The sequence below is a fragment of the Rhizobium sp. BK049 genome, assembly GCF_014193135.1.
Lineage (GTDB): Bacteria > Pseudomonadota > Alphaproteobacteria > Rhizobiales > Rhizobiaceae > Rhizobium.
In genome coordinates, this window is sequence record NZ_JACHYV010000019.1 from 1 (window position 1) to 113,206 (window position 113,206).

At 61.2% G+C, this 113,206-nt stretch carries 113 protein-coding genes and 5 pseudogenes (1 of these 118 cut by a window edge); 65 read left to right on the forward strand and 53 right to left on the reverse strand.

The genetic code is table 11. The features are described 5' to 3' along the window. A partial coding sequence (locus FHT70_RS19415) for a nucleoside-diphosphate sugar epimerase/dehydratase (protein ID WP_183704111.1) occupies positions 1-1,290 on the forward strand: 1,290 nt, incomplete at its 5' end. Here the strand turns inward: FHT70_RS19415 and FHT70_RS19420 are convergent. The 3 genes from FHT70_RS19420 to FHT70_RS19430 all read right to left on the reverse strand — a co-directional run bounded on the left by FHT70_RS19420 (position 1,266) and on the right by FHT70_RS19430 (position 3,568). Next, positions 1,266-2,540: an O-antigen ligase family protein gene (locus tag FHT70_RS19420; RefSeq protein ID WP_097599760.1), complete on the reverse strand. Its 1,275-nt coding sequence runs from the start codon at positions 2,538-2,540 to the stop codon at positions 1,266-1,268. The genes FHT70_RS19415 and FHT70_RS19420 overlap by 25 nt on opposite strands. 358 nt (positions 2,541-2,898) lie before the next feature. Continuing rightward, positions 2,899-3,147: a hypothetical protein gene (locus FHT70_RS19425; protein WP_183704113.1), complete on the reverse strand. Its 249-nt coding sequence runs from the start codon at positions 3,145-3,147 to the stop codon at positions 2,899-2,901. A gap of 34 nt (positions 3,148-3,181) precedes the next feature. Next, the gene (locus tag FHT70_RS19430) at positions 3,182-3,568 is read right to left on the reverse strand and encodes a DUF2934 domain-containing protein (RefSeq protein ID WP_097599758.1); all 387 of its coding nucleotides are present in this window, start codon (positions 3,566-3,568) and stop codon (positions 3,182-3,184) included. Positions 3,569-3,754: 186 nt separating this feature from the next. On the opposite strand from FHT70_RS19430, the gene FHT70_RS19435 reads away from it, so the two are divergent. Together FHT70_RS19435 and uxuA are read left to right on the forward strand one after the other, a co-directional pair. Further along, positions 3,755-4,477, forward strand: coding sequence for a GntR family transcriptional regulator (locus tag FHT70_RS19435; RefSeq protein WP_183704115.1), 723 nt, complete (start codon positions 3,755-3,757; stop codon positions 4,475-4,477). Positions 4,478-4,522: 45 nt separating this feature from the next. Continuing rightward, positions 4,523-5,710 (forward strand): mannonate dehydratase, encoded by a 1,188-nt coding sequence (uxuA, locus tag FHT70_RS19440; RefSeq protein WP_183704117.1) that lies wholly within the window; start codon positions 4,523-4,525, stop codon positions 5,708-5,710. A 56-nt stretch (positions 5,711-5,766) separates the two neighbouring features. On the opposite strand, the gene FHT70_RS19445 is transcribed toward uxuA, so the two are convergent. Then, a complete protein-coding gene (locus FHT70_RS19445) occupies positions 5,767-6,414 on the reverse strand; it encodes a TetR/AcrR family transcriptional regulator (protein WP_097599755.1) in 648 nt (215 codons plus the stop codon). A gap of 136 nt (positions 6,415-6,550) precedes the next feature. On the opposite strand from FHT70_RS19445, the gene FHT70_RS19450 reads away from it, so the two are divergent. Both FHT70_RS19450 and FHT70_RS19455 read left to right on the forward strand, forming a co-directional pair. After that, positions 6,551-7,735 (forward strand): HlyD family secretion protein, encoded by a 1,185-nt coding sequence (locus FHT70_RS19450; RefSeq protein ID WP_183704120.1) that lies wholly within the window; start codon positions 6,551-6,553, stop codon positions 7,733-7,735. Positions 7,736-7,759: 24 nt separating this feature from the next. Beyond that, positions 7,760-9,343 (forward strand): DHA2 family efflux MFS transporter permease subunit, encoded by a 1,584-nt coding sequence (locus tag FHT70_RS19455; protein ID WP_183704122.1) that lies wholly within the window; start codon positions 7,760-7,762, stop codon positions 9,341-9,343. Between the two features lie 82 nt (positions 9,344-9,425). On the opposite strand, the gene FHT70_RS19460 is transcribed toward FHT70_RS19455, so the two are convergent. Together FHT70_RS19460 and FHT70_RS19465 are read right to left on the reverse strand one after the other, a co-directional pair. Continuing rightward, positions 9,426-10,295: an aldose 1-epimerase family protein gene (locus tag FHT70_RS19460; protein ID WP_183704124.1), complete on the reverse strand. Its 870-nt coding sequence runs from the start codon at positions 10,293-10,295 to the stop codon at positions 9,426-9,428. A 105-nt stretch (positions 10,296-10,400) separates the two neighbouring features. Then, positions 10,401-10,730, reverse strand: coding sequence for a DUF6665 family protein (locus FHT70_RS19465; RefSeq protein ID WP_183704126.1), 330 nt, complete (start codon positions 10,728-10,730; stop codon positions 10,401-10,403). 141 nt (positions 10,731-10,871) lie between these two features. Here FHT70_RS19465 and FHT70_RS19470 point away from each other — a divergent pair, with 141 nt between their 5' ends. The 5 genes and pseudogenes from FHT70_RS19470 to FHT70_RS19490 all read left to right on the forward strand — a co-directional run bounded on the left by FHT70_RS19470 (position 10,872) and on the right by FHT70_RS19490 (position 14,821). Further along, a complete protein-coding gene (locus FHT70_RS19470) occupies positions 10,872-12,494 on the forward strand; it encodes an ABC-F family ATP-binding cassette domain-containing protein (RefSeq protein ID WP_183704128.1) in 1,623 nt (540 codons plus the stop codon). A gap of 82 nt (positions 12,495-12,576) precedes the next feature. Beyond that, positions 12,577-13,165, forward strand: a pseudogene (locus FHT70_RS19475) (hypothetical protein). A 98-nt stretch (positions 13,166-13,263) separates the two neighbouring features. After that, the gene (locus tag FHT70_RS19480; RefSeq protein ID WP_003571841.1) at positions 13,264-13,428 is read left to right on the forward strand and encodes a DUF1328 domain-containing protein; all 165 of its coding nucleotides are present in this window, start codon (positions 13,264-13,266) and stop codon (positions 13,426-13,428) included. Positions 13,429-13,754: 326 nt separating this feature from the next. Further along, positions 13,755-14,276: a DUF992 domain-containing protein gene (locus tag FHT70_RS19485; protein ID WP_183704130.1), complete on the forward strand. Its 522-nt coding sequence runs from the start codon at positions 13,755-13,757 to the stop codon at positions 14,274-14,276. A 77-nt stretch (positions 14,277-14,353) separates the two neighbouring features. Beyond that, entirely contained in the window at positions 14,354-14,821 is a 468-nt protein-coding gene (locus tag FHT70_RS19490) for a GNAT family N-acetyltransferase (RefSeq protein WP_183704132.1), read from the forward strand. A gap of 60 nt (positions 14,822-14,881) precedes the next feature. Here the strand turns inward: FHT70_RS19490 and FHT70_RS19495 are convergent, their stop codons facing one another. Then, positions 14,882-15,811, reverse strand: a complete 930-nt coding sequence (locus FHT70_RS19495; protein WP_183704135.1) for a LysR substrate-binding domain-containing protein — start codon at positions 15,809-15,811, stop codon at positions 14,882-14,884. Between the two features lie 73 nt (positions 15,812-15,884). Here FHT70_RS19495 and FHT70_RS19500 point away from each other — a divergent pair, with 73 nt between their 5' ends. The 10 genes from FHT70_RS19500 (at position 15,885) to glpK (ending at position 27,001) form a co-directional block, all read left to right on the forward strand. Then, positions 15,885-16,802, forward strand: coding sequence for a DMT family transporter (locus tag FHT70_RS19500; RefSeq protein ID WP_183704138.1), 918 nt, complete (start codon positions 15,885-15,887; stop codon positions 16,800-16,802). 107 nt (positions 16,803-16,909) lie between these two features. Then, positions 16,910-17,683 carry a DeoR/GlpR family DNA-binding transcription regulator gene (locus tag FHT70_RS19505; protein WP_085781425.1) on the forward strand — a complete coding sequence of 258 codons (774 nt, stop codon included), beginning with the start codon at positions 16,910-16,912 and terminating at the stop codon, positions 17,681-17,683. Between the two features lie 121 nt (positions 17,684-17,804). Further along, positions 17,805-19,319, forward strand: a complete 1,515-nt coding sequence (gene glpD, locus FHT70_RS19510) for a glycerol-3-phosphate dehydrogenase (RefSeq protein ID WP_183704141.1) — start codon at positions 17,805-17,807, stop codon at positions 19,317-19,319. A gap of 41 nt (positions 19,320-19,360) precedes the next feature. After that, the gene (locus FHT70_RS19515) at positions 19,361-20,458 is read left to right on the forward strand and encodes an ABC transporter ATP-binding protein (RefSeq protein ID WP_183704144.1); all 1,098 of its coding nucleotides are present in this window, start codon (positions 19,361-19,363) and stop codon (positions 20,456-20,458) included. A gap of 9 nt (positions 20,459-20,467) precedes the next feature. Next, positions 20,468-21,538: an ABC transporter ATP-binding protein gene (locus FHT70_RS19520; protein ID WP_097599745.1), complete on the forward strand. Its 1,071-nt coding sequence runs from the start codon at positions 20,468-20,470 to the stop codon at positions 21,536-21,538. 3 nt (positions 21,539-21,541) lie between these two features. Continuing rightward, the gene (locus FHT70_RS19525; RefSeq protein WP_085781429.1) at positions 21,542-22,408 is read left to right on the forward strand and encodes a sugar ABC transporter permease; all 867 of its coding nucleotides are present in this window, start codon (positions 21,542-21,544) and stop codon (positions 22,406-22,408) included. A gap of 14 nt (positions 22,409-22,422) precedes the next feature. Continuing rightward, positions 22,423-23,250 carry a carbohydrate ABC transporter permease gene (locus FHT70_RS19530; protein WP_085781430.1) on the forward strand — a complete coding sequence of 276 codons (828 nt, stop codon included), beginning with the start codon at positions 22,423-22,425 and terminating at the stop codon, positions 23,248-23,250. A gap of 13 nt (positions 23,251-23,263) precedes the next feature. Beyond that, positions 23,264-23,545 carry a DUF2160 family membrane protein gene (locus tag FHT70_RS19535; protein WP_097599743.1) on the forward strand — a complete coding sequence of 94 codons (282 nt, stop codon included), beginning with the start codon at positions 23,264-23,266 and terminating at the stop codon, positions 23,543-23,545. A gap of 77 nt (positions 23,546-23,622) precedes the next feature. Then, a complete protein-coding gene (locus FHT70_RS19540; RefSeq protein ID WP_183704147.1) occupies positions 23,623-25,347 on the forward strand; it encodes an ABC transporter substrate-binding protein in 1,725 nt (574 codons plus the stop codon). Positions 25,348-25,498: 151 nt separating this feature from the next. Continuing rightward, a complete protein-coding gene (gene glpK, locus FHT70_RS19545; RefSeq protein WP_183704150.1) occupies positions 25,499-27,001 on the forward strand; it encodes a glycerol kinase GlpK in 1,503 nt (500 codons plus the stop codon). 23 nt (positions 27,002-27,024) lie between these two features. On the opposite strand, the gene FHT70_RS19550 is transcribed toward glpK, so the two are convergent. From FHT70_RS19550 to FHT70_RS19565, 4 genes are all read right to left on the reverse strand, one after another. Further along, positions 27,025-28,026, reverse strand: coding sequence for an ABC transporter permease (locus FHT70_RS19550; protein ID WP_183704152.1), 1,002 nt, complete (start codon positions 28,024-28,026; stop codon positions 27,025-27,027). Between the two features lie 2 nt (positions 28,027-28,028). Then, entirely contained in the window at positions 28,029-29,048 is a 1,020-nt protein-coding gene (locus FHT70_RS19555) for an ABC transporter permease (protein WP_183704154.1), read from the reverse strand. After that, complete coding sequence (locus FHT70_RS19560) at positions 29,038-30,588, reverse strand: sugar ABC transporter ATP-binding protein (protein ID WP_183704157.1); 1,551 nt, start codon at positions 30,586-30,588, stop codon at positions 29,038-29,040. The genes FHT70_RS19555 and FHT70_RS19560 overlap by 11 nt, the downstream gene beginning before the upstream one ends. A 68-nt stretch (positions 30,589-30,656) precedes the next feature. Further along, positions 30,657-31,667, reverse strand: a complete 1,011-nt coding sequence (locus FHT70_RS19565; protein WP_183704159.1) for a sugar ABC transporter substrate-binding protein — start codon at positions 31,665-31,667, stop codon at positions 30,657-30,659. Positions 31,668-32,085: 418 nt separating this feature from the next. Here FHT70_RS19565 and FHT70_RS19570 point away from each other — a divergent pair. From FHT70_RS19570 to FHT70_RS19590, 5 genes and pseudogenes are all read left to right on the forward strand, one after another. Next, a pseudogene (locus FHT70_RS19570) lies at positions 32,086-32,947 on the forward strand (AraC family transcriptional regulator). A 107-nt stretch (positions 32,948-33,054) separates the two neighbouring features. Then, entirely contained in the window at positions 33,055-33,492 is a 438-nt protein-coding gene (locus tag FHT70_RS19575) for a VOC family protein (RefSeq protein ID WP_085781438.1), read from the forward strand. A 56-nt stretch (positions 33,493-33,548) separates the two neighbouring features. Further along, complete coding sequence (locus tag FHT70_RS19580) at positions 33,549-34,595, forward strand: ABC transporter substrate-binding protein (RefSeq protein WP_085781439.1); 1,047 nt, start codon at positions 33,549-33,551, stop codon at positions 34,593-34,595. A gap of 8 nt (positions 34,596-34,603) precedes the next feature. After that, positions 34,604-35,392 (forward strand): ABC transporter ATP-binding protein, encoded by a 789-nt coding sequence (locus tag FHT70_RS19585; RefSeq protein WP_085781440.1) that lies wholly within the window; start codon positions 34,604-34,606, stop codon positions 35,390-35,392. Beyond that, entirely contained in the window at positions 35,389-36,159 is a 771-nt protein-coding gene (locus tag FHT70_RS19590) for an ABC transporter permease (RefSeq protein ID WP_183704162.1), read from the forward strand. The genes FHT70_RS19585 and FHT70_RS19590 overlap by 4 nt, the downstream gene beginning before the upstream one ends. Positions 36,160-36,486: 327 nt before the next feature. On the opposite strand, the gene pdxA is transcribed toward FHT70_RS19590, so the two are convergent. From pdxA to FHT70_RS19610, 4 genes are all read right to left on the reverse strand, one after another. After that, positions 36,487-37,473: a 4-hydroxythreonine-4-phosphate dehydrogenase PdxA gene (gene pdxA / locus FHT70_RS19595; protein WP_097599732.1), complete on the reverse strand. Its 987-nt coding sequence runs from the start codon at positions 37,471-37,473 to the stop codon at positions 36,487-36,489. Positions 37,474-37,498: 25 nt separating this feature from the next. Beyond that, positions 37,499-38,632 carry an iron-containing alcohol dehydrogenase gene (locus FHT70_RS19600; RefSeq protein ID WP_183704165.1) on the reverse strand — a complete coding sequence of 378 codons (1,134 nt, stop codon included), beginning with the start codon at positions 38,630-38,632 and terminating at the stop codon, positions 37,499-37,501. Positions 38,633-38,978: 346 nt separating this feature from the next. Further along, entirely contained in the window at positions 38,979-40,166 is a 1,188-nt protein-coding gene (locus tag FHT70_RS19605) for an exo-alpha-sialidase (protein WP_183704168.1), read from the reverse strand. A gap of 11 nt (positions 40,167-40,177) precedes the next feature. Next, positions 40,178-41,083: a dihydrodipicolinate synthase family protein gene (locus FHT70_RS19610; RefSeq protein WP_183704171.1), complete on the reverse strand. Its 906-nt coding sequence runs from the start codon at positions 41,081-41,083 to the stop codon at positions 40,178-40,180. Between the two features lie 308 nt (positions 41,084-41,391). Between FHT70_RS19610 and FHT70_RS19615 the strand changes: the two genes are divergently transcribed. The 7 genes from FHT70_RS19615 (at position 41,392) to FHT70_RS19645 (ending at position 48,927) form a co-directional block, all read left to right on the forward strand. Continuing rightward, the gene (locus FHT70_RS19615; protein ID WP_183704174.1) at positions 41,392-43,029 is read left to right on the forward strand and encodes an ABC transporter substrate-binding protein; all 1,638 of its coding nucleotides are present in this window, start codon (positions 41,392-41,394) and stop codon (positions 43,027-43,029) included. Between the two features lie 132 nt (positions 43,030-43,161). Continuing rightward, complete coding sequence (locus FHT70_RS19620; RefSeq protein WP_183704177.1) at positions 43,162-44,118, forward strand: ABC transporter permease; 957 nt, start codon at positions 43,162-43,164, stop codon at positions 44,116-44,118. Between the two features lie 2 nt (positions 44,119-44,120). After that, positions 44,121-45,080, forward strand: coding sequence for an ABC transporter permease (locus tag FHT70_RS19625; RefSeq protein ID WP_183704180.1), 960 nt, complete (start codon positions 44,121-44,123; stop codon positions 45,078-45,080). Further along, positions 45,077-46,084 carry an ABC transporter ATP-binding protein gene (locus FHT70_RS19630; RefSeq protein WP_183704183.1) on the forward strand — a complete coding sequence of 336 codons (1,008 nt, stop codon included), beginning with the start codon at positions 45,077-45,079 and terminating at the stop codon, positions 46,082-46,084. Before FHT70_RS19625 ends, FHT70_RS19630 begins: the two co-directional genes overlap by 4 nt. After that, a complete protein-coding gene (locus FHT70_RS19635; RefSeq protein WP_183704187.1) occupies positions 46,084-47,076 on the forward strand; it encodes an oligopeptide/dipeptide ABC transporter ATP-binding protein in 993 nt (330 codons plus the stop codon). The genes FHT70_RS19630 and FHT70_RS19635 overlap by 1 nt, the downstream gene beginning before the upstream one ends. Then, positions 47,073-48,137 (forward strand): four-carbon acid sugar kinase family protein, encoded by a 1,065-nt coding sequence (locus tag FHT70_RS19640; protein WP_183704190.1) that lies wholly within the window; start codon positions 47,073-47,075, stop codon positions 48,135-48,137. Before FHT70_RS19635 ends, FHT70_RS19640 begins: the two co-directional genes overlap by 4 nt. Positions 48,138-48,162: 25 nt before the next feature. After that, on the forward strand, positions 48,163-48,927 hold the full coding sequence (locus tag FHT70_RS19645) for a FadR/GntR family transcriptional regulator (protein WP_085781452.1): 765 nt from the start codon (positions 48,163-48,165) through the stop codon (positions 48,925-48,927). A gap of 68 nt (positions 48,928-48,995) precedes the next feature. Here the strand turns inward: FHT70_RS19645 and FHT70_RS19650 are convergent, their stop codons facing one another. The 7 genes and pseudogenes from FHT70_RS19650 to FHT70_RS19675 form a co-directional block, all read right to left on the reverse strand. Continuing rightward, a complete protein-coding gene (locus tag FHT70_RS19650) occupies positions 48,996-50,780 on the reverse strand; it encodes a thiamine pyrophosphate-requiring protein (protein WP_183704194.1) in 1,785 nt (594 codons plus the stop codon). Between the two features lie 115 nt (positions 50,781-50,895). Beyond that, positions 50,896-51,153 (reverse strand): hypothetical protein, encoded by a 258-nt coding sequence (locus FHT70_RS30415; protein ID WP_245362264.1) that lies wholly within the window; start codon positions 51,151-51,153, stop codon positions 50,896-50,898. 52 nt (positions 51,154-51,205) lie between these two features. Continuing rightward, positions 51,206-51,291: pseudogene (locus FHT70_RS30715) on the reverse strand (DUF2934 domain-containing protein); the annotation flags it as partial. Between the two features lie 51 nt (positions 51,292-51,342). After that, positions 51,343-51,870 (reverse strand): DUF4142 domain-containing protein, encoded by a 528-nt coding sequence (locus tag FHT70_RS19660; RefSeq protein ID WP_085781455.1) that lies wholly within the window; start codon positions 51,868-51,870, stop codon positions 51,343-51,345. Between the two features lie 101 nt (positions 51,871-51,971). Further along, on the reverse strand, positions 51,972-53,954 hold the full coding sequence (locus FHT70_RS19665; protein WP_183704197.1) for a protein-L-isoaspartate(D-aspartate) O-methyltransferase: 1,983 nt from the start codon (positions 53,952-53,954) through the stop codon (positions 51,972-51,974). Between the two features lie 61 nt (positions 53,955-54,015). Further along, complete coding sequence (locus FHT70_RS19670) at positions 54,016-54,606, reverse strand: DUF4142 domain-containing protein (RefSeq protein ID WP_246721890.1); 591 nt, start codon at positions 54,604-54,606, stop codon at positions 54,016-54,018. A 54-nt stretch (positions 54,607-54,660) separates the two neighbouring features. After that, a complete protein-coding gene (locus FHT70_RS19675) occupies positions 54,661-56,067 on the reverse strand; it encodes a cytochrome B6 (RefSeq protein ID WP_183704203.1) in 1,407 nt (468 codons plus the stop codon). Positions 56,068-56,279: 212 nt separating this feature from the next. Between FHT70_RS19675 and FHT70_RS19680 the strand changes: the two genes are divergently transcribed. The 3 genes from FHT70_RS19680 to FHT70_RS19690 all read left to right on the forward strand — a co-directional run bounded on the left by FHT70_RS19680 (position 56,280) and on the right by FHT70_RS19690 (position 58,817). Further along, on the forward strand, positions 56,280-58,178 hold the full coding sequence (locus FHT70_RS19680) for an APC family permease (RefSeq protein ID WP_183704206.1): 1,899 nt from the start codon (positions 56,280-56,282) through the stop codon (positions 58,176-58,178). A gap of 75 nt (positions 58,179-58,253) precedes the next feature. Continuing rightward, the gene (locus FHT70_RS19685; RefSeq protein WP_097599715.1) at positions 58,254-58,499 is read left to right on the forward strand and encodes a hypothetical protein; all 246 of its coding nucleotides are present in this window, start codon (positions 58,254-58,256) and stop codon (positions 58,497-58,499) included. Positions 58,500-58,553: 54 nt separating this feature from the next. Next, entirely contained in the window at positions 58,554-58,817 is a 264-nt protein-coding gene (locus FHT70_RS19690; RefSeq protein ID WP_064712032.1) for a hypothetical protein, read from the forward strand. Between the two features lie 71 nt (positions 58,818-58,888). Here the strand turns inward: FHT70_RS19690 and FHT70_RS19695 are convergent, their stop codons facing one another. After that, on the reverse strand, positions 58,889-59,689 hold the full coding sequence (locus FHT70_RS19695; RefSeq protein WP_183704209.1) for an SDR family NAD(P)-dependent oxidoreductase: 801 nt from the start codon (positions 59,687-59,689) through the stop codon (positions 58,889-58,891). Between the two features lie 11 nt (positions 59,690-59,700). Then, entirely contained in the window at positions 59,701-60,870 is a 1,170-nt protein-coding gene (locus tag FHT70_RS19700) for a zinc-dependent alcohol dehydrogenase (RefSeq protein WP_183704211.1), read from the reverse strand. Between the two features lie 270 nt (positions 60,871-61,140). On the opposite strand from FHT70_RS19700, the gene FHT70_RS19705 reads away from it, so the two are divergent. Beyond that, the gene (locus FHT70_RS19705) at positions 61,141-61,347 is read left to right on the forward strand and encodes a hypothetical protein (protein ID WP_097599713.1); all 207 of its coding nucleotides are present in this window, start codon (positions 61,141-61,143) and stop codon (positions 61,345-61,347) included. 18 nt (positions 61,348-61,365) lie between these two features. Here FHT70_RS19705 and FHT70_RS19710 read toward each other — a convergent pair whose 3' ends face one another. Then, the gene (locus FHT70_RS19710) at positions 61,366-62,088 is read right to left on the reverse strand and encodes a metallophosphoesterase (protein ID WP_085781463.1); all 723 of its coding nucleotides are present in this window, start codon (positions 62,086-62,088) and stop codon (positions 61,366-61,368) included. Between the two features lie 10 nt (positions 62,089-62,098). After that, positions 62,099-62,905, reverse strand: a complete 807-nt coding sequence (locus FHT70_RS19715) for a nucleotidyltransferase family protein (RefSeq protein ID WP_085781464.1) — start codon at positions 62,903-62,905, stop codon at positions 62,099-62,101. A 187-nt stretch (positions 62,906-63,092) separates the two neighbouring features. Between FHT70_RS19715 and FHT70_RS19720 the strand changes: the two genes are divergently transcribed. From FHT70_RS19720 to FHT70_RS19725, 3 genes are all read left to right on the forward strand, one after another. Continuing rightward, positions 63,093-63,314, forward strand: a complete 222-nt coding sequence (locus FHT70_RS19720) for a hypothetical protein (RefSeq protein WP_183704214.1) — start codon at positions 63,093-63,095, stop codon at positions 63,312-63,314. A gap of 68 nt (positions 63,315-63,382) precedes the next feature. Next, the gene (locus FHT70_RS30610; protein ID WP_281411791.1) at positions 63,383-63,508 is read left to right on the forward strand and encodes a hypothetical protein; all 126 of its coding nucleotides are present in this window, start codon (positions 63,383-63,385) and stop codon (positions 63,506-63,508) included. Further along, entirely contained in the window at positions 63,505-63,675 is a 171-nt protein-coding gene (locus FHT70_RS19725) for a hypothetical protein (RefSeq protein WP_183704217.1), read from the forward strand. Before FHT70_RS30610 ends, FHT70_RS19725 begins: the two co-directional genes overlap by 4 nt. A 4-nt stretch (positions 63,676-63,679) precedes the next feature. Here FHT70_RS19725 and FHT70_RS19730 read toward each other — a convergent pair whose 3' ends face one another. Both FHT70_RS19730 and FHT70_RS19735 read right to left on the reverse strand, forming a co-directional pair. Beyond that, positions 63,680-64,705, reverse strand: a complete 1,026-nt coding sequence (locus FHT70_RS19730; RefSeq protein ID WP_183704220.1) for a Gfo/Idh/MocA family oxidoreductase — start codon at positions 64,703-64,705, stop codon at positions 63,680-63,682. Further along, a complete protein-coding gene (locus tag FHT70_RS19735) occupies positions 64,702-65,691 on the reverse strand; it encodes a zinc-binding dehydrogenase (RefSeq protein WP_183704221.1) in 990 nt (329 codons plus the stop codon). The genes FHT70_RS19730 and FHT70_RS19735 overlap by 4 nt, the downstream gene beginning before the upstream one ends. A gap of 178 nt (positions 65,692-65,869) precedes the next feature. Here FHT70_RS19735 and FHT70_RS19740 point away from each other — a divergent pair, with 178 nt between their 5' ends. The 10 genes from FHT70_RS19740 (at position 65,870) to FHT70_RS19785 (ending at position 77,605) form a co-directional block, all read left to right on the forward strand. Continuing rightward, complete coding sequence (locus FHT70_RS19740; RefSeq protein ID WP_183704224.1) at positions 65,870-66,973, forward strand: NAD-dependent epimerase/dehydratase family protein; 1,104 nt, start codon at positions 65,870-65,872, stop codon at positions 66,971-66,973. Then, positions 66,970-69,012, forward strand: coding sequence for an NAD-dependent epimerase/dehydratase family protein (locus FHT70_RS19745; RefSeq protein ID WP_097599707.1), 2,043 nt, complete (start codon positions 66,970-66,972; stop codon positions 69,010-69,012). The genes FHT70_RS19740 and FHT70_RS19745 overlap by 4 nt, the downstream gene beginning before the upstream one ends. Then, entirely contained in the window at positions 69,009-70,121 is a 1,113-nt protein-coding gene (locus tag FHT70_RS19750; RefSeq protein WP_246721892.1) for a glycosyltransferase family 4 protein, read from the forward strand. Before FHT70_RS19745 ends, FHT70_RS19750 begins: the two co-directional genes overlap by 4 nt. Positions 70,122-70,123: 2 nt before the next feature. Further along, complete coding sequence (locus FHT70_RS19755; protein ID WP_183704227.1) at positions 70,124-71,254, forward strand: glycosyltransferase; 1,131 nt, start codon at positions 70,124-70,126, stop codon at positions 71,252-71,254. Then, on the forward strand, positions 71,251-72,339 hold the full coding sequence (locus FHT70_RS19760; RefSeq protein WP_183704230.1) for a glycosyltransferase: 1,089 nt from the start codon (positions 71,251-71,253) through the stop codon (positions 72,337-72,339). Before FHT70_RS19755 ends, FHT70_RS19760 begins: the two co-directional genes overlap by 4 nt. Further along, a complete protein-coding gene (locus FHT70_RS19765) occupies positions 72,336-73,436 on the forward strand; it encodes a glycosyltransferase (protein WP_183704232.1) in 1,101 nt (366 codons plus the stop codon). The genes FHT70_RS19760 and FHT70_RS19765 overlap by 4 nt, the downstream gene beginning before the upstream one ends. A 12-nt stretch (positions 73,437-73,448) precedes the next feature. Then, a complete protein-coding gene (locus tag FHT70_RS19770) occupies positions 73,449-74,495 on the forward strand; it encodes a UDP-glucuronic acid decarboxylase family protein (RefSeq protein WP_183704234.1) in 1,047 nt (348 codons plus the stop codon). A gap of 20 nt (positions 74,496-74,515) precedes the next feature. Continuing rightward, positions 74,516-75,250 (forward strand): TIGR04290 family methyltransferase, encoded by a 735-nt coding sequence (locus FHT70_RS19775; protein WP_183704237.1) that lies wholly within the window; start codon positions 74,516-74,518, stop codon positions 75,248-75,250. A 120-nt stretch (positions 75,251-75,370) separates the two neighbouring features. Continuing rightward, on the forward strand, positions 75,371-76,285 hold the full coding sequence (locus FHT70_RS19780; protein WP_183704239.1) for a cytochrome c: 915 nt from the start codon (positions 75,371-75,373) through the stop codon (positions 76,283-76,285). A gap of 147 nt (positions 76,286-76,432) precedes the next feature. Continuing rightward, positions 76,433-77,605, forward strand: coding sequence for a helix-turn-helix domain-containing protein (locus FHT70_RS19785; RefSeq protein ID WP_183704242.1), 1,173 nt, complete (start codon positions 76,433-76,435; stop codon positions 77,603-77,605). Between the two features lie 392 nt (positions 77,606-77,997). On the opposite strand, the gene FHT70_RS19790 is transcribed toward FHT70_RS19785, so the two are convergent. From FHT70_RS19790 to FHT70_RS19875, 18 genes and pseudogenes are all read right to left on the reverse strand, one after another. After that, positions 77,998-78,420 (reverse strand): c-type cytochrome, encoded by a 423-nt coding sequence (locus FHT70_RS19790; RefSeq protein ID WP_097599699.1) that lies wholly within the window; start codon positions 78,418-78,420, stop codon positions 77,998-78,000. After that, positions 78,395-79,288: a cytochrome c oxidase assembly protein gene (locus FHT70_RS19795; RefSeq protein ID WP_183704244.1), complete on the reverse strand. Its 894-nt coding sequence runs from the start codon at positions 79,286-79,288 to the stop codon at positions 78,395-78,397. Before FHT70_RS19795 ends, FHT70_RS19790 begins: the two co-directional genes overlap by 26 nt. Next, a complete protein-coding gene (locus tag FHT70_RS19800) occupies positions 79,285-79,887 on the reverse strand; it encodes a cytochrome c oxidase subunit 3 (protein WP_097599697.1) in 603 nt (200 codons plus the stop codon). The genes FHT70_RS19795 and FHT70_RS19800 overlap by 4 nt, the downstream gene beginning before the upstream one ends. After that, on the reverse strand, positions 79,884-81,797 hold the full coding sequence (ctaD, locus tag FHT70_RS19805) for a cytochrome c oxidase subunit I (RefSeq protein WP_183704246.1): 1,914 nt from the start codon (positions 81,795-81,797) through the stop codon (positions 79,884-79,886). The genes FHT70_RS19800 and ctaD overlap by 4 nt, the downstream gene beginning before the upstream one ends. Next, a complete protein-coding gene (coxB, locus tag FHT70_RS19810; RefSeq protein ID WP_097599695.1) occupies positions 81,794-82,777 on the reverse strand; it encodes a cytochrome c oxidase subunit II in 984 nt (327 codons plus the stop codon). The genes ctaD and coxB overlap by 4 nt, the downstream gene beginning before the upstream one ends. Then, complete coding sequence (locus FHT70_RS19815; protein ID WP_183704312.1) at positions 82,774-83,316, reverse strand: cytochrome c; 543 nt, start codon at positions 83,314-83,316, stop codon at positions 82,774-82,776. The genes coxB and FHT70_RS19815 overlap by 4 nt, the downstream gene beginning before the upstream one ends. A gap of 221 nt (positions 83,317-83,537) precedes the next feature. Next, a complete protein-coding gene (locus tag FHT70_RS19820; RefSeq protein WP_183704248.1) occupies positions 83,538-85,940 on the reverse strand; it encodes an FdhF/YdeP family oxidoreductase in 2,403 nt (800 codons plus the stop codon). Positions 85,941-86,099: 159 nt separating this feature from the next. Then, positions 86,100-86,351, reverse strand: a complete 252-nt coding sequence (locus FHT70_RS19825) for a hypothetical protein (RefSeq protein WP_183704250.1) — start codon at positions 86,349-86,351, stop codon at positions 86,100-86,102. A gap of 176 nt (positions 86,352-86,527) precedes the next feature. Further along, a pseudogene (locus FHT70_RS19830) lies at positions 86,528-86,883 on the reverse strand (helix-turn-helix domain-containing protein); the annotation flags it as partial. Positions 86,884-87,053: 170 nt separating this feature from the next. Continuing rightward, a pseudogene (locus FHT70_RS19835) lies at positions 87,054-88,028 on the reverse strand (aldehyde dehydrogenase family protein); the annotation flags it as partial. Between the two features lie 59 nt (positions 88,029-88,087). Further along, complete coding sequence (locus FHT70_RS19840; protein WP_183704252.1) at positions 88,088-88,402, reverse strand: metalloregulator ArsR/SmtB family transcription factor; 315 nt, start codon at positions 88,400-88,402, stop codon at positions 88,088-88,090. 81 nt (positions 88,403-88,483) lie between these two features. Next, positions 88,484-88,717, reverse strand: coding sequence for a hypothetical protein (locus FHT70_RS19845; RefSeq protein ID WP_183704256.1), 234 nt, complete (start codon positions 88,715-88,717; stop codon positions 88,484-88,486). Continuing rightward, positions 88,710-89,108 carry a nuclear transport factor 2 family protein gene (locus tag FHT70_RS19850; RefSeq protein WP_162745735.1) on the reverse strand — a complete coding sequence of 133 codons (399 nt, stop codon included), beginning with the start codon at positions 89,106-89,108 and terminating at the stop codon, positions 88,710-88,712. Before FHT70_RS19850 ends, FHT70_RS19845 begins: the two co-directional genes overlap by 8 nt. A 29-nt stretch (positions 89,109-89,137) precedes the next feature. After that, positions 89,138-89,653 carry a cytochrome P460 family protein gene (locus FHT70_RS19855; RefSeq protein ID WP_183704258.1) on the reverse strand — a complete coding sequence of 172 codons (516 nt, stop codon included), beginning with the start codon at positions 89,651-89,653 and terminating at the stop codon, positions 89,138-89,140. A gap of 33 nt (positions 89,654-89,686) precedes the next feature. Further along, on the reverse strand, positions 89,687-90,388 hold the full coding sequence (locus tag FHT70_RS19860) for an aquaporin (RefSeq protein ID WP_183704261.1): 702 nt from the start codon (positions 90,386-90,388) through the stop codon (positions 89,687-89,689). After that, positions 90,370-90,702, reverse strand: a complete 333-nt coding sequence (locus FHT70_RS19865; RefSeq protein WP_183704263.1) for an SH3-like domain-containing protein — start codon at positions 90,700-90,702, stop codon at positions 90,370-90,372. Before FHT70_RS19865 ends, FHT70_RS19860 begins: the two co-directional genes overlap by 19 nt. Further along, positions 90,699-91,373, reverse strand: coding sequence for a nitrile hydratase subunit alpha (nthA, locus tag FHT70_RS19870; RefSeq protein WP_183704265.1), 675 nt, complete (start codon positions 91,371-91,373; stop codon positions 90,699-90,701). The genes FHT70_RS19865 and nthA overlap by 4 nt, the downstream gene beginning before the upstream one ends. Continuing rightward, positions 91,360-91,716 carry an SH3-like domain-containing protein gene (locus FHT70_RS19875; RefSeq protein WP_183704266.1) on the reverse strand — a complete coding sequence of 119 codons (357 nt, stop codon included), beginning with the start codon at positions 91,714-91,716 and terminating at the stop codon, positions 91,360-91,362. The genes nthA and FHT70_RS19875 overlap by 14 nt, the downstream gene beginning before the upstream one ends. Before the next feature lie 168 nt (positions 91,717-91,884). Between FHT70_RS19875 and FHT70_RS19880 the strand changes: the two genes are divergently transcribed. The 8 genes from FHT70_RS19880 to FHT70_RS19915 all read left to right on the forward strand — a co-directional run bounded on the left by FHT70_RS19880 (position 91,885) and on the right by FHT70_RS19915 (position 97,892). Then, positions 91,885-92,091: a CbtB domain-containing protein gene (locus FHT70_RS19880; protein WP_183704267.1), complete on the forward strand. Its 207-nt coding sequence runs from the start codon at positions 91,885-91,887 to the stop codon at positions 92,089-92,091. A 10-nt stretch (positions 92,092-92,101) separates the two neighbouring features. Beyond that, a complete protein-coding gene (locus FHT70_RS19885) occupies positions 92,102-92,845 on the forward strand; it encodes a CbtA family protein (protein ID WP_183704268.1) in 744 nt (247 codons plus the stop codon). 213 nt (positions 92,846-93,058) lie between these two features. Then, positions 93,059-95,221 (forward strand): PAS domain-containing sensor histidine kinase, encoded by a 2,163-nt coding sequence (locus FHT70_RS19890; protein ID WP_246721893.1) that lies wholly within the window; start codon positions 93,059-93,061, stop codon positions 95,219-95,221. After that, positions 95,218-95,871: a response regulator gene (locus tag FHT70_RS19895; protein WP_183704270.1), complete on the forward strand. Its 654-nt coding sequence runs from the start codon at positions 95,218-95,220 to the stop codon at positions 95,869-95,871. The genes FHT70_RS19890 and FHT70_RS19895 overlap by 4 nt, the downstream gene beginning before the upstream one ends. Positions 95,872-95,874: 3 nt before the next feature. Beyond that, complete coding sequence (locus FHT70_RS19900) at positions 95,875-96,258, forward strand: response regulator (RefSeq protein ID WP_183704271.1); 384 nt, start codon at positions 95,875-95,877, stop codon at positions 96,256-96,258. Positions 96,259-96,369: 111 nt separating this feature from the next. After that, positions 96,370-96,765 (forward strand): DUF6130 family protein, encoded by a 396-nt coding sequence (locus tag FHT70_RS19905; RefSeq protein ID WP_183704273.1) that lies wholly within the window; start codon positions 96,370-96,372, stop codon positions 96,763-96,765. 577 nt (positions 96,766-97,342) lie between these two features. Next, the gene (locus FHT70_RS19910) at positions 97,343-97,615 is read left to right on the forward strand and encodes a hypothetical protein (RefSeq protein ID WP_183704275.1); all 273 of its coding nucleotides are present in this window, start codon (positions 97,343-97,345) and stop codon (positions 97,613-97,615) included. A gap of 19 nt (positions 97,616-97,634) precedes the next feature. Then, positions 97,635-97,892: a hypothetical protein gene (locus tag FHT70_RS19915; protein WP_183704277.1), complete on the forward strand. Its 258-nt coding sequence runs from the start codon at positions 97,635-97,637 to the stop codon at positions 97,890-97,892. 10 nt (positions 97,893-97,902) lie between these two features. Here the strand turns inward: FHT70_RS19915 and FHT70_RS19920 are convergent, their stop codons facing one another. The 7 genes from FHT70_RS19920 to FHT70_RS19950 all read right to left on the reverse strand — a co-directional run bounded on the left by FHT70_RS19920 (position 97,903) and on the right by FHT70_RS19950 (position 106,316). Further along, positions 97,903-101,088: a multidrug efflux RND transporter permease subunit gene (locus FHT70_RS19920; RefSeq protein WP_183704279.1), complete on the reverse strand. Its 3,186-nt coding sequence runs from the start codon at positions 101,086-101,088 to the stop codon at positions 97,903-97,905. Beyond that, entirely contained in the window at positions 101,085-102,236 is a 1,152-nt protein-coding gene (locus FHT70_RS19925; RefSeq protein WP_183704281.1) for an efflux RND transporter periplasmic adaptor subunit, read from the reverse strand. Before FHT70_RS19925 ends, FHT70_RS19920 begins: the two co-directional genes overlap by 4 nt. A 177-nt stretch (positions 102,237-102,413) precedes the next feature. Further along, complete coding sequence (locus tag FHT70_RS19930) at positions 102,414-102,962, reverse strand: peroxidase-related enzyme (protein WP_183704283.1); 549 nt, start codon at positions 102,960-102,962, stop codon at positions 102,414-102,416. Positions 102,963-102,994: 32 nt separating this feature from the next. After that, positions 102,995-103,942: an AraC family transcriptional regulator gene (locus FHT70_RS19935; RefSeq protein ID WP_112643426.1), complete on the reverse strand. Its 948-nt coding sequence runs from the start codon at positions 103,940-103,942 to the stop codon at positions 102,995-102,997. Positions 103,943-103,983: 41 nt separating this feature from the next. Beyond that, positions 103,984-104,754, reverse strand: coding sequence for an alpha/beta hydrolase (locus FHT70_RS19940; RefSeq protein ID WP_183704285.1), 771 nt, complete (start codon positions 104,752-104,754; stop codon positions 103,984-103,986). A gap of 263 nt (positions 104,755-105,017) precedes the next feature. Next, positions 105,018-105,602, reverse strand: coding sequence for a chlorite dismutase (locus FHT70_RS19945; protein ID WP_183704287.1), 585 nt, complete (start codon positions 105,600-105,602; stop codon positions 105,018-105,020). Positions 105,603-105,635: 33 nt separating this feature from the next. After that, entirely contained in the window at positions 105,636-106,316 is a 681-nt protein-coding gene (locus FHT70_RS19950; RefSeq protein ID WP_246721894.1) for a response regulator, read from the reverse strand. Between the two features lie 537 nt (positions 106,317-106,853). Here FHT70_RS19950 and FHT70_RS19955 point away from each other — a divergent pair. From FHT70_RS19955 to FHT70_RS19990, 8 genes are all read left to right on the forward strand, one after another. Continuing rightward, positions 106,854-107,822, forward strand: a complete 969-nt coding sequence (locus FHT70_RS19955; RefSeq protein ID WP_183704291.1) for an MBL fold metallo-hydrolase — start codon at positions 106,854-106,856, stop codon at positions 107,820-107,822. A gap of 38 nt (positions 107,823-107,860) precedes the next feature. Continuing rightward, positions 107,861-108,490: a pyridoxamine 5'-phosphate oxidase family protein gene (locus tag FHT70_RS19960; protein ID WP_183704292.1), complete on the forward strand. Its 630-nt coding sequence runs from the start codon at positions 107,861-107,863 to the stop codon at positions 108,488-108,490. A gap of 9 nt (positions 108,491-108,499) precedes the next feature. Further along, entirely contained in the window at positions 108,500-108,964 is a 465-nt protein-coding gene (locus FHT70_RS19965) for a nuclear transport factor 2 family protein (RefSeq protein WP_183704295.1), read from the forward strand. Positions 108,965-108,993: 29 nt separating this feature from the next. Beyond that, positions 108,994-109,416: a DUF983 domain-containing protein gene (locus FHT70_RS19970; protein WP_183704297.1), complete on the forward strand. Its 423-nt coding sequence runs from the start codon at positions 108,994-108,996 to the stop codon at positions 109,414-109,416. A gap of 12 nt (positions 109,417-109,428) precedes the next feature. Next, entirely contained in the window at positions 109,429-109,821 is a 393-nt protein-coding gene (locus FHT70_RS19975) for a DUF302 domain-containing protein (RefSeq protein WP_183704298.1), read from the forward strand. Positions 109,822-109,909: 88 nt separating this feature from the next. Beyond that, complete coding sequence (locus FHT70_RS19980) at positions 109,910-110,527, forward strand: glutathione S-transferase family protein (RefSeq protein WP_183704299.1); 618 nt, start codon at positions 109,910-109,912, stop codon at positions 110,525-110,527. A 178-nt stretch (positions 110,528-110,705) separates the two neighbouring features. After that, positions 110,706-111,536 (forward strand): alpha/beta hydrolase, encoded by an 831-nt coding sequence (locus FHT70_RS19985; RefSeq protein WP_183704314.1) that lies wholly within the window; start codon positions 110,706-110,708, stop codon positions 111,534-111,536. Positions 111,537-111,670: 134 nt separating this feature from the next. Beyond that, positions 111,671-113,206, forward strand: the beginning of a protein-coding gene (locus tag FHT70_RS19990) for an AAA family ATPase (protein ID WP_183704300.1). Its footprint extends 3,930 nt past the window's final position; 1,536 of the gene's 5,466 nt are visible here — the first part of the coding sequence; its start codon is at positions 111,671-111,673; its stop codon lies beyond the right edge, outside the window.

Consider the following 113,206-nt stretch of genomic DNA (forward strand, 5'->3'; position numbering starts at 1 on the left):
AGGGTGAACGTCCGGACATTGCCGGATCTCACCGCGCTGGCTCAGGGACGAGTCGCGGTCTCCGATATTCGTGAGCTGGAGATCGAAGACCTGCTGGGCAGGGAAGCGGTTGCGCCGCGGCAAGAGCTGCTCGACAAGGCAATGCGCAACAAGGTGGTCATGGTTACGGGCGCCGGCGGCTCTATAGGCGGCGAGTTATGTCGCCAGATTCTGCGCAATGCGCCTTCGAGCCTTATCCTCATAGATCAGAACGAGTTTGCGCTTTATAATATCCATGCCGAATTGCTGAAGCTGGCCGAAGTTTACAAGCATGAGAGCCTGCAGATCGTGCCGATCCTTTGTTCCGTCCGCGACGAGGATCGCATGGAACATATCATGCAGAGCTGGCGGCCGCAGACGCTTTATCACGCCGCCGCTTACAAGCATGTGCCTCTCGTCGAACACAATGCCGTCGAAGGCATCAAGAACAATGTCATGGGGACATTGATCACCGCACGTGCGGCAAATAGATGCGGCGTCTCGAATTTCGTGCTGATCAGCACCGACAAAGCCGTGCGTCCGACGAATGTGATGGGCGCCAGCAAGAGGCTGGCGGAGATGGTGCTGCAGGCGCTTGCGGCAGAGCTGACCGCTGACAGACTGCGGACAAACTTCTCGATGGTCCGCTTCGGGAACGTCCTTGGTTCGTCCGGATCCGTCGTGCCACTGTTCCGGCAGCAGATCAAGGAAGGCGGTCCGGTTACCCTGACGCATCCGAAAATAACCCGCTACTTCATGACCATTTCGGAAGCCTCGCAACTTGTCATCCAGGCGGGCGCCATGGCCGAGGGCGGCGATGTTTTCCTGCTCGATATGGGCGAGCCCGTCCGCATTGCGGATCTCGCCCGCAAGATGGTCGAACTGTCCGGATTGACCGTCCGGGACGTGGATAATCCCGAAGGGGACATCGAGCTTTCCGTTACCGGCTTGAGGCCCGGCGAGAAGCTTTATGAAGAATTGTTGATCGGGGATAACCCCGAGACAACCGAACATCCGCGAATCATGAAGGCGCGCGAGGACTTCCTGTTGTGGCCGGAACTTTCGAAGAAGCTCAATTCGCTCAATGCGGCATTGGATCGAAACGACATGATCGCGGCCCGCGCGACCCTGGCAGAACTTGTTTCCGGCTATTCCTCAACGGGTGAAGTTTCCGATCTTGCGTTCACCGGCGGCGAAACCAGTCCGGCGCATGAAGATGTCAACGCGCTAGCCTCGGGCGCAGGAAATCAGCTTCGCACGACAGGTGCATAACGCGTGCTGCCCCGGTCCGCGCAAATAAGAGCGACCATATAGGCGAAGATCGGATCCAGCGCTTTTTGGTTGAACATGATACCGAAGCTGCCGGTTATAATGTAGCTGCTGGTCAGCAGGAGAGCGAGCGCTATGGCTAGATCCCGGCCAGGGCCAGGTTCCTTTTTCCACGCACCGATCACGGGTGTGAGGAGCAGCAATGAAAGCGCTGCGATGCCGACAAGGCCGGCGTCGATTCCCGCTGTGAGAAAGCCGTTATGGACATGTGAATAGGGCAGTTGCGGCCTTAGGCCCTCGGGGACTTCTGCCAGGACAGCAGCCATCCGGTTTTGCGGGCCATAGCCGGTGAACGGATCCTTGGTGATTGCCGATAGGGCGCCCTTGTAGAGAGCAACCCGCGCGCTCAGCGAGGTGATATCGCCATTGGTGCTTTCGAGCGATGACAGATTGTCCTGGAGCTCACGGACGCGATAGACAACCTGGTCGCTGCCCAAGGCGAGAAGTCCCAGCAACAATACCGAGCCGGTGATGGCGAGGCTGCGCAGACTGACATGAAATCGGTTTTTGGGAAAATACCAGAGGAAGATGACCAGCTGGACGGGGATGACCAGCCAGGCCGAGCGCGTTCCGGAAAGCAGCGCGCAGCCCAGACCCGCGGCATATCCCAATATCGCGATCTTTTGCTCCATGCTTTTGGGAGATTGAAGATTGAGTAGCGCGACGCCGCCGAAAAGCACGCCGATAACGCCCAGCAGCGCCGCGTTCGAGGTTCCCGCCTCCGCCCTGGGCATCAGGAATAGGACCTGAAGCAGACTGAAGAGAAAAGTAACGATCATGCCGAGACCCGCGCCGAGGATAAAGAGCGGCACAAGGCGGCCATCGGGAGATTGACGCATGCGCGGCAAGATCAGCCAGATCGAAAAGAACGGCAGGAGCCGGAAAATCCAATCCAGTTCTTCCGAGAAAGGCGGATTGACGAATATGCTGACGATCATCACCACAGGGTAAATCGTCATGCAAATGGCAACCACTCGGTCGGACTTCGACAGGTTCAAAGGAAAGCGGGCTCTTGCCAGGCAATAGAGGCCGGATAGCATCGACCCGAGTAGGATGAAGGAGTTGAAGTTAGGTGAAAGTCCGGGCAGGATTGCAAAGAGAAAGACCGCAATGCCATTGGTTCGATCAAGCGCGCTTCCAGACCCGTTCCCGGGATGTAGCACCGCAATCACGAGTTGCCTGAAATAATTCACTTGGTAGCCCTGACGTGTCGCTTTCCAGCCTCGCTAAGGACCGTTGTCACCGCTGTCAAGCCGTGAAGGCAGGAGTAACCTGCGCTTTTTTCACTGTCGTATTCCGGCAACAGCAGATTCGGATGCTCGTTGCTTCTGCTCGACGACGGTCGCAAGTCTGCAATAGCAAAGCTGTTCCGAACAGAAAACACGTTTGAGGTGCGAGCCTATTGAGAAGCTTTGTCATCTGGCGGCGCATTCCCGCTATCAGGGAACGCCTGCAGGTACAGGATCTGAATCTCTCGCCATTCCAACCGAACTGGCCGGCGGTTATAGGACAGCGACGCGCCAGTCGCGCAGCCACTTTTGGTACCTGGAGCTATCGCCAATATGGACGCGGCGCGCTTTCCAACGATGACCGGCCGAGGAAATAGCCGAATCCGAATGCGAGAATACCAATAGTGAGCAATGCGCTTGCGGTGTGCGGGTGGTTTCTAGCCCCCGCCGTGACTGCATAGACCTCACGTTTCACCCCGCTGGCCGCCGATTGGGCAACTTTGGCCAGTCCTTCCGGGGGCTCGACGGGTGTGCCGGTAAATCCGGCGTCCAAGTCCTTTTTATCGACCATATCGGGAGACCTTTCCTGCATTGAAGACAGCAACTTATTCCTGCTCGCGTGTGCCGGGTGAGGCTTCGCGTTGGTCCGCGTCTTCGAGATCCGTCTTGACCAGGAAGGCATCGCTATGTTCGCGTGCGGCCTCTCGCAGCGCTTCGAGCTTGGGAGGATTGTCGGCCCCGCCATATTGCGCATCGAGCTCATGCTCGGCCCGAATCCAGTGATCCCGATGCCTGCCCTCCGGCCTGCCTTCCTTCTCCCACAGCGCATGTGCTCTTTTCCGGATCTCCTCCTCGCGGAGCACCGCCGGGCCGGTTTCGTGTGTGGCTTGCCGCGCCATCTTCCCTTTCCGCGCACCGGCGAGGGAAGATTTCTTCAGCCGCGTGTCGTCGGTCGTGTCTTCATTTTTTGTGCGTCGTACCGGGTTCTTCATCGGCGCCTCCTTGATTGGTTCTCAACCAATTCGGCTGATCTAAGTTCCAACCAACAGTCTCGACCAGCATCGAAACGCATGGTCAAACGACCCCAACCTCCAAATGTAATCCATTCCTTCGCAGGCCTTGGCAGGGTGTCGCAGCTGATATACTAGTATGCCAGAACACGATCACTGGTCTCGACTATGCGGCAGTCCTCGGAAGCCCAAGCGCTTGCAGTTTCGATTTCCCAGGAAGTCGGCCCGAAGTTGCGCCGCGTCACCACGGCCGGTGCCATATACGAACGTCTCTATGCCGACATCGTCTCGCTCAGGATGCCGCCTGGCCTGTTGCTGCAGGAAAAGCGGATCGCCGACGATTTCGGGGTGAGCCGCACACCGGTGCGCGAGGCACTGCTCAGGCTCTCCGAGGGCGGGCTGGTCGACATCTATCCGCAGTCAGGCACGGTCGTGTCGCGTGTGCCTGTCGCGTCGATCCCCGAGGCGGTGGTCGTGCGCAAAGCGCTCGAAGGTACGACCGTCGAGACTGCGGCCGAAACCGCCAGCGCTGCCGATATTGCTCATCTGGATGCGATCATCTTCCGGCAGCGGTCGCATGCCGCGGCCGGCAACGCCTCGAACTTTCATGAGGAAGACGAGGCCTTTCATGAGGCGATCGCTGAGATAGCAGGTTATCCCGGCATCTGGGCAATTCTGAAGACGGTCAAGGTGCAGATCGACCGGGCGCGGCGGCTGGCGCTGCCGGCGCTTGGACGCATGGACAATGTGGTCCGCGAACACATCGTCATTCGCGACGCGCTCGCCGCCCATGATGCTGCGGCTGCGCGCGGCGCGATGATCCATCACTTGAGCGCCGTCATTCCCGATGTCGATGAGCTGCGCTCGCGTTACCCCGATTATTTCTGCTGACGGCAGAATCACCGCGAAAACGAAGAGGCGAGGGAAGGAAGAAGGATGCGACAGGGTTGGAGATGGTTCGGACCGGAAGCGCCGGTGACGCTGGATGATGTCCGTCAGACGGGCGCGACCAATATCGTCTCGTCGCTCCATCAAGTGCCGATCGGCAGGGCCTGGACGGAAAGGGAAGTGCGCGAACGCCAGTCTCTGATCGAGACGACGCCGGCGGACCGCTCGCCACTCGTCTGGTCGGTCGTCGAAAGCATTCCGATCCCTGATGCAGTCAAGCGCAGAGGCGGGGAGGCGAAGGCTGAAATCGAGGCGTGGATCGCCAGCCTCGAAGCGGTCGCCGCCTGCGGCATTCCGATCGTCTGCTATAATTTTATGCCTGTCGTGGACTGGACTCGCACCGACCTCGATTTCGTGACGCCGACAGGGGCCACCGCCATGCGCTTCGATCATGAGCGTTTTGCAGCCTTCGACCTCTTTATTCTGGAACGGCCGGGTGCGGCCCAGCAATATTCCGATGAGGATCGCGAACGGGCGCGTGTCGTCTATGAGGCCATGTCGGAGGAGGAGGTCGCCGACCTCACCCGCATTATCGCCTCGGCCCTTCCCGGCTCGACGACCGAGCCCCTTACCATTCCGGCCTTCCGGGAAAAGCTTGTCGCCTATAGCGGCATCGATGCCGCAAAGCTGCGCCGGCACCTGATCGAATTTCTGGAGGCGGTGACGCCGGCGGCCGAAGCACGCGGCGTCAAGCTGACGCTGCATCCCGACGATCCGCCGCGCTCGCTCTTCGGCCTGCCGCGCATCGCCTCGACGGCCGATGATTATGCCGCTCTCTTCGATGCAGTGCCGTCGGCGGCGAACGGTATGTGTTATTGCACCGGCAGCCTCGGCGTGCGCGCCGACAACGACCTGCCGGCGATCGCCCGGCGGTTCGCGTCGCGCATCCACTTCGCGCATCTGCGTGCAACGACGCGTGAAGGCGACGGTCGGACGTTCCACGAAAGCGCGCATCTGGAAGGTGATGTCGACATGGTCGCGGTTCTCCGCGAACTGGTTGCAGAAGACAGCCGCCGCGCTCCCGAAGACACCATCGTCTTCCGCTCGGACCATGGCCACCGCATGCTTGACGATCTCGACAAAACGGTCACGCCCGGCTACCCCGCCATTGGCCGCATGCGCGGCCTTGCCGAGCTTCGCGGCATCCTGCATGCGCTGGACGCCCCGCCGACCTGAGGGGATTGGCGTCGCCTGGCACAGAAATCATTGCGCTCTGGAGCCCAAGCGACACTTCAGAGCGCGCAACCCTTCAGGAACAGATCCGTGCACATCTTCGCCCTCGCGGCGATCTCCTCGATCCCCGGCGGCTGTTGCTGGCGCAGCATCGCGGCGCGCTGCGGCTCCATGATCATCATCCCACGGAGCATCCCGCAGGCAGCATGTGGATCGTCGAGTGCGATCAGCCCGCGATCGATCTGTCTACGCAGCCAGTCTTCCATCAGCGCGTTGGTCCTGACGATCGCTTTCTCATAGAAGGTCGTGGCGATTTCGGGAAAGCGGTCGGACTCGCTGATGACGAGCCGGGTCACGGTGATCGTGTCCAGCGAGAGCGTCAGCATGCCATAGGCCGTCAGCATGCGCTCCAACCCTTGCCTGAGGTCCAATACCGCAAGCGTTCCGGGATCGAGCGACATGAGGAAGCGCCCCGTCCGCTCGATGATCATCTCGGAAAACAGATCCGCCTTGGTCGGAAACAGCCGGTAGAGCGTCTTGGTCGAGACACCAGCCCCTTGCGCGATCGCGGCGATGCTTGCCGCGGCATAACCATTCTCGTGGAACTGCCGGTTAGCCGCCTCGATGATCACGCTTCTCGTATCGTCGTCGCAGCGGACTTGCGGTCGTCCTCGCGGTCTCTTCTCGATTTCGTGATTTTGGACCATGACTATTTTCCAAATTCTTGTTGACACCGATTTTATAGAGCATATTTTGGAAAACAACAAGTTTCCAAAAGTGGAACTGACGTGAATTTAAAGGCCGCAGCCGGTAGCGACAGCGACCAGTAATAGGAGAAAGGCAATGTCCATTAGTACGCTGCAGGCCCTGAACAACAACGCGCCTGTCACCGAAACCACGGCGGAGGCCGCGCCGGCAACCCTTGATGCCGGCAACACGCCACGCATCGTCGAAGCTGCCCCCGTTTTGGAGCCTCCCGCCCGCAAGCGCCGTGGCCGCGGACTGTTGCTGGGCGCGACGGCCATCGCCCTTATCGCCGCCGCCAGTTATTACGGCCATAGTTACTGGACCGTCGGCCGCTTCGAGATCTCCACCGACGACGCCTATGTGAAGGCCGACAATACGACTGTCGCGCCAAAGATTTCGGGCTACATTGCGGAAGTGCTCGTCGGCGACAACCAGGTGGTCAGGGCGGGTCAGCCGCTCGCACGCATCGATGATCGCGATTTCCGTGCCGCTCTCGATCAGGCCAAGGCCGATGTCGCCGCTGCCGAGGCGACGCTCAATGCCAAGCAGGCCTCGCTCGATATTCAGCAGTCGACGATTGCCGCAGCCCGCGCCACGGTCGAGGTCGACAAGGCAAACGAGACCTTCGCCGAACAGAACAACAAGCGTTACGCCAATCTCGCCACCAGCGGTTATGCGCCGGTTCAGACGGCGCAGCAGGCCGCTTCCGCCATCGCCGCCGCCCAGGCGACCATTGTACGCGATAATGCTGCGCTGGATGCCGCCGTCAAGCAGGTCGACCTTCTCAATGCCGAACTCGCCCAGGCGAAGGCGACGCTCGCCCATGACCGGGCCGTCCAGCATCAGGCTGAACTGAACCTCTCCTATGCAACGATTACCGCCCCTGTCGACGGCACCGTCGGCAACAGGACGCTGCGGGTCGGCCAGTACGTGCAGGCGGGCACCCAGCTGATGTCGGTTGTACCCACGAGCGCGGTCTACGTGATCGCCAACTACAAGGAAACGCAGCTGACCGATGTTCGCGCCGGCCAGCCGGTGGATATCGAGGTCGATACTTTCCCAGGCCGCATCTATCGGGGCCATGTCGATAGCCTTGCTCCGGCAAGCGGCCAGGAATTCGCGCTTCTTCCTCCCGACAATGCGACCGGCAACTTCACCAAGGTCGTTCAGCGCATTCCGGTCAAGATCGTGCTGGACGGCGAAGCCGCCAATGGCGACCTGCGACCCGGCATGTCCGTTCAACCGAGCATCGACACCAAGGCCGATGCCGACCGCAGTTAGGCGCGGGGATTAGGAGATCGTGTCATGTCCACCATCGCAGCAACAGCCGCCCCCATATCGCAGCCGGGCGCCGGCACCAAGGAATGGATCGCCGTTCTCGCCGGCATGATCGGCGCCTTTATGGCGATCCTCAACATCCAGATCACCAATGCCTCCCTCCTCGACATCGAGGGTGGCATCGGAACGGGCGTCGACAACGGCGCCTGGATATCGACCTCCTACCTGATCGGGGAGATCGTCGTCATTCCGCTGACGGCCTATTTCAGCAATGTCTTCTCGTTCCGCCGCTATATCCTCGTCAATTCCATTCTCTTTCCGCTGTTTTCAATGGCTTGTGCCTTCGCGCATGATCTCGGCACGATGATCCTGCTGCGCGGCCTGCAGGGCTTTGCCGGTGGCGTACTGATCCCCATGGCCTTCACCATGGTGCTAACCAAACTGCCGAAGACCCAGCAGCCGCTGGGGCTCGCGATCTTCGCGCTGTCGGTAACTTTCGCCCCGGCCATCGGCCCGACGATCGGCGGCTACCTGACGGAGAATTATGGCTGGCAGACGATCTTCTTCATCAACACGATCCCGAGCCTCGTTATGGCGGCCGCTCTCGCCCTGACGCTGGAAAAGCAGCCAATGCAGCTCCACCTTCTGAGGGAAGGCGACTGGGCCGGCATCTTTACCATGGCGGTCGGCCTCTCGGCGCTGCAGACCGTGCTGGAGGAAGGCAACAAGGAAGACTGGTTCTCCTCGCCCTTCATCGTCAAGCTCAGCCTTGTCGCCTTCGTCTTTCTCGCCGCCTTCATCTGGATCGAGCTGACGGTCAAGAAGCCGCTGGTCAAGCTGCGGCTGCTCACTCAGCGCAATTTCGGCATCGGCGTGCTGGTCAACGTCCTGGTCGGCGTCGCGCTCTTTGGCACAGTCTATATCCTGCCGCAATATCTCGGTCAGGTGCAGCGTTATAATGCCGAGCAGATCGGCAACGTGCTCGCCTGGACCGGCCTGCCGCAGTTGTTGCTTATTCCGCTGGTGCCTGTTCTCATGAAGCGTTTCGACGCACGCTATATCGGCTTCCTCGGTATCTCGATCTTCGCGATCAGCTGCTTCATGAACATCATGCTTTCGGCCGACAATGCCGGCGACCAGTTCTGGATCCCGAATATTGTCCGTGCCGTTGGCCAGGCCCTGGTGCTGACCCCGATCACAGCCATTACGACGGCCGGCATTGCTCCATCAGATGCCGCCGCCGCCTCTGGCCTGACCAACATGCTGCGCAATCTTGGCGGCGCGGTCGGCACCGCCTCTCTCGGCACCATCCTGACGAAGCGCGAACAGTTCCATTCCAATATCATCGGTCAGTCGATTACGCTGAGCCGTGACGAAGTTCGCGATCGCCTGGGCAAGCTTTCCGGCTACTTCATCCAGCATGGCGTCACCGATCCGGCTGTCGCATCGCAAAAGGCGGTCGTTGCGATTGGCCAGATCGTCAAGCGCCAGGCATTGATCTTGGGCTTCAGCGATACTTTCGCTGTCATCGGCGTGGTGCTTGCAGTGGCGGCATTTGCCCTGCTCCTCACCAAAAAGCCTCAGGCCGGCGGCGGTGCGGGCGCCCATTGAAACCCGGACACCGCAGGAAGATCCTCCTTGGGGAAAGCCCTCCTTTGCACGCCATGCGAAGGAGGGCGTTCACACGTGAACGCTACTGGCCGATCTCGACCGTGAAGGCGAAACGCGCAACAGCGCCCGGTGCAAGCAGCGTCGTCGAGGGCCGTTCCGAGAGTTCGCTCGAAGCTCCGGCCTGCGCAGCCGTCCCGTGCCACGGCTCGACGCAGAGGAAGGGCGCGCCCGGCTTGGTCCAGAGAGCGAGGTTGGGCAGGTTTTCGAAGCGGAACCGCAGGCTTGGCCCGCCTTCGGCCCCGTAGCGCAGCCCTTCGCCCGCACCCTTGGGGAAGATCATCGCATCCTGCTCGAACATCGCGTGATCCAGAACCAGACGTCCGGCATGAAACGGCGAAGGCAGCGCTGGGGGATTGATAAGGCCGCCCGCCAGCCGCACGAGTTCAGGCTCGCCCTGATTGTCGAGCGTGATGATGTGGGCGCGTCCGGTAGCGCCGGGCAGCGGCCAGGCGAAGGCGGAGTGGAATCCAAGCCCGAAGGGCATCGTCTTCCGGTCGCGGTTGGTCACCTCGGCGCTGACGGTCAGCGCCCGGCCTTCTACCGCATGCTCCACGGCCAGCAGGAATTCGAACGGATAGACCGCCCGGGTACTCTCCGAGGCGGCAAGCTCGTACCGGCACATCGTTGCCGCGGATGCCGCGAGGGAAAACTCGCTGCGGCGGGCAAAACCATGCTGGGCCATCGGATAGATCGTGCCGTCGATTGCGATCTTGTCGTCCGGGGCCTTGCCGACGATCGGAAACAGGATCGGCGAACGCCCGGTCCAGAAGGCGGCGTCGCCCGTCCATAGCCAGGAGCGTCCGTCGCTTGATTTAAGCGCCTGCATCTCGGCGCCGAGGGAGGAGACATCGACGGTGAGGTCCTGATTGCCGATCCGGATTGAGGCTGGCATCGCAATTCCCTTTCGTAGGTTGGTACCAAGTCATCTCATTTCCGCACCGTGAGTTTCTACTCAATCGGTGAGGTTGGTAATCACACGCCAGCTGGTGCTCATTCGTTACTTCCGTATCGCGCCCAACCTTGCGATCACTTCGTTCGGAATTCCATAGCGCTGAATGGCGTCGCGGTTGTTTCTCATTCCGCAGATTTCACGCTGGATGAAGAATGCCCAGACCGCATCGGAGGCGTCATTGAGAAGCTTCTCGCGTTCCTGCGCGCTTTGGCGTTCGCCGGTCCAAGCTTTCAGGGCGGCGAGGGCCGCCTCCACCTTCAGCCCGTGACGCCCGAGTGAATCGGCGCGCTCCGACATCAGCTCGTATTCGAGGACGTTGAGGCCGTTCCTATCCTCCTGGGATTGTCTGAAAGATTGCGGCGGCCGAACGCTCATGGGCACGGATTCCTTATCAGCGCAGGCGACAACCTTATCCAATCCGGTCTTCGAGATCGAGAGGGCAGGGCAATGGACCTTTCCCGCCATTTCCGCGCGTGGTAAGGGCGCCGTAACTTTCTTTCAGGCCCATAGCAGACCATGATTCGTATCGAGAATATCAGCAAGCAGCTCAGCCACCGGATCCTCTTTATCGAGGCGTCGGCCGCTCTCAACAAAGGCGAGAAGATCGGCCTCGTCGGCCCGAACGGCGCCGGCAAGACGACGATCTTCCGGATGATCAACGGCGAAGAGCAGCCCGACGAGGGCCAGGTCTCCTGCGAGAAGGGCGTCACGATCGGCTATTTCAACCAGGACGTCGGCGAAATGGCGGGCCACAGTGCCGTCGCCGAAGTGATGAACGGCGCCGGGCCGGTCAGCGTCGTTGCCGCTGAGCTGCGGGAGTTGGAGGCGGCCATGGTCGACCCCGAGAGAGCCGGCGACATGGAGGAGATCATCGAGCGCTACGGCGAGGTGCAGGCGCGTTACGAGGAGTTGGACGGTTATGCGCTCGACGGCCGAGCCCGCGAAGTGCTTGCGGGCCTGAGCTTCACCCAGGAGATGATGGACGGCGATGTCGGTGCGCTGTCGGGCGGCTGGAAGATGCGTGTGGCGCTTGCCCGCATCCTGCTGATGCGCCCTGATGTCATGCTGCTCGACGAACCGAGCAACCATCTCGATCTCGAAAGCCTGATATGGCTTGAAGAGTTCCTCAAGGGCTATGGGGGTGCGCTGCTGATGACTTCGCACGACCGCGAGTTCATGAACCGCATCGTCAACAAGATCCTCGAGATCGATGCCGGCTCGCTGACCTCTTATTCCGGCGACTATGAATTTTACGAGCAGCAGCGGGCGCAGAACGAAAAGCAGCAGCAGGCCCAGTTCGAGCGCCAGCAGGCGATGCTCGCCAAGGAGATCAAGTTCATCGAGCGGTTCAAGGCGCGCGCTTCGCATGCTTCGCAGGTGCAGAGCCGGGTGAAGAAGCTGGAGAAGATCGACCGGGTGGAGCCGCCCAAGCGCCGCCAGTCGGTCGCGTTCGAATTCCAGCCAGCGCCGCGCTCCGGCGAGGACGTGATCAGCTTGAAGAACGTCCATAAGAAATATGGCAGCCGAAGCATCTATGAGGGGCTGGATTTCATGGTGCGGCGGCGGGAACGCTGGTGCATCATGGGCATCAACGGCGCGGGCAAATCGACGTTGCTGAAGCTGGTGACGGGCACCACAACGCCCGACGAAGGCAGTGTCGCTCTCGGCGCCAGCGTCAAGTTGGGTTATTTCGCCCAGCATGCGATGGATATTCTCGATGGCGAGCGCACGATCTTCCAATCGCTGGAAGATCGGTTTCCCCAGGCCGGGCAGGGGCCTTTGCGGGCGCTCGCCGGATGTTTCGGCTTTTCCGGCGACGATGTCGAGAAAAGGTGCCGGGTGCTGTCTGGCGGCGAGAAGGCCCGATTGGTCATGGCGATGATGCTGTTCGACCCGCCGAACCTGCTCGTGCTCGACGAACCGACCAACCATCTCGACCTCGACACCAAGGAAATGCTGATCAAGGCGCTGTCGCAATATGAGGGCACCATGCTGTTCGTATCCCACGACCGGCATTTCCTGGCAGCGCTCTCTAACCGGGTGCTGGAGCTGACGCCGGAGGGCATCCACCAATATGGCGGCGGCTATACGGAATATGTAGCGCGCACCGGCCACGAGGCGCCCGGACTTCGGAGCTGAACGGCTATTTTTCCGCCGGCTGTGAGGGCCGTTCATGTGAGCGAAGAATAGCGCCGGCCGATATTGCCGGCTCTCTGCCACGATGATGACCAATTTCCGTGGTGTTCGGGCCTTCTTAAAACAATCGGGGCGGGCACATCAGCATGGACTGGATCAATCGTCATATCGATCAGCCGTTATTGAACGGCGCGGCAGGCTTGCTGCGGCAGTGGCACATCCGTACGCGGCAGTCGCCGGAGCTGCTGGAGCCGACCTGGAATCTCGTCGTGCTATCCTTTCTCCTGATTGCCAGCGGACAGGTTATGACAGGCAAGCCTTTCGCGCTCAGCATCGCCGCGCTGATCATGCTGGCCCTGCCTTCAGCCAAAAAATTGCTTTCGGCGGTCAAGGCAGGCGGAAGCGCTTATGGCGCCCGGGAATACAAGTCCTCGAGGGCGCGGGCCGTCGCCAAACGGGAGGCGGAATGGTCGGTGCGGATCATCGTGCTGTTTTCATCCGCCTGCCTTCCCTTCATCGCCCGCATCGATGATCCGGTGGGCGCCTGTTTCATGCTGGGGGCAAGTGTCTGGTTCGTGCTGACCGGGCCGCTCAAGACGTATCTCGATGCGGCCGAACCTCCCGAACCGACTGAAGGCGACCGGATGTACAGCGGCGTCTTTCATTTCGGCTGAACGACGCCGATGCGACGTTCCATCTGCCAGCCATGAGGGTGAGGGAACCAAAACGGGCGGTCGCCGTTATCTCCGCAGCAACGTAAAAGGAGATTGCGATGCTTTACTACGCTCTGGTGTTTCTCGTTGTGGCCTTGATTGCCGGTGTCCTCGGATTTGGCGGCATCGCAGGGGCTTCAGCTTCCATTGCCCAGGTTCTGTTCTTCATTTTCCTGGTGTTGTTCGTCGTCTCGCTTGTCATGCGCTTCATGCGCAGAGTATAGTGAAGATTGATCAAGTATAAAGCCCGGTGATATCTATCACCGGGCTTTGCTTTTGTTGACGGCCCTCACCGGCCGGCGGAAACTCGCCTCGAGCGAATGTGCTTTTTGTGCAACCATCCCTAACAAGATCGTGAAAGGCCGCATGCAAGTCGCATATGCCTTCGAAATGTCCCAATGGGGCTGAACCGTGGGCTGTCGCTTGCGCCCTCCCACGCGCTTTGACACGCGATGCGAAAACGGCGCCGTCCGGGATTGCTCCGCGGTCCCCTGCGATATCCGGTGCCGCCAGCCGGGTGTTCCCGTCACGATTTGAGAAGGAGAGACTTATGACAAAAACTCTTGCGACGGCGTTTGCCGCGGTATCGTTGACGTTTGTCGGCGCGGGGGCGGCCAATGCCGCCGACCCCGTCACCAGAACCTATGAAGAGCCGGACCTGCGCAATGGCGTGAAGATCGGTTATCTCACTTGCGATATCGGCGGCGGCACGGGATATGTGCTCGGTTCGTCCAAGGAAGCCGATTGTGTCTTTCAGTCAATTGTCGGCAATGAGCTTTTCGATCACTACACCGGCGAAATTCGAAAGCTTGGCGTCGATCTCGGCTTCACCACGCGCAGTCGTCTGATCTGGGCGGTGTTTGCGCCAACGGCTGGTTATCATCGCGGGTCGCTCGCCGGACTTTATGTCGGTGCCAGCGCAGAGGCGACGGTTGGTGCCGGCGTCGGCGCCAACCTCCTGGTCGGTGGCACCTCCGGTTCAATCCATCTGCAGACGGTTAGCCTGACCGGCCAGCTGGGCCTGAATGTTGCGGCCGGCAGCGCGTCGATGACACTGACCCCGGCGGATTGACGGGTTTTGTCGCCCCCTGCCGCGACGCAGCGGGGGCGTCACGCGATTATTGGATTGGGCTTGCTGGCGACGAAACGATGGATATCCGAGTTGCTACGCCCGACGAGGATGAGATCCTGGTCGGGCACTATCTGAAAATCTGGGACAGCTATGGCACGCCGCCCGAACATTACAGGCCGGATGCGGTGGCGCGGATATTGTCGTTCTTGAGAAGCGGTCGCGAGGAGCGGCGCCTTGCCTCGTTCCTGGCCATTGTGGACGACGAAATCGCTGGTTCCGTATCTTGCCAGCTGCACCAATCGCCGTTTCCGGAAGTCATTCGGCCGGAACAGCGGTTGCACGGTTACATCTGGTCCGTCTATGTCGCCGAAGCCTTCCGTCGGCGCGGCATCGCTTTGGCGCTGACGAATAAGGCCGTCGATTATCTGAAATCCATCGGCTGCACGACTGACGTCATTCATGCCTCGGATGTGGGGGAGCCGGTCTATCGGAATGCTGGCTTCGAACTGGCGAAGGAAATGCGGCTGAAGTTTCCTATGGAGTGAGCCGCGTAGCCGAAGCACCTACAGGCGGCTGAGGAATGTGCGCGGCGGCGCGTTTTCTGTTTACGCTTTCGGCTTGCCGGGTGCGATAAAGGCGTTGATCGCCGCCTCGTCATGGCCGGCTTCGCGTAGGAAGCGGCTCGCGAATTCGATGGCAGGACTTCTCAATGCATCGTCCGGCCGGATCAGGTGAAAAGCGACATGGGAATCGAGGGTACGCTGTGACACTGCGACGACGCGCCCGGCGGCTAGCGCGGCATCCGACAGCGGCGGCCGTGCAAGCGCAATGCCGAGCCCTTGGGCGCAGGCGTCGACCACCAGATTGTAATCCTCGAAGCGTCGGTCCTGGCCGCGCGGCGTATAGTCGACACCCTCACGCGCTAGCCAGCGGCGCCAGCCTTCGATATTGGAGTCGTGAAGGATCGGCAGATCGAGCAGCGAAAGAGCATCCGAGCGTTGCCCGAGTTGTGCTGCCATTGCCGGTGAGGCGATCGGAAAAGATTTCTCCTGCCAGAGCGGCAGGGCGCGCACACCGGCCCATGGTCCCTTGCCGCAGCGGATGGCAAGGTCCGTGCCTTCGCCGAAGTCCGCCAGGCGGTGTTCGAGCGTCAATTCGACGTGCAGCTCATTTCCTTCGAGCTTTGCCAGGCGCTGAAACAACCATAGAGAGGCGACGGACGGAGTAACTGAAAGGCGCACTACCGCCTTGTTCGGCCGTGGCAGCCAGCGCTCGCCGGTGTTACCGAGCAGGGAAAGGGCTTCCTCGGCACGGACGAAGAAGCGCATTCCCTCCGGGGTGAGGCGCACACCGCGAGCTTCACGCGCGAAGAGCCGCACACCCATCCAGCGCTCGAGCCGCGAGACCTGCCGCGATACGGCGCCATGGGTGATTCCGCTTTCCTCGGCCGCGGCCGAAAACGATCCGAGCCGAGCGGCGCGGGCAAAGGTCTCGAGCGTATCGAGCGGGGGGAGCACTGGCGAGCTGTGAACCATGCTCACATTTGATCATCGATTGCGGTGCTTTTCAAGCATGCATCGAAAGCCTTATTCATTGTCGCAAGCACATATGGAGGTGAACATGAGCATGGCGGCAAGCGCACCAGTTTCGGCAAAACAGCAAAGCGGCTTCGATCTGATCGCCTTTGCTGCGATTGTCGTCACCATTCTCTTCTGGGCCTCTTCCTTCGTGGTGATCCGTATCTGTCTCGGGCCGCTGACGCCGATCGAACTGGCAACGGCGCGTTATGTGGCGGCAGGCGTCCTCGCCCTTTTCTATCTCGCCACCTACCGGCCGATGCCGGAAAAGCGTGATTTCCTCCGCCTCTCGGTGGCTGCCGTCCTCTTCATCGCTGCCTATGCGGTTCTCCTGAACACCGGCGAGCAGACTGTGGCGGCGGGGCCGGCGAGCTTCATCATCAATACCATGCCCGTCTTCACAGCCCTGATTGCCACAATCGTGCTTAGTGAGCGCTTCGGCCGCTGGGGGTGGGTTGGCACCGCGGTTTCCTTCGGCGGCGTGGCGCTGATTGCGCTTTCCTCCGACGGCGGCTTCAAGCTCGATCCGAACGCCGTGCTGATCCTCGGCGCAGCGCTCTGCTCGGCGATCGCCAGCGTGCTGCAGAAGCCGCTGCTCGCCCGCCTGCCGGCGCTTGCCGTCACCGCCTGGATCCTGTTGATCGGCTCCGTGCCGCTGTTTCCGGCCGTCCCGTCAACGATCCGCGCGCTGGCCGCGGCGCCGGCAGAGGTCAATTGGGGCGTTGCCTATCTCGTCATCTTCCCGACTGCGATCGGCTATCTCACTTGGGCCATCGCATTGAAGCGGCTGACGGCCGCTCGCGCCTCGAATTTTCTCTACGGCGTCCCGCCGGTCGCAACGCTGATCGGGTTCGTCTGGCTGGGCGAGACGCCGACGGCACTCGGTGCTGCCGGCGGCGTCATGGCGATCCTCGGCGTGCTCGTCGTCAATGTGATGCGGAAAAGATAGGTGCATCGGACCGCCGCCACATCAAGGTGACGAAGTCTCGCTGACAAATAGGCATTGCGCCGCCGTTCGCTTTATTTAAAAACGAAAGCAGAGCGAAAGGGGCACCGATGTTCTTGACCGACCGACAAACTGAAATCGTGGCGATTGCGAAATCGAGCGGCAGGGTTCTGGTCGAGGAGCTTGCCTCCCGCTTTTCGGTTACGCCGCAAACGATCCGCAAGGATCTGAACGATCTCTGCGATGCCCAGGTGCTGACACGCATCCATGGCGGCGCCACGTTTCCAAGCGGAACGGAGAACGTCAAATACGAGGCGCGGCGGCAGATTGCCGCTTCCGAGAAGCAGGCAATCGGTATGGCGGCAGTCGAGCTGATCCCGAGCGGGGCCTCGCTCTTCATCAACATCGGAACGACGACGGAAGCGGTGGGCGAGGCGCTCGCCAATCATCACGAGCTGATGGTGATCACCAATAACATCAACGTTGCCAACAGGTTGCGTCTCTTTCCGGCAATCGAGGTGGTGATCGCCGGCGGCGTCGTACGCGGCTCGGACGGCGGCATCGTCGGCGAAGCGGCGGTCGATTTCATCCGCCAGTTCAAGGTCGATTATGCCGTCATCGGCGCATCAGCGATCGATATCGACGGGGCGCTTCTCGATTATGATTTTCGCGAAGTGAAGGTCGCCCAGGCGATTATTGCCAATGCCCGGCATGTCATCCTCGTTGCCGATTCGACGAAGTTCGAACGCACCGCGCCGGTTCGGATCGGCCAGCTTTCCCAGGTCCATACCTTCATCACCGACCACTGTCCGGTACCGTCTATCCGCAATCTCTGCCTCGAAAACAATGTGAAGCTGATCGAAACGAGCACCAGATCGCGTTAGTCATGCGAATGGAGCAAACATTCGTTTGACATTCGCATTCCTTTCGTTTTAACTGTTCTCACTTTCGCAATCGCGCAGAATTTGTGCGATGCGAAATTGGCAGCGGGCTCGGAGGGGGCAATTGGGCCGGGAGATACACGACATATTCGTCATCGGCGGCGGCATCAACGGCTGTGGCATTGCGCGCGACGCCGTCGGGCGCGGCTATTCCGTCGCGCTGGCGGAGATGAACGATTTCGCCTCCGGCACCTCGTCCGGCGCCACCAAGCTGATTCATGGCGGCCTGCGTTATCTCGAGCATTATGAATTCCGCCTGGTGCGTGAATCGCTGATGGAGCGCGAGATCCTCTGGGCGATGGCGCCGCACATCATCTGGCCGCTGCGCTTCGTACTGCCGTATCACAAGGGCGGCATTCGCCCGGCCTGGCTGATCCGGCTCGGCCTTTTCCTCTACGACCATCTCGGCGGCCGCAAGCTGCTGCCTGCGACTTCAGTGCTCGACATGCGCAAGGACCCGGCCGGCAAGCCGCTGAAGGCGCTGTTCACCAGGGCGTTCGAATATTCCGACGGCTGGGTCGATGATGCCCGCATGGTCGTGTTGAACGCCCGCGACGCTGCCGACAAAGGGGCGACGATCATGCCGCGCACCAAAGTAGTGTCGGCGCGACGGGAGAATGGACTCTGGCACATTGAAACGACCGATACGGTCACTGGCCGCAATGACAGCCATCAGGCCCGCATGCTGATCAATGCCGCCGGTCCCTGGGTCGATCATGTCATTCGTTCCGCCTTCGGCCAGAACGAGGCCCACCACGTTCGTCTCGTTCAGGGTAGCCATATCGTCGTCAGGAAGAAGTTCGACGACCCTCGTGCCTATTTCTTCCAGAATCCCGACAACCGCATCATCTTCGCCATCCCCTATGAGGGCGATTTCACCCTGATCGGCACCACCGACCGCGACTACACCGCCGATCCCAAAGATGTCCGGATCTCCGAGGAGGAGACGGTCTATCTCTGCAATGCCGCGTCGGAATATTTCAAGGAACCGGTCAGGCCGGAGGACATCGTCTGGACCTACTCGGCAGTCAGGCCGCTTTTTGACGACGGCGCCTCGAAGGCGCAGGAAGCGACGCGCGATTATGTGCTGAAGCTGGAGGACGAAGCCGGGGCCGCGCCGCTGCTCAACGTCTTCGGCGGCAAGCTCACCACCTATCGCCGGCTTTCCGAACATGCGCTGGAGAAGATCGGCGCCGCGATCGGTGTCAAGGGTGCTCCTTGGACAGCCAAAAGCCATCTGCCCGGCGGCGACTTCCCGGTCCGTGGCTACGAGGCGGAGGTCGCCGGTCTGAAGCGGCGCTATCCGTTCCTTGCCGATGCACACGCCCGCCGGCTGGTGCGCCGCTACGGCACCCGTGCTGTGACATTGCTCGGCGCTGCCCGCGGCCATGACGACCTCGGACGGCTGTTCGGCGGCGATCTCTACGAGGCCGAGGTCAAATATCTCGTCGAGCATGAATGGGCCCGGCACGCCGAAGACGTGCTGTGGAGGAGAACAAAGGATGGTCTGCGCCTATCGAAGGAGCAGGCCCAGTCACTGGAGGAGTACATGGCTGCCATACCGGCGATGGCCGGATAGGCGGCATGTGGTCCCCGCTGCGTGGAGGCAGGGGAATCGGAATGCTGGAACTGCGAAACGCCGCCAAGATGGTGGGCGCGGACTATCATATCTATCCGACCGATCTGGTCCTTGAGCGGGGCACGTTGAATGTCCTGCTCGGGCCGACGCTGTCGGGCAAGACGTCGCTGATGCGGCTGATGGCCGGGCTTGATCGTCCGACCGCCGGCTCCGTCCATTTCGACGGCGCCGATGTCACCGGCATGCCGGTGCAGAAGCGCAATGTCGCCATGGTCTACCAGCAGTTCATCAATTATCCCGCACTGACGGTATACGAGAACATTGCTTCGCCGATGCGCATCTCGGGCAAGGATGCCGCTACCATCGACCGCGAAGTGCGCAAAGCGGCCGAACTTTTGAAGCTGACGCCCTATCTCGATCGCACGCCGCTCAATCTGTCCGGCGGCCAGCAGCAGCGCACCGCGCTTGCACGTGCGCTCGTCAAGAATGCCAGCCTCGTTCTGATGGACGAGCCGCTTGCCAACCTCGATTACAAGCTGCGCGAGGAACTGCGCGAGGAACTGCCGAAGATCTTTGCCCAATCCGGCGCGATCTTCGTCTATGCGACGACCGAACCGTCAGAGGCGCTCCTGCTCGGCGGCAACACCGCTACACTGAACGAAGGCCGGGTAACCCAGTTCGGGCCAACGATCGATGTTTACCGCCGCCCCGCCGATCTCACCACAGCCGGCATCTTTGCCGATCCGCCGCTGAATATCCTCGACGTGACCAAATCGGACAACGTCTTTACGCGTCCGGGCGGAGCGGCACTTCCGGTTCCCCCGCATCTGGCTGCCGTGCCGGACGGGCCGGTGACTGTCGCATTTCACCCGCATCACCTCGGCTTCAAACCGCAGACCGGTGAGGCTGCCCGCCTGCAGGCGCGCACGCTGGTTTCGGAGATCACCGGCTCGGAGAGCTTTGTTCACCTGGACTATGACGGCGTGCGCTGGGTGATGCTCGCCCACGGCATTCACGACATCGACCCGGACATGGAGATAGAGGCCTTTCTCGACACGCGCCACCTCTTGGCCTTCGGCGCCGATGGCGGCGCCATTGCCACGATTGGCCGCGCTACCGCTGAAGCCGGAAAGGTATAGGAGAGCACAATGGCACGCATTACGCTCGACCATATCCGCCACGCCTACGGAGCTAATCCGCAGACGGAGAAGGATTATTCGCTGAAGGAAGTCGACCACGAGTGGAACGACGGCGGCGCCTATGCGCTGCTCGGCCCCTCCGGTTGCGGCAAGACCACGCTCCTGAACATCATCTCGGGTCTGCTGCAGCCCTCGCACGGTCGCATCCTCTTCGACGGCAAGGATGTGACGAACCTGTCGACGCAGAGCCGCAACATCGCCCAGGTCTTCCAGTTTCCGGTCATCTACGACACCATGACCGTTTACGATAATCTCGCCTTTCCGCTGCGCAACCGCGGCGTGGCGGAGGCCGATGTCGACCGCCGCGTCCGCGACATTCTCGAGATGATCGACCTTGCCGGCTGGGCCAAGCGCAAGGCGCAAGGGCTGACGGCCGACCAGAAGCAGAAGATCTCTCTCGGCCGCGGCCTGGTGCGCAACGACGTCAACGCCATCCTGTTCGACGAGCCGCTGACCGTCATCGACCCGCATATGAAATGGGTGCTGCGCTCGCAACTGAAGCGGCTTCACAAGCAGTTCGGCTTCACCATGGTCTACGTCACCCACGACCAGACCGAGGCGCTGACTTTCGCCGAGAAGGTCGTCGTCATGTATGACGGCCAGATCGTTCAGATCGGCACGCCGGCCGAGCTTTTCGAGCGGCCGAGCCACACCTTCGTCGGCTATTTCATCGGTTCGCCCGGTATGAACGTCATGCCCGCCAGGGTCGAAGGCAGCGCCGTCAAGGTCGGAGACGAGGTTTTGACGCTGGACTACGCGCCGAAGACCGCTGGCAGTTCCAAGACCGAGCTCGGCATCCGCCCCGAATTCATCCGCCTCGGGCGGGAAGGCATGCCGGTCAACATCACCAAGGTCGAGGATATCGGCCGGCAGAAGATCGTCCGCGCCCGCTTCGCCGGCCAGCCAATTGCGATCGTCGTGCATGAGGATGCCGACATCCCCGCAGATGCCCGCGTCACCTTCGATCCGTCCGCCATCAGCATTTACGCCGACAGCTGGCGCGTCGGCAGGGAGGCCTGAGCCATGCAGAAGACGTGGAACAACAAAGCTTGGTTTCTGGTCCTGCCGGTGCTGCTGCTCGTCGCCTTTTCGGCCGTCATCCCGCTGATGACTGTTGTCAACTATTCGGTTCAGGATACGTTCGGGAATAACGAGTTCTTCTGGGCAGGCACCGACTGGTTCGTTCAGACGCTGCATTCCGACCGCTTCTGGGAAGCGCTCGAGCGCAACCTGCTCTTCTCCTTCATCATCCTGGCGCTGGAGATTCCGCTCGGCATCTTCATTGCTCTCAACATGCCGAAGAAGGGCATCGGCGTTCCGGTCTGCCTCGTTCTGATGGCGCTGCCACTGCTTATCCCGTGGAATGTCGTCGGCACTATCTGGCAGGTCTTCGGACGCGTCGATATCGGCCTGCTCGGCCATACGCTCGAGGGGCTCGGCCTCGATTACAACTACGTCCGCGATCCGGTCGACGCCTGGGTCACGGTCATCGTCATGGATGTCTGGCACTGGACGAGCCTCGTCGTGCTGCTCTGCTATGCCGGCCTCGTCTCGATCCCGGACGCCTATTATCAGGCCGCCAAGATCGACGGCGCCTCGCGCTGGTCCGTATTCCGTTACATCCAGCTTCCGAAGATGAAGCGGGTGCTGCTGATCGCCGTTCTCCTGCGTTTCATGGACAGTTTCATGATCTATACCGAGCCCTTCGTCGTCACCGGCGGCGGTCCCGGCAACTCGACGACCTTCCTGTCGATCGATCTCGTGAAGATGGCCGTCGGGCAATTCGATCTCGGCCCCGCCGCGGCGATGTCGATCATCTACTTCCTGATCATCCTGTTGCTGTCATGGATCTTCTACACTGTCATGACCAGCAGCGACGCCAACGCCTGAGAAAGGAGAGATCCATGGGTTCGACAAGGAAATACAAGCCCGCCGGAAACCTCTCCTGGGTGGTTACGACGCTCTACATCCTCTTTCTGCTCCTGCCGATCTACTGGCTGATCAACATGAGCTTCAAGGAGAATGCCGAGATCACCGGCGCCTTCTCGCTGTGGCCGCAAAACCCGACGCTCCGGAACTACGCCGTCATCTTCACCGATCCGTCCTGGTATAACGGTTACATCAACTCGATCATTTACGTGGTGATGAACACTGTTATATCAGTGCTTGCGGCGCTGCCGGCGGCCTACGCTTTTTCGCGCTACCGCTTCCTCGGCGACAAGCACCTGTTCTTCTGGCTGCTCACTAACCGGATGGCGCCACCGGCGGTTTTTGCGCTGCCCTTCTTCCAACTCTATTCCGCGTTCGGGCTGATCGATACCCATATCGCCGTGGCGCTCGCCCACTGCCTGTTCAACGTGCCGCTTGCGGTCTGGATCCTCGAAGGCTTCATGTCTGGCGTGCCGAAGGAGATCGACGAAACCGCCTATATTGACGGCTACTCCTTCCCGCGCTTCTTCGTGAAGATCTTCATGCCGCTCATTGCAAGCGGGATCGGTGTCGCCGCTTTCTTCTGCTTCATGTTCTCGTGGGTCGAACTGCTGCTGGCCCGCACGCTGACGACGACCGCGGCAAAGCCGATCTCGGCGATCATGACGCGCACGGTTTCGGCGGCCGGCATGGACTGGGGCGTACTGGCGGCAGCCGGCGTGCTCACCATCATCCCCGGCGCGCTCGTCATCTATTTCGTTCGCAACTATATCGCCAAGGGCTTTGCCCTGGGCCGCGTCTGAGGAGGAGACGGCCATGAATTTTACCTGGATGGCCTGGACGCTGCCGACGGCGCTCTTCTTCCTGACGATCCTTACGCTGCTCATCGCCATGAGCGTCTGGGAATATTTTTCGCCGGGCGGCACGCCGCGCACGGGCGTGCTGCGTTTCGAGACGACGCGCGGCGACCGGCTCTTCATTTCGCTGCTTGGCGCAGCGTTCATTCATCTTGCATGGCTTGGGCTCGCTGGGCCCAACCTGTGGTGGGCTCTTGCCATTTCCGTAGTCTATGCCATCGGCGTGTTCCGCTACGTGTAACGGCAAGGAGAAGACAGATGGCCGGGGGTACTGGCCGCCTGAGACGTAACTGCAATCGCAAACCCTGGGAGGATATTATGCGACGGCACTTATTGACGACGACAGCAGGCTTGCTGCTGGCGATGACAGCATCGGCCTATGCCGGTATGGACGAGGCCAAGACGTTCCTCGACAAGGAAGTCGGCGACCTCTCGACGCTTTCCCGCGCCGACCAGGAAAAGGAAATGCAGTGGTTCGTCGATGCCGCGAAGCCCTTCGCCGGCATGGACATCAAAGTCGTTTCCGAAACGATCACCACGCATGATTATGAATCGAAGGTGCTGGCTCCGGCCTTTACCGCGATCACCGGCATCAAGGTCACCCACGATCTGATCGGCGAAGGCGATGTTGTCGAAAAGCTGCAGACGCAGATGCAGTCGGGCGAAAACATCTATGACGCCTATATCAACGACTCGGACCTGATCGGCACCCATTGGCGCTACCAGCAGGCCCGCTCGCTGACCGACTGGATGGCCAATGAAGGCAAGGATGTCACCAATCCCGGCCTCGACGTCGACGACTTCATCGGCAAGTCGTTCACGACAGCGCCTGATGGCAAGCTCTACCAGCTGCCGGACCAGCAGTTCGCGAACCTCTATTGGTTCCGTTACGACTGGTTCAACGACGAGAAGAACAAGGCGGACTTCAAGGCGAAGTACGGCTACGATCTCGGCGTGCCGGTCAACTGGTCTGCCTATGAGGATATCGCCGAGTTCTTCACCGGCCGCGAGATCGACGGCAAGAAGGTCTACGGCCACATGGACTACGGCAAGAAGGACCCATCGCTAGGCTGGCGCTTCACCGATGCCTGGCTGTCGATGGCCGGCAACGGCGACAAGGGCATTCCGAACGGCAAGCCGGTCGACGAATGGGGTATCAAGGTCGACGAGAACTCCCGTCCGGTCGGTTCGTGCGTTGCGCGCGGCGGCGATACCAACGGCCCGGCAGCGGTCTATTCGATCCAGAAGTATCTGGACTGGATGAAGGCTTATGCACCGGCTGCCGCTCAGGGCATGACCTTCTCCGAATCCGGACCGGTCCCGTCGCAAGGTGAAATTGCCCAGCAGATGTTCACCTACACGGCCTTCACGGCCGACTTCGTCAAGGAAGGCCTGCCGGTCGTCAATGCCGACGGCACACCGAAATGGCGTTTTGCCCCGAGCCCGCATGGCGTCTACTGGAAGGACGGCATGAAGCTCGGCTATCAGGATGCCGGCTCCTGGACGCTGATGAAGTCCACGCCTGTCGATCGCGCCAAGGCGGCCTGGCTCTATGCCCAGTTCGTCACTTCCAAGACTGTCGACGTGAAGAAGAGCCACATGGGCCTCACCTTCATCCGCCAGTCGACGCTGGATCATAAGTCCTTCACCGATCGCGCGCCGAAGCTCGGCGGCCTGATCGAATTCTACCGTTCGCCGGCCCGCCTGCAGTGGTCGCCGACCGGTACGAACGTTCCTGACTATCCGAAGCTCGCGCAGCTGTGGTGGCAGGCGATCGGTGACGCCTCCTCCGGCGCCAAGACAGCGCAGGAAGCGATGGACTCGCTTTGCTCCGAACAGGAAAAGGTGCTGCAGCGCCTGGAACGCGCCAAGGTCCAGGGCGATATCGGCCCGAAACTCGCCGAAGAGCATGATCTCGCTTATTGGAACGCGGATGCGGTGAAGAAGGGCAACCTTGCACCGCAGCTGAAGATCGAAAACGAGAAGGAAAAGCCGCAGACCGTCAACTACGACGAGCTCGTCAAGAGCTGGCAGAAGAAGTAAGGCGGACCGTGGCCGGAGGCGACAAGGTCTCCGGCCACCACTTCCTGCCACCGGCAGCAAGCCGGTGGCCCTACAATCTTTCTCTTATGAAACCTCCGCATCCTGCTGCTCCGCAGCGGGCTGAGCTGTTTCGTGCGAGCCGGAGACGGATATGAGCGGCTATATTCTTTCGATCGACCAGGGCACGACGTCTTCACGCGCCATCATCTTCGATGGCGACATGAAAATGGCCGGCTCGGCGCAGGCGGAGATCACCCAATATTATCCGCAGCCCGGATGGGTGGAGCATGACGCCGCCGAAATCTGGCAGTCCGTCATCGACACGGTGCGCAAGGCGATCGCCGATGCTGGTATTGACGCCGCCGTGATCGCGGCAATCGGCATTACCAATCAGCGCGAGACGGCGGTCGTCTGGGATCGCAGGTCCGGCACGCCGCTTCACCGCGCGATCGTCTGGCAGGACAGGCGCACGGCCGAAATGTGCGAGAGCCTGAAGGCTGACGGATATGAGAAGCTGTTCAGCGCCAAGACCGGCCTGCTGCTCGACCCCTATTTCTCCGGAACGAAGCTGCGCTGGCTGCTCGACAATGTCGATGGCCTGCGGGAGAAGGCGGAGGCAGGCGAGGTCTGCTTCGGCACGATCGACAGCTGGCTGATCTACAAGCTGACCGGCGGCCGTGTGCATGCCACCGATGCGACCAATGCCTCGCGAACGCTGCTCTATAATATCGATGACGGCGCCTGGGACGAGGAGCTTCTCGGCATTCTCGGCATTCCCTCAGCCATGCTTCCCGAGGTCAAGGAATGCGCCGATGATTTCGGCCGGGTCGACGAAGCTCTGTTCGGGGTCGCGCTGCCGATCCTCGGCGTCGCCGGCGACCAGCAGGCGGCGGCCGTGGGCAACGCCTGCTTTGACCCCGGCATGATGAAATCCACCTATGGCACCGGCTGCTTCGCTCTGCTCAACACCGGCCGGGACCGTGTTTCCTCCTCCAACCGGATGCTGACGACCATTGCCTGCCGGCTCGACGGTGAGACGACCTATGCACTCGAAGGCTCGATTTTCATTGCGGGTGCGGCCGTGCAATGGCTGCGCGACGGCCTCGGCATCATCAGCCAGGCTTCCGAGGCTGGGGTTCTGGCCACCAAAGCAGATCCCGGACAGCAGGTCTATATCGTTCCGGCTTTCACCGGCCTCGGCGCGCCCTATTGGGATCCGGCCGCGCGTGGCGCGATCTTCGGCCTGACGCGCAACAGCGGCCCGGCGGAATTTGCCCGCGCGGTGCTTGAATCCGTCGCCTATCAGACGCTCGACCTGCTGGTGGCGATGAAGAAGGACTGGGGCGCCAACCAGTTGGAAACCGTGCTGCGCGTCGATGGTGGCATGGCGGCTTCGGATTGGACGATGCAGTGCCTGGCAGACATCACGGGAAATCCCGTCGACCGCTCGGCCATCCGCGAGACGACGGCGCTCGGAGCCGCCTGGCTCGCCGGTTCGAAGGCCGGCATCTGGCCCGGCAAGCGCGATTTTGCGGAGGCCTGGGCCTGCGACCGCCGCTTCAGCCCGTCGATGGAAGAGACCGAGCGGCAGGGCAAGATCATCGGCTGGAGAAACGCCGTGTCGCGAATGATTTCGGAAAGCTCGGCGGGCTGACATATCCGCGGATACGGCAGCTCTTATGCGCGGCCGGCGGATTTCCTGTTGATGAAGCTTAGGGCGAGCACGGCAAAGATCAGCGTGCCCGTGCCGACCTGCTGCCAGTAGAAATTAAGATCGGTCAACAGCAGCCCGTTGGCGACGATGCTGAGCAGCAGCACGCCGAGGACAGTGCCGCCGACGTTCGGCCGCCCAAGCGGGCTGAGAGTCGTGCCGATGAAGGTCGCGCCGATGGCATTCAGCAGGAAGGCATTGCCGGAGGAGGGGATATAGACGGCAACGGTCGCCGTCAGGATCAAGCCGGCGACAGCCGCGATCAAGCCGACGATGACGAAGGTAGCGGCAATATGGGCCGATGCCGCGATGCCGGAATAGCGAACGACGGCCGGCTGGATGCCGATCGACAGGATGACTCGGCCGAAACGCGTTCGGGCAAAGACAACCGCGGCAGCAGCTATGATGAGGATCGCGACCGCGAGCGGCACCGGAAAGCCGCCGATCGTGCCGTGGCCGAGAACGCGGAAGGCTTCCGGCACACCGCTCGGCGACAGGTAGACCGGGTTGCCGCCATTGGTCAGCAATTGCTGGACGCTGCGGCCGATGAACAGCGTGCCGAGCGTTGCAAGGAAGGGCGAGACACCGATCCCTGAGATTAGCAGCGCGTTGAAGGCACCGACGAGTGCTCCTGCCGCTAGTCCGGCAAGAGCGGCAATCGCCACCGGCTGACCTGCCAGCACGAGGGAGACGAAGGCGAAGCTCGCAAAATCCATCGCCGTTCCCACAGAGAGATCGATGCCGCCCGAGGAGACGGCGAAGGTCATGGCGATGGAAACGATGGCAAGCAGCGTGAAATTGTTGACCAGGATGCTCTGGAGGTTGGCAAGCGTCAGAAATGTCGGCGTTGCCGCGGAGAAGATGGTGGACACCGCGACGAGCGCGAGGACGAGGCCGTAGCGCGCCGCGCCGGCAGCGATGAGGCGCGGCAGGTCGGTAACGGCAGGTGTCGAACTCTGGAGCGACATGATCAGGCCTCCCGCCGGCGCAACAGGGTGGTCGCGGAGACCACGATGAGAATGAGCAAGCCCTGGATGCCGCTGACCAGCGTGCTCGAAATGTTGAGCAGCTGGAAGCCGTTGGTGAGGAATCCGACCAAAAGAGCCGAGAGGAAAGTGCCGGCCATCGTGGGAACCAGCCGGCGCGAAAAGACCGAACCGAGCAAAGCGGTGACGACGACGGGCAGCAGCATCTCGCCGGAGCCGGTCGTGCTGCCGCTCAGATAGGAAACCGACAGGATACCGGCAATGCCGCCGGACACGCCGCTGGCGATGAACGCGCCTGATAGTAGCCGGCGAAGCGGCAAGCCGGCGGCGCGCGCTGCCTCCGGGAACTCGCCGACGGCATAAAGACGCAGTCCAAGCGGCGTATATTGGACGATGGCCGCTGCAAGTGCCGTGAAGCCGAGAAGCACATAGGCAAGAACCGGCAGGCCCAGGGGATCAGACGCCGAAAGCGCGGAGAGAAAGGGCGTGGAGGCGGGCAGGACGGTATTCTGGGTCAGCACCAGTTCCAGGCCGGCAACGACGTTCATCACGGCAAGCGTGGCCAGCAACGGAACGATCCCGGCATAAACGACGGCAACGGCATTGACCGTGCCGATCAGCGCCCCGGTCCCGATTGCCGCCGAGGCCGCCGCCGCGTCGCCGTAGCCGAGTTGGGTCAAGGTGGCGTAGACGGCGGCGCTAAGGCCCATATTGGCCGCGAGCGAGAGATCGATGCCGCCGGTGACGACGTTGGAGCCGCCGGCAATCAGAACAACCGTCAGCCCGATGGCGAGTACGCCTGATATGGCGGATTGGCCGAGCACGTTGCCGATATTGCCGACACTGAGGAAGTAAGGTGCGGTTAGCGAGAAGACGATCAGAATGGCTGCGAAAGCGATCAGTGATCCGAAACGCAGCGCCGCAGCCGCGATGTTGCCGCTCGGCCGGGGAGGCGGTTCTATTGCCGAAAAGCCGGCAGGCGCGAATTCCACTTCAGCCGACATGGCGATGTCCCTCCGACGACCCGGTCGATTCCGCCAGCACGGCATCCGCCGTGGTCTCCGACGAGATGAATTCTCGCACCACACGACCGCGGAAAAGCACGAGGATACGATCGGTGATGCCGATGAGTTCGGGCAGATCAGAAGACAGCACGATGACGCCGGCGCCCCGCGCCGCAAGTTCGCCGATCAGTGTATAGATCTCGACCTTGGAGCCGATATCAACGCCGACCGTCGGCTCGTCGAGGAGATAGACTTCGGAGTGTCGGCTCAGCCACTTGGCGATCGCCACCTTCTGCTGGTTGCCGCCCGAGAGCGTGCGCAGAAGCGCATTGCGCCCGCTGGCTTTCACCTGCAGCCGCGTGATCAGGGCATCGATCTCGCGCTGCTCGCGCTTGCGATGGAGAAAGCCGAAGCGCGTGAAGCGGGCGAGGCTGGAAAGGCTGGTATTCTCGGCAACACTGAGATCGAGCGCAACGCCATGACGGCGCCGATCTTCCGGCACCAGCGCAATCTCGTGGCTGGCGGCCTGAGTCGGATTGGCAAAACGGGCCGGTTTGCCGTTGATTTCGATGCGGCCGGAAGACGGTGACTCCAGACCGAAGAGAGCACGAACCAGTTCCTTTGCGCCGGAGCCGAGCAGGCCGGTGAGGCCGAGCACCTCGCCGCGGCGAAGCGAGAAGCTGATGTCGCTGTATTTTCCCGGCGCCGACAGCTGCTCGACGTTGAGTATCTCTTCACCGGGCGCGACCTCAGGCTTCGGAAACATCTCCTTGATATCCCGCTCGACCATCAGCCGGGCGATCGCCGCGGCCGAAGTCTCCCCGATCGGCACGGAAGCGACATCAAGTCCGTTGCGCAGCACGGTGACGTGATCGCAGAGTTCCTCGATTTCGTTCAGGTAGTGCGAGATGTAGACGATGGTTACGCCTTCATCGCGCAGGCGGCGGATCAGCCGGAAGAGAATATCGGCCTCGCGGCGCACCAGTGCCGCCGTCGGCTCGTCGAACACGAGCACCTTCGGCTGATTGAGGAGCGCACGGGTGATCTGGACGATCTGCTTTTCGGCCGTCGACAATTCGCCGATCAGGGCAGTGTTTGGCAATCGGACGCCGAAATAGTCGTTGAGGATTTCGCAAGCGCGGCGCTGCATCAGCCGCCGGTCGAGGAAAGGCGTGCCCGACATACGCGGTTCCCGGCCGAGGAACAGCGCTTCACCGACGGTGAAGGTCGGCACCAGCAGCCGATCCTGGTGAATGAAGTGAATGCCGAGCGCCTCGGCAAGATGCGGCGTCAGCCTGTCGAACGTCTGTCCTTCGATCTCGATCCGCCCGTCATCCGGCTGATGGAGGCCGGCAAGCAGCTTGATCAGCGTCGACTTGCCGGCACCATTCTGCCCGACAAGACCGTGGATCGTTCCGCGTTTTACGATCAGCGACGCGCCTGCCAACGCCTGCGCGCCGCCGAAACGTTTGACGATGCCTTCGAAGCGGATGATGTCGTCTCGCGCCGTCACCGGCTGCTTGAAGGAAATGGCAGTCATGCAATCCATCCCGACGTGGTGGCCAATCTTGAGCGGTCCGGCATGGCCGGACCGTCCGTCAGGCTGCGTCAGCCAATGCCGAGTTTCTTGGTGACTTCGCCGACATTGAGCTTGTTGGCCAGAAGTGCGGGAACATAGGTCTCGCGCGGCAGCGTCTGGCCGGCGAGCAGCTTTGCGACGTTGCGGATGGCAGTGCGGCCGATTTCTGCCGGCTGCTGCGCGACATCGGCGCCAGCAGGCGAATTCGGATCGGCGATGAGCTGCAGCACTTCGGGGCTGCCATCGACGCCATAGGTGCGGATTTCGGTCCGACCTGCTGCCGTCAGCGCCTGGGTCGCGCCGAGCTGGGGAATGTCCCAGGCCGACCAGATCGCCTTGATCGAGCCCTTTTCCGGGTACTTGTTGAGGATCGCCGTGATCTGGGTGAAGGCGTCCTGTACGGTGTTCGGGATGACGTCGCGCAGTTCCGGCTGGAGGATCTTCACCTTCGGGAAATATTTGACGACATTGACCAGCTGGTCGTAGCGGATCGCGCAGGGGGTCACGCCATAGAAGCCGTTGAAGACGACGATATTGCCTTCGCCGCCGATATCGGAGACGAGCTGCAGCGCCAGATCCTTGCCGATGCCCCAATTGTCTGACGTGGTATTGTTGATCGAATTGGTCGAGCCGACGTCGACGGTCAGAACCGGGATGCCGGCATCACGCGCCTTCTTCAGCCAGGGATCGATAACGCTCAGTGTGCCGAGGATCTGAACGATCGCATCCGGCTTCTGGGCGATGAGCGTCTGAAGCTGCGAAACGAGCTTGCCGTCATTGCGCCCGGCATCGACGGCGATCGGCTCGCCGCCGAGACGCTTCACCTCTTCGATCTGAGCTTTGTAAGCCTGCAGGTCGAAGAAATGATCGGTGCCGGTGGCGCTGATGGCGATGCGCTTGCCTTTCAGCGAGAGCTCTTCGGTCGCAAAAACCGGCTTCTGCCCGATGAGCGAAGCACCGGCGACGGCAACCCCGGCCGCGGCGGACAGTTTCAACAGGTCTCGTCTTGCGAGACCGCTTCCGGATTTTTCGATGGTCATTGCCACTCTCCAAATTGATGATGTCTATAAATTAAGTGTACTAATAGGAATGGGGAGAAACGAATTTCCAAAAAGACCATTTCCGGGGAAAAGAGTGGACGGAGCAAAAGCGCATTCCTGGCTGCGGTTTGCCGTGACCGGGAATGATTTCGGATGCCGGGCGCTGTTGAGAGCGATCCGACGGTCTGCAGCCACCGATCAGGAAGAAACATGCATTGCATAATTCTTGCGCATGCGACCAAATTTGCCGTGGATGAACGCCTGCTAGGCCGTGGTGCCGTGTGGGCCGACAGCGGTCTTAAAACCACGATTTAAGTGGGCACCGTCGGGTTTTATCCCACGACGTCGATATCCAGCGCGAAGCCTGGCTTCCATTTGGCGCGCAACTTGCCTCTTCTCTGCCAGGGAGAATGAAACTATGCCCGAGATCGACCCGCAGATTTTCTCAATAAGCCGGCCATCCCTTGGAGGCTACAAGGCCTTCGTGCAACGCGACATGATCGTTGAGACCTATCGCAGCGCTGCGGGACAGATGGTTTCGAAGGGCTCGCTTCATAGAATTTCGATCAACCGTACGGCGCACGGCAGATGCCTATCGGCTTGGAAGCGGGGCCTTCCGCAAAGTTGAAAGGCCGCCGTTCACCTTGGGATTTCAACCGGCTGCCACGGTCCTTGAAGTCGAGGGCGATGCGGCGGATTATATCTCGATCTTCCAGTCACCTGCGCTCTACAGCAGCCTCGGGGGCTCTCGCTTCGATCCGGAGCATTGGGATAGTGATGCACTGAGCGCAACGACTGATCCGACAACGCTGCAGGTTGCCCTTTCTCTTGCCTTTGCCGTCGAGAAGACCGGGCGCGACGACCTGCTTTTGATGCAGCATCTGGGAATGGCGCTCGCCTGTTGCGTTGTAAAACTGCTAGGCGCCAGACCTGAGGCCGGCGATCGTCCGCTGACATCGGAGAATCTCCGGCGCGTGATCGATTACATCGAGAACCTGCTTGGCAAATCCGATCTGAGTGTGGAGGAGCTGGCCGGTGTGGCCCATATGAGCCCCTTTCACTTCAGCCGGGAATTCAAACGGGCGGCGGGCGTGGCGCCGCATCGCTTCGTCCTCGAACGCAGGATCGAGCGGGCGCGACTTTATCTCGCCGATGGCAAGGAGACGCTCGCAAGCATCGCTTACGCCACAGGCTTTTCCAGCCAGGCGCATTTCTCCAGCGTCTTTCGCCGCCTGATGGGGGCGACACCGAAGGAATACCAGCGTTCGGTCCGTCTTTGAGCCGGCGCCCGCCGGTGGCGAATCAGCAATTTTGCGAAAGATAACCGCACGAATTTGAAATCTCTTGAGGCTGTGGTCTGCGAGGCTTTTCACATCAGGAGGCCTGTATGACCGCTTTTGCCCAAACCAATCCGATCACCGACATCTGTTTTTTGGTCGAGGACATCGAAAGAGCGTCTGCCTTCTATGTCGAGCGGCTTGGCTTCAGGCCGCGCCGCCGCGCTCCCGGCTTTGCCGACTTCAAAGGCGCGGGCGTCACGCTGGCGCTCTGGGAGATCGCGCATATCGCCGAGAATACTGGTGTCTCAAGCCGCCGGGCTCCTCCGGGCGTACACAAGGCCTGCGCGGCCATCGAGCTTGCCTCGCCAGAGCAGGTCGATGCTGCCTATACGGAGCTGAAGGCTGCCGGCGTGCTCTTCCACGCGCCGCCGCAGAATTACGTCTGGAATGCGCGATGCTGCTATTTCGCCGACCCCGACGACAATCTCTGGGAGATCTATGCGTGGTCTGAAGGCGGCCCGATCGGCGACATCGAACCGCGATAACGAGCATAAGCGGCCCAGCCGGCCGTCCGGCAAACCAACTAGGGGAAGGCAAGCAAATGAACGGGTATGACAAACAAATCATGGTCGGCAGACGTAGCGTCCTTAAGGGGGGAGCCTTTGCTCTTGCCGCGGCGGCGGCGGGGATCAGCGTGTTCGTACCGCGTCATTCGAACGCCGCCGCATCCAAAGTCGTCATCAAATACGATTGGTTGATGAGCAATGGACAGATCGGCGATATCGTTGCCGCCAAGAAAGGCCTGTTTGAGGCCGAGGGTCTCGACGTCGAGTTCTCCCCTGGGGGGCCGAATTCGGCAACGGTGCCGCCTGTGATCACGGGTGATGCGCAGCTCGGTCAATTCTCGGATTCGGCACAGCTTCTTCTTGCCCGGTCATCCGGCGTGCCGATCAAGATCTTCGCCTGCGGTTTCCGCATGGCGCCTTTCGCCTTCTATTCGCTGCCCAAGGCGCCGATCCGCACCGTCAAGGATATGGTCGGCAAGCGTATCGGCATCCAGCCGACGGCCCGTTACGTGCTCGATGCCATCCTGCTGAAGAACAATATCGATCCCTCGAGCCTGGCCATTACCAATATCGGTTTCGACATGACGCCACTGATGACCGGCCAGGTCGATGCGGTCACCGGATGGATCACCAACACGCAGGCCCTTTCCGTCATCGGCCCCGACCGCATCGATCTGATGATGAAGGAAACGGGCCTGCCATCTTATGCCAATGTCTATTTCGCCACCGACGATGCCGTGACCGGCCATGCCGAGACGCTGGCAAAGGTGCTGCGTGCCGTCGCCAAGGGCTGGGCCTGGACGCATGAACATCCCGAAGAGGCGGTGAAATTGACGGTGGAGGCCTATCCGCAGCTCGATCTTGCCGTGGAACTGAAGACGGTACCGCGCATATTGTCGCTGAGTTTCGACGCAGAGACCGGCAGGAACGGCTGGGGCAGCTTCGATCCAGCCGCTCTCGCCGAGCAGATTTCCGTCTACGACAAGATCGGCCAGTTCAAGAGCGGCGCGCCGAAGCTGGAGGATTGCTATACGACTGAGATATTGGCTATGACGGCGGGTGACCGCCCAAAGATTGCGTGAGAGCGGATTTGCCTGAAGCAGTGGCCATCGAAACCAAGAATCTGACTATCGGCTATGCTGGCGCTGTCGAGACGACCCGCATTCTGTCCGGCGTCGACCTCAGCGTCGGCAGGGGCGAATTTCTGACCATTCTCGGCCCTTCCGGTTGCGGCAAGTCGACCTTCTTGCGTGCGGTGGCAGATCTTCTTCCGACCCTTGACGGGCGGTTGTCGGTGCTCGGCAGGACTGCCTCTGAGGCGCGCCGGCGACGCGAGGTCGCCTTCGTCTTTCAGGACGCAACGCTGTTGCCCTGGCGGACCGTGAGGGAGAATGTCGCGCTGCCGCTGCAGGTGGGGAAGAAGAGCATCTCGCGATCGGTCGATCCGCGGCCCGACCATTGGATCGAGCTGGTCGGCCTGTCGCATCTGGCCGACCGCTATCCGCATCAATTGTCCGGCGGACAACGCCAGCGCGTCGCCATAGCGCGCGCTCTTCAATGCGAGCCGGACATCCTGCTCATGGACGAGCCCTTCGGTGCGCTCGACGAAATTACCCGCGAACGACTGAACGATGAGCTTCTGGACGTCTGGCGACGGACCGGCACGACTATCCTGTTCGTAACCCACAGCGTCGTCGAGGCGATCTATCTCGGCGGACGCGTGCTGGTCCTGGCCGCCAATCCGGGCCGCGTCCAGGCGCTGATCGACCTAAAACCGCTGAAAGACGAGCGCGGCCTCTGTCGGCGCGAGAGCCTCGATGTCCAGGAGACCGCCGCCCATCTGCGGGGATTGCTGCAGGAGGGGAGTGCGGCTGCATGACGCACCGTCCGTTGTCCCTCACAGAGGCGATCGGCCTTCCCGTTATCGGCGCCCTTTCGCTGCTCCTCGCCTGGCAGTGCCTGGTGCCGGCGCTCGGTGTCCCGAGTTATATCGTTCCCACGCCGCTGGCGATCATGCGTACGCTTGGCATCGAATGGCGCCTCCTGCTGTCGAACGCCGTCCCGACGTGGGGCGAGGCGGGCCTCGGCTTCCTCCTGGGCAATGGTCTCGCCGTGATACTGGCGGTTGCCTTTGTCTATAATCCGCGCTTCCAGGCCGCCTATTTTCCCGTTGTCCTGCTCTTCAACACGATTCCGGTGCTGGCGCTCGCGCCGATCATCATTCTCGTCTTCGGCCTCGGCATGCTCCCGAAGGTCATCATCGCCGCTCTCATCTGCTTCTTCCCAACTCTGGTGAATACCGCCCGGGGCCTCAATCTGGCGACTGTAAGCGAGCTTGAGCTGATGCATGTGCTTTCGGCGAGTGGGTGGGAAACGTTCTGGCGCCTGCGCGCGCCACGGTCCGCCCCCTTGCTGTTTGCGTCGCTGCGCATTTCGGCAACCACCTGTGTGATCGGCGCGATCGTCGGGGAGTGGATCGGCTCGAACCAGGGGCTGGGCGCTGTCATCATTCAGTCGACGTTCAACTATCAGGCGGAAAGGCTCTTTGCCGCCGTCGTGCTCGCTTCTCTCTCCGGCATCGTCTTTTTTTCCGTTGTCGCCCAGATCGAGCGGATTTTCCGTCGGCTGCATCAAGGGCAAAGCTGAGGCCCGGCACAAGCGAACGCCGCCCCGCGCTGCCCGGTTGGGACAGCATGCCGGCCGCCGTAGCAAGTCTTTCGGCGAAAAATGTCGCAAGAAGAACGCTGCGCCATGTTGCGGTGACAAGCGTCGTCGCCCGCGTCCACCGTAACATCTTGATCAACCCGGCCCACCCGGAATTCCCCTCGATCACCGCCCCCGTGTTCTGGGACCGCCGGGCATGTGACGGGGTTGGGGTTCAATCAACCTTTCCGCACAGTAGACCAAAACGCCGGACGGATGAGACTTGGTCAGCAGATTATGATGTTGGCACTGTTCGACATCTTGGCGCAATCACACCTGCCGCCGCGGCGAGCGGGCCATCAGCCGGGCATAGGCGATGGCGGACAGCATGTTGACGTGGTTGGCCCTGCCGGTGCCGGCAATGTCGAAGGCGGTGCCGTGGTCGACCGAGACGCGGTCGATCGGCAGGCCGAGCGAGACGTTGACCGCGGTTTCGAAGGCGACGAGCTTGATCGGAATATGGCCCTGGTCGTGATACTGGGCGATGACGAGATCGAAGGCGCCGTTATAGGCACGGGCAAACACCGTATCGGCGGAGATCGGGCCGACGACATCGATACCCCGAGCCTGTGCCTGCTCGACGGCCGGCGCCAGAAACTCCATGTCCTCGGTGCCGAACAGGCCGTTTTCGCCGCAATGGGGGTTGAGGCCGGCAACAGCAATGCGCGCGGTCTTGCCGAGGCGCAGGAAATGCCTGTGGCCGGCTTCGATGGTTGCCAGCACCCGCTCGGTCTTGGCGCGCTCGATCGCGCCCTTCAGCGAGATATGGGTCGAGACGTGGATGGTGTTCAGCCGCTCGGAGGCCAGCAGCATGAAGGAACTTTTCGAGCCCGTGAGATGCGCGAGAAGCCCGGTATGGCCGTCATGGTGATGACCGGCAAGGTTCATCGCCTCCTTGTTGATCGGCGCGGTGACGATGACATCGGCTTTGGCGGACATGGCGAGATCGACGGCGCGGGTGATATAGCGCACGGACGCATCGCCCGCGACCGGGCTGACCTTGCCGATCTCCGGCAGCGGTGCGCCGAGCGGGACTTCATCGACGGCAATCCTGTCGTCATCGGATCCATCGGCAGGCACGAACTTCAACCCGGTGCCGCTAACTCGGTCAGCCCGCTCCAGCGCTTCCACATTGCCGACGATGACGAAATCGCGGCGCTCTTCACTCGGAAGCGCCGCCAAGGCCTTGACGATCACCTCGGGGCCGACTCCAGCCGGATCGCCCAACGTCACGGCGACTTTCGCATTCCTGTCCATCACCAAAGTCCCTTCTGAAACAGTATTAAAAGGCGGCCGCGTAAATCGAGCGGATGTCGGCTCGGCTGAGATCACGCGGATTGTTATCAAGCAGACGGCGAATGGCAAAGGCGTCGTCAGCCATGGCGTCGAGATCGCTTTCCGGCACGCCAAGGCCGGAGAGCTTCATCTCAATGCCGAGTTCGGCGCAAAAAGCATAAGCCGCATCGAAGACCGATGCCGTATTTTCCGAGGCTTCATAGCCGAGCGCTGCCATCACCGCTTTCGTCTTCTCCGCGGCCGCCGGCGTGTTGAAGGCGAGAACATGCGGGAAGATCAGGGCATTCGCCGCTCCATGCGCCACGTGCCAGCGCGTGCCGAGAGGGTAGGCGAGAGCATGGCCGCCGGCGGTATTGACCGGGCCGAGGCAGAAGCCGCCGTAGAGCGAGGCGAGCGATAGGCCGGCGCGCGCCTCTGCGTCGTTGCCATCCTTGACGGCGCGGGCGAGATATCTGCCGACGAGCCGCGTTCCCTCGATCGCATAGATGTCGACCATCGGATGGGCTTTGCGGTTGGTGAAGGCCTCGACGCAATGGGCCATGGCGTCGACGCCGGTTGCGGCGGTGGTGCGCGCCGGCACGCTGAAGGTCAGGGCTGGATCGACGACTGCGATGTCGGCCAGCATATGCAGGCTCTCCACAGCAAGCTTCGCCATCGTCGCAGGGTCGGTGACGAGCGCGCGGATGCCGGCCTCGCTGCCGGTGCCCGAGGTTGTCGGTACCTGGGCGAGTCCCACCTTGCGCGGCCCGCGCACCCTGTTCGGGCCGACGACCTCATGCAGCGTCTGCCCGGAACCGGCGAGAACGGCGGCGAGCTTTGCCAGATCCATGGCGCTGCCGCCGCCGAAGCCGACGACCAGCTCGGCATCGGCGGCGTTGGCCGCAGTCAGCACTTTGTCGAGATTGCCCGTATCAGGCTCAGGCGTTACTTCGGAGAAAACCGCAACCTCGCCCTCCAGTTCCAGCACGTCGACGCGCGAAGCGTTGAAAGCGTCCGAGATGACAAGCGTGCGCCGATAACCTTTCTCGGCAGCCCATTTGCCGAGCTTTCCTGCCGTGCCGATGCCGAATTCGATCTGATGCGGCCGAATTATCGTGATTGGCGAACCCAAGCTGGCCATGACCAGTCCTCCCTGCAGGATCTTGCGGCAATAGTGTCGCCCTCTTTAATGTAAAGTTGTCATATCGAAGTCAAGCGGGCATTTCTGAGAGCGCGAAATTTTATCGTCTGATATGCGCTGGATTCAGGTTTCAGCAGCCATCTGCATTGATGTTTGATAATTATAATCAGATATATAGCTGAACTTCGTCGATAGTAGACGGTGCGAGCCGGCCTTCACTGCGCTGGCGACGAGGCTGCCAACTCTGTTGTCAATTTCTCCACGTTCAGTCGGCCGAACCGATCATGCCAGCGACCTTTTCGCGCTAGATGGGACGCAAATTTACAACAAGCCAGCGGCCGCCTCGCTACGGCAGGAGTGGCGGGGCGAGGCGCACATATTTGATCGCCCGCCGATAGTAGGTGTAGGCGACATGAAGTGTACCGTCGCCGCCTTGGATGACCGAGGGATACGAGAATTCGCGGTTCAGCGAGTCCTTGGAATTGTTGCTGAGGCAGAACCCGTCACCCGTATCGAGATCCATGCGATGCGGAAAACTCTTGCCGCCATCCCTTGATATCGCAAGGCTCAGGGGCGCACGAGGAACACCCCAGACCGCCTTGCGACCGATATCGGCGAGGACGGCGGCCGTTTCTCCAGCCTCGTCGCCCTCGATTTCGTCATAGAGAGACTGGCGCCGCGCGTCCGACATGACTGCATTCGAATGGTTATAAACCATTGCGATTCCTCCATCATTCAGGAGTGTCGCCTGGATCGAGGAATTGTTGTTCGGCAGTTCCGTGGGCTCGGGCGCGCTCCACGTCCTGCCGCCGTCACTCGATCGGCTGGAAAGAATGTTTTCGGCGAAACGGTTGCGGTAGAAGGCGACCATCTCGTCGCCGCCGAGCGGCAGGATGTTCATGTGCACGGCGCCGATACTGTTCGGAATGTCGTGCATCTGCCAGCTCGCACCGCCGTCGCGCGAGATCAGAACCGCTGCCGTATCGGCGTCGCCGCTCCAGCGCCGTCCGTCGAGGCCGACGCAGCGGAAGACCGGAAGCAGCCACTCGCCCCTGTCGTTCACGACGATCTGTTGGCGAACGAATGTGCCGGGGCTGTCGCAGAGGAGCCGGACCGGGCCGAAAGTCCGGCCGCCATCCTCGGATATCCGGCATTTGACAACGGAACCGTCCTGGTTGCCCGAGGTCTGCGAGGTATAGAGCAGCCATGTCTTTCCGTCAGGAGCGTTGAAAATCAATGGGTTCTGCTCGGATTTCTCCGGATCGTCACTCATCTTCTCCGGCTCGGACCAGCGATCGGAGCCCGGCGCCAGCCGCGACATGTAAATCGAGATATCGCCCATGCCCTCCATCGTGCCGCCGAACCAGACGCAGGTCAGCGTACCGTCGGGCAGAAAAGCAAGATTTGCCGCGTGGTTCTGAATGCAGGGCGAGGGCAGATAGGCATCCGCGCGGCCTTTGAAGGAGGGATGAGGAGCGATGATCCCGGTCATCAGGGCGGGAACGGCTTCGGGGCGCAGGCCGGTAAAGCTCATGGCGGGTCTCCTCAGGGCAGCTTGGCGTAGCTTTCGGCGAGTGCGGCATAATCCGCTTCGCTGAGCGGCATCAGCGGTGCGCGCGTGCGCTTCCAGGCGGGATTGCCTGTCTTCAGCCCGACCATTGCCTTGATCGTCGGGATCTGGACGTAGGAGTTGGAGAGCGTGCGATAGGCGTTGATGCGCGCCTGCGCCGCCTCGACGTCGCTGGCACGCCCCTCGTCATGGACGTGGTCGTAGACGGTGCGCAGCGAATCCGCCACGAGATTGGAGGTTGCCGTGATGCAGCCCGCACCTCCGGCCTTCAACAGTGGCAGCAGCAGCGGATCGGCGCCCGCCAGCACGGAGAAGCCGGGATAGGCGGAGATGATTGCCTGCATGTTGTGGAAATCGCCAGCAGATTCCTTGATGCCGACGACGGTTTCCGGGAAGGCGGCGATCAGCCGGCCGATCAGCGGAATGGAGAGCGGTACGCCTGAGACCTGCGGGATATGGTAGAGGATGACCTGCAGGCGCGTGTCGGCGACCTTGTCCAGCACCTGCGAATAGGCGGCGAAGAGACCGTCGTCGGAAACCCCCTTGTAGTAGAAGGGCGGCAGCATCACGACCTTGGTGACGCCGAGCGACAGCGCGTGCCGGGTCAGTTCGACGGTTTCGGGAATGGCGACGACGCCGGTGCCCGGCAGCAGCTTACCGGCAGGAATGCCGGCTTCCAGCGCCGCTTCCAGAATGGCGCGGCGTTCGGCTCCTGAGAAGGAGTTGGCCTCGCCGGTGGTGCCGAGCAGGGCTACGCCGTGGCATCCCTCGGCCAGCAGCCGACGGCAATGATCGGTGAAAAGAGCGAGATCCGGCGCGTTATCTGCGGTCAGCGGCGTAGCGGCCGCGCTGAAAACGCCTGTAATCCTGTGATGGCTCATTCCGCCCTCCCTTAGGCGCGCTTGCCGGGCTGGCTGCGCAGAAAAATTGTCGTTCGTCTGTGGCGATGAGTGCCAAGAACTTTTCCATCGTGACGCTTTTGTCAAGAAGACAAAATTGATTAATAAGAGAGCGATAATCTATATTATTGTAATTGTTGAATTATTTTAAGCCTAAAATTTTCCACGGGTCAAAACTGCGATTTTTCGTTGACATATTTACAATAACGAGTGAACGATAGGCGACGGATTGTGCTGCGCCCGGCAGGCGCAGGGAGAACGCTGCCGAATTCACCGTGGGAGGGAATGCCATGTCTTTTGATCAATCGGATAAAACCAATATTTCACGTCGCAACGCGCTGAAGCTCGGCCTTGCGGCCGGCGTCGGCCTCACCGTGTTCGGTATGAATGCGCGCATCGTGCTGGCCGATGAAGGCCAGGTGCTGAAGGTCGCGCATCCGGCCTTCGATCAGGACTGGTCGCCGCTGCGCGGCGGCGGCAGAACCTTCCGCTGGAATTCCATCTGGTGGGCCGCGCCGATGTATTTCGACAGCGAAGGCAATATCAAGCCTTACGTCTTCACCAGCTGGGAATCGGCCGACAACACCGTCTGGACTTTCAAGATCGATCCCAAGGCCGTCTTCTCCGACGGCAGCAAGATCACTTCGGCCGACGTCAAGGGTTCATGGGAAGTCGCCTCGATGCCGAACACCAAGAGCCAGCGCGCCGACCAGGTGCTGAGCAAGGTCAAGGGCTATGCCGAAATCGCCGCCGGCTCCGGCAACGAACTGACCGGCGTCGCGACGCCCGACGAGGGCACGGTCGTGGTGACGCTCGCCGCTGCCGATCCGATCTTCTTCATGCGCCTGGCAAACCACATCGCACCGATCACCAAGGCGTCGCAGTCGCGCGGCAGCGACGGCGAGGAAATCATCGACTGGTACAAGCCTGATAATAAGCCGGTCTTCTCCGGCCCCTTCAAGCTGACGAGCCTTGATATCGACGCCGGCAAGCTCTCCTTTGAGCCGAACGAGAACTTCTTCGGCCCGAAGCCGAAGCTGGCGCGCATCGACATCACCTCGATCGAGGACAATGTCAGCGCGACTTCGCTGATCAAGTCGGGAGAGTTCAATGCCCATACCGAGCTCATCACCTCGACTATCATCCAGGATCTCGGTCCTGAATTCTCGGCCGGCCCGCTGATCCCGACCAGCCAGCACTTCTGGTTCAACATCTCCCGTGCGCCGATGGACGACCCGAAGGTCCGCCAGGCGCTGATCATGGCGGTCGATCGCGATGGGCTGTTCAAGGCGTCCTATCCCGACGGGCCGCACAAGAAGGCCGACCAGATCCTCAATTCGGTTCCGGGCGCCGATAATTCCGGCTTCGAGCCCTATCCCTATGATCCGGCGGCTGCAAAGAAGCTGCTTGCCGAATCGAGCTATGGCGGCCCGGAGCGCCTGCCGAAGATCCTGTTCGTCGGTATTTCCGGCCCGGCCATTCAGGCCGCCGCCCAGTTCATCGCCGAGCAGTGGCGCCAGAACCTCGGCATCACGGCCGTCGATATGAAGCCGCAACAGGATTCCTATGCCGGCCCGGACCAGAATTCGGTCCAGATCTTCCGCGATGACGTCGGCACTCGCGTTCCCGATGCCGTCTCTTATCTTGCGGGCTCCATCGCCTCGACCTCGTCGAACGCACAGAACAAGCTCGGCGGATACAAGAACGAGAAGGTTGACAGCGCTCTCGCCGAAGCGACGACCAAGGCTGCGGATGATCCGCAGCGTATCGCTCTCGCCCAGGAAGCCCAGAAGGCGTTCCGCGAGGATTGGGCCTTCATCCCATGGTATTCTCAGGCGATGTCGCGCTGGGCCACCAAGGAAGTCAAGGGCCTGGAAAAGAACCTTGACTGGCAGATCGTCGAGCCCTGGAACATTTCCATCGGCTGATCCGGAACGATCGTCCTGTCAATAAGCGCGCGAAGGCCGCAGGGTCTTCGCGCAAATTTCAAGAAGAGATGCGATCCGCCGGGCTTCAGCAAAGAGCGGGAGCGCATCGTTCAACAGGTGGGAGGTGGCCCCTTGCTGCGCTACGTGCTAACTCGGTTCGCCATCTGGATTCCGTCCGTTCTCGTGGTGATGTTGGCCGTCTACGCGCTGGCTTTCTACGGCGCCGGCGATCCGATCAAGCTCATCTTCCTGCGCGCGCCGGGCGACGTCGCCTACAATCCGCAGCGCATCGAGGCCATTCGCGAAAGTGCGGGTCTCAACCGGCCCTTCATCGAACAGTTCGGCCTTTACATCTGGAACCTGCTGCACGGCCGGTTCGGCAATTCGCTGACATCGGGCCGCGCCGTCTGGGCGATGGTTTCGGCCGCCGCACCTGTCTCGTTCCAGCTTGCCCTCTGTTCCATCATCCTGACGGCCGTCGTCGCGATACCGCTCGGCATGATCGCTGCCTTGAATCAGAATTCGCGCATCGACTATGCCATTCTGGGCTCCGCGCTCTTTCTCTGGGCGATCCCGGCCTACGTCGCCGGGCCGCTGCTGATGGTCGGCCTCATCGTGCTGTTGCCAGGTGCGAGCGTACCCTACGGCTGGGGCGGCATCCTTGATGTCCGCATCCTGCTACCACTGCTCGTGCTTTCCTTCCAGCCGATCGCGCTGATCGTGCGCCAGACGCGGGCCGCCGTCATCGAGGTTCTGTCGGAGGATTTCGTCCGCACTGCGCGCGCCAAGGGCGTGCCGGAGATCGTCGTGGCGCTGCGCCATATCCTGCGGCCGGTGCTGACGCCTGTCGTGACCCAGCTCGGCCTGATCATGATCACCATCGTCAACGGTGCGATCTTCGTCGAACTCGTTTTCGGCCTGCCGGGTCTCGGCCGGTTGACTGTGCAGGCGCTGATCAATTCCGATTATCCCGTCATCCTGGCAATTACGCTGATCGGATCGTTCCTGGTCATGGTGTCGAACCTGCTGGTGGACGTGCTCTATCCGCTGCTCGACCCGCGCGCCAATGATTCAAGAAGGAGCCGCTGACCATGTCTGCAATCCCTCTTTCCACCACCGAAACCGTGGATGAGCCGCCGGTCAGCCTGTGGCGCGACGCCTGGCATCGTCTGCGGCGCAACAAGCTTGCCGTCTTCGGTCTCATGGTTGTTCTAATTCTCGCTTTCACGGCGATCTTCGGGCCATATCTCACGCCCTATGATTATCTGAGCCAGGACCTCAACGCCCGCAACGCGCTGCCGTCGATGAGCCACCTCTTCGGAACCGACGATCTCGGCCGCGACGTCTTCAGCCGCGTCGTCTTCGGCACGCGGACAGCCTTCCTCGTCGCCGTGATCGTCACCTTTTTTGCGGTGCTGATCGGCCTCACGCTCGGCGCCGTCGCCGGTTTCTTCGGCAACCCTTTCGACCGCGCTATCATGTGGCTGACCGATGTGACGATGTCGGTTCCCAACCTGCTGCTCGTCGTCGTCATCAACGCTTCGCTGAAATCGCCGATCACCAAGTGGATGGAGGCCCGTTATCTTGAGACCCTCAATCCCTTCTACCGCCAGACCATATGGGTGGATTTCATTCTCGTCTTCGGGTCGATGGCGCTGATCTCCTGGCCGCCCTACGCCCGTCTGGTGCGCGCCCAGGTGCTGTCGATCCGCAGCCGGCCCTATATTACGGCTGCTCAGGCGCTTGGCCTTTCCAACTGGATCATCATCAAGCGTTATGTCGTGCCGAATGCGCTCGGGCCTTTGATCGTCTCGGTCAGCGCCGGTCTCGGCACGGCGATGGTGCTGGAAAGCGCTTTCAGCTTCCTCGGTGTCGGGGTCAATCCGCCGACGCCGAGCTGGGGCAACATGATTTCGGACGGTCTTCGCGTCTGGCAGCATTATCCGCATCTTCTCGCCGCTCCGGCGGCCGTGCTCGGCCTTGCCTCGGTTGCCTTCAGCTTCCTCGGCGACGGCCTCAACGACGCGCTCAATCCGCGGGGCAGCAAATGATGAACACGAAAAGCACAGAACGCCTGCTCGACGTCAGGGGTCTCACCGTCGAGATCGACGGCCGCAACGGCCCTGCCGTCGTCGTCGACGGCATTGATCTGCATGTCGACAAGGGCGAGACCCTCGGCGTCGTCGGTGAATCCGGCTGCGGCAAGAGCCTCACCATGCTGAGCCTGATGCGGCTGCTGCCGAACAAGATCAAGGTCGCCAAGGGCTCGGCCACCTTCGACGGCCGCGACCTGCAGACGATGTCCAATCGTGAATTGCGCAAGGTGCGCGGCGGCGATATCGGTTTCGTCTTCCAGGATCCGATGACCTCGCTCAATCCCGTCATGCGCGTCGGCGCCCAGATCTGCGAGCCGCTGATCTATCACCGCGGCATGAAGAAGGCGGAAGCCCGCGCCCGCGCTGTCGAACTGTTGCGCCTCGTCGGCATTCCCGGCCCGGAAGAGCGGCTGCAGGCCTTTCCGCACGAGCTTTCGGGCGGCATGCGCCAGCGCGTGATGATCGCCATCGGCCTTGCCTGCAATCCCAAGCTCCTGATTGCCGACGAACCGACGACGGCGCTCGACGTCACCATCCAGGCGCAGATCGTCGATCTGGTGAAGGATCTCAGAGCCAAGCTCGGCATGTCCGTCGTCTGGATCACCCATGATCTGGCGCTGATCGCCGGTCTCGTCGATCGCGTCGCCGTTCTCTATGCCGGCACGGTCGTGGAGGACGCGCCGGTCGACGAGCTCTACGCCCGGCCGAGCCATCCCTATACGCGCGGCCTGCTGTCCTCGATCCCGAAACTTTCAGATCCGCCGGCAAGCCGGCTGAGCTCGATCGGCGGCACGCCGCCGGAGCCCGGCCGTCGGCCGAAGGGCTGCCCCTTTGCGCCGCGCTGCCCGCTCGCCGAAACAATCTGTCACGAGAAGGTGCCACGGCTCGAACTGCTCGCCGGCAGCAGCAATCATCGCGCCGCCTGTTTCGTCGTCCAGAGAATGCAGGAGGCCGCGTGATGGCTGCTCAACCGCTGCTCAAGGTCGAAAACCTGGTCAAGCATTTTCATGTCAAGCTTGGCGCATTCGGCGAACGCTCGGCAACCGTCTATGCGCTCGACAATGTCAATCTCGACATCATGGAAGGCGAGACGCTGAGCCTCGTCGGCGAATCCGGCTGCGGCAAGTCGACGACAGGTTTCACCATCCTCAACCTCTACAAGGCGACCAGCGGCAAGGTCGTCTATAAGGGCCAGGACCTTGCCACGCTCGACGAAAAGCAGATGCGGCCCTTCCGCCGCGACCTGCAGATCGTTTTCCAGGATCCCTATTCGACGCTCAATCCGCGCATGACGGTGGGCGAAGCGATCGGCGAGCCGATCCTCTTTCATAAGCTCTGCGCCAAGGCCGAGCTGAAGGAGAGGGTGGCGACGCTGCTCACCGATGTCGGCCTGCCCACACGCTTTGCCCAGCGTTACCCGCACGAGCTTTCCGGCGGTCAGCGCCAGCGCGTCGTCATCGCCCGGGCGCTCGCCTGCCAGCCAAAATTCATTGTCTGCGATGAGGCAATATCGGCGCTCGACGTGTCGATCCAGGCGCAGATCATCAACCTGCTGCTCGATCTGCAGGAGAAATACGGGCTGACCTATCTTTTCATCGCCCATGATCTTGCCGTCGTGCGCCACATCAGCACCCGCGTCGGCGTCATGTATCTCGGGCGGCTGGCCGAACTGGCCACCCGCGAGGACCTCTTCGACAATCCGCTGCACCCCTATACCAAGGCGCTGCTGTCGGCCGTTCCGGAGACCGATCCGGAACTGGAGCGCACCCGTCAGCGCCAGATCCTGCAGGGCGACGTGCCGAGCCCGCTGAGCCCGCCTTCGGGCTGCCGTTTCCATACGCGCTGCCCGATCGCCATGGATGTCTGCAGCAAGGTCATCCCCGCCTGGAAAGAAGCTAGGCCTGGCCACCTCGTCGCCTGCCACGCCGTCAATACGGAGCAAATCGCATGACGCTGAAGGTGGCGATCATTGCCGACGATCTGACCGGCGCTCTCGATACCGGCACGCCCTTTGTCGAAGCTGGCCTTTCGGTCGCCGTCGCCATCGATATAGAGGCGGCGCGGGAGGCGGTGGCTACCGCCTGCGATGTCGTCGTCATCAACACCGCCTCCCGCGCACTGGATGAGCGCGAAGCTGCCGAAAGAGTTCAATTGGCGGCGGATGTCTTTCGTGGCGAGAAGCCTGCGGTCGTCATGAAGAAGATCGATTCCCGGTTGAAGGGCAATGTCGCGGCGGAAAGCATGGCGCTCGCGAAGGCATTCGACCTGAAGGCCATCCTCGTTGCGCCCGCCATTCCCGATCAGGAGCGGTTGACCTACCGTGGCTGTGTCGTCGGCCGCGGCATCAACCGTCCGCTGCCGATCGCTGAGCTGTTCAAAAGGGGTGCGGACCGCGTTGTCGTTGCCGATGCCGGGGACGATGCCGATCTTGACCAGATCGCCGCGGCACATGACTGGCAGACGACCCTTGCCGTCGGCGCCCGGGGTCTCGGCGCCGCACTTGCCCGCCGCCTCGGCGAGGCAGGTCAGTCGACTAGGAGGGAATTTGCGGCAAGCCCTCGGACCCTGTTTGCCTTCGGCTCGCGCGATCCGATCACTGTCGCTCAGATGAGCCGGCTTGAAGGCACGGGCGCCCTACGCGTGGTGTTGGATGCGCCGATGGGCGAGATCGAATGTGGCGAGGGTCTGGCGCTGCCGGTGCTGTTGCGTTGCACAGGCGATATGGCGGTCGATGCGGGGCTCGTCGTTCGCAACTTTGCGTCAGGCGTCAAGGCTGTCATCGATGATACGAGGCCGGATATGCTGATGGTCGGGGGCGGCGATACGGCTCTTGCCGTTTTCCGCACATTGGGGGTGCGGGTATTGGCGCCCCAGGGCGAGATAGAAGCCGGCATTCCGTGGTTCGATGTGACGGCCGCCGATGGCCGGCGTTTTCGGTGCGCCGTCAAGTCGGGGGGCTTCGGCAAACCGGATAGTCTGCTAAAACTGGTTCTTCGGAATCAGGCGGCATAAGATACCGTCGGGGAGAATATGACACGTGGTTGACGCGAATGGCGAATCTTTGAACGCGGAAGCCGGCCCGCCGGGCAAGCCCGAACGCGGCAAGGCCGTCAAGCTGGTCGACCGTGTCTTCGACCAGCTGCTCGAGCGGATCCGCGGCGGAAACTATCCGCCGGATTCACGCCTTCCAGGCGAACACGAACTGGCCTCGATGCTGGGTGTTTCCCGGCCTATCGTCCGTGATGCGCTGGCACGGCTGCGCGATCAGGGCATGGTCTATGCCCGGCAAGGCGCGGGCACCTTCGTCAGCGCGCATGGGTCGCCGACGACGCAACTCGCCTATTCGCCTGTTAAAACCATTGCCGATATTCAGCGCTGCTACGAATTCCGCCTGACCATCGAGCCGGCCGCCGCCTATTTTGCCGCCAAGCGACGCAATGAGCAGGCCATCCAGAAGATCGCCAGCGCCCTTGCGGATCTGCGCGAGGCGACCAGCCATCAGCTTCACCGGGCCGATGCCGATTTCACTTTCCATCGCGCGGTGACGGAGGCTGCCAACAATCATTATTACACGGCCTCGATCGATGCACTGAAAGCCCATATCGCGGTCGGCATGCATCTCCACGGCCTTTCCCTGCTCGGCCCGCGCCAAGGGTTAGAACAGGTCTATGAAGAGCATAACGCCATTTACAAGGCGATCGCCGATGGCAGGCCGGAGGATGCGCAAAGGTTGATGAAGGCGCATCTCGAAGGTTCTCGCGACCGTCTCTTCGAGGGCAGGGTGCTCGACCTGTCCTTCTGAGGCACCCCCGGTTGCAACCTGCGTAAAGGGGCGGCGTCCAAATGCTCGCCGCGAAACGATGCGGTGAGCTACCGCCGTGACAGGATGCCGGCAAAGAGCTGGCGGAAGGTGCCGGCAATGACTCCTGCTTCATGCGGATCCCCCGTCATCAAGGCAGAGGTGATGTTCCGCATCTGCTCGAAGCTGATGTGCGGCGGCAGCGGCGGCACTTCCGGATCGGTCTTTACTTCGAGGATGACGGGGCAATTGGCGCTCAGAGCTTCCTCCCACGCGGCGCCGAGCTGAGCCGGCTGGTCGACGAAAATGCCGCGCAATCCGATGAGGTCGGCGAACTTGTGATAGGCTATGTCAGGAATGGACTGCGACGCTGCGAATTTCGGATCGCCCTCCATCACCCGCTGCTCCCATGTCACCTGGTTCAGATCCTGATTGTTGAAGACGCAGATGACGAAAGTCGGATCGGCCCAGTCCTTCCAGTATTTGGCAACGGTGATCATCTCGGCGAGATTGTTCATCTGCATGGCGCCGTCGCCTACCAGGCCGATGACGGGGCGATCGGAATGCGCGAATTTGGCGGCGATTGCGTAGGGGACGGCAGCCCCCATCGAGGCCAGTCCGCCGGAAAGCGATGCCTTCATGCCGCGGCGCATCTTCAGGTCCCGTGCATACCAGTTCGCGCAGGAGCCGGAATCGCTGGTGACAACGGCATTTGCCGGCAGCCGCGGCGAAAGTTCGCTGACGACGCGCTGCGGATTGACGGGATTGGCGTCGACGTGGGCGCGCTCGTCCAGCGTCTTCCACCAGGAGGCGACGTCTTTCTCGATCGTTTGCCGCCAGCTGGTATCAGGATTTTCCCGCAACAGAGGCAGCAGCGCCCTGAGCGTTTCGGCCGCATCACCCGTCAGGTAGAGCTCCATCGGATAGCGCAGCGACAGCATGTCGGGATTGATGTCGATCTGCACGCCGCGCGCCCGGCCTTCCTCCGGAAGGAATTCGGAATAGGGGAAACCGGAGCCGATCATCAGCAGGGTGTCGCAGTCGCGCATCAGGTTCCATGAAGGTTCCGTGCCGAGAAGGCCGATCGAGCCCGTCACCCATGGCAGGTCATCCGGCAGAGCGGCCTTGCCGAGCAGGGCCTTGGCAGCGCCCGCCTGGAGGCGGTCCGCAACGGCAATGACCTCGTCCGTGGCATTGAGCGCGCCGGCGCCGACGAGGATCGCCACTTTCTTTCCCGCGTTCAGAATATCGGCCGCGGCCTGAAGATCGTCTCCGTGCGGAAAGACTCGCGGCGGGCGGTAACCCGGACCCGAATGCACGGTTCCATGCTTTCGCGCTGGCTCCTCATAGGGCATTTCCTGCAGGTCGTTGGGCAGAATGATCGCTGTCACCGCCCGGTTTGCGAGCGCGATGCGAACCGCGCGGTCGATCAGATGGCGCACCTGCGCCGGGGTGGAAGCCTGCTGCACGAAATCGCTCGCGACATCCTTGAAGAGGGCGGCAAGGTCGAGCTCCTGCTGGTAATGTCCGCCGAGCGCGCGGCGCGCCTGTTGGCCGACAATGGCGAGAACCGGCTGATGGTCCATGCGAGCGTCGTAAAGACCGGTGATCAGATGGGTGGCGCCGGGTCCCGAGGTTGCGATGCAGACGCCGAGTTCGCCTGAGAACTTCGCATAGGCGGCTGCCATGAAAGCCGCCATTTCCTCGTGCCGTGCCTGGATGAACTCCATCTTGTCGGATGCGCGATGGAGCGCCCCGAAGACGCCGTTGATGCCGTCGCCGGGATAGCCGAACATACGTCGCACACCCCATTCGCCAAGCCGTGCCACAAGAAAATCGCCGACAGTTTTCGCCATGGATGCTGTTCTCCCGGAATCGTGTGGAATGTGCTGGAAGCGGATCTACTCCGGATCAAGCCGCAGTTTCGGGGCCGGGCCAATCGATTCGACCCGGTCTGTTTTAGCCGTGGGTTTAATCGCGGAGGCGGCCCCAAGACGGATCCCATTCGACGTCCTCGACAAGTTCGACGAAGACGGGCTGGCTGCTGTTGCCTCTATGGGACTCTGCCAGTTTGAATGCCGCCTCGGGCTCCATTTCCTCGCCGGGATAGACCGTGTCATCCAGGTCGCCTTCCGCGACCTTGCGAACATATCCCCGGATCTGGTTGCTCGATCGATAGAGTTTGATGATCAGCGACCCTGCCGGCGCCGCGCCATGGGAATATCGGATGTAATCCCGACCATCTTGCGCCGGGTCAACCGTTTCGTCGCCCGCTCGATACCAATGTGCGAGGTCCTGACCTTCCGGGCGTCCCTCGCTTTCCCAAATCCGGTAGGCGCGGATCCTTCTCGTCTCCTCATCGATCATCCTTGCCTCCCGGCGGGCCTCATGATCGCCTTGACCATGCGGTCTTGCCGCTTACTTGTTGAGTTCCTCGGCCATCTGGAGATGATGTTCCAGAGCGGGGCGCGTGCTTGCAGCCCATGCCTTCAGTTCTGGATTGTCCCCTTCGTCGCCATAGCGCTTGAAGAGATCGACCGCGTCCTCATGGGCAGATTCCTGGTCGGAGTGATATTGCTTGTTGAAATCGGCTCCTTGCAGGCTGTTCAGCTTGTCGAGCATGCTTTTCTGATCCGACGTCATGGCGCTCGGAAGCGCTGCCTTGACCTTGCCGCCGGAAACCAACGCCTTGAGTTCTTCGCTGGTCTTCTGATGGTCGGTGAGCATCTGCTGCGCGAAGGCCTTCGTCGCATCGTCGCCACGTTCGATCGCAAGCTTGCTGGAGGCGATTTCGAACATGTCGCTTGCGGCTGCTTCCTTGACGAAATCTTCCGTTTTCGGCGGCACGCCGATCAGGGAATTGACCCCGCTCTTTTCGGCAGCCGATTGCGCGAATGCCGGAACAGCAAGCGAGAGGGCGAGCGAAGCGATAGCAAAGCGTTTCATAAGGATCTCCTGGGTTGGTAATCGCCAAACTTGCGGGCAGGCGCAGAGTTCCCGCCTTATCGCGTTGTGATGATCGCTGTTCGTCCGACAGAGGCCGGGGCTTAGAGCCCAAAGGGAAACGTTTCCGGATCCGATGAACCGGACTCCGGTGCCACAAGCGGTGAAAGCGCTCGAGTTTCATCGAACCAGAGAAATGCATCATATTGCCGCGACAGCGATGTCGACATGTAATGGCTCAGCCGTTCCGTTTCCGGCCGGTAGATGACGCCAATGAAGCGCTGAAGCCGCTGTTCGACGAGGCTTGCATGCAATTCTTCATCGGCCGCGAGGTCGAGAAGAAATCGCGGCTTTCCGGAATCGTGACAGAGACGCTCGTAGCTTTGCGGCAGGGACGGATTGACTTGCTTCTTCTCGGCCTGTCCATCCCAGTCGTTTGCCGCCATCACCTCACCGGAATGCGTTCCCAGTCCTATGAGGCTTGTCATTCCGTCGAAACGCTGCCGGCACAGCTGGCCAAGGTTCAGTTCGTCGCGGGCGGCTGCCATATCGGTATAGCGGGCATCGCCGATATGCGAGTTGTGCGCCCATATGATGATCTTTGCCGTCGGACCGTGGAAGTCGAGGAGATGCTCGACTGTATCGGCCATGTAGGTGTCGCGGAGATTCCAGGCCTGAGAACCGCCGTAATACATGATCCGGTAATACCGCTCGGCTGCGGCTAGCAACCGCGCCGACTGGGCGGCGTTCAGAAAGTCACGACCGTCTGAGGCAGCGTCGTCCAGGGAGCGCGCCAGCAGCTCCGTGCATTGCCTTAGCACCGCCTCCTCGCATGATCTATAGGCATCGGTAAGCACGGCCCGGCCGTAAGTCGCCGGATCGCTCTGCCAGGGGCTGAGGCAGCCATAGCGTTCCCTGGCAATTTGGGCGGTTTCCGGGCTGACATTTTCGAGATAGTCGAGGACGGAGCGGATCGATCCCGACATGTTGTAGAGATCCAGGCCGTAGAACCGAACCGGATCGGCGTGTAAACCCTTGCGACGCTCATTATCCGTCTTCAGCCAGCCGAGGAACCGCGAAAATTCGAGGTTCCGCCACATCCACTTGGGAAAACGGCTGAATGGCTGATCGCCTTTCGACGGCTGACCGTTTATCCAGCGGTCGACCGCCACGGCGTCCGGCCAATCCGCTTCGACCGCCACCATGTTAAAGCCGTGATGTTCGATCAGGTGACGGCTGATGGCCGCGCGCGCCTCGTAGAATTCGGCCGTGCCATGGGTGGATTCACCAAGCAGAACGATACGGCTTTCGGCAAACCGATCGAAAAGGGCGGCAAAGCTCCGGTCGTCGACCGAGGGAAATTCTTCCGCCACGGCCGCGATGAGTTTGTCAGGCGCTTCCTCCATGCGCGATGACGGGGCTGCCGCCGTGTACATCGGATGTGCGGCAGTCCAGGCATCCTCGCCGATCAGGGGAACGAAGAAGACGCCGCCGAGATCCTCCTCCTCGAAGGTGGTTGCACCGGTGCGCGTGATGCGTTTCAGCCGCTGCTCTTCACCTCGGCCGACCGGGATGATGAGGCGCCCTCCGAGATCCAGCTGCTCCTTCAAGGAGGCCGGAACCTCCGGTGCGCCCGCCGACACGATGATGGCATCGAAGGGAGCGGCTTTGGCCCAGCCCTTGCTGCCGTCGCCGACCCGGACGTCGATGTTGCGGTATCCGAGCTTGTCGAATCGCTCCCGGGCCTGAACCGCCAATCTTTCATGCCGTTCGATGGAATAGACGTGTTTTGCGATCCGGCTGATGAGGGCCGAGGCGTAGCCGGAACCGGTTCCGACCTCCAGAACCTTGTCGCCGGCGTCCAGATCGGCTTTTTCGATCATCAGTGCGACGATGTAAGGCTGCGAAATTGTCTGCCCCTCGCCGATCGATAACGGGGCATCCTCATAGGCGAATTCCTCGAAGCCGGGATCGACGAATTTTTCGCGCGGGACCATCCGCATCGCCCTGGTGACGCTTCGATCGCGAATGCCGCGACCCACGACATGATGTTCGACCATGTGGTCTCGGCTGCGGGTCATATCCATGGATCACCTCCACTCTCAAGGAGAACAGCTGAATGCAGGCGGTTGTTCCGGGGCAATGGCGCTATTGCGGCTTCGGCCCGCTTGCCGCCATGGCTTGCGCGGGCAACCGGATTGCCGCGCCCGTCAGCTCGGCATTGATTTCCTGCGCGCGTCTAAGATGATCGAGCACGATTGGCAGCATCGACGCCGCCTGACGTTGCATTTCGGCGTCTTCACCGAGGGAGATTTCCCAAGCCAGCAGTTGCGCCGTCTTCTGATGGTCGACGATCTGTGCCTTGATGTAGGCAGTATCGAACGGCGTGCCGCTCAGCTTGTCCAACTGGTCGCGAACCACTTGATGATCCGGATCGAGCGTCTCGGGAAGCGGAATTTTGGCAGCCTCAGCCAACTCTTTCAGCTTGGCGTTAGCCTCCGTGTGATCGCGGACCATCATCTCCGCGAACTGTTTGGCGGCATCCGCTTTCGCTCTGCTGGACGCCATCCTGCCCAGTTCGACCTCCGCCAGCCCGCCGGCGGCTGCGAGCTGAGCAAACAGCCTGTCCTGGCTATTAGTCTGGTGCGGAGCGGGAACGCCGGGCTTCGACATCTTTGTGTCGGCGCCCATTCCGGCCGGATTGCCGATCTGAGCGAAAGCGGTGCTGCCGAGCAGCATGACCGTCGTGAGCACGGCGATAGGGTTGCGATACATGGGCCTCTCCTTCATGCCTCACAGCGTCAACAGGTAGGCGACAAGATCCTTCTTCTCCTGTCCGGTCAGTTTGATCCCGAGGACTAGATTGAAGAATTCGACGGTGTCGGCGAGCGTCATCAGCCGGCCGTCATGCAGATATGGCGGCGAATCCTTGATGCCCCGCAGCGTGAAGGTTTTGATGGGGCCGTCAGGCAGCGTGACGAGATCATTGTAAGCCTGGCCGATCCTGTAAAATCGTTCGAGCTTCAGGTCATGCATGTTGTTGTCCATGAACTCCGTCTGGGGAACGTGGCAATCGGCGCAGCGTCCCTTGCCCATGAAGATTTTTTCGCCGGCCAGTTCCTGGGAGGTGGCGAGCGCGGGATCCAGCCGACCGAACGGGTCGAGCTTCGGAGCGGGTGGGAAATCGATGATATTTTGCATCTGCGCCATCATCGCGACCTGGTTCGGGCGGTCGGGAAGATTGACGCCTTTGCGTGTCGCGCTGACATGGTCGCCGTTGAAGTAGGCCGTTCGCTGTTCGAATTCGGTGAAGTCTTCGACCGACCGCAGCGAGCGCTTCGATCCGTGAATCTGCTGGTTGAAAAGGCCGCGCAGGCTTGTCGTATCTAACCGGAAACGGTCCGCTTGCGGGCGAACATCCGGGGTCAGGTGAAAGGCTGCATTGGTGTGGAAATTGGCATGACAGTCGAGACAGGCGACGCCCATGCTCTGGTCCGCGACCTTCCTGTCCTCGGTCTGGTTGAACTCTTCCTGCGGAAAGGGCGTCAGAAGCAGCCGCAGCCCTTCCATCTGAACCGGCGTGATGATGCCGTTCATGATTTCGTAGAAGTTCTTGATCGTCAGCAACTGGCCACGGGAAACGTCGCCGAGCTCCGGATGGGTAGTCAGAAAGACAGGTGGCGGGAATTCCGGGGTGAGGTTGTCGGGAAGGTCGAAATCGACGTCGAAGCGGCGGAGATCCCGCATTTCCCTCGCATTTATCTCATCGATCTGGCGATTGGGAAAAACTTGCCCGCCGGTCGCCTGCTTCACATGCGGCAGGGGCAGGAAGCCTTCCGGAAGCAGGTTCTTCTCCTTGATCTCTGCCGGTGTCATGTCCGCCAGCTGATCCCAGCTCGTGTCCGCCGGAAGCTTCACGCGGATGCCATCTTGCACCGGCTTCATGCCCCCCGACATCATGACACCCGGCATCGGCTTGTCCGCCAGATCGTAACGCCGCTCCAGAAGGGTGCGCTGCCGTTGAGCGACCTCGGGTTTCTGCGCCTCGTCGATTTTCCTTGCCTCGGAAAACGGCATGGTCGGCAAAGGCCGATAGGTAGTGTCGGGCGGTAAGGGGTCTGACAAGGCGCCGGCTGCAAGGACGCCGACACCGGCAAAAGAGGCCGCGTAAAGCAGTCCAACAGCATGAGATTTCCGCATGTCCCTCTCCTCTGCTCGCGGGTTGAGCTGGCGTCCGAACTGCACGCGGAACTAATTGTTCCGCACAATTCGCGTGCGGTCTGCAGTTTCTGGTTGATCGGTTCGGGGGCAGCGGACTGTCTCGTGCCGGGAATAGCCTATGCCGCGGCGCCGGGAACCCGAGCGAGCGCCGATTGTTGGTTATCGCCGTCAGCCCCGGGATAGGAATAGAAATGAACCTCGCGACTTTCCTGTTTGGTCGCCGTCTCGCCAATCGCGAGCACGAAGACAAGAAGATCGGTTGGATAGAGGCAGTGCCCGCAATGGGGCTCGATGGCTTGGGATCGTCATCTTACGGCCCCGAGGCAGCGCTCACCATTCTCATGCCGCTGGGGGCGCTCGGTCTGACCTATATCGGACCAGTGATGGGCTGCATTGTCGCTCTGCTGACGATCCTTTATTTCTCCTACCGGCAGACGCTTGCCGCCTACCCGACGAATGGCGGCGCCTATGTGGTGGCGAAGGAAAATCTTGGGGTATATCCAAGCCTGCTTGCTGCTGCAGCGTTGATGATCGATTACGTCTTGAATGTCGCTGTGGGCGTTTCGGCAGGAATCGGAGCGCTTGTCTCGGCGTTACCGGGCCTTCATCCGTACATTCTGCCTCTCTGCCTCGTCGTCGTCCTCATCGTCATGCTCGCCAATTTGCGCGGAACGGGAGAGGCCGGTTGGCTATTTGCACTGCCGACCTATCTCTTTATCATCTGCTTCCTGGGCGTCATCGGCTACGGCCTGATCGCGATGGCCCTGGTGGAGAAACCTGCACCCGTCGTCTCCCCGCCTCCGCTGAACCCGATAGCACAGGGCGCGACCATATGGCTGCTTATGCATGCATTCGCCAGCGGCTGCACGGCGATGACCGGAGTGGAAGCCGTTTCCAACGGGATGGGATCGTTCAGGCAGCTCGTCCTGCGCAATGCCCATATCACGCTCACCGTCATCGTTGTCATCCTCGGTCTGCTGCTCGGCGGTATCGCCGCCATCGCTACCGTCTTCGAAATCGGCGCAATGGATCAGACGAAGGAGGGCTACCAGAGCGTGCTGTCGCAGCTGATCGCCGCCGTCGCTGGCCATGGCGCCTTCTACTATATCGCGATGGCAAGCCTTCTCAGTGTCCTTTGCCTGTCGGCCAATACCAGTTTTGTGGGCTTCCCACGTCTTTGCCAGATGGTCGCCGCCGACGGCTATCTTCCCAAGGCCTTCGCCCAGCCGGGACGCCGGCTGGTATTTACTGTCGGCATCCTCTTTCTTTCCGGCTTCGCCGCGCTGCTTCTGACCGTCTTCGGAGGAATCACCGATCATCTGATCCCGCTCTTTGCAATCGGCGCATTTTTGACGTTCACGATTTCTCAGGCAGGGATGACCGTTCACTGGCGCCGTCAGCCCAAGAGGTACACCGCAAAGCTGACGATGAACGCGGTCGGCGCGGTTTCGACAGGTGCGGCGCTCATCATCATCCTGATCGCCAAGTTTGCGGAGGGCGCGTGGATCACCCTCATCACGGTCCCGGTGACCATTGCCATTCTGAAATCGATCAAGAGCTACTACCGCTCGCTTCAACGCGAACTCAGGACGCCTGGTCCTATCACCGTCGAAGATATCGAGCCGCCAACCGTTCTCGTCGTAACCGAAACATGGAACAGGTTGAGCGAACGCGCCATCAAGTTCGCACTGACGATCTCGCCCGATGTTGTGGCCGTCCATTTCATCCGTCTCGGTGGGCCCGATCGGGAGGAAGGTGAAAAGGCGCTTCGCGAGGAATGGCGCATCGAGGTGGAAGAGCCGATCGCCGCCCACGGGCTGAAGCCGCCGCGGCTCATGCTCATCCCAGCGCCTTATCGGCAACTGCATGAACCGCTTTTGCGGCTGATCGAAAAGCTCGATGCCGATAGTCCGGAGAGGCGGGTCGCGGTTCTGATCCCTGAAACGGTGAAAGACAAATGGTGGCAGAAGCTGCTGCACATGAACAGGGCAGGACGGCTAAGGGCAAAACTGGTCAAGCTTGGAGGTCCCCGCCTGACGGTGGCGACGGTTCCCTGGCGGCTATATCGGGAGGAGCAGTCGGCGGCGTGAGGGGCCTTTGCGCCGCCCCGTGGCGGAACTTAGTGTGCGGAGGGAAGTTGGACAGGCATCAGCAAAGAGGCGCCGATGTCCGCGAATCCACTTATGACAGAACCGGTCGAAGAGCTTGCCACCCGCCTCGAGGCGATGACTGACGACGAGCTGTTCTTGACGATGAGCGCGCTGGAAAATGCGAGCAATGCCGCCAAGAACGATGCGACGGCGGAGGTTCTCTTCCGGATTGCTTTGACCGAGGACGAGATCGAGCGGCGTTATCCTGGCCAAGTGCTCGCGCCCTATCGTGACTGGAAGCAAAGACAACCGCTGCTGTAACCGCGTGAGCCATGGCAGCACCATCGCTCAAAACCAAGAGGAATGGAGGCTTCAATGAGCAGTTCCGAGACAACGACGGATCACAAGAAAATCCGCAAATGGGCGGAGGAAAGGGACGGCAGGCCGGCAGCTATCCGGACGCGCGGCAAAGGCGGCGTTCTCCGGATCGATTTCGGAGAAAAGGAAGAGGAATTCGACGAGATCGACTGGGACGAATTCTTCAAGATCTTCGATGAAAACAAGCTCGCCTTTCTCTACCAGGACAAGACCAAGGACGGAAAGACGAGCCGCTTCAACAAATTCGTCGAGCGCGACTGAGCGCTCGATCTCATTGGCTTTGGTCGCTGCCGTGATGATGGCGGCGACCAGTCGTTTAGGCAAGCTGCCATCTATTTTGTGCCCGAACCGGGCTTTGCCACCTTCGAATGCTGATGGGCGAGCACGCTTGCCGGCGTGACATTGGCAACGGCAGCTTGGAGCTTGTTCTTCCAACCGCTCACAACATCGCCTTCGCCGTCCATCATCGCGTCATAGCCGATGCGCGCGACTTCGCCGGCGTCGTCCTTCTTCGACTGACCGATCGCCGTATCCAGAAGACCGGCGCGTTTGAAGAACTCGGTTTCCGTCGCCCCCGGCATGAGGCAGCTGACGGTGACGCCGGAATCCTTCAACTCCTCGCGCAAGGCGAAGGAGAAGCTGTTGATGAAGGCCTTGGTGGCGTTATAAACGGCCTGGTAGGAGCCCGGCATAAATCCGGCGATCGAGCCTGTCAGCAGGATGCGGCCCGCGCCGCGGCTGCGCATCTGGTTGCCGATCTGATGGATCAGGTAGATCGTTCCGGTGATGTTGGTTTCGATGACCTTGCGCGCTTCATTGAAATTCTGGTCGAGGAAACCTTCGCCGATGCCGCGCCCGGCATTGGCCATCAACAGATCGACCGATCGGCCGCTCGCGGAGATGCGCTCGGTCAGCCGATCGACACCTTCAAGCGTTGAAAGGTCGGCCTCGACAGCATCGACTGAGGTGCCGAACGCCTTGAGATCGGCGGCTGCCTGGTTGATCCGTTCCTCGTCGGCGGCAACGATGAGATCATAACCGTCCCGGGCCGCGCACTTCGCCAGTTCGTAGCCGATGCCGGTGGAGGCGCCGGTGACGACCGCCAGGCCTTTGCCTGATTGACGATCAGCCATCATGTTTCTCCTTAAGGTTTCAGGACGACCTTGATGCATCCGTCCTGCTTGTCGCGGAACGTCTTGTAGAGGGCCGGACCGTCTTCCAGCGTGCCGCGATGAGTGATGACGAAGGACGGATCAATGTCGCCCTTTTCAATACGCTCCATTAGGATCGGCAGATAATGCTGGACCGGCGTCTGCGCCATCTTGAAGGTCAGTCCCCGATTGATTGCCGAACCGATCGGGATCTTGTCGAGAAAACCGCCATAGACGCCGACGATCGAGACCGTGCCGAAGTTGCGGCAGCAGTGGATAGCCTGACGCAGCACATGCGGTCGGTCCGTGCCCATGAACATGGCGACCTTGATGCGGTCGAGGCGCGAATCCCAGCTGGCGGCTGCTTCGGCTTCGGTTCCGACGGCATCGATGCAGGCGTCCGCACCTCGCCCGTCGGTCAATTCCATGATCTGCTCGTAGACGTCCTTGTCCATGAAATCGAGGGTGACGGCGCCGGCCGCTTGCGCGAGCGCCATCCGCTCGGGCACTGCATCGATGGCGATCACCCGTTCGGCTCCGAGCAGGAAGGCCGAGCGTATTGCCATCTGGCCGACGGGGCCGCAGCCCCAGATCGCGATCGTATCGCCGGGCTGGATGTTGCAGAAATCGGCCGCCATATAACCGGTTGGGAAAATATCCGAAAGAAAGAGCACCTGCTCGTCGGAAAGCCCTGCCGGCACCTTGATCGGCCCGACATCGGCATAGGGCACGCGCAGATATTCCGCCTGTCCGCCGGCATAGCCGCCGAGCAGATGCGAGTAGCCGAACAGGCCCGCCGGCGAATTGCCCCAGAGTTTCGCGACCTTGGCTCGATCCGGATTTGAGCGCTCGCAACCGGAATAGAAGCCGCGCTTGCAGAAGAAACATTCGCCGCAGGAGATGGTAAAGGGCACGACGACGCGGTCGCCGACCTTGAGCTTGGTATTGTCCTTGCCGACTTCCACCACTTCGCCCATCGTCTCATGACCCATGATGTCGCCGCTGTGCATCTCCGGCATGACGCCGTCGTAGAGATGCAGATCCGATCCGCAGATCGCGCAAGCCGTAACCTTGATGATGGCATCGCGCCCGTCCTGGATATGAGGATCGGGGACGCTGTCACAGCGGATGTCATGCTTGCCATGCCACGTCAGAGCTCTCACGATGGTTCCTCCTCGCCGGTCGCCAGCGCATCGGTCCGAAAATTGGAATCGATTTTCGGAAAGGCCAATGCGCAGATCCAAGGTGTTAGAGCGCTTTTGAGCGTCCGAAAGGACGCGCAGCGCTCTAATGGCGCTTCAACCTCAGCTTCGGAGAAATGTTCCCGACGATGCAGGGCTTTCATGGTCACGGGTTCTGGGCCGCCTCAGGGGAACCGGGGACCATCCAGTGAGTTCACTGCGGAAGGGTCGCAACGTTTCAAGGAGAAAATCATGACCTCCCCCAAACATGCCAAGACCACGAAGCCAAGCGATATCGACCTTACAGACGATCCGGGCATCAGCCGTTCGCGTGGCATCGTCTCGCCGCCGGACGACGAAGCGATGCAGGCCGAAAACACCGTGGAAGGCGATACGGCCAACGACACGACGCCTCAGGGCGGTGTGAATCCACGCCATCGTGGACGCACCAACAAATAATCGTGACAGTCGGGCCAGTCAGAGATCAAGCAACGCGTAAGTCTTGCCGGTGGGTTTCTCGATATGGGCCGCGACATTGTAGACGGGGGCGCCGCCCGGTGTGCGGCCCTCATAGGATCCCCGGTGGGCATGACCGTGTACGACCGCATTGACGCGGAATCGGTCGATCGTTTCGGCCAGCCGTGAAGAGCCGAGAAACGGATAGATTTCCAGGGGTTCGCCCGCCACTGTTTCGGCAATCGGCGCGTAGTGCAAGATGACGAGGGAACGATCGGAGCGGACCTGGCGCATCGCGTTTTCCAAGCGCATTGACTCCTCGACGCTTTCGGCAACCATCGCCTTGATCGCCGCCTCACCGAACGAGCCGAGCATGTGTCGCCCGAAGCCGCCGGCAAAGCCCTTGACGCCGACGAAACCGACGCCGGCGACTTCGGCCGCCTGGCCGTTGAGCAGTTTCACGCCGGCATCCGTCAGCACCCGGCAGACGTCATCGACCTGGCCGCTCTCGTGATCATGGTTGCCAAGGACGGCGACTGTCGGCACGGTGCAATGGCGCAGATCGCTCGCAAGCAGTTCGGCTTCCTTGGGCTTGCCGAGATCGGTGAGGTCGCCGGCGATGACGAGAACGTCGGCCACGGAGGAAATCTCCGCGAACAGATCCTTGTAGGACTTGGCGCCGTCTTCGGTCACATGAAGATCGGCCACCGCCGCAATTCTCACGCTCTTTCGCTGTTCATCCATTACGGTTCTCCTAATCTCCTCGCAATTCACCTTCGCCGCCGACATCGGCAAAACCCCATTCCTTCACGTCGATTTCGAAATCCACGCGGGAATACATCCGGCCGCGGCATATTTTCATTTGCGGCAATGGCAGCTCCTGCTGCGCCTTGAGCCGATCCAGCAGTTCGTCCAGCAGCCATTGCGGAATCTTGTCTCGCTCGGTCGGGTAGATCCACCTGAAATTGAGAAGATGGATGAGGAGGACTTCCCAGTGGACTTCCAGATAAGCCAGCAGCTTGCGCCAATCGATGGAGTCATGTGCCTTCAAGATGACGTGCGCGATATCGGCGCCATCATAGCGGTGGCGCAGTTGGACAAAGCACTTCGACCAGACCAATTCGGTCGGGCTGACGATCCTGACCGTGTGGCCGCACATCTTGACTCTGCGCGCATCCTCGAACCAGTCGTCGCCGACCGGCATCGTTCCGTTGGAGGAGGCAAAGATGACGTCAAAGAAATGGTTGCCCTTGAAGACCTTTCCGAGCCAGCGCTCGTCTTCGACTTCAACCGTGTAGCCCTTGGATTTGAAATGGCCAAGGATGCGCGCGTAGTCGCCCGCTTTGCAAAATATGTCGAAGTCCTTCGTCTGGCGCGAAATGCCCGTATAGGCGCAGACGGCATAGGTGCCGGCGACCAGAAACGGGATCTGCGATCCGACGAGCTCTCGGACGGCCTGGGTCACGAACGGCTCGGCGTCGGGATCGATGAGTTCCGGAACCGCCTTCACTTTCATGAGCGTGTTGTTGTTTTTGTCTCTTTCGGCACTTCGAGCGGTCATTGTCGATCCCAGTGATTGATACGCAAAGCAACACTTGGATGGCTTCTATGTTCCGCCGCGCTCCATCCTGACGATGAGCTCGGAGAGGACATGCCATGACACCCCCGGGTCATTCCGGAACTTCGCCAGCGCCGCGTCGTTTGGCCAAAGGGCGCGTAACCGTCCCCAGAATTGAACGGAGGCTGTCATGGACAGAAAAGCAAAAATATCGACCGGCACGAATGGCAGGCCCAGAAACGAGACGATTGCTGAAAGCGGCCCCGGCATTCCCGATGATAGCGGCCAGACGGTTGAGGTGCCGGATGCGGAAGCAAGGCCCATGAAAGCGTCGCTGCTGCGCGATCGGCTCGACGAACTCAAGGAGAAGCTCGATGAAGAGACGGAGCTTCCGCAAAGGGGCGCGCCATGAGCGAGGTGAGGAAAGGCGGCTCTTTCCCTTCAGGAATGAGCCACGATAACTCCCAGCCGCCGCGGCGCATGATGATATTCGTTGTCACCATCTTCCTGATCGCCTGCCTTGTCGCACTCGCATTCACATGGATGACGCATCCCGGCGAACCGGACGAGAAATCACCTGCCGCGACGACGGAGCAGACACGATGAGCGATGGCGATAAAGATCCAGTTCAGCGGCCGTCGTCATCTTCCGTGGGCAGGCGCACGCGGCTCAATGCCGGCAGGATAGCACTGATCCTGGTCGGCACGGTCGCCGTCGTTGCATTCACCCTTTATGCGACGATAGCGCTTTACGGCCTTATCAAGGGCTCCTGATCGATTACATGCCGGCGCCGTAGATACCGTCGATCGCCTCCGCCACTGCGATAAAATTCTCACACGCGGGATCGTAGCGCTGGCCTGCGGCGAGCTTTCTTGCCCAATCCACGGCAGCCCTTCCGCCCCAATCGTCCGGGGGGAGGGCCAGAGTTTCGCTCGAAGTGCCGAACATCCTGACGGCCGTAAAATCGTAGAATGAGCCATCGACATTCCTGAAGGAGGCCCCTCCCTCGGTTCCGAAGAAATCGGCTCCGATCTCGGCGTCACAGCCGGCATTGAGACGCCAGGAGCATGTCAGTCGGATGATTTCGCCGCCGGCAAGCGTCAGCGTCGCGGCTGCAAAATCCTCGACCTGACCGTTGTTTTCGAGCCTTTTCCCACCGGCTCTCAAGGCGCTCGTGACATTGGTGACGGGGGGGAAATCGAGGCACCACAAGGCCAGGTCGACGAGGTGAACGCCGAGATCGATGACGCAGCCGCCGCCGGACTGGCTCTTGTCGTAGAACCACGGTTTATCCGGGCCATAGGCATTGTGGAAGGTCAGATCGGCCGCAAAGATCTTTCCAAGAGCGCTCGAATGGATGAGCTGCCGGATCTGCTGCATGCCTTGCGTGTGTCGATAGGAAAGATCGACGCCAAGCAGCCTGTCGGCGGTTCTGGAAGCATCGACGACAGCCCTGACCTCGGATGCGGTTCGGCCAAGGGGCTTCTGGCAGAAGACGGCAAAGCCTGCCCCGAGGGCGCGGATGGACTGTTCGGCATGTGTGGCGCTTGGCGTTGCGATCACGACGCCGTCGAGCTCCTGCTCCAACAACCCGTCCAGATCGGCGACGATCCTGGCATCCGGGGCAAGCGCCAGGGCCTCTCGGGCCATATTTGTTGAGGGGTCGGCGATGGCGACAGCCTCGGCCACGCCGCTCCCGAGGATCGCTTTCATCCGATGCCGGCCGATCCAGCCTACGCCGAGAAAGCCGAGCTTCAGCCGTTTGGCGTTCGCCGCATTTTCTTCGGAAATCAATTCATTCATGAATATTGCACCAGAGCCTTGAGAAACCCGGCCGGCCGGTCGCGCGTCGTGTTGAGGGCGTCGTCCAGCCTCTCCAGCGGATAGGCATGCGTGTAGAGCGGCTGCGGATCGATCCGGCCCTGGCGCACGGCTTCTATGGCGTCGCGAATACCTTTGATATAGACGGCCGGCTCGCGCTCGTGGGCGTTGATGACGTCGAGCCCGCGCCAGTTCCAAAGCTGCATGTTGATTTGACGGGGCCCGTCCTGGTGATAACCGGCGATGATCAGTCGCCCCCGTTCCTTCGTAAGCTCGCCCGCCAGGTCGAGCGGCCATTGTTTTCCGACGGCTTCGATGACGCAATCGCAGAATTTTCCGCCCGTGAGTGTTTTGACGCTCTCGATGATTTGCCAATGATCGTCCATCGGAATGGTCTCGGCCGCTCCCATTTCTCTCGCCACCTCGAGTGAATAGGGCCGGCGCGAGATGGCGATCACCCTTGCGCCGGCTGCCGCGGCAAGCCGGGTGAGGAGGGCGCCCAGGAATCCGATGCCGATGATGGCGACGGTCTGGCCGCTCTCGATATTGCTGCGGCCGAAGATGTTCATGGCGCATCCGAGCGGTTCGCCCGGAAAGGGCTTGCCATCCAACTCCTTCGGCAATGATGCGACCATCGAGGCATCGGCAATGTCGTGCGTGGCGTAGGCATGGTAGGAAAGAACGGCAACCCGCTCTCCGATCCGAATCCCCGTGACATCGGGGCCAATGGCGTCGACAATACCCCAGCCTTCATGGCCTAGCCCACCTGCCTCGGTGGGGAACGTCATCCAGTCCGGTCCGGCCCAGGGCGTGAGGTTCGAGGCGCAGACGCCGCATCCTTCCAGTTTCACCCTGACCTGGCCCGAACCGGGTTCGGGCAGGGGGCGGGTCTCCACCGAAATATGTCCGGGGCCGGTGACGATGGCAGCCCGCATGAGCCCGGCCTTCTGTATCGCCGCAATGTCCATGAGATGTCCTCCATGTGGCACCCCTAGAACAACAGGCCTCCTGAAGAGTTCCGGTAGAGCTCAAAGAAGTCATTGATGATGAAGTCAATAAAGATGTCATTGAAGAAGGAACTTTTCCATCCGCCTTCGGTTCGGCGCCTATCTCCGAAGCAAATTATTCAACCGGACGGATCTCATAATGACGATTTTGATAACTGGAGGATGCGGCTTCATTGGTCGCCACGTTGCTGAAGAACTTCTGAACAATGGCTATGATGTGCGCATTCTCGATGCGCTGATCGATCAGGTGCATGGCGATGCCGAAATCAGCTTGCCTGATGGAGCAGAGATCATCCAAGGCGATGTCCGGGACAAGGACGCTGTGCGCGCGGCGCTTGCCGGTGTGGACGGCGTCATTCATCTCGCCGCCGAAGTCGGCGTTGGGCAGTCGATGTACGAAATTGCCCGCTATGTAGGCTGCAACGACCTCGGCACCGCGGTGCTCCTCGAAGCCATGATAGGGCTTCCCGTCAAGACAATCGTCGTCGCCTCGTCGATGAGTGTCTATGGAGAGGGGCTCTATCGGACGGTGGATGGAAAGCGGCTCGGCTATGTCAAGCGGCGCATGCAGCATGTCAAGCAGGGCCGGTGGGATCCGCTTGATCAGGATAACCAGCCGCTGACACCGGTCGCCACCGATGAGGAGAAACCGGTCGATCTGGCGTCCATCTACGCTTTGACGAAATATGCCCAGGAGAGGCAGGTTCTGATTTTCGGCGAAGCCTACGGGCTGGATGCCGTCGCGCTGCGTCTCTTCAACGTTTTCGGAGCGGGCCAGGCGCTTTCCAATCCATACACCGGCGTACTCGCCAATTTCGGTTCGCGCCTCGCCAACGGCCAGCCGCCGATGATCTTCGAGGATGGCAGGCAGCGGCGCGATTTCGTCCATGTTCGCGACGTGGCGACAGCCTTCCGCCTGGCTCTGGAAAAACCCGCGGCAGCCGGTCACGTGATCAACATCGGCAGCGGCCAGGCCTATTCGATCGCCGATGTCGCGACGCTTCTTGCCGATGCCATGGGCGTGCCCGAGATCGGCCCTGACATCATGCACAAGGCGCGTTCGGGAGACATCCGCAATTGCTTCGCCGACATTTCCAAGGCGCGCGAACTGCTCGGCTTCGAACCGAAATATCGTCTCGAAAATGCGCTTGCCCCCTTTGCCGAATGGGTGCGGCAAACCGGGGCGGTCGACCGCGGCGCCGAAATGAAGCGGCAACTGGAAGAGCGGGGGCTGGTTTCATGAACAAGGCCGGTGCTCGAGCATCCGATCATCAGGAGACGAGGCAATTCGGTTTCGTCGAATGGTTCCGGCCTGGTGAATATGAGCGGGCTGAGGTCGCGCTGCCGGATATTCTGGGAAGCGGCGCCAGTTATCTCCGGACGCATCTTTCCTGGGCCGAATATCTGGCCCCCGGCGGCCGGCAATGGTTCGATTGGCTGATCCCGCGTATCGGCAGCGAAATCGATCTTCTGCCGTGTATACACTATACGCCGCCGTCTCTGTCCCGGACTGGCAAGTCTTCGGGCGCGCCTGTCGATCTCAAATCCTATGCCGACTTCGTCGATCATATCCTGACGCGCTATGGCCGCTATCTCAGTCATATCGAGCTCTGGAACGAGCCGAACAACCTGCTTGACTGGGATTGGCGCCACGACAGCGACTTTCTGCTTTTCTGCGAAATGGTCGGAGGCGCCGCCTACTGGGCGAAGCAGAGGGGCTATAAGCCGGTGCTTGGCGGCCCGTGCCCCTTCGATCCCCATTGGCTCAATCTGATGGGCACGCGCGGCGTACTTGGCGTCGTCGATGCCGTCGGCTTCCACGGTTTCCCTGGAACCTGGGACAGCGAGGAGGCAAGCTGGGGCGGCTGGGACATGCATCTCGGAGAGATGCGTGGGATTATCGATCGTTATAATGCCGATGCAGAAATATGGATCACCGAAACCGGCTACTCCACCTGGCGCAATGACGAGGTCGAACAGGCGCGGCGCTTCATCAAGGCACTGAACGTGCCGGCCGATCGCATGTACTGGTATTCATGGCGCGACGTGCCGCCGGATGTTCCAGTTCAGGAAGGCCTGTGGTTCGATCCCAGGCATTATCATCTGGGCGCTGTCAGCCACGACAATAAACCGAAGCTGCTTGCCCGCCTTCTTATGGAAGGAGGCGTCAAGAGGCTGGAGGAGGTCGCGGCCCTTGCCGCTCCCAACATCGCCTCTGGCGCCGCGCCGATCATCGTCACCGGCGGCAGCGGGTTTGTCGGCTGCAATCTCGCCGACCGCCTGCTGAGCGATGGCGAGGACGTCATCATCCTCGACAATCTGGCACGATCGGGAGTCGATCAGAATCTCTCCTGGCTGAAGGAGCGGCATGGCGGGCGGGTGCATCCGGTCCTCGCTGACGTTCGTGATCTGCTGGGCATCGAAGCAGCCTTCAGGGATGCCAAGGCCGTCTTCCATTATGCTGCCCAGACGGCGGTGACCACCAGCCTCGTCGATCCGCTGGAGGATTTCGAAACGAACGCGCGCGGCACGCTCAATGTGCTGGAATCGGTGCGCAGAGCAGGCAAACGGGCTCCCGTCATCTTCGCCAGCACCAACAAGGTCTATGGTGCTCTCGACGAACTCGGCATGATCGAACTCGACGATCGTTATCTTCCCGAAGACGAGACCATCAGGACGCAAGGGATCGGCGAGGATCGGCCGCTCGATTTCTGCACGCCGTATGGATGTTCGAAGGGCGTGGCCGATCAGTATATCCTCGACTACGCGAAGTCCTACGGCATTCCTGCCGCCGTCCTGCGGATGAGCTGCATCTACGGACCGCGCCAGTTCGGCACCGAGGACCAGGGCTGGGTGGCGCATTTCCTGATCCGCGCGCTCGGCGGCGAGCCCATTTCCATCTACGGCGACGGCAAGCAGGTTCGGGACATTCTGCATGTCGATGATGCCGTCGCTGCCTATCGGGCGCTGTTTTCCAATATCGAGCGGGTCAGCGGCAAAGCATTCAACCTCGGCGGAGGGCCGCGTAACGCCGTCAGCGTGCTCGCGGTGCTGCGCGAGATCGAAGTGCTTGCCGGCCATCCTGTCGAAACCAGCTTTGGCCCATGGCGCGCCGGCGATCAACTCTATTTCGTGGCCGACACGACGAGACTTGAACAGGAAACCGGCTGGCAAGCCGGAATCGGATGGCGTCATGGTTTGCGGCACCTCGCCGAATGGCTGACCGCCCATCGTTTCGGAGGCCGGCAGATCCGCAGGGAGAAGCGGAAGGCATCGGCATGAGCGAACATGAACGAAGCAAGGGGCACCGCCGCGTGCTGATGACGGTTGATGCCATCGGCGGCGTCTGGCGTTACGCGATGGATTTGGCCGCCGCCCTGAAATCGAACAACATCGAGGTTGTCTTTGCGGGGCTGGGGCCTTTCCCGACAGACGACAAGGTTGCGGAGGCCGGCCGGGCCGGCAAGCTCGTCTGGCTGGATGCGCCGCTCGACTGGACGGTCGAGAATGAAGAGGCAGTTGCCGAAGTTCCGGGGCTGATCGCCGATCTCGCGCGCCGGGAACAGGCCGATCTTCTGCATCTCAATCTGCCGTCGCAGGCGGCGGGCATGGAAACGAATCTGCCGATTGCCGTGGTTTGCCATTCCTGTGTCGTCACTTGGTTTGCCGTAGTCCGCGGACGTGAAGTGCCAAAGGACTGGCAATGGCAGCATCGTCTGAACCAGAAGGGCTTTGCATGTGCGGACGCGGTGATCGCACCAAGCAGCAGCCATGCTAGAGCGATGGAAGCGGCCTATGGAACGATCGGAAATCTCCAGGTCGTTCACAACGCCAGCGCCCTTGAGGCCTCCGACGAGCCCAAGCAGGAGTTTGTTCTTGCCGCCGGGCGCTGGTGGGACGACGGCAAAAACGGCGCGGTGCTGGATAAGGCTGCAGCTATGACGCGATGGACGGTGGCGGCGGCCGGCGCGACCACCGGTCCCAATGGCCAGACCATGCGATTTCGCCATGCCGATCACCGCGGCGAGCTTTCGCATGAGCGGATGAGCGCCTTGACGCGGCGGGCGGCCATCGTCGCCTCGCCGTCCCTCTACGAGCCTTTCGGTCTAGCCGCTCTCGAGGCGGCGCGGGCGGGCGCGGCGTTGGTGCTTTCTGATATCCCAACCTATCGCGAGATATGGGACGGGGCTGCTCTTTTTGCCGAGCCGCATCGCTCCGATGCCTTCGCCGATGCTTTCAATAGGCTTGCCGACGATCCGCAGCTGCGGGCAGCGTTCGGACGAAAAGCGCGTGCCAGGTCTGCCGCCTTCAGCGTCGAGGCTCAGGCAGAGGCGATGTGCGCGATCTATTCCGGCATGCGCGCGCGTGGCTTTTCAACAGCAGCGGAGTAATCATGAAGTTCGTTTTCTACACTCATTCGCTGGTCTCCGACTGGAATCACGGCAATGCTCATTTTCTTCGTGGCGTCATGCGCGATCTCCAGCGGCGCGGTCACGAGACGCTGGCGCTGGAGCCGCAGGATGCCTGGAGCCGGACCAATCTGGTGCGAGACCAGGGGGCGGCTGCGGTCGAGGCATTTCACCAGGCATTTCCGCAGCACCGTTCGCGGACTTATGGTGTCGAGTTCGACCACGAAGCAGTGCTTTCCGACGCCGACGTCGTCATCGTTCACGAGTGGACGGAACCGCAATTGGTCGAGAGGCTCGGCCGCATCCGGCGCGATGGCGCGACCTTCACGCTGCTTTTCCACGATACGCATCATCGCGCTGTCTCCGCCGAAGGCGATATCGCGGGGCTGGCGCTTGACGACTATGATGGCGTGCTGGCCTTCGGACAGACGCTGCGCGACCGTTATCTCAGAGCCGGCTGGGGAAAGTCGGTCTTTACCTGGCACGAGGCGGCCGACGACGCCCTGTTTCGGCCGCTGCCGGAGATCGAGAAAACCGGAGACCTCATCTGGATCGGCAACTGGGGCGACGACGAACGGTCGGCCGAAATCGGCGAATTCCTGATCCGTCCCGCGAGAGATCTCGGCTTGAACACGGTCGTTCGCGGCGTGCGCTATCCCGGCCATGCATTGGACGAGCTGCGCAAGGCCGGCATCGCCTATGGCGGCTGGATAGCCAATGCCGACGTTCCCGCGGCCTTCGCCCGCCATAGGGTCACCGTACACATTCCGCGCCGACCCTATGTCGAACATCTGCCGGGTATTCCGACCATCCGTGTCTTCGAGGCGCTCGCCTGCGGAATACCCCTGCTCTCGGCGCCCTGGAACGACGTCGAACATCTCTTCGAGACCGGCAGCGACTATCTTGTCGTTAGCAATGGTGAAGAGATGAAGAAACGCCTGCGCGATATCCTCTCCGACGCCGATTTGGCTACGAGCATTGCCGCTGCCGGCCTTGAAACGATCAAGGCCCGTCACACCTGCCGCCACCGCGTCGACGAGCTTTTCGCCATCCTGGCGCGCTGCGGCACGCATAGGGTCACCGCAAACCTGCAATCCAGGGAGGCTGCCGAATGAAGATCGCCTTTTACGGTTCAAGTCTCGTCTCCGCCTATTGGAACGGCGCCGCCACTTATTATCGCGGTCTGCTGCGGGCGCTGGCGGAGAAGGGTTATGACATCACCTTCTATGAGCCCGATGTCTATGATCGGCAGAAGAACCGCGACATGGATCCGCCGGACTGGTGCAGGGTCGTCGTCTACGAAGGGACGATTGACGCCCTCAAGGCCGTGACAAGCGAGGCGGCCAGGGCTGATATCGTCGTCAAAGCGAGCGGTGTCGGTTTCGAGGACGACCGATTGCTGGAAGAGGTGCTGCGACACGCCCGACCCCAAGCGTTGAAGATCTTCTGGGACGTGGACGCGCCGGCGACGCTTGCCGAACTTAGGGCCAACCCAGATCATCCTTTGCGCCGTGCGCTCGCCGGGCTTGATCTCGTGCTAACCTATGGCGGCGGCGATCCTGTCGTGAGCGCATACCGTTCCGTCGGAGCGGCCGAATGCGTGCCGATCTACAATGCGCTGGACCCGCAAACGCATCATCCGGTGCCGCAGGACTACCGCTTCGCCGCCGACCTCGGTTTCCTTGGCAACCGCCTGCCGGATCGCGAGGCCAGGGTCGAGCATTTCTTCCTGGAACCGGCGTCGCGTCTGCCGAACCGGACGTTCCTGCTCGGCGGTTCCGGCTGGCAGGACAAGCCGATCCCTTCAAACGTCCGCTATATCGGCCATGTCCCGACGCGTGATCACAACGCCTTCAACGTGACGCCGATGGCGGTCCTCAACATATCGCGCGCCAGTATGGCGGAGAATGGTTTTTCCCCTGCGACGCGGGTCTTCGAGGCGGCTGGCGCCGGGGCTTGCCTTATTACCGACTACTGGGAAGGCATCGATGTCTTTCTGAAGTCCGGCGAGGAGGTCCTGGTCGCCCGCGACGGACAGGACGTGGCTGCCTTGCTCAGCGGCTTGTCCCACCAAGCCGCACGGGAAATCGGAGAAAGGGCACGCCGGCGCGTTCTGGCCGAACATACCTATGTCAATCGCGCCGAAACGGCGGACGAGATTTTTCGCGCCCGTCTTGGCGCGCGGGAGGCCGCCGAATGAGGGGATCGCTCGACATCGTCTTCTTCGGCCTCTCTCTTTCCTCTTCCTGGGGAAATGGCCATGCCACGACCTATCGCGCCTTGATCAAAGGCCTTAGGCAGGGTGGCCATCGGGTCCTGTTCCTGGAGCGGGACGTGCCGTGGTATGCCAGCCATCGGGACTTACCTTCGCCTGATTTCTGCGAGCTCGCCTATTATTCCGATATCGGCGCAATGGTCGAGCGTCAGGGCGAAAGGCTCGGCAAGGCCGACGCCGTCATCGTCGGATCCTATGTTCCCGATGGCGTGCCGCTCATCGACAGGCTCGGGGCGCTGGAGCTGAAACGGCTCTGCTTCTATGACATTGACACGCCGGTCACCCTCGCCAAGCTCGATCGCGGCGACGAGGAATATCTGGCGCTGCGCCAGATTCCTTTATTTGACACCTACTTCTCCTTCTCCGGAGGAAGGGTGTTGACGCGGCTCGAACAGAGATATGGCGCGCGCAGGGCCATCGCGCTCTATTGTTCGGTCGACGAGAGGCGCTATGCCAATACCGGCGAGCCCACTTGCTGGGATCTCGGTTATCTCGGAACTTATAGCCCCGACCGGCAGCCGACACTGGAGCGGCTTCTGCTGGAGCCGGCCTGCCGCCTGCCGTGGATGCGCTTCGTTGTCGCCGGGCCGCAATATCCCGCCGAGATCGAATGGCCGGCCAATGTCGAGCGCATCGAGCATCTGCCGCCTGCCGATCACGCAAGCTTTTACAGCCGGCAGCGGTTCACGCTGAACGTGACCCGCGGCGACATGATCGCCGCCGGCTGGTCTCCCAGCGTGCGGCTGTTCGAGGCTACCGCCTGCGGGGCGCCCATTATCAGCGACTTCTGGCAGGGCCTCGATGAGCTGCTGCCGGACGGCGAGGCCTTGTTCATTGCGCGCGCGCCGGAGGATGTCGTGGCGCTGCTGACGGAGCTTCCCGACACCGACCGTCTGGCGGTCGCCGCCGCAGCGAGAAACCTGGTGATGAGCAGTCATACCGGTGCCGCACGTGCCGGTGAGCTCGTCCGGGCTCTTTCCGACCTGCCCGCCAATCCAGCTTTCGACCGTATCTCAGCGTGAAGGAGAGTATCGATGCTTCAAGTCAATCGTCGCGGAAAAGGCAAGACTGTTCTGGTGGCAGGAGGCGCCGGTTTTGTCGGCTCGCATCTCTGTGATGCTCTTCTCGGCCGTGGCGACAGCGTGATCTGCGTCGACAGCTATCTCACCGGCTCGCCCGACAATGTCCGACCGTTGATGAATCACCCGGGTTTCCGGCTGATTGAACAGGACATCTGCAAATTCCTCGAAATCGACGAACCGCTCGACCAGATCTATAATCTGGCCTGCGCCGCCTCGCCACCGCAGTACCAGGCGGATCCCGTTCACACGATGATGACGTGTGTCGCCGGCACGGGTAATCTGCTGGCGCTCGCCGAGCGGCATCGAGCCTCGTTCCTACAGGCATCGACCAGTGAGGTCTATGGGGATCCGGCCGAGCATCCTCAGAAAGAGGACTATCGCGGCAATGTCAGCTGCACGGGACCGCGCGCCTGTTATGACGAGGGAAAGCGCGCCGCTGAGGCCCTTTGCTTCGACATGCTGCGTGCGGGCCGCGTCGACGCGCGGGTCGCCCGCATCTTCAACACCTATGGGCCGCGAATGCAGGCGAATGACGGGCGGATCGTTTCCAACTTGATCGTGCAGGCTCTCTCGGGCAAACCGCTGACCATTTACGGAAGCGGCTTGCAGACGCGGTCCTTCTGCTACGTCAGCGATCTCGTGGGCGGTCTGATGGCCCTGATGGATCTGCGGCCCAACCCCGGAGCGCCCGTCAATCTCGGCAACCCGGGCGAGTTCACCATCAACGAGCTCGCGCAGATGATCCGCTCGATGGTGCCGGTGCGAACGGCTGTTGCCTACAGACCTTTGCCGAAGGATGATCCTCAGCGCCGCCGCCCCGACATTTCCCGCGCCACCGAACTTCTCGACTGGCAGCCGACGGTGCCCCTCGCCGAGGGGCTGAGATATACGATCGATTGGTTTGCCGCCAATTTGAATGATGGCCCCCGAAAACGCGTCGCGGCGGCTCGTCGTCATCGGGGCGCGGTGGCCCCGCAGGCTGCTCCCTTGGACAACTAAGCGAGAAGCGGATACAAGCGATGACGAACCTGGCTTTGAAGCAGCGTATCAACGAACTCGGCCCCTGGTTTCAGAATATGCGGCTCGGGGAGTTCGAAACCGCACCGGATCACTTTCTCGGTGACTACCCGGCATTCAAGTGGGAAGGCTTCAAACATGTCGTGCCCAAGGACCTGGAAGGGCGGAGCGTTCTCGATATCGGCTGCAATGCAGGCTTTTATGCGCTCGAAATGAAGCGCCGCAATGCCGGTCGGGTGTTGGGCATCGACAGTGATCCACGTTATCTCGAGCAGGCCCGTTTCGCCGCCGATCATTTCGGCCTCGACGTCGAGTTCAGGCAGATGTCGGTTTATGAGGTGTCGAAACTCGGGGAGAGGTTCGATCTTGTGCTCTTCATGGGCGTGCTTTACCACCTGCGCCATCCGTTGCTGGCACTGGATCTGCTCCACGAACATGTGGTTGCAGACCTCATGCTGTTCCAATGCCTGCAGCGTGGTGAAGAGCGTATTGCCACGCTGGAAGAGGATTACGACTTTTCGGAATGGAAGGTTTTTGATCGGCCGGATTTTCCGAAGCTGTTCTTTGTCGAAGAGCGCTATGCTGCCGATCCCACCAATTGGTTCATTCCCAACAAGGCGGCGGTCGAAGCGATGCTGCGCAGCTCGGGTTTTGTCATAGAGGCCAATCCCGAGCGAGAAGTTTATCTCTGCCGCCTGGGGCGGCGGCCATATATGGTCGAGCCGCCGCCCGGTTGAGGTGTTCATGCAGAGCGATTGAGCTTTCCATGGAAACGCGAAACCGCTCTGAGTTGTCGTTCGCAACTCCGGACGGAAAACTGTTCATGGTTTTCCCGGGATTGCTCTAGCGGGTCCAGGATGGTGAAAGGTGCCCGATTGTTTTCGACCGCTGTCGCCGCGGTCCTCCTTGTCTGCCTCGCAACCTGGCTGCTGACGAGGCCGCATCCACGCTTCGCTGCCGGCGATCCCACGCTGACGCCCGGGGATGTCGAGCGCGGCAGAGTGGTCTTTGCTGCAGGCGGCTGCTCCTCCTGTCATGCTTCCCCCGGTCAGCCGGACCGCTTAAGGCTCGGAGGAGATCTTGCGCTGGCCTCGCCCTATGGGACCTTCAGAGTTCCCAATATCTCGCCCGACCCAGTTGCCGGTATCGGATCGTGGTCGGTTGCCGACCTTGCCAATGCGCTGATTTCAGGGGTCTCTCCCTCAGGGCAGCATTATTACCCGGTATTCCCCTATCCCAGCTACACGGGGATGACTCTCGGCGACGTCAGAGATCTCTACGCCTTTCTGCACTCGCTTTCGCCCGTGCCGGAGCGCCCGCAGCCACACGATATTTCCCCCTTGTTTCGCATCCGCCGCTTCGTCGGCTTCTGGAAGCTTCTGTTCTTCCACGAAGGCAGACCGGAAGCAGCGCTGAGCGGCGATCCCGTGCATGATCGCGGTGCCTATCTCGTGGAGACGCTCGGTCATTGCGCCGAGTGCCACTCATCCCGCAACATATTCGGCGCGTTAAAGCCAAAAACCAGGTTCGCCGGCGGAGTGAGTTCTGAAGGTGTCGGCTTCAACCCTAACATCACGCCGACAGGTATCAGCTCGTGGTCGCAGCAGGATGTCGCCGAAATGCTTCACAGCGGCAGGACGCCGGGTCACGGCTATGTCGGCTGGTCCATGGCGGATGTGGTCGAGAATACGGCGGAGCTCCCGGAGGCCGACCGGATGGCTATCGCCCGATACCTGAAGTCGCTGCCGCCGCGCCCGACGCCCCATCCTTGATGCGTATCGCCGATCGAGTGATATTGAAGAACGCGAGAACGGGGGGATTAAGCTATTATTGATGCAACGTCATCAGGTTGGGCGACGGAACAGGGCAATGGCCGCAACGTTTTGAGTGAACGGGTATAATGTGAGAGGCAGATCGTCATGAATACGGCTTTTGACGAACTCGCGCAAAAGGCTGTCCTGGTCGTCGAGGACGATTACGCTCTCGCCAGCGAACTCGCATCGAAGCTGACAGCAACCGGAATCAAGATAGTCGGGCCTGCACCGAGCGTCGAACGAGCGTTGCAATATATTGAAGATTCGCAAATTGAAGTGGCCATTCTGGACATCAATCTCGGTGGAACGATGGTGTTCCCTGTCGCCGATGCGCTGGCGAAGCGCAATATCCCGTTCTTCTTCGCAACTGGCTACAGCCGTGATGTCGTGCCTCCCCGCTTTGCGGATCGGATTTTCGTGGAAAAACCGCTGGACACGAGCGCGATTTATACTGCCCTTTCCGAGTGCCGAGGTTCGACGGCGAGGTCATCAGGCGGTCAGAAGAATCTCGTTCTTTCCGCTCTTTCTCCGCGAGAAGATGATCTTATCCGGCCGCATCTCAAGCAGGTTCAGCTGGTTCAAGGCGAGGTTCTTGAAAGGCAGTTTGGAGAGATCACGACGGTTTCCTTCATTGAAAGCGGGACGGTCTCGCTGGTCGCCTTGTCGCTGGATGGCTCACAGGTAGAGGTTGGCCTTATCGGGCGTGAAGGGGTAACCGGCACGGGGCTGTTGGAGGGCGATTGGCGCACTCCCTACAAGCTTGTGGTGCAGACCGAAGGAACCGCGCAGCGCACCGACGTCGACAGCTTCCTTCGTCTGACGCAGAGGGCACCGCAGTTGCGATCGCTTTCATCAACGTTTTCAAGGACGCTCGCAATTCAAATTGGTTATACGGCCCTCGCCAACAGCCGATATTCCATCGAACAGAGACTGGCCCGTTTGCTGCTTATGCTCGATGATCGATCGGAAGGCCAGGTGCTGCTTCTGACCCACGAGCATATATCTTCGATGCTCGGCGTCCGGCGTTCCGGAGTTACGGGCGTACTTCCAATTCTAGAAGGCGAAAAACTCATCCGGTCGGTACGAGGAAAGGTAATCGTCCTCGATCGCGAGGGCCTCATTCTCAAGGCCAGTGGTTCTTATGGCATTCCGGAGGCGGAATACGAGCGGTTGATGGGGTTTTCATTGCGGGGTGGCGAGAATGTTAGAAGGGCGCATGACCAATCACGTCCTCACTTCTACAACCCCCAAATACCGGCTAGGAATAGCCGCTCCTAAATCACAGTGGCGAAAATTGCTGAATTTCGTCACAGACGGGGATCCCATTGGAGGGCAAGTTTTGCACGCCGCAATCGTTCGACCCCAACCCCGTTTTTGGGACGCGCAAAGACTTTTGCAGCGGATGCTGTCGCTAAGAGATCGACGTAAAGTTCTTGCCCCGTCGCAGCGCGGATCCGCCGGCCTGTTGCTTCTCATCACATTCTAGCAACTCTGCCTTAAGCCTCTCAAGGTGCGCCACATGCATGTCCTGCGACTCCTCGAAATTGGTCAAAAGCCGTATCGCCTTCACGTCGGCGCCGCGGTTGGTCAGCTCAGCGACAATCTCGCGCTGTCGAGCGCCGTGATGATCCGAGCAACTTTAAAGGCGGGTTGATCGGAAACCCAGATTTCTAACGAGCATAGAGATAGGCTGCCAGATCGCGGGCCTCCTGGTCGGATATTCCGGTGGCCGGCATTGCCGTTCTTGGCGAATGGGCCTGCGGCGCGACAATCCAGCCGATGAGGTTGTCGGCGGAATTGTTGAGCACGCCGGCAATGTAGACCCGCTCGCGCAGACCGGAGAGATCGCCGCCGACCTTGCCGTCGGCGCCCTCGATGCCTGGAATGGTGTGACATCCGGCGCAGCCATATCGGCGAAAAATCGCCGGCGCCCGCGCCGGATCGCCTTTTGTCATGGCGACGGCAACAGCTTGCCTTTCGGATCGCTGCCGGTAGATGTCGGTCAAGGTCAATGCCGCCGTCAGGCTCACCAAGCAGGCGGCAATCAGCAAAGCGGGGCGAAGGGAATTATGGGGCGACGATACGTGTTCCATCTGCGCCTCCCTTTCCGGAATCCCTGATCCACAAAGCCGTCAGCGCCAGCGCAATCGCGGCATAGATGACGCCGGCGGGAACCCACATTACCAGGCCTGCCATCTGCTGGTCTTCGAGCGGCGACAGCCCCCAAGCCCCAGACGATCGGGTCTGCACGGCGTAGAGCACGTTCGGTGACAGGGCGAGGAGGGCCCCGAGAATGCTCATATGGAGCATGGTCAGGAAGAGATGCCAGGCCGCCAGCCCCCTGTTCGTCTTCCAGATGACGGACCACCAGAACAGGACGGCACTTAAGAAAAAGGAAAGATGCTGCAGACGATGGAGCGGCGTGCTTTCGATCGCTGCGTCGAACAGAACAGGCGCGTGCCATGCCCAGATTGCCGCCCCGTGCAGCAGCGTCGCGACAGTGCCGTTGCTCAGCAACGTCCAGCTCCTGCGGACGATGCTCGAGGCGAGCATCTGTCCTGCCCGGCGCCTGACGATCCTAGGCAACCCCCAGAGCAACACCGCCGACGGGCGTGCCGATACGATGAGCGGCGCGGCAACCGCCATGACCAGCTCATGTTCGATCATATGGACGGTGAAAAGCTGCTCTCCCAGCCAATGCAGGGGAGAGACAAGCGCTCCGGCAAGCACCAGCCAGCCCGCCCAATAGGCCAAAAGCCGCTGCGCGACGACGCGGCGGCCCGTGGATGATCGCGACATCAAGCAAACGCTTCCGCTTGCAGAGAGGGCTGCGCAGACTGCGAGCGGCGCGATTATCCAGGGATCGGCCGTCCATGGGAAGGAACTCGAATGGGCATGGCCGTCATGTGCCAATCCCGGTGTCGCCATAAGAAAAAAAGCGATTGTGGTTGCTGTTCTCATAGCCGCGGCACCCAATAGATGCATCCGTAGAGAGGAAGCCAGGCGAGGACGACAAAGTTCCAGTAGAGCGCGTTGTCTTCGACATCGCCGTAGCGCCGCGCATTGTCGCCATGCTTCGAAAACATCAGGCAGGCGAGAACGACGGTATCGACGAGATCGGTGATGATGTGGGTTGCGTGCAGGCCGAGCATGGTCCAGACGATCGATCCATAGGCATCATCGTCCCAGCCGATGTGAAGGGCAGGGAATTCGTAGGCGCGGGGTATGAGGGGTGCCGCTCCGAGAAGCGCCATGACGATCAGTCCCGCGCGCACCTTGGGGAGATCCCTGTGCTTTGCCCACCGCGCGACGAGCATATTCGGCACGATGCTGACGAGAAGCAGCAAGGTCAGAATTGTGCCGGGAAGAAGATCCGGGGCAGGGGCTTCGATCGGCCAACGCGGCGCCAGGCTCATGAGATAGAAGTAGACGACAATCGCCAAGGCGAATCCCATGCCTTCGATCAGCATGAAGGCACTGGTGCCCCAGAACGTCAGGCTCGCACTGCCCAGGCCGTGCAGGGGAAGCTTCGACAGATCGGTGACCACGCGCTCCTTCATGACTCGTCCTCCGGCGTTTGCTTGGGCCAGAACCATCCCGTCAGAGTGATTGCCACCGTCACGGCTCCCCAGACGACGGCCCACGGGCTGAAGATCGAGCCGATCAGCATAATGCTCGTGGCAATGGCGGCCAGAAATGGCCAGATGGAATCGGCTGGCGAGGACTCCCGCGCTTCCGGCTCGCCTGATGTGACGCTGCTGACGATCAGTTCCCGCCGATCGATCCGAAGTCCGGTCGCCACCGGCAACGTCTCGCCGGATGTCCAGAGCGGTTCGCGCGATTCGACTACGGGAATATGCCGAAAATTGTAAGGGGGAGGGGGCGAAGCTACGGCCCATTCCAATGTCGAGGCGTTCCAGGGATTGGGGCCGGCCGGCCGGCCGTGGCGGAAACTGCGCAGGGCATCGATGAAGAAGACGAGGAAGCCGGCGGCCAGGATGAAGGCGCTGAGGCTGACGAACAGGTTCAGGCCAGCCCAGGGCAGCTCGGGCGGATAGGTGTAGACCCGCCTCGGCATGCCTTGGAGGCCCAGGATGTGCATGGGGAAGAAAGTCAGGTGGAAGCCGGTGAAGATCAGGCCGAAGGCCCAACGGCCGAGCCTTTCGCTCATCATCCGGCCGGTCATCTTCGGGAACCAGTAATAGATCGCGCCGATCAGCGGGAAGACGGAGCCGCCGATCAGCACATAATGGAAATGGGCGACGACAAAATAGGTGTCGTGGACCTGGGTATCGAGCGGCACCGACGCCACCATGACGCCGGTCAGGCCGCCGATGACGAAGGTGATGAGAAAGCCGATGATGAAAAGCAGCGGTGTCTTGAACACCGGACGGCCATCCCACAGCGTTGCCAGCCAGCAAAAGATCTGGGTTCCGGCGGGAATGGCGATTGCCATGCTCGAGGCGGTGAAAAAGCTGCTCCCCAGCCGCGGCAGGCCGGCCACGAACATGTGGTGCACCCACAGGCCGAAGGAGAGAATTCCGGTGGCGATCATTGCCAGCACCAGCGGCATATAGCCGAAGACAGGACGCCGCGTGAAGGTGGAGATCATGGCGGAGACGATGCCGACTGCCGGAAGAAAGATGATGTAGACCTCGGGATGACCGAAGAACCAGAACAGGTGCTGCCAGAGAAGCACATCGCCCCCTTCCGCGGGATTATAGAACTGGGTGCCGACCAGCCGGTCGAGAATGAGCGACGAACTGGCGAACATGATTGCCGGCATGGCCAGGATGACGAGAAAGGCGGTGACCAGCATCGACCAGACGAAGACGGGGATTCGATCGAGCGACATGCCGGGTGCCCGCAGCTTGAAAACGGTCACGACTATTTCGACGGCAACGGCGAGGGCGGAGACCTCGGTGAAGGTGATCATCTGTGCCCAGAGGTCTGCCCGTTTCCCCGCGCCATATTGCGGGCCGGCCAGAGGCACGTAGGAGAACCAGCCGACATCGGGGGCAGTATCGAGGGCGAGGGAGATCCACAGCAGCAGCCCTCCGGCGAGATAGATCCAGTAGGAGAAGGCGTTCAGCCTGGGAAAGGCGATGTTGCGGGTTCCGACCATCAGAGGAACGAGATAGACCGCCATCGCCTCCATGACCGGCACCGCAAACAGGAACATCATGTTGGTCCCGTGCACGGTGAAGATCTGATTGTACCGGTCCGCGCTGATGAAGCGGGCCTCGGGGAAAGCAAGCTGGAGGCGCATCGCCAGTGCAAGCACGCCGCCGAGGATGAGAAAGACAAAGGCTGTCGCGATATAGCGTCTGCCGATGATCTTGTGATCGACCGTGGAGAGCGCTGCTAATAATCCAGGCGGCGTCGACCATGTGCGCCTGAGGAAGGCTTCCGCCTCGGGACAGCCGGCAGCCAGGTCGGCGGGGGAAGGGGTTCTGCCGCCGACCGTCATCGCAGACCACTCATATAGGCGCTCACCTGTCGCAGCTCTTCGCCGGTGAGGGGGACCAACGGCATGTTGTTGCCCGGCTTCAGCGTTTGCGGGTCGGCAATCCATGCCGCAACCGATCCTCGGGTATTCTCCAACAGCCCCGCCGCAATCATGCTGCGGCTGCCGACATGGGTGAGGTCAGGCCCGGAGGTGCCCGATGCCTCGGTGCCGCGGATGGTGTGGCAGGCGGCGCAAGGCTTGCTCATGAACACGAGCTTTCCCGTAGCGGCGTCACCGTCGGCCGGCGCGGCTGCCGTCTTTCTCTGCAGCTCCAGCCATCTGGCATAGTCCTCGGGCTCCTCGGCGATCACCAACAGCGCCATGTGGCTGTGCTGCAGGCCGCAGAATTCGGCGCATTGGCCGCGATAGATGCCGGCTTTGCTGGCATGCAGCGTCAGCCGGTTGTCGCGGCCGGGGACCAGATCCTGCTTTCCCGTCAGGTTCGGCACCCAGAAGGAATGAATGACATCAGTCGAGTCCAGGCGCAGCCGGACATCGGTTCCCACGGGGATATGCAGCTCGTTGGCGGTCTGGAACGTCCTGGCGGGATCCGCATCGAGATAGGTGAACTGCCACCACCACTGCTGCCCGCGAACGGCGATGGTCGGCGAATTGTCCCGGCCGCGGTCGACGCCATTGGTTGCGTAGAAGCTGGTGATCGTCAGGAAGCTTACGACCAGGACGGTCATAACGATTGCGCCGGCAACGACCCTTGCCATGGAACGCTCGGCTTGCGGTTCGCCGGGGATCTGGTTTTTCCTGCGAACCAGCGCCCATACCACGCCGCTCATGACAAGCACGAAGACGACTCCGCAGACGGCGACAAACAGCAATATCAGGCTTCTGAGTTCCGAAGCGGCGGGTCCGTCCGCATTCAGTGCCGATTGCGTGCCCGCAGCGCAGCCGGACAGAAACAGGGTGCATGCCGGGGCGGTCTTCAAGGCCGGACACCTCGATCGGAGCGGACGCCCACCGGCCCTTCCTCGAAAAGAGTTACGGCCGGCGCCCGGTTCTCGGCCGGTCTTGTATGCTTGTCGTCGTTGCGGCTTGGCGCGGTATAGAGGGCCGAATAGGCGCCGATCGTCCTGACATAGCCGGCGAGCTGCCAGATCTCGTCGCTCGTCATTTTGTTCGCGAAGGCAGGCATGCCGTGAGGCCGTCCGTCGCGAATGGATGCCACGACCGATACCATTTCCGAGCCATAAAACCACCAGCCGTCAAGAAACGAAGGGCCGGTCCCGCCTCGTCCGTCTCCATGGCAAGTAGGGCAGCCGAACCAGGAATAAAGGCGCTTGCCCTGGCTCAGATCATAGGCGGTGCTCTCATAGGGCTTACCAAGCGCGAAATAGACGTCGGGTGGTGTGCCGCCGATCCTGTCCGGCATCAGCCGGAACTCATCGAGAGACGATGTGACCGGTGGATCGGCACGATATTGCCTTGGATGTCTTGCCCAGCCGATCGTGGCTCCGATCACGAACATACAGAGCAGCACTATCGAGAACAACCAGGTGCCGTCCTTCTTGACGGCGCTATCGGCAAGCAAAGGGAAGCGAGTGGGACCGGACGTCGCGGCGGGATGGGCGCGACGCAAGCGCGGTTGGCTTGCCCAGGCGATGGCGGCCCAGACGGCTGCCATCGTGAGAAGCGATACTGCCGCCGACCAGGGGACCTGCTTGCTTTCGCGCATTGCCGGGACCCGGGTCAGGACCGCGACGACAGGGCCGAGAGACTGAGCCGCACCGGCAACATCTTGTAAGACGGGGTCTTGGCCTTGGCGTCGTGATGCGCCAGCGGAAAGAGCGGGTTCGCCTCAGGGTAATAAGCCGCACAGCACCCGGCCGGAATTGCGTGCCGAGCAACCTTGAAGCCGGTGACGCGGCGCGTTGTGGCGACATCGATGGCGGTCGTCAGATCGACGAAATCGCCTTCCTTGAAGCCCAGTCTGCCAATATCCTCTTCGTTCATGAATACCACCTTTCGCGATCCCTTCACGCCGCGATAGCGATCGCCGTAACCGTAGATGGTCGTGTTGAACTGGTCGTTGGAGCGTAACGTGGCGAGGTTGAGAACCTCTGTGGCGCCCGGACCGATGTCGAGTTCGGGGAAGAGCCGCGGCGGCGTGATGAAATTGGCTTTCTGGTTGGGCGTCGTCCATTTGCGTTCCCTGGCCGGCACGGGTCTCGGAATGCCGCCAGGTTGAAACATGCGTTTGTTGAAATCCCTGAACGTCTCGGGATAGGTCGCTTCGATCGCATCGCGGATCTTCGAATAATCGCCGACCCATTCGTCCCACGGGACTCGACCCTTCGCCAGCGTCGCCTTGGCGATGCCGGCGATGATGGCGGGCTCCGACAGAAGCTCCTCGCTTGCGGGCTTCGCCTTGCCGCGCGAGCCATGGAAATGCGCCACGGAACTTTCGATGGAGACGGCTTGCGGACCGCTCGCTTGTTCATCGACTTCGATACGGCCGAGACAGGGAAGGAGATAGGCGATTTCGCCATGGATGACGTGGCTGCGATTGAGCTTCGTCGCGATCTGTACGGTCAGGCGGAGTTTGCGCCAGGCCTCCTCCATCGCTTCCGTTTCCGGGACGGCGCGCAGGAAGTTGCCGCCGAGGCTAACGAAGGCTTTGGCCTCGCCCTCCATGATCGCCTTGCAGGTGTCGACGGTTGAGCGTCCTTCCCATTGTGGCGGTTCGAACTGGTAGAGTTGCGCCAGTTTGTCGAGCGGCACGAGGTCCGGCTTTTCCGTTATCCCGACCGTGCGCTGGCCCTGCACGTTCGAGTGGCCGCGCACGGCGCAGATATTGGCGCCCGGCTTGCCGATATTGCCGCGCAGCAGCGCGAGATTGGCGACCATATGAACGTTCTGGACACCCATCACATGCTGCGTCAGACCCATGCCATAGACCATCAGCACCGCCTCCGAATGGGCATAGGTGCGGGCTGCCTGGATCATCTGCTCGCGGGTCAAGCCGGAAACACGTTCCAGTTCGGCCCAGTCATATCGGCGGGCGGCTTCGGCAAACTCCTCGAAACCCGATGTATGCGTGTTGATGAAATCGTGGTCGAGAACATGCTTTTTGTCGGCCGCCGCAATGGAAGCGGCGAACGCCACCGACGCGGCATTATCCGGTTTATGGGGCACGGCATCGGAGCCGGAAACCTTGCTCATCCCCATTTCCTTCATTGCATCGTCGGCTTCGATCAAGGCTTTGCAGACGCCGAAGAGGGCCGCAATGTCGCCTCCGTTCTTCACCTGATAATATTCCGACGAAATCGGCGTCGACCGGCCGGTCAGCATCTGGCTCGGCATTTGCGGGTTGGTGAAACGTTCGAGGCCCGGTTCGCGCAACAGATTGAAGGTGACGATTTTCACGCCCCGGTCGACGGCATCCTGCAAGTCATGCAGCATCCGCGGGGAAGAGGTGGCGACGTTCTGCGCCATGTAGAAAATGCAATCGCAGTTCTGGAAATCGGACAGGATTGCCGTGCCGACGGAGGCTCCGATGCTTTCCGGCAGGCCGACCGAGGAGCTTTCGTGACACATGTTGGAAGAATCGGGCAGGTTATTGCTGCCGAAGATGCGGGCAAAAAGCTGATACATGTAAGAGGTTTCGAGGGAGGCGCGCCCGGACGTATAGAAATCAACCTCACGCGGAGGAATTGACCGGAGCTCCCCGCCGATTTCTGCGAATGCATCGTTCCAGTCCACCGGCTCGTATTTGTCGGTCGAGCGGTTCCACCGCATCGGATGGGTCAGGCGACCTTGTTCTTCGAGATCGTGATCGCTCCATTGCTCCAGCTCATGCAATGTATGGGCGGCGAAGAAGGCGCGGTCGGCGCGGCGGGAAGTGACCTCCCAGGCGGTCGCCTTTGCGCCGTTTTCGCAAAATTCCATCGCATGCGGTTTTGCAGGCTTGGCCCAGGCGCAACTGACACACATGTAGCCGTCTGGTTTGTTGTGATGGGAAAGCAGTGACGGCCCCGATCGGGGGACGTGTTCGCGGAGAAGAATTTCTCCAAGAGATCGCGCCGCCGCCCATCCGCCAGCCGCATGCGTGCTCTCGCCGATAGTTGGCGGATGTTTCGATCGCGCTGACATTTTTGCCTCCCGATATTGTCGAAGGAGAATCCCCGACAGATATTTTGCGATCCAAACTCTTCGAGAAACAAACGGTTCCAGGCGAGTCGGCAAAGTGACGAGCGGCGCTGTCGATAGCCGATGACGGAAGATGATTGGCAATAGCCGCGTCGCAAATGCTCAGAGCGGCGTCGGAGCGTTGGCCTCCACCTCGGCATAGAGCTGACCGCACATCGTCAGCGATCGCCGCATCGCAGCGACGCGATCTTCGGCGTCTTTGGATGAATAGGCCCAGATGTCGGTCGCCCAGCTCTTGCCATCCATCTCGTACTGCAGGGCAAATTTATAGAGCCGTCGCTCATCTGCATCGGTGCTGACGAAAGCGCGATCGGGATCATCGCGACGCTGGCGCGGAAAACTTACAACATTCACAACCTGCTCCTCGGGTTCACCTCGTCGCCAGGGCTCGAAAGGCCGCTTTTCCTTGGACTAACCTGATCGTCCGGATTTCGTTCCCTGCGCACCTCGTCAGAGCAGGCCCATGGCGGGTCTGGCCCTGATATGACCACTCCGAACGTTCACGGTCTCGGCCAGGCTGGAGGTCGTCATCGCTTCAGCCGCATGCGGCCGGCGATTTGCTGTAGCGACCAGCCATGGATGATCCGTTCGATCACCGATTGGCGCACATGGGAGAACCGGGCGAGCTTGCGCAGCCTGGCTCTGCACTCACGCGCCATCTCGTGGGCAGTCACGCAATAGTAGCCGCTCAGATCCGGCATCTGCCGGTCTTCAAAAGCATTCCGCTTGAGCTTGCGGAAAATCGTCGAGCGATGCCGGCCGAGCTTCTCGGCAATGACGGTGGCGCTCAGGCCGGCCGCTCGCGAGCGATCCTGCGACATTCATCCATGTCGATCTGGGAGTAGGTGCGCGTCTCATCAGCCATTCCTTGCGAGTGATAACCCATTAGCATCTATCGCAAGTGGCAGTTCATCCTTGAACCCACCCGCTACAAGGCGATGTCAAAGCTGAATAGGGCTGCGACATTGTCAGCCAGTTAGAAATGCGACACTGGCTCTGACGATCAGCCCCCGATCCGGCCGGCTGGGCCGGGTTGAAAGGGCGGAGCGGGGGCGGCTCCGTGGTTCTTGCGATGAAGGCATCGAGCGCTTCCCCATCGACGGCAAGGAGGAGGCCTGGGTTCGTACAGAACTGCCCGGCGCCGAGGATCAGCGACGAAACGAACGCCGAGGCTATGCCATCGACGTTTCGGGTGAGCGCGTTTGGGAACAGGATAACGGGACTGATGCTGCTCATCTCGGCGTACACAGGGATCGGCTGCCGCCGCTTAGATGCGATGTCCATCAGGGCCGTCCCGCCGCGGCGCGACCCGGTGAAGCCGACGGCAGGAATTCGATGATCGGCGACGAGCTGCTGGCCGACCTCGAAGCCTGTGTCGAAAAGTAGGGAGAAGGTGCCGAGATGAAGTCGGCAGGCCGCGACAGCCCGCTGCACGGCCCGTCCCACCAGCTCTGAGGTGCCCGGATGCGCCGAATGCGCCTTCACGACGACGGGGCAGCCAGCAGCGAGGGCCGATGCCGTGTCTCCTCCAGCGACCGAGAAGGCGAGCGGGAAATTCGACGCACCGAATACAGCGACGGGGCCGAGCGGGATATTGCGAAGCCGCAGATCAGGCTTGGGAGCAGGCTTCCGCGAAGGATCGCCCTCATCGAAGCGCAGCTCCTGGAAGCGGCCCGCGCGGACTTCCTGGGCAAACAGCCGGAGCTGGCCCGTAGTGCGATTTCGCTCCCCCTCGAGCCTTCCGCGGGGAAGCCCGGTCTCCAGCATGGCGCGGACGATCAACTCGTCGCCAATCGACTCGATTTCCGCAGCAATTGCCTCAAGGAAGGACGCTCGGCTCCCAAGATCGGTTTCGCGGTACGATGCGAAAGCTTCCCAGGCTTGTGCCGCAGCGGCGTCGGCATCCTCGCGTGACGCGCCACCAAACGAGACAGCCAGCGGCTTCCCGGTAGCTGCCTCGATACCGTGGAACTCGCCATTCGAACCGCGCGCTTCCGTCCCCGCTAAAAGCAGATTTCCGGTCAATGTCATGATCGATGTCCTTCCAGATTACAGACTTCCATATAGGAGTTCGACGGGGCGTTTTCAGCCTAGGCAGCCTTTGCTTTCGGGAGCGGATGCCCCGCTCGACCAAGCTCCTCAAGCAAAGCCAAAATCTTGATCACCGCGACGTTGTCCGTCGAATACCAAAGCGTCTGCGCTTCGCGCCGAACCGTAACAAGCTTTAGATGCCGAAGCTTCGCCAGGTGCTGCGACGTCGCCGATTGGCTAAGACCCACCACGGTAGCAAGGTTGCCAGCCGTGACCTCGTCGCCCAGGAGTACCGAGAGGATTTTCAGCCGACTCTCGTTGCAGATCGCGGTCAGCAGGGCGGATTGGCGGGCTGTGTTTCGATTGTCGATCATGGAGGGCTCCGCGATATGAGACCGCCCGCCTACGTGCCACCCCGGGTCCGGACAATACGCCAAAGTTGGGGTATCAGGGTCTCACTGCAGCCGCGCGCAGCATCGAAACGGCAACTCCGCCACCAGTTTCCCCTCGCAATCCGTAATTTCGAAAGTCATATCCCCGACGGACTCGTCCAGCATGATTGCCTCCGCAACGATGCGCCGGGCAACAGCGATTGCCTCGGCGACGCAATCTATCGCCTGAATTTCGATGCCCTCATAGTCCGGATCGACGACTTCCGCGACGCGAATATGAAAATGAAACCTAGTCATCGAGGACGTCGCCTCCCCATGGGTTGTTGACGACGGCGACCCAGCGGCCATCGGCCTGAAGAGTGAGCACGTCCGCTGTCGTTCCACTGACTTCTTCCGTGGAGGGCGCGCCATCTATGATGTAGCGGGCAGTCCATCGCGCATGGTGAAGGGCGATATTGCCCCGCTGGATCACGACGCGGTCGTCGACCACCAGGAAGCGAAGGCGCCGCGCGAGTTCAACGAAGCCGTCACCTATCGCGGCCCGACCGACTGCCTGCCTGTCTGGTTCGACCAGCAGCACGCCGTTCTCTGCGAAGTGAGCGGCAGCCTCGTCGACGCGACCGCACTGCCACATGTCGCGGATCGCCGACATCGTCTCCGCAGGGGTCATCACGCACTTCGTTCTCACGGCAACCTCCTTAGCTCGGCATGAGGGCCTCACGGCGAATAGTGGCTGAACACGAAGTCTTTCGATGCGTCGAGCTTCACGTGGCAGGCAAAGCAGCTCTTGATCAGCGGCTCGCTTGGGTTAGCGACGCCATTCTCGAACTGACCGTAGCCCCAGCCACCCGTGTCGGCGTATTTCTTCGAATCTTTCACCGAGAACTGCACATTGGTCGGGTCGCCGGCGACGAAGGATTGCGGCGCCGGGAAGACCTTGTCGTTCTCCGGAGACGATTGGTAGACGTAGGCGAGCCTCGCGATGATGGCGCCATCCGGAAACGGCCTCGTTCCTTCTCGAAATGCCTTGATCGCGATGTCGTTGCCGAGGACCGCTCGGATGTCGTTGTTCTTGCCAGCTTCGTGCGCGACTGTGATCAGCCGCCATTCCCTATATTCTTTGGGAATCTTCACTCCGTAGATCGGCGAGGCGTCGCCTGTCAGGCCGCTGGTCGCAGCAGCAGACTTGCCGAGGATGACAAGTGCTGAGACCGCTAGCTTCGTTTTCGACATCACATTCTCCTTCGGGATCTTGCTGGGCGCCCATCAGTGTCCGGCGGACGGATAGAGCAAGTCGACACATTGCAACGCCAATGCGCCGCCAGCAAACTGCACCGCAATGAAGAGGGCTACTGCCGTCACCGAAGCGCTCGACGGCGACAAGAGCAGGCTGATGGCGACGGCGGGGTTGGCGATGGATCCGGTCGGTGTGGCGATGATCGCGCCCAGTAGCCAGAGGCCGACTGCGAAAGGCCCGGTCATCTTGTTGGTGCTACGGCTACTGCAGAACACGACCATCATCAGCCCGAATGTCGACAGTGCCTCGCTTACGACAGCGGCGGCATTCGGAAGCTCCCTAGTGGGTGGGCTTGGTGGGACCGCGAACATGAGATCGACCAAGACGGCGCCTGCTGTCCCTCCAAGGATCTGTGCGGCCACGTACCAGGTCGTGCACTCGAGACCGCGCTGTCCCGCGCGCCACTGAAGAACGGTGATGACCGGGTTGAAGTGGCCGCCCGACACCGAGCCAAGAGCCAGGATCAGTCCGATCAACGTGCCGGATATAGCCATGGCCGACGAAATCGGCGCAGCTTTTCCACCGATCCCGGCGCCCAGCACGGCGACCATCAGCAACATCGTGCCAACGGCTTCGGCGAGCGACCGTCTGACCAGCGGCGCGCTGGCGTCGTCCTCGACGAAGCAGCGGGACGCGCGCGGGGGCACGAGCTTCAGGAGTGAGCCCTCCATCGATCCTCCACGGCCGACATCTGCCTGGCCAGTTCCTCGGGCGTTATCAGACGCTTCTGAAACGCGATGTTGGCGAAAGCGGCGATCCAGCGCTCGTAGTAAGTGAGCTTGCCGACCATCTCCGACCCCAGGGCTTCGACGCCGCGGCGCTTCTCCTCGGTGTTGATGATCTTGTGGAAGTCGAGCACGTCGGCGAGCGCGTGGCACCGTTTCTCCCAGGGGAGGAGTTCGTGATCGGTCTGCTCGATCGTAGGTGCTTCCAGCCCGCCGATGTCGTTCGGCAGTCGCTTGAGAAGTTGTTCGCTTCCGGTCATGCCGCTATTCCTTCGGTCGGAGAATTGACGGGTATCACGCCGATCATCGCATCACGGGTGACGAGCGCGGCGAGTTGCTCTTCGCTGTATCCCTCAGTTCCAGGAGGGCGCATCGGAAGCACGAGGTAGCGTTGGATCGCCGTAGAGTCGCTGACTCTGACCTCCACGTCGTCGGGGATGATCGTCCCAAACTCCGCCAGTACCTTTCTCGGCTCGTAGACCGCGCGGGCACGGTAGGGCTTCGCTTTGTACCAGTCGGGTGGCAGCCCAAGGACTGGGCGCGGGTAGCAGGAACAGAGGGTGCAGACGATGAGATTGTGGACCTTCGGTGTGTTCTCGAGAACGATGAGTTCCGTCAGATCATAGAAGGTGATGCCGAGTTCCTCGCAAGCGGTGCGGCCGTTCTCGAGCAGGCGTGATTTGAAATCCTGGTCCGTCCACGCGCGAGCGACGACCTTGGCGCCGAGAGCAGGGTTCCGGGAGTCCAGAACCTCGATCTGGTGTCTAATCTCGTCGGCGCCGATGTAGCCCTTCTCGATCATCAGTTCTTGGAATGCTTGCTCCATGATATCGTAGTAGCCCGGCTTCTCGGTCGTTTCGATCGGCGCGTGCGGGTGCCCGTGCTCGGTGCCATGATCGTGGTCGTGGTCATGTTCTTCATGGACGGTCATCGTCGACCTCCTCCAGCCAGTTTTCGAATACTTCGATGCGGAGATTGTCGCCGGGCGATCCGGCGTAGTCCTTCCAGATTTCGGTCATCGGGACGGCGATCCGATAGTAGACGCCAAGCGATCCGGCGTTCCGTCCGAACCCTTCCTCTTCGTTGTTGACGGCCCTCGGCGACATGATCGCCTCTATCACCGCTTCCTTGCCACGAAGGTAAGTGGGGACGCGGTAGTGACCGACTGGAGTCAGGTTACCGACCCGAACACGCTGTCCAACGCGGAGCCGGGGCAAGTCGGCGGGGGCGGGCACAACGCCTTCTATCTTCGTTTGTCTGGGAATGGGGTTCATCGCTACCTCCTGCATTACCGAAGAGGGTACGAACCAGACAGGCATCGATCTTTCGTATTCGTGCGATGGCGAAGTTTCAAACTTGCGGCGGGCATCGAACGAATACGAAAGATCGCGTTCGGGATCCTGCTCATGATGTGAGCGTCACAATCCTTCAGGAGACTTGCCATGACGCACATCATCACTCACCCGGCGCCTGCCGTGCCGCTAACCGCAGGCGAATTGCTTCCATGGGTCCTCTTCGTCGGGCTTCTCTCGCTCATGACCCTTTATTTCGTCGGGGCCGAGCAGGGCGCAACTTCACTCGTCCAGGGGAACGCCATCCACGAGTTCGTGCACGACGGCCGTCACCTCCTCGGCTTTCCCTGCCACTGAGGATGCCGCTATGCTTCAGCGACTTCTCCTTGCCGGGATGCTGTCCGGTTTGATCGTGGCGCTCCTATCCTTCGGCTTCGCGCGGGCGTTTTCCGAACCGACCGTCGAACGGGCCATCGTTCTCGAAGAACGGAGCGCTGCCGATCACAGCCATGCGGAAGAAGAAACCGTGAGCCGGGCCACTCAGCGCAATCTCGGTCTCCTGACGGGGATCGCAAGCTACAGCGTCGCGCTCGGCGGCATTCTGGCAATCGGCCTCGGATGCCTGCACGGGCGGCTCGGGCTCGGGCCACGATCGACTGTGTGGACGCTGGCATCATTGGGATATGTCTCGCTTGTTCTCGTCCCGCAGCTGAAATATCCCGCCAATCCTCCTGGTATCGGTAGCGCCGAGACGATCGGCAGCCGCACCGAACTCTACTTCCTGCTGATTCTGCTATCCCTCGTTTCGATGGCCCTTTCCTTCTGGATCGGCGTCTTGATCCGGCGCAGGCACGGCGGGATGTTCTCGGTGCCAGCCGGAGCGCTGGCCTTCGCAGCGATGGCGATGATCCTCGTGTCTACCCTCCCGGATGTTCAGGAAGTGCCAAGCGGCTTCCCTGACGACCTTCTATTTACATTCCGGGCGCAGTCGGCAATTCTCCAGCTTATCGTCTGGGGTGGCCTTGGCGCAATCTTCGGACAGTTCGCAAAATGCATCCTCGACCCTCGGGTGCCGAGGATCTCTGCAAACGCCGGGATTCCGAATGCCTGATTCAGGTGCCCCACGTTACAGCATCTTGGCGGAGTGGCTCGGCGGAAGAGACATGGAGCTTTGTCGCTGATGGACGAGGGCTCGGGAGCGGTGGAGGCACGCAGGTCGGACGCCCACGACGTCGGCCCATTCATGCGCGCTGCCGTCACGATGTCCGGCGCAAGGCGCGGGTTCCTCATCGTAGGACGGGGCAATGAGCTCACGGTGGCTGCAATGGCAGACACTTCTTCGGTAGCATTGTCATCCGGGAGGCTTGGAACGTTCGACATCGACGAAGCGACGGTACGCGAGGTTGTATCGACGGGGCGGGGCAGGAACAGGCACTCGATCGTCTGCCTCCCGGTCGCTCTGCCGGATCCGAATGACGGTGCGATCTATCTCGAAATGCCAGACGGCGCGGCCCCTGCACGGGTCGAAGACCTCGAGTGGCTTGCGACCGCATTCTCGGCCGCGGCAATTGCCAACAATTTCCATGGCCAGATTGACACTACCCCTACAGCGGTCAGGGCGGCAGACGACCCCAGACTAGGGTGGGACATGATACCAGCCCTTGCCTGGATCGGGGCGCCGGACGGAGGATTTGAGGACGGCAACAAGCAGTGGTTCGAATACACCGGGCTCACCCGCGAGACTGCAGTCGGCTTCGGCTTCGTATCCGCATTTCACCCTGACGATGTCGACAAGGTCATCAAGGTCTGGACGGATCTGTGCACCTCGGGCAAGCCTGGAGGCGTCGAGGCTCGAATGCTCCGGCATGACGGCGAGGCACGCTGGTTCGTTCTGCGTGCTGTTCCTCTGCTGGATGACGACGGCAACGTCGTCCGATGGTACGGCGTGAACACAGACATCGACGAGCTCAAGCGCATCGAGTTCGAGCTTGCCCAGAGCCAATTGGTGATGGCCGTCGCCCAGCGTATCATCGAGACGGGCACCTGGTCCTGGGACATGGCGACGGACGTGTTCACCTGTTCGCCCGAATGCGCCAACATCGTAGGTCTCGATGCCAACGAGATCAATTTTGGAACGCTAAGTTCGCGCGTTCATCCGGACGATAGGCAGATGGTTGCTGAAGCCCATCAACGGGCCCTGCAGGGCGAGGAGCTGAACGTCGAACATCGGTTCCTGCTTCCGGATGGTACCGTCAAATACATACATGCTCGTGGGCGGCTCATCCTCGACGAGGTTCAGTCCCCTCGCGCATATATTGGCACGATCGTGGACGTGACCGAGACCCGCCTTGCTGAGGAGAGGATACGAAGTTCCTTGGAGGACGCGCAGCGCGCGCAGGCATCGCTCGCAGAAGCCCAGAAGCTCAGCCACGTCGGCAGCTACCGGATCAAGCCGTTGAGGGGAGAGGTCGTCTGGTCTGAGGAGACCTACAACATCTACGGTTTCGATACGTCGATGGCGCTGAGTTCAAAGGTGATCAGAGAGCGAGTGCATCCGAGTGACCGCGAAATGGTCGCCGCTGTCTTTGAAAAGGGCCTTCGCGACCGCCAGCCCTGGGAGATCGAGCATCGGCTCCTGCTGCCCGACGGCTCGATCCGGTACGTCCATTGCGTTACGCGCATGGAGACGAACCCGGAGGAGGAACCGGAAGTGTTCGGCGCCATCATCGACATCACGGAACGAGTGAAGAGTGAGGAGGCGCTCCAGAAGGCGCAGGCAGACATTGTCCGGATGAACAGGCTTACGGCGATGGGGGCGGTGACCGTCTCGATCGCTCACGAAATGAACCAGCCACTGATGGCAATCGTCACGAACGCCGCAACTTGTCTGAGTTGGCTCGACCGCGATGTTCCCGACGTTGCGGAAGCCAAGCTTGCGGCCGAGCGCCTTGTCGAGGAAGGAAAGAGAGCGGGCGACGTGCTGCTGAACGTCAGAAGCATGGCCCGGAACTCACGGCCATCCATGGACGTCGTCGATATCAGGGAAGTGGTCTCGCATGTGCTGACGATGCTCCGCACCGAATTCAGGATCCGTCAGATCGATGTTTTCGTCTCCGTTTCTACTGGTATTCCGGCAATCCGAGGCGACAAGGTTCAGCTCCAGCAGGTGCTTCTCAACCTCATGCTGAATGCGGCCGAGGCTATCGGAGCCAACGACGGCGCGCGAAGGATCGACCTCACCGCCGAAGCGGACGGTTCGCGATCTGTCGTGGTGAGGGTCGAGGACACGGGAGAAGGGATCGACCCCGTTGCGTCCCAACGGATCTTTGAAGCATTCTTCTCCACCAAGCAGCAGGGCACTGGGATGGGCCTGGCCATTTCCAAGTCGATCATCAGTGCCCACAGCGGCACGCTGTCTGCCCGGCCTAGAGCAGGAGGCGGCGCCGTGTTCGAATTCTCGATACCGTTTGCAGGGGAAAACAGATGAACCAGAAGCCACGCGACGACGGCGCCTGCCATATCGTGGTGATCGAGGACGACATCGGTGTCCGGGAGTCGCTGGTCGGCCTGCTGCGCTCTATGAAGTTCAACGTGACAGCCTTCTCCTCGGCCGCCGACTTCATGGCCAAGGGAAAGCTGACGAGCGTGGGATGCATGATCCTCGACGTCCGGCTTCCGGGGCAGAGCGGTATCGAGTTCTTCGAGGAGGTCAGGGCAGGCGGTTTCCAAAGGCCCGTTATCTTCATGAGCGGCCATGCCGATGTTCCGATCGCGGTGCGCGCGATGAAGGCAGGAGCGGCTGAGTTCCTGACGAAGCCCGTCCGTGAGCAGGACCTTCTCGACGCCGTGAACAAGGCGGTGAAGCTGGACAACCGCACCACATTGAAGCAGCAAGCCGCTAGCAATGCACGAGCCGACTTCGCATCCCTGACGAAGCGGGAACAGGAAGTGCTGGCCCGCGTTGTCGAAGGTCAGAAGAACAAGCAGATTTCGGCCGCCCTCGGCATTACCGAGGCTACCGTGAAGCTCCATCGGGGGAACGTGATGCAGAAGATGCACGTGCTGACGCTGCCGGAGCTGGTGCGGCACTACGACTTGTTGGAATTGAACGAGACTTTCGGGCACGCCAAGGATTGAGCCATGATCGCGATGACAAAGCCTTCGCTGGTGGTCTGTGTCGAGGACGACGAACCCGTGCGGGACGCCTTGAGAGGACTTCTTCGGGCATCGGGCATAAACGCGGCGTCGTTTGCTTCTGCCGAGGAGTTTCTTGACTCCGACGAATTGCAGACGGCGACTTGCCTGGTGACGGATATACAGCTTGGAGGCATTTCGGGCCTCGATCTCCTGGATCGGCTTGCCGGGATGTCCGTCGTCATTCCCTCCATCCTCATAACCGCGCATACCGACGCTGCGGCGGGCGACCGCGCACGAAGCTCGGGTGCCATGAAGGTCTTCCTGAAGCCTGTAAGCCCGAGCGAACTGCTGCAGGCGATCCGGACGGCGCTGGCAAACGCCTCCTAACGGCACCTCACCGCATCTTGCTCGACACTGGGCAATCACAGGCGCAATCTCGTAGCCACTTAAGGGCCGCAGGACGTCGCGATCACAGGTCCGGAGATTTCGGAGACCGCCATGGCCGACGCCAGTCTGAAGCTTTTGAGTGCCCGAGACGTCAAAGGCCCGTCGCCGTTGGTCGCGATTGAGAATGAAGAGGAACCGCGGCTTGTAGTCGACGACCCACTGCCGGAGCCGCTGTCACACGGGCGCGTGTTCATACAGTACCGGACGGAGAACATTCGCATCGTCCCGGTATTTGGCGTGGGTGCCCTCGTTGTCTCGCCGAGGATAGGCCATCTGCACATCACGGTCGACGACCTGCCATGGCACTTCGTGGATGCCAGCGGCCAGACTCTCATCGTGGTCGGGCTGACGCCCGGCCGACATCGGATCCTCATCGAGCTTGCGGATTCAACGCATCGGGTCATTACCTCGGAGACGATCGAGTTCGTCGTCCCGAACGCAGACTGAAGAACTTCATAGCTCCCAAGGCGATCGCAGCGGTTCAACTCAGCCCCTACCGCAAGGCCGTCCCCTCGCTAAGGCCGCGATCACCTCATGAGAGGCCCCCGCTCTTTCCCCGGCGGGGGCCTCTTTCCGCAAACCGTCGAGAGATCGCCATGCCGCAGCAGGACGTTCAGTTGCCAGACCCCGTCGCCGCCGGCGCTCTTCAATTAACGGAAAGCGTGCTCCTGTCGCCCGAGCCGACCGCCGCGGAACTCCACAAGAGGAGTGCCAAGCTAGCCGTTGACATCGAGGCTGCGCTGAGGCGCCAGGCTCCTCCGCCGCGCCGCTTCTCAGACGACTAGCATTCCCCCGAGACGATCAAGTCACGCAGGTCTCCGTTGTCATCTTGGCATGGATCGCGGCCTTGCGGGTCTTTTCCTCGATCGCCAACTGTGACGACGACGGACGAACACGTCCAAGATTGTTCCCAAAGAAACAATAAAATCGCCAGCAGGCCCGTGCGCGCCTGCTCGCGCACGAATGGATGGCTATCATGACAGGAAGAACATTGATCGAAATGTCGCCTAGTGAAAGAGCAGACATGATGACGCTCGTGGTGAACGCCCTGGAAAGCGTCGCCGAGGATGCGGGCGAACGAGGTGACCTGAAATCCGCCCGAAATGCGACCTATCTCGCATGCTCGATCCGAGGATGCGGCATCGAAGCTTCGACGGACATGCTTCGGGCCGCGGAGATCCTGCTAGAGCAGGGCATCAGCTACGTCGCGAGCCTTTCAGAAAGGTTCGAGGGCGTTTCTAACGAATCCGACGAACCTGAGGTGTCTTCAGAGCACCAGTCTCGTATCCTTCATTGAGGCAGCCTAAGGAAACAAATTGGCCTACGAACCAAAGCTCGGCGAGATCTGCATCTTCGAAAACGAGAAGGCTGGACACGACAACGCACCGGATCACCGCGGCTACTTCGTGGCACATCGCGACATAAAGGCGGGTGAAAAAATTCCGATCGCCCTGTGGGCGGGCAGGCCTGGGAGCGCACGTACCTTCGGCGGACGCATATCAGAGCGACAGAGTACGGATGCGGACACGGCGGCTGTCCCGGCCGACCTGTTCGGCAATCCGCTGGAGAAGTGAAGGCAGCGCCTCAGCCCTCACTTTGTTTCACGATCTCAAGCTTGGGCGATGGGCGCAGCAACGGACGCCTCCGGAGCGACCTGAGCACGACGTAGAACACCGGGGTAAGGAACAGGCCAAAGAAGGTCACGCCTAGCATCCCGGAGAACACTGCAGTCCCGAGCGACTGGCGCATCTCGGCGCCCGGCCCGGTGGCAATCGCGAGTGGCAGGACACCGAAGATGAACGCGAAGGCCGTCATGAGGATCGGACGCAGCCGGAGATGGCTGGCCTCGACTGCTGCGTCGACGATCGACTTTCCGTCTTCTTCGGCCTGGCGGGCGAACTCGACGATCAGGATCGCGTTCTTGGCGGCAAGGCCGATGAGAACGATGAGGCCGATCTGGGTCAGCACGTTGTTGTCCATCCCACGAAGGAACACGCCGATCAGGGCAGCCAGGACGGCGAGGGGAACGATCAAGATGATTGCGAGAGGAAGCACCCAGCTTTCGTACTGTGCAGAGAGCGCAAGGAATACGAAGATCACCGACAACGCGAAGATGTAGGTTCCCGAGCTGCCCGTGTGCGTCTCCTGGTAGGCAAGTTCGGTCCATTCGAAGGTGACGCCCGGAGGAAGCACCTTGGCCGCGATCTCTTCCATCTTCTTGATCGCTGTTCCGGTGGAAGTGCCCGGCGTCGGGTTTCCCTGCAGCGGTACCGAGACATACATGTTATAGCGCTGGACGAGCGTCGGCCCGCTCGTATCCTGGATGTCCATGATGGTTCCCAGCGGAACGAGGGCACCCTTTGCCGATCTCACCTTGAGTGCGAGGATGTCGTCCCTGTCCATCCGGAATTGGCGATCTGCCTGAGCCCGGACTTGATAAACCCGGCCGAAGGCGTTGAAGTCGTTCACATAAGACGTTCCCAAATTGACGGAGAGAGCGCTGAAGACGTTCGAGATCGGGACGTCGAGGTAGCGCGCCTTGTCGCGGTCGATCGCCAGATAGTATTCGGGGCTCGATTCCGAGAAGGTGGTGAAGACGCCTGTCAGTCCCTCGGTCGTGGCTGCCTCAGCCATGATCTCCCGCGCGAGGCCCAGTGCTCTCGTCATGTCGGGATTTTCTTGATCCAGGATCTGCATCTTGAAGCCGCCGGCGTTTCCGACGCCGCGAACGGAGGGAGGCGGAATGTCGATGATGAATGCGTCCTCGATCTCCCTGACGCGCGAGTTGATTTCGGCAATGATCTTGTCGGCGGTAGCGCCGATCTTTTCCCGCTCGGCGAACGACTGGAAGGGTGTGAAGATGACGCCCGCGTTCGAGGCGGCGGTGAACGTCGCACCGCTGAATCCGGAGAACTGAATGGCGTTGCGGACGCCGGGAACCGTCTTGACGATGGCGCCGACCTTCTTGACGACCTCGTCGGTGCGGGCCAGCGACGCGCCATCCGGTAGCTGAACGACGACGATGGAATAGCCCTGGTCCATGATCGGCACAAAGCCTGATGGGACGACCGTCGACATGAACCATGTGGCCGCGAGCAGGGCGGCGAACACGGCCAGCGCCGCCATCCGACCGAACCATCCGCCGACGAGCTTCCTCACGATCCACGAGTAACACCGACTGATCGAATCGAAGCCCGAGTTGAAGCCGTTGGCCAGCGCGGATCCTGCTTGCCCTACGATGCTCTTCCCGTATGAGATGTCGTCGTGCGGTCGTAGCAGGATGCCTGCGAGCGCCGGAGACAGGGTGAGCGAGTTCAGGGCCGAGATCGCCGTCGTTACCGATATGGTGACCGCGAACTGCTTGTAGAACTGGCCTGAGATTCCGGGGATGAAAGCGGTGGGAGCGAACACGGCTATTAGCACCAAAGAGATGGCGACGACCGCCGTGCCGACCTCGTCCATCGTGACGTGCGCCGCTTCCTTGGGCGACATCCCGCGCGCCAGGTTTCGTTCAACGTTCTCGACCACGACGATGGCGTCGTCGACGACGATACCGATAGCCAGCACGAGCCCGAAGAGCGTGAGCATGTTCAGCGAGAAGCCGAAGGCAAGCAGGAAGGCGAATGTGCCCACCAGCGATACTGGGATGGCGATGATCGGGATGAGCGCGTTGCGCCACGACTGCAGGAAGATGATCACGACGATGGCGACCAGTATCGCGGCTTCGCCCATCGTCCGGTAGACCTCGAAGATCGAGTCCTCGATGAACTCGGTGGTGTCGTAATTGATCTGAAATTCAAGGCCCTCCGGGAAACTCTTCGACAGGTTCGCCATGATGTCGCGCACCTGCTTTGCCGTCGACAGCGCGTTGCTGCCCGGACGCGCGAAGATGCCGAGGGCGATAGCGGGATCGTTGGTCAGATAGCTGTTGGTGACGTAGTCCTGAGCGCCTAGTTCGACGCGCGCGACGTCCTGCAGTTCGACCAACCGTCCGCTCGCCGTCGATTTGACGATCACGTACCTGAACTCGCGGGGGTCGGAAAAGCGGCCGTCGGACCGGACGGTGTATTCGAAGGCGTTCTTGCCGACCACTGGAGGTGCACCGATGCGTCCGCCGGATATCTGCACGTTCTGCTCCCGGAGGGCTTCGACGACGTCGTCCGAGGTCATCCCGTATGCTGACAGTTTTTCCGGATCGAGCCAAATGCGCATGGAATACTGGCGTTCGCCGAAGGACTGTATGTCGCCGACGCCGTCGAGCCGCAGCAGGACGTCGCGGACCTTGGTTCGAGCATAGTTCGAAACGTAGAGCTGGTCGTAGCGATGGCTGGGCGAGAGAAGGTGAACCACCATCATGAGATCGGGCGAGCTCTTGTCGGTCGTCACGCCGATGCGGCGGACTTCATCGGGAAGCCGGGGCAGCGCTATTGCGACGCGGTTCTGGACAAGCACCTGCGCCTTGTTGAGGTCGGCGCCGAGCTTGAAGGTGATCGTCAGGGCCATCGCGCCGTCGGCACTGGAGTAGGAGGACATGTAGAGCATGTCCTCGACGCCGTTGATCTGCTGTTCCAGAGGGGTGGAAACGGTGTCCGCTATGGTCTGCGGATCCGCGCCGGGATAGGACGTTCTGACGATGATCGTCGGTGGCGCGATCTCGGGATACTGCGAGACGGGCAACTGCGTGTAGGCGATGCTGCCGACAACGAGAAGCAGGATGGATATGACCGCCGCGAAGATCGGGCGATCGACGAAGAAGTGAGCGAACCTCATTGTGCTGCCTCCGCTACTGCGGCCGACTGGGGCAGTTCGGTCATCTTCGCAGTGACCTTCGCACCCGGCCGGATGCGCATGAGGCCGTTGACGACGATCGTCTCGCTGCCGTCGAGACCAGCGCGTATCACACGGTAGCCGTAGAGGCGGGGACCCGTCCGAACGGCCTTCGTCCGAACCGTACCGTCGTCGTCCACCACGTAGACGATGCGCTCGTTCTGGTTCGACGAGATGGCCTCGTCGGGGACGAGGACAGCAGAATAGGTGTTCGAGGCCTCGACTTGTATGCGGCCGAAGAGGCCCGGCTGAAGTGTCAGATCCGCGTTCGGAAACCGGGCGCGGACCCGCATGGTTCCGCTGTCGCTATCGACGTGGTTTTCGGCGAAGTTAAGCTTGCCCTTGAACTCGCGGCCCGAGTTGTCGCCGATCGTCGCGATGACGTCCACGTCGCCGCCGGATGCCTGCAGGTCGACGCCGCGCTTCTGGGCAGTCGCCTGAAAGTTTAGCAGTCGCCGTTCGTCCACGTCGAAATAGAAGTCGATCGGGTCGAGGGTGACTATCGTCGTCATGACGGACGAGTCCGCCTGGACGAGGTTGCCGATCGAGACAAGGTGACGGTCGATGCGTCCGGTCAGGGGTGCGGCGATCTTCGTGTAGTCAAGGTCGAGAGCGGCGCGGTCGAGTGCCGCCTGCGCGCCACGGACGTTTGCCTGCGCCGAGATCCATTCCCGCCTGCGGTCGTCCAGGATGGAAATCGACTGGCTACCGTTCTGCGAGAGCGATTCCGCCCGCTTGAACTGCGCGTCGGCATAGGTCAGCGTCGACTTCGCCACCTCGAGCGCGGACGTTGCCTCGTTGAAGGCTGTTACGTACGGCCTCTGGTCTATGACGAACAGCAGGTCGCCTTGCTTGACGAGGGCGCCGTCCGAGAAGTGGATCTCCTGCAGGTAGCCACCGATGCGCGATCTCACCGACACCTGCTCGACTGGCTCGAAGCGGCCGATGAACTCGTCGTTGTCGACCACGTCCCTCACCACGGGTTTGGCGACGGTAACGGGCGGGGGTGGGCTCTGCGCGTAGCCAGCGGAGGCTGAGAATAGAAGTAGCAGACTACCAGAGAAGGTAGATCGAAGGACGGTGGCTTTCATACGTTCCTCCATCGGCGGCGCGCAGCCCGGCGGCGGCTCCCGCAACGAGTGTCAGAGTGTTCGCAATAGGACGGCGTGCAGCCGACGCGAGGAGGTACCGAAGGAGAGACGACCGGTCTCCATCGACGTCGGCTGCACTCGGTCGGCAGGGAGGCGGACACCTGCCGACTACTTCTGTCAGGCCGCGTGGTCCTCGACCTTGGGGAAATCGATCTCGGTCTTGAAGACCTCGTTCATGTAGTTGGTGAAGGTGTTTGCGGCGACGTGGGCAACGATTTCGAGAAGCTCCTCGTCATCGAACCCAGCGGCTCTCATTGCATGCAGCTCGTCCTCGCTCACGGATCCACGCTCCTCGGCTACCTTGACCGCGAACTTCACAGCGGCATCGGCTCGCGCATCCGAGGATCCGCCGCGCCGGGCTGCCGCTATCTCGTCGATGCTGAGCTTATTCACGTGGGTTCCGGTGTAGGTGTGAGCGGCGAGGCAATAGCCGCACCCGTTTTTCTGGGCGATAGCAAGCGCGATCCTCTCGCGGATCTTCTTGTCCAGCTTGCCCCTGCCGAGCGCGCCATTAAGTGACGAATAGGCTTCGAGGACTGCCGGACTGTTTGCCATCATTCTGAAGACGTTCGGGACGACGCCCATTTGCTTCTTGATCGCCTCGAGTGTCGGGCGAGCAGCCTCGGGCGCCGCCTCGATCGAAGGATGCAGGGTTACGCGTGTCATCTCAGGACTCCTCAAGAAAGGGTTGGGTGCCGCTAGTGCAGCTCGTGGGATGGACGATCCGGGTCGATGACCGGAAGATCGATGGTCGTGGCATTGCGTCGACGAAGCCCCGGGACCGACGGCGTGGGAAGGCCGCGGCGAGCGTTGCGCCATCTGCGCGGGGTGGCGGAGGTCATCTTCTTGAAGACCGTCGTGAAATGGGGTTGGTTCTGGAACCCGCATTGCAGGGCGATGTCCACGAGTGGGAGATCCGTTCCCAGCAGCAGCTTCGCGGCTTCCTGGATGCGGAGCCGCAGTAGGAATTCATGTGCGCTCATCGAGGTGGCCGCCTTGAAGGTGGCGGCGAAGTGCGCGCGCGAGAAGCCCGCTACGTCCGCCAGCTCTTCGAGGGTCAGGCGCTGGTCGAGCCTCGCTTCTGCATGCCGCCGCACTCGGTTAAGCCGCCAGGTGGACAGGGGATGCACGCGGGGCAGGGACTGATAGCGCTCGAATGCCAGTGTCGAGAATTCGCGCGCAAGGTCGCTTCTTCGCGCCGCTGAGCTTTCCGACACGTCGTCGATCAGTTCCGAGAGACGCTCGTCACGAATGTTGAAGCGGCCGCCGATCACCGGGCAAGGCCAGGAGTGCCGTTCGCGCAGGAACGTGAGGACGTACAGGCAAGCATCCGACTGCAGCTCCACGGAAATGGGATCGGAGCCTTCGATGAAGGCGATGCTGTCCTCGACTAGAACGCCCTGATAGAGGACGCAGCCTTTCTGCTCGAGGCGAAGCTCGGAATCCCGGTCTGCAAGAATAAATGTGCCAGCTCCAGCGCTAAGCGAAGTGGTGATCGCGCGGCTTCCATTCTCGCGGGTGAGTTTCGCAAGGAAGATGTTGGGGTCAGCGACTTGGTAGTGCTCGACATGCAGGCAGTCGTCGAACGTTTCGAAGACGTCGCCTGTCATGCCCAGGCTCACCTTGATGGCGATATCGGGGTGCATGTCATGCTCCTGTTTGTAGTTGCTCTGCGGGGATTGCGGGCCTAGTCGGCGGCGGCGCGCTCGATCATTGCGGCCACCTTGTCAGGGTGCGAGATCATCACGACGTGGGACGATCCCTTGACCTCGACCGCTTCCTTCGCGTTGGCGCGCTTGGCCATGAAGGCATGCAGTGCGGGAGGAAGGTTTTTGTCCTCGGAGCCGTAGATGAAGTGCGTGGGCAGGGACTTCCATGCGGGTTCTGTCGAGGGCTCTTCGAAGGCTTCTGCCGCGATTGGGCGCTGCTCGGCTCCCATCAGCGCTGCCTTGTCCTTCGGGACGTCGGCGGCGAACTGTTTCCAGAACTTGCTCTGATCGATGTAGAGGTCGTGCTTGCCGTCCGGCTGAAGGACGGGCGGTGCAAGCGTGCCGCCCAGAGTGCTGCCGGGGAACTTCTTGCCCAGCTCGCTGACGCTCTCGCCCTTCTCAGGAGCAAGGCCGGACACGAAGACCAGCGACTTGATCCCGGTATCCCTGATCGCGACGTCGCTGATAACCGACCCACCATACGAGTGACCGACGAGGACGATCGGGCCCTTGATCGACTTCACCACCTCGCTGACGTAATCGGAGTCGTATTTCAGGCCACGCAGAGGATTGGCGACGGCCACGACCGGATAGCCCTCCTTAAGTAGCTTTGCAGCCACGCCGTCCCAGCTCGCGGACTCGGCGAAGGCGCCGTGCACAAGGACCACTGTCGGTTTGGAGGCGGCGAGCGCTGATCCGCCTAGCAGGAGTGCTGCCATTGCAGCTGAGGCGGCAAGGAGCCTTTTCATTGGCGTTACCTCTATGAGCGCCGGGCTCAAACGACCCTAGGACGCTGGTTTCATTGAGATGACGCTACATGTTGTCGTGCTGAGATAGTGTGAGATGTGGGGAATGGGTGTGAGACGATGTTGGGTGGCGGGAGGAACTCGACGAAAGAAAGATCAACGCACGCCATCGCCCTGCAGTGCCTCGCTTTCACGGATTTTTACGAAGCTTGATCAGCGTAAAAAGCGCGTTGCGGCGTCGTCGATCTCGGGGGCGAAAGCATTTGCTAGGTGGGGGAAGCGTCCTTGACCAGGCGGATGTCGATCTCGCGCTCCATGAAGCTCCACTCCTTGGTGGACCTGAGCTGGCCCAACATGTCATCGAATGCAGGCTCGTCGGCAGGCGCAAAGTCAAGAAATCCTAAGAAATCGAACGGCGCCGCAGTTTCCAGGTCGCGGCAGTGAAGCAGTCGACGGGCGACAGCAGGAAGGTAGCGTAGGCCGATCGCTATGTGATGAGATTGCTCTTCGAAAACAGAGCGGCGCTCGTCTTGTGTCATGGCCCACCAGTCGGGGGTCTTTTTCAGGAGGATAAGAGCAGCTCGTGTTGCTTCCGGGCGGCCGATCGGAGCCTGCCTTTCGAGTAGTGAAGTCTTTTCGTCACGCGTTGTGTATCGATCGTTGGTGGCGACGCCGCGCAGGATCCAGGCGGCGTCGGGTGCCGCGGGGCTGTTTCCCGATGCCATGGCCACCCGCGAGACCCCAGCAATTGGCGGCCCAAGGAGCGTGCGCTGCGAAGTGACAGCCCATTCGCCTTCGCTGCCACCGTTGAACGTTGTCGCTCTGGGGTTCGGTGCGCCGATCTCCGTCATGGCTGGCTCCGTGAAAGCGGTGGAGAAACTGGGTCAGGCGCTGATTGCCAGATCCACCGCAGACAGCAGATCCTGATGCCGAACGGGCTTCGTCAGGAATTCGACTGCGCCAGCCTTCATTGCGCGAACCGACATCGGGATGTCCGCGTTGCCGCTGATGAAGACGATCCGCTGACGAAGGCCAGACTTCATGAGTTCGGCCTGGAAATCCAGACCGTTTTGCCCCGGAAGCCCCACGTCGAGTATTAGGCAGTCCGCGCGATGCACGCTATCGCTCTCTTCATACGCCTTGACCGAGGGGAACGATCCCACGGAGTGGCCGACCGATCTGAGAAGCCCGGTGATAGCGCGTCGGACGCCATCGTCGTCGTCGATCAGGACTATGTACGGCTTGTCCTTTTCCACCTTCTCTACGATGTCGATTGTCGACTGCGATGCGATGCCAAGGGAGGTGGCGACGCCGCCTTCCGGCACTCTATCATCCCGAACGAGCATGTATCCGCGGCGAACGATAGTCTTGATCATATCCCCGTGGTCGCCCAGCGCCCTACGAAGCGAGCCGATCTGGAAACGGAGGTTGCACTCCTCGACGACCATCGACGGCCAGACCTCATCCAAGATCTCTTCCTTGCTCACGATGCCACCGTTGGAGCGGAGGAGAACCATGAGCAGATCGAACGCGCGGCCACCGATCTCTCGGGGTCGGCCGTCCATGAGGAGTTGTCTCGAGTGGGGGACGGCGCAGAAGCGGCCGAAGCTAATGGCTTCATCGCCTGTTTGGCGCGGGGTCCCATGGTGCGGTGGCTGTGCGTCCCGAGACGTCGGACGTGTCGAACTTGCGAACGGAACTTGCATGGCTGACTCCCCGGTCGGCTACGATGTCGCCTCAGGACGGGGACGCGAAGTTCGCATCGTCCTTTCCCCGGCGGAGGCATCGACATGAATATGATCGCGTCGGCACCGTAGCTCCGCAGGCAGTCACGAACAATCCGACTCTTGTCGGTGGAACACGGCCAAGGTCGATCTGGACTCGACCATAGTCTAGGTTTTCGGGAGGTTTTTCGGGCATCTCACGGGATCTCACCGGGCTTCACGACAACTACCTCGTGATCGTCTGCAGGTGGGAGTATTGGTCAACCGATCAGCTTCCCTCGATCAAAGCTCGGCCGGATTTGGATCGAGGTCGCCACCACGCTTCCTCCCAGCGTGGTGGCACTTCTTCAGGCACGCAGTCAACCAATGGAGCGGGTGATGACCAAGCACGACTACGCATTATCAAGACGCGGTTTCTGCCTTTGCTGCCTTGGCGGCGCGACGATTGCTGCCACAGGTGCTTGGCTGACGCCTCGCGAAGCCTTTGCCGCCGCCAAGAGCCAGGTCCTGATCATCCGCGAGGCTGCGGCCAAGGCCGAAATCGCGACCACCAAGCTGCGCGGCGGCGTGAACGTCCTCGTGGGATCGGGCGGCAACGTGGCCGTCGTCTCTGGCAAAGAAGGAAAGCTTCTGGTTGATGCCGGGATAACCGCCACGCGGCCACGTTTGGAAAAGGCTCTCGCCGATATCGGGCCGGAACCGATCACGCATCTGATCGACACCCACTGGCATTTCGACCATACTGACGGCAACGAGTGGCTGAACTCGGAAGGCGCCGCCATCATGGCGCATCCGAACACCCTGAAGCATCTCGAAGCCGCCACCCGTGTCGACGACTGGAACTTCGACTTCCCGCCTTCTCCGAAAGGCGCGCTGCCCACCCGCCTGATGAAGGGCGACGAAGAAACGCTGAAGCTGGATGGCAAGACGATCAAGCTCAGATACTACGGCCCAGCCCACACTGACAGCGACATCTCGGTCTTCTTCGAGGAGGACAACGTGATCCATGTCGGTGACACGCTTTGGACCGGGCTATACCCGTTCATCGACTGCTCGACAGGCGGCAGTATCGACGGCCAGATCGCCGCGGCCGAAGCGAACATCAAGATGATCGACAAGGAGACCGTCGTTATCCCTGGTCACGGCGACATCGCGAACCGCGAAGACATCAAGGTCTGGCTCGACATGCTCGTCGGTGCCAGAGAGGAGGTGGCCAAGATGAAAAAGGCTGGCCGCTCCGTCGAACAAACCATCGCTGCTAACCCGACCAAGCAATGGGACGCCAAATTCGGCCAGTGGGTGATCCCTCCGGCGCTCTTCACGCGTGTTGTGTACGAAGGCGTCTGAAGGCATTCTCGCCAAAGGGCTGCCGGAGGAGGGCGACGATGGACACCGCGCACCAGGTTTCGAGCGACGTCGCCTTCACGACAAGCGTGAAGGCGATCCAGGAGCGAAAGGGATCTCGACGATCGTATTCGAGGATGGAAGAGCGCGGTGGATGGGCGACAACCATCACCCCGGAACTCAAGGACTATATCGAAAAGCAGATCAGCATCTTCCTCGCCACCGTGAATGCCGAGGGCCAGCCGTACGTCCAGCACCGCGGCGGCCCGCCGGGCTTTCTGCGTGTCATCGACGAAACGACGGTCGGCTTCGTCGACTTTGTGGGAAATCGGCAGTTCATCTCGCAAGGCAATCTGGTCGAAAACGACAAGGCGCACCTGTTCCTCATCGACTACGGCAGCCGATCGCGGGTGAAGATCTGGGGCACCGCGAAAGTCGTCGAAGGCGATGACGAGCTGATCAAGCGACTAATGCCCGAAGGCTACGCCGCTAGACCGGAGCAGGTCATGCTCTTCAAGGTGACGGCATGGGATGCGAACTGCCCGCAGCACATCCCGCTGCGGTTCGAGGCCGACGAGGTGCTCAAGGCGATCGAGACCAGAGACGCTCGCATTAGGGAACTGGAAGCCGAAGTCGCCGCACTCAAAGCGGCTGCCAACAATCATGGATAGGGACGACAAATGACCCGCCCACCACTGCCACCATTCACCCTTGAGTCCGCGACCGAGAAGGTCCGGCTTGCCGAGGACGGCTGGAACACACGCGATCCTGCGAAGGTCGCGCTCGCCTACACGGTCGACAGTCGCTGGCGAAACCGCGCCGAGTTCGTGGTCGGTCGTCCGGCTATCGAGGCATTCCTGGCTCGCAAATGGGCGAGGGAACTCGACTATCGGCTGATCAAGGAGCTCTGGGCGTTTTCCGGAAACCGCATCGCCGTCCGCTTCGCCTACGAGCACCACGACGACAGCGGAACCTGGTTCAGAGCCTACGGCAACGAGAATTGGGAATTCGATGCCGACGGACTGATGAAATACCGTCACGCCAGCATCAATGAACATCCGATCAAGGACGAGGACCGCACCTTCAAGTGGCCGCTCGGTCGCCGCCCGGACGGCCATTGGGGGCTGAGCCACTACGGGTTCTAGCGCCCGCAAGCCGAGATATGGAGGGAACGATGCCCAAGCGTCTGCATGACGACACACTCACGAACGACAACTACCCTCCGCTCTCGCCTGTACAGACAGGCGTTCGCGGCCTTTGTCCCCGATGCGGCAAGGGGCATCTATTCAAGGGGTTCCTGACGCTCCGCCCAAGCTGCGAAATCTGCGGCCTCGACTATTCCTTCGCCGATCCCGCCGATGGCCCGGCCTTCTTCGTCATCTGCTTCGCCTGCATTCCGACTGTCCTCCTGTCGGTATGGCTCGAAGTCGCGCACCACGCGTCGATCTGGACCCAGATCTTTGTAACCGGACCATTCCTGCTCGCGACCTGTATCCCGCCGCTTCGGCCGCTGAAGGGATGGCTGGTCGCCTCCCAGTATTTCTACAAGGCCCAGGAAGGCGTGCTGTCGAAGGGTGACGGGATCAACGCCGACTAGAGGAGGTCTTTCATGAAGCCGATCGAACACCGTTCGACGCATACATTCGACGAGGCGCTGGAGGCGATCAAGATTGCCATCGGAAAAGCCGGATTGACCATCTTCGCGGAAATCGATCATGCGGATGCCGCTCGCGAAAACGGGCTGTCGATGCCGGAGACGCGCGTTCTTATCTACGGCAGCCCGAAGGTCGGCACACCAGTGATGACGGACGCGCCCTTAACGGCTCTCGACCTACCGCTGCGCATGCTCATCAGGGAGCTTCCCGGAGACCGTGCCGCGATTGCCTACCACCCCCTGGCGGAGATGTTCGAAGCCCTCGGCGTGAAAGGCCCGGACGCGGCGCGCTTCGACAGCGCCCAACGGACGATAGCCGAGGCGGGCTGCATTTCGAGCTGCCGCTGATCTGACGATTAGGAAAGACCGCGACGCACCAAAGCGGAATACTCCAAATCAAGAGGCAACATTGGCTTCTTCAATATTGGAGACCGGAATGCAGCTCTTCTACCATCCGCTATCCGGCCACTCGCATCGGGTCAGGCTCTTCCTTACGCTCGTGAACGAGCCGTTCGAGCTCGTCGAGGTGGACATCCTCCGAGGCGAGCAGAAGACGAGCGAGTTCCTGAAGATGAACAGGTTCGGCCAGGTGCCAGTTCTCAAGGACGGCGACACCGTTCTCGCGGACTCGAACGCGATCCTGATCTATCTCGCCAAGAAACTCGGACGCGACGACTGGCTTCCTGAAGATCCGTTGGGAGCCGCGGCCGTTCAGCGCTGGCTCTCGGTCGCAGCAGGCGAGGTGGCATACGGCGTCGCCACAGCGCGAAGGATTCGGATCTCTGGGCCGAAGGCTGTTCCCGAGGAAGTGCTGTCGAGATCCTATGCGCTCCTGAACGTTCTGGACGATGAGCTGGAGACCAGGAACTGGCTCGCAGCGTCCTCTCCATCGCTCGCGGATCTGGCCGTGTACGGTTACGTGGCGCGGGCGCCCGAGGGAGGGATCGATCTGACAATCTATCCAAATGTCCAGTCATGGCTGTGCCGGGTCGAGTCTCTCCCTGGCTTCGTGCCTTTCGCCAAGACCGCAGTCGGCGTAGCTGCGCCCGCTTGAGGTAATAGACACCCGCAATTCGGAGGTTCAGCGCATGACATTCAAGTCGGATGTTTCGATTACCAGACGGGACGCGATGATCGCCGGATCGGCAGTCGCGCTCGCCCTTGCACTGCCAACGACGGCCGTCGAAGCCGCCACGAAACAGAAACCATCACCCGCAACGGAGCACAAGTTCATGGGTACTGTGAAAGTGAAGGACGGAACCGAGATCTTCTACAAGGACTGGGGTCCGAAGGATGCGCAGGTCATCATGTTCCATCATGGCTGGCCGCTGAGCAGCGACGACTGGGACAATCAAATGTTGTTCTTCATCGCCCAGGGCTATCGCGTGGTCGCCCACGACAGGCGCGGCCACGGGCGGTCTTCCCACAGCCGCACGGGCCACGAGATGGACACGTACGCCGCGGACGTCGCCGAGGTGGTCGAGGCGCTCGATCTCAAGAATGCGATCCACGTCGGTCATTCGACCGGCGGCGGGGAGGTCGTGCACTATGTCGCCCGCGCCAAGCCTGGCCGCGTCAAGAAGGCGGTGATCGTCGCTGCCGTGCCTCCGGTCATGGTGAAATCGGAGAAGAACCCCGGCGGTCTTCCGATCGAGGTCTTCGATGGCCTCCGGAAGGCGCTCGCCGACAACAGGGCGCAGTTCTACATCGACGTGCCGACCGGGCCGTTCTACGGCTTTAACAGGCCCAATGCGAAAGTCTCGCAGGGTTTGATCAACAACTGGTGGCACCAGGGCATGATGGGCGCGGCAAACGCGCACTACGAGTGCATCAAGGCCTGGTCGGAGACCGATTTCACCGAAGACCTGAAGAAGATCGAGATTCCTGTTCTCGTCATGCACGGCACCGATGACCAGGTCGTGCCCTACGCCGACGCCGGGCCGCTGTCGGCCAAGCTTCTGAAGAACGCGACGCTGAAGACCTACGAGGGCTATCCGCACGGGATGCTTTCGACGAACCCGGACGTCCTGAACCCCGACATCCTTGCCTTCATCAAGGCATAGCCGGAAAGCAGGTTGGGAGGCCGGATGTCAGTCCGGCCTTCCCGATAATACCGTCAAATCGACCACGATGGCGCGACTGTAAAATTAGTTTAGGATCACGAGCGGCCTCAGCCGTTGGCATATGGAGCTTCGTGATGGACCTGTCCCGCTACCAGATGCAGTTGCTTCGTGAGGACGCAGTCAGCGCGCTCTATCGGGGCACGCCCAGCGACGGCGGCGCTCCGCTCCTACTGGTGACGGCCGCCTCTCCCGACACCATCGGGGAATGCCACACACGTTTCGAATACATCGTATCGCTGGCGAGCCGCCTCGACGAGAAGTGGGCAGCGACCCCACTGTCGCTGGAACGCCACGAAAGCCGCGAGTTCCTGGTGCTTCAGGATCAGGGCGGATTGCCGCTGACCGCGGAGCTGGGCCGTCCATTCGAGCTGGCCCGGTTTCTTGCCGTAGCCGTTAGCGCGGCTGCGGCCGTGAGACAGGCTCATGAACGAGGCCTGATCCACAGGGATCTTCGTCCGGACCGTTTCCTTGCAGACGAGTTGGGAGCCGTCAGGCTGCTTGGATTCGGAAAGGCGGGCCCGCGGACGAACATCTCCGAGCTGCCTGCCACGGCCCGTGGCATGGCGGACTCGCTCCCCTACGTCTCCCCCGAGCAAACGGGGCGAATGAAGGAACCAGTCGACGAACGCAGCGATCTCTATTCACTAGGCGTCGTCTTCTATCAGATGCTAACGGGCGAGCTTCCATTCATGGCGGTTGATGCGATGGAGTGGATCCATTCCCACGTCGCTCGGCGACCGATACCTCCAAGGGAGCGGCACGACGCTATTCCGCCCGTTATCCAGTCGATCGTGCTCAAGCTCCTGAGCAAGAATCCCGACGACCGCTACCAGACGGCCGCTGGTCTGGAGATCGACCTGAGACGGTGTCTGGCTAGTCTTGCTTCCGCAGGCCGCATCGACGAGTTCGACGTGGCAATCGCGGACGCCCTGCGACACCTTCAGGCTCCCGACAAGCTTTATGGTCGCTCGCCGGAAGTCCGCGCTCTCCTAGGGTCCTTCGAGGTTGCCAGATCGGTCGGTGGGAAGGCGGTGGCTCTGGTGTCCGGCCCTGCGGGTGTCGGTAAGTCATCCCTCATCCGTGAACTACGAAAGTCGATCCCGTCCAGCGGCTGCCTCTTCGCATCAGGGAAATTCGACCAGTATACGCGCGACATCCCTTACGCGACGATAGCGCAGGCATTCCGGGGGATCGTTCGCCAGATCCTTGGTGCAGGAGAGGTGGAGCTTGGACGGTGGCGATCGGCGCTGACCGAGGCCTTGGGGCCGAACGCGCAGTTGATGACCAATCTCATCCCCGAGCTCGCGCTGGTGATCGGCGAGCAGCCTCCGGCGCCGGACATGCCGCCGCACGAGGCGAAGTCCCGCTTCAACCTCGTCTTCAGCCGCTTCATCCAGGTCTTCGCGCGGCCGGACAATCCGCTCGTGCTCTTCATAGATGACGTCCAGTGGCTGGACATCCCCACCCTCGAGCTGCTCGCAGGGGTCACGGTCGACGAGGATGTCGCCAACCTGATGCTGATCTGCGCCTACCGCGACGACGAGGTGCCTTCTGGGCATCCGCTGAACGATGCACGCGATGCTTTCGGGTCCGGAAGCCGCCGTTTCGAC

Coding starts and splice junctions, on each gene's coding strand:
- FHT70_RS19650 (WP_183704194.1), bottom strand. CDS start 50,780: ATGGCGAAAACTGTCGGCGATTTTCTTGTGGCACGGCTTGGCGAATGG.
- FHT70_RS19935 (WP_112643426.1), bottom strand. CDS start 103,942: ATGCACCCCGATATCGCCATCAAGGTGAGCCTGGGCATGACAGGCGAC.
- FHT70_RS30610 (WP_281411791.1), top strand. CDS start 63,383: ATGATGATATTCGTTGTCACCATCTTCCTGATCGCCTGCCTTGTCGCA.
- FHT70_RS19680 (WP_183704206.1), top strand. CDS start 56,280: ATGAACCTCGCGACTTTCCTGTTTGGTCGCCGTCTCGCCAATCGCGAG.
- FHT70_RS19660 (WP_085781455.1), bottom strand. CDS start 51,870: ATGAAACGCTTTGCTATCGCTTCGCTCGCCCTCTCGCTTGCTGTTCCG.
- FHT70_RS19875 (WP_183704266.1), bottom strand. CDS start 91,716: ATGAACCCCATTCCCAGACAAACGAAGATAGAAGGCGTTGTGCCCGCC.
- FHT70_RS19665 (WP_183704197.1), bottom strand. CDS start 53,954: ATGGATATGACCCGCAGCCGAGACCACATGGTCGAACATCATGTCGTG.
- FHT70_RS19635 (WP_183704187.1), top strand. CDS start 46,084: ATGGCTGCTCAACCGCTGCTCAAGGTCGAAAACCTGGTCAAGCATTTT.
- FHT70_RS19880 (WP_183704267.1), top strand. CDS start 91,885: ATGACGCACATCATCACTCACCCGGCGCCTGCCGTGCCGCTAACCGCA.
- FHT70_RS19610 (WP_183704171.1), bottom strand. CDS start 41,083: ATGAGCCATCACAGGATTACAGGCGTTTTCAGCGCGGCCGCTACGCCG.
- FHT70_RS19775 (WP_183704237.1), top strand. CDS start 74,516: ATGACGAACCTGGCTTTGAAGCAGCGTATCAACGAACTCGGCCCCTGG.
- FHT70_RS19715 (WP_085781464.1), bottom strand. CDS start 62,905: ATGACCGCTCGAAGTGCCGAAAGAGACAAAAACAACAACACGCTCATG.
- FHT70_RS19460 (WP_183704124.1), bottom strand. CDS start 10,295: ATGCCAGCCTCAATCCGGATCGGCAATCAGGACCTCACCGTCGATGTC.
- FHT70_RS19490 (WP_183704132.1), top strand. CDS start 14,354: ATGGATATCCGAGTTGCTACGCCCGACGAGGATGAGATCCTGGTCGGG.
- FHT70_RS19425 (WP_183704113.1), bottom strand. CDS start 3,147: ATGGTCGATAAAAAGGACTTGGACGCCGGATTTACCGGCACACCCGTC.
- FHT70_RS19495 (WP_183704135.1), bottom strand. CDS start 15,811: ATGGTTCACAGCTCGCCAGTGCTCCCCCCGCTCGATACGCTCGAGACC.
- FHT70_RS19945 (WP_183704287.1), bottom strand. CDS start 105,602: ATGACGGAGATCGGCGCACCGAACCCCAGAGCGACAACGTTCAACGGT.
- FHT70_RS19505 (WP_085781425.1), top strand. CDS start 16,910: ATGTTCTTGACCGACCGACAAACTGAAATCGTGGCGATTGCGAAATCG.
- FHT70_RS19625 (WP_183704180.1), top strand. CDS start 44,121: ATGTCTGCAATCCCTCTTTCCACCACCGAAACCGTGGATGAGCCGCCG.
- FHT70_RS19770 (WP_183704234.1), top strand. CDS start 73,449: ATGCTTCAAGTCAATCGTCGCGGAAAAGGCAAGACTGTTCTGGTGGCA.
- FHT70_RS19565 (WP_183704159.1), bottom strand. CDS start 31,667: ATGACCATCGAAAAATCCGGAAGCGGTCTCGCAAGACGAGACCTGTTG.
- ctaD (WP_183704246.1), bottom strand. CDS start 81,797: ATGACGGTCGGCGGCAGAACCCCTTCCCCCGCCGACCTGGCTGCCGGC.
- FHT70_RS19975 (WP_183704298.1), top strand. CDS start 109,429: ATGAAGCCGATCGAACACCGTTCGACGCATACATTCGACGAGGCGCTG.
- FHT70_RS19480 (WP_003571841.1), top strand. CDS start 13,264: ATGCTTTACTACGCTCTGGTGTTTCTCGTTGTGGCCTTGATTGCCGGT.
- FHT70_RS19550 (WP_183704152.1), bottom strand. CDS start 28,026: ATGTCGCTCCAGAGTTCGACACCTGCCGTTACCGACCTGCCGCGCCTC.
- pdxA (WP_097599732.1), bottom strand. CDS start 37,473: ATGGACAGGAATGCGAAAGTCGCCGTGACGTTGGGCGATCCGGCTGGA.
- FHT70_RS19960 (WP_183704292.1), top strand. CDS start 107,861: ATGGACACCGCGCACCAGGTTTCGAGCGACGTCGCCTTCACGACAAGC.
- FHT70_RS19855 (WP_183704258.1), bottom strand. CDS start 89,653: ATGTCGAAAACGAAGCTAGCGGTCTCAGCACTTGTCATCCTCGGCAAG.
- FHT70_RS19795 (WP_183704244.1), bottom strand. CDS start 79,288: ATGAGAACAGCAACCACAATCGCTTTTTTTCTTATGGCGACACCGGGA.
- FHT70_RS19930 (WP_183704283.1), bottom strand. CDS start 102,962: ATGACACGCGTAACCCTGCATCCTTCGATCGAGGCGGCGCCCGAGGCT.
- FHT70_RS19605 (WP_183704168.1), bottom strand. CDS start 40,166: ATGAGCTTTACCGGCCTGCGCCCCGAAGCCGTTCCCGCCCTGATGACC.
- FHT70_RS19690 (WP_064712032.1), top strand. CDS start 58,554: ATGAGCAGTTCCGAGACAACGACGGATCACAAGAAAATCCGCAAATGG.
- FHT70_RS19720 (WP_183704214.1), top strand. CDS start 63,093: ATGGACAGAAAAGCAAAAATATCGACCGGCACGAATGGCAGGCCCAGA.
- FHT70_RS19815 (WP_183704312.1), bottom strand. CDS start 83,316: ATGTTCGTGATCGGAGCCACGATCGGCTGGGCAAGACATCCAAGGCAA.
- FHT70_RS19745 (WP_097599707.1), top strand. CDS start 66,970: ATGAACAAGGCCGGTGCTCGAGCATCCGATCATCAGGAGACGAGGCAA.
- FHT70_RS19430 (WP_097599758.1), bottom strand. CDS start 3,568: ATGAAGAACCCGGTACGACGCACAAAAAATGAAGACACGACCGACGAC.
- FHT70_RS19580 (WP_085781439.1), top strand. CDS start 33,549: ATGAACGGGTATGACAAACAAATCATGGTCGGCAGACGTAGCGTCCTT.
- FHT70_RS19500 (WP_183704138.1), top strand. CDS start 15,885: ATGGAGGTGAACATGAGCATGGCGGCAAGCGCACCAGTTTCGGCAAAA.
- FHT70_RS19840 (WP_183704252.1), bottom strand. CDS start 88,402: ATGATCGACAATCGAAACACAGCCCGCCAATCCGCCCTGCTGACCGCG.
- FHT70_RS19725 (WP_183704217.1), top strand. CDS start 63,505: ATGAGCGATGGCGATAAAGATCCAGTTCAGCGGCCGTCGTCATCTTCC.
- FHT70_RS19470 (WP_183704128.1), top strand. CDS start 10,872: ATGATTCGTATCGAGAATATCAGCAAGCAGCTCAGCCACCGGATCCTC.
- nthA (WP_183704265.1), bottom strand. CDS start 91,373: ATGACCGTCCATGAAGAACATGACCACGACCACGATCATGGCACCGAG.
- FHT70_RS19765 (WP_183704232.1), top strand. CDS start 72,336: ATGAGGGGATCGCTCGACATCGTCTTCTTCGGCCTCTCTCTTTCCTCT.
- FHT70_RS19905 (WP_183704273.1), top strand. CDS start 96,370: ATGGCCGACGCCAGTCTGAAGCTTTTGAGTGCCCGAGACGTCAAAGGC.
- FHT70_RS19590 (WP_183704162.1), top strand. CDS start 35,389: ATGACGCACCGTCCGTTGTCCCTCACAGAGGCGATCGGCCTTCCCGTT.
- FHT70_RS19685 (WP_097599715.1), top strand. CDS start 58,254: ATGTCCGCGAATCCACTTATGACAGAACCGGTCGAAGAGCTTGCCACC.
- FHT70_RS19985 (WP_183704314.1), top strand. CDS start 110,706: ATGGGTACTGTGAAAGTGAAGGACGGAACCGAGATCTTCTACAAGGAC.
- FHT70_RS19910 (WP_183704275.1), top strand. CDS start 97,343: ATGATGACGCTCGTGGTGAACGCCCTGGAAAGCGTCGCCGAGGATGCG.
- FHT70_RS19435 (WP_183704115.1), top strand. CDS start 3,755: ATGCGGCAGTCCTCGGAAGCCCAAGCGCTTGCAGTTTCGATTTCCCAG.
- FHT70_RS19965 (WP_183704295.1), top strand. CDS start 108,500: ATGACCCGCCCACCACTGCCACCATTCACCCTTGAGTCCGCGACCGAG.
- FHT70_RS19955 (WP_183704291.1), top strand. CDS start 106,854: ATGACCAAGCACGACTACGCATTATCAAGACGCGGTTTCTGCCTTTGC.
- FHT70_RS19485 (WP_183704130.1), top strand. CDS start 13,755: ATGACAAAAACTCTTGCGACGGCGTTTGCCGCGGTATCGTTGACGTTT.
- FHT70_RS19950 (WP_246721894.1), bottom strand. CDS start 106,316: ATGGACGGCCGACCCCGAGAGATCGGTGGCCGCGCGTTCGATCTGCTC.
- FHT70_RS19530 (WP_085781430.1), top strand. CDS start 22,423: ATGGGTTCGACAAGGAAATACAAGCCCGCCGGAAACCTCTCCTGGGTG.
- FHT70_RS19710 (WP_085781463.1), bottom strand. CDS start 62,088: ATGGATGAACAGCGAAAGAGCGTGAGAATTGCGGCGGTGGCCGATCTT.
- FHT70_RS19555 (WP_183704154.1), bottom strand. CDS start 29,048: ATGTCGGCTGAAGTGGAATTCGCGCCTGCCGGCTTTTCGGCAATAGAA.
- FHT70_RS19520 (WP_097599745.1), top strand. CDS start 20,468: ATGGCACGCATTACGCTCGACCATATCCGCCACGCCTACGGAGCTAAT.
- FHT70_RS19980 (WP_183704299.1), top strand. CDS start 109,910: ATGCAGCTCTTCTACCATCCGCTATCCGGCCACTCGCATCGGGTCAGG.
- FHT70_RS19970 (WP_183704297.1), top strand. CDS start 108,994: ATGCCCAAGCGTCTGCATGACGACACACTCACGAACGACAACTACCCT.
- FHT70_RS19465 (WP_183704126.1), bottom strand. CDS start 10,730: ATGAGCGTTCGGCCGCCGCAATCTTTCAGACAATCCCAGGAGGATAGG.
- FHT70_RS19600 (WP_183704165.1), bottom strand. CDS start 38,632: ATGGCCAGCTTGGGTTCGCCAATCACGATAATTCGGCCGCATCAGATC.
- FHT70_RS19800 (WP_097599697.1), bottom strand. CDS start 79,887: ATGAAGGAGCGCGTGGTCACCGATCTGTCGAAGCTTCCCCTGCACGGC.
- FHT70_RS19755 (WP_183704227.1), top strand. CDS start 70,124: ATGAAGTTCGTTTTCTACACTCATTCGCTGGTCTCCGACTGGAATCAC.
- FHT70_RS19790 (WP_097599699.1), bottom strand. CDS start 78,420: ATGGAACACGTATCGTCGCCCCATAATTCCCTTCGCCCCGCTTTGCTG.
- FHT70_RS19575 (WP_085781438.1), top strand. CDS start 33,055: ATGACCGCTTTTGCCCAAACCAATCCGATCACCGACATCTGTTTTTTG.
- FHT70_RS19785 (WP_183704242.1), top strand. CDS start 76,433: ATGAATACGGCTTTTGACGAACTCGCGCAAAAGGCTGTCCTGGTCGTC.
- FHT70_RS19695 (WP_183704209.1), bottom strand. CDS start 59,689: ATGGCTGATCGTCAATCAGGCAAAGGCCTGGCGGTCGTCACCGGCGCC.
- FHT70_RS19740 (WP_183704224.1), top strand. CDS start 65,870: ATGACGATTTTGATAACTGGAGGATGCGGCTTCATTGGTCGCCACGTT.
- FHT70_RS19515 (WP_183704144.1), top strand. CDS start 19,361: ATGCTGGAACTGCGAAACGCCGCCAAGATGGTGGGCGCGGACTATCAT.
- FHT70_RS19640 (WP_183704190.1), top strand. CDS start 47,073: ATGACGCTGAAGGTGGCGATCATTGCCGACGATCTGACCGGCGCTCTC.
- FHT70_RS19535 (WP_097599743.1), top strand. CDS start 23,264: ATGAATTTTACCTGGATGGCCTGGACGCTGCCGACGGCGCTCTTCTTC.
- FHT70_RS19845 (WP_183704256.1), bottom strand. CDS start 88,717: ATGACTAGGTTTCATTTTCATATTCGCGTCGCGGAAGTCGTCGATCCG.
- FHT70_RS19760 (WP_183704230.1), top strand. CDS start 71,251: ATGAAGATCGCCTTTTACGGTTCAAGTCTCGTCTCCGCCTATTGGAAC.
- glpK (WP_183704150.1), top strand. CDS start 25,499: ATGAGCGGCTATATTCTTTCGATCGACCAGGGCACGACGTCTTCACGC.
- FHT70_RS19900 (WP_183704271.1), top strand. CDS start 95,875: ATGATCGCGATGACAAAGCCTTCGCTGGTGGTCTGTGTCGAGGACGAC.
- FHT70_RS19540 (WP_183704147.1), top strand. CDS start 23,623: ATGCGACGGCACTTATTGACGACGACAGCAGGCTTGCTGCTGGCGATG.
- FHT70_RS19630 (WP_183704183.1), top strand. CDS start 45,077: ATGATGAACACGAAAAGCACAGAACGCCTGCTCGACGTCAGGGGTCTC.
- FHT70_RS19615 (WP_183704174.1), top strand. CDS start 41,392: ATGTCTTTTGATCAATCGGATAAAACCAATATTTCACGTCGCAACGCG.
- FHT70_RS19780 (WP_183704239.1), top strand. CDS start 75,371: ATGGTGAAAGGTGCCCGATTGTTTTCGACCGCTGTCGCCGCGGTCCTC.
- FHT70_RS19730 (WP_183704220.1), bottom strand. CDS start 64,705: ATGAATGAATTGATTTCCGAAGAAAATGCGGCGAACGCCAAACGGCTG.
- uxuA (WP_183704117.1), top strand. CDS start 4,523: ATGCGACAGGGTTGGAGATGGTTCGGACCGGAAGCGCCGGTGACGCTG.
- FHT70_RS19865 (WP_183704263.1), bottom strand. CDS start 90,702: ATGACCGGAAGCGAACAACTTCTCAAGCGACTGCCGAACGACATCGGC.
- FHT70_RS19455 (WP_183704122.1), top strand. CDS start 7,760: ATGTCCACCATCGCAGCAACAGCCGCCCCCATATCGCAGCCGGGCGCC.
- FHT70_RS19560 (WP_183704157.1), bottom strand. CDS start 30,588: ATGACTGCCATTTCCTTCAAGCAGCCGGTGACGGCGCGAGACGACATC.
- FHT70_RS19820 (WP_183704248.1), bottom strand. CDS start 85,940: ATGTCAGCGCGATCGAAACATCCGCCAACTATCGGCGAGAGCACGCAT.
- FHT70_RS19860 (WP_183704261.1), bottom strand. CDS start 90,388: ATGGAGGGCTCACTCCTGAAGCTCGTGCCCCCGCGCGCGTCCCGCTGC.
- FHT70_RS19670 (WP_246721890.1), bottom strand. CDS start 54,606: ATGCTGCTCGGCAGCACCGCTTTCGCTCAGATCGGCAATCCGGCCGGA.
- FHT70_RS19750 (WP_246721892.1), top strand. CDS start 69,009: ATGAGCGAACATGAACGAAGCAAGGGGCACCGCCGCGTGCTGATGACG.
- FHT70_RS19885 (WP_183704268.1), top strand. CDS start 92,102: ATGCTTCAGCGACTTCTCCTTGCCGGGATGCTGTCCGGTTTGATCGTG.
- FHT70_RS19525 (WP_085781429.1), top strand. CDS start 21,542: ATGCAGAAGACGTGGAACAACAAAGCTTGGTTTCTGGTCCTGCCGGTG.
- FHT70_RS19925 (WP_183704281.1), bottom strand. CDS start 102,236: ATGAAAGCCACCGTCCTTCGATCTACCTTCTCTGGTAGTCTGCTACTT.
- FHT70_RS19920 (WP_183704279.1), bottom strand. CDS start 101,088: ATGAGGTTCGCTCACTTCTTCGTCGATCGCCCGATCTTCGCGGCGGTC.
- FHT70_RS19890 (WP_246721893.1), top strand. CDS start 93,059: ATGGCAGACACTTCTTCGGTAGCATTGTCATCCGGGAGGCTTGGAACG.
- FHT70_RS19735 (WP_183704221.1), bottom strand. CDS start 65,691: ATGGACATTGCGGCGATACAGAAGGCCGGGCTCATGCGGGCTGCCATC.
- FHT70_RS19450 (WP_183704120.1), top strand. CDS start 6,551: ATGTCCATTAGTACGCTGCAGGCCCTGAACAACAACGCGCCTGTCACC.
- FHT70_RS19445 (WP_097599755.1), bottom strand. CDS start 6,414: ATGGTCCAAAATCACGAAATCGAGAAGAGACCGCGAGGACGACCGCAA.
- FHT70_RS19675 (WP_183704203.1), bottom strand. CDS start 56,067: ATGCGGAAATCTCATGCTGTTGGACTGCTTTACGCGGCCTCTTTTGCC.
- FHT70_RS19895 (WP_183704270.1), top strand. CDS start 95,218: ATGAACCAGAAGCCACGCGACGACGGCGCCTGCCATATCGTGGTGATC.
- FHT70_RS19705 (WP_097599713.1), top strand. CDS start 61,141: ATGACCTCCCCCAAACATGCCAAGACCACGAAGCCAAGCGATATCGAC.
- FHT70_RS19940 (WP_183704285.1), bottom strand. CDS start 104,754: ATGAAAAGGCTCCTTGCCGCCTCAGCTGCAATGGCAGCACTCCTGCTA.